The sequence below is a fragment of the Roseicella sp. DB1501 genome, assembly GCF_013112485.1.
Lineage (GTDB): Bacteria > Pseudomonadota > Alphaproteobacteria > Acetobacterales > Acetobacteraceae > Paracraurococcus.
The window spans coordinates 1-111,359 of record NZ_JABFHG010000001.1 but is presented as its reverse complement, the minus strand read 5'-3'; the positions used below and the strand labels follow the sequence as shown (position 1 = coordinate 111,359).

General features: G+C 72.6%; 101 protein-coding genes, 1 tRNA gene and 1 rRNA gene (1 of these 103 running past the window's edge). 60 read left to right on the top strand and 43 right to left on the bottom strand.

Annotated elements, in window-relative coordinates:
* On the top strand, positions 1 to 215 hold the 3' portion of the coding sequence (locus HJG45_RS00515; protein ID WP_171610131.1) for a PhzF family phenazine biosynthesis protein. The gene continues 676 nt to the left of window position 1, outside the view; the window shows 215 of its 891 coding nt (coding positions 677-891); its start codon lies beyond the left edge, outside the window; its stop codon occupies positions 213 to 215.
* A 76-nt stretch (positions 216 to 291) separates the two neighbouring features.
* Here HJG45_RS00515 and HJG45_RS00510 read toward each other — a convergent pair whose 3' ends face one another.
* From HJG45_RS00510 to HJG45_RS00495, 4 genes are all read right to left on the bottom strand, one after another.
* On the bottom strand, positions 292 to 1,287 hold the full coding sequence (locus tag HJG45_RS00510) for an AI-2E family transporter (RefSeq protein WP_171610130.1): 996 nt from the start codon (positions 1,285 to 1,287) through the stop codon (positions 292 to 294).
* 82 nt (positions 1,288 to 1,369) lie between these two features.
* Positions 1,370 to 2,359 (bottom strand): glutathione S-transferase family protein, encoded by a 990-nt coding sequence (locus HJG45_RS00505; protein ID WP_408902002.1) that lies wholly within the window; start codon positions 2,357 to 2,359, stop codon positions 1,370 to 1,372.
* Positions 2,360 to 2,405: 46 nt separating this feature from the next.
* Complete coding sequence (locus HJG45_RS00500) at positions 2,406 to 3,371, bottom strand: tripartite tricarboxylate transporter substrate binding protein (protein WP_171610129.1); 966 nt, start codon at positions 3,369 to 3,371, stop codon at positions 2,406 to 2,408.
* A gap of 1 nt (position 3,372) precedes the next feature.
* Entirely contained in the window at positions 3,373 to 4,248 is an 876-nt protein-coding gene (locus HJG45_RS00495; RefSeq protein WP_171610128.1) for an MBL fold metallo-hydrolase, read from the bottom strand.
* Between the two features lie 138 nt (positions 4,249 to 4,386).
* On the opposite strand from HJG45_RS00495, the gene HJG45_RS00490 reads away from it, so the two are divergent.
* Positions 4,387 to 6,090, top strand: coding sequence for a cation:proton antiporter (locus tag HJG45_RS00490; protein ID WP_171610127.1), 1,704 nt, complete (start codon positions 4,387 to 4,389; stop codon positions 6,088 to 6,090).
* Positions 6,091 to 6,259: 169 nt separating this feature from the next.
* On the opposite strand, the gene HJG45_RS00485 is transcribed toward HJG45_RS00490, so the two are convergent.
* Positions 6,260 to 7,366 (bottom strand): ring-opening amidohydrolase, encoded by a 1,107-nt coding sequence (locus HJG45_RS00485; protein ID WP_171610126.1) that lies wholly within the window; start codon positions 7,364 to 7,366, stop codon positions 6,260 to 6,262.
* A 59-nt stretch (positions 7,367 to 7,425) separates the two neighbouring features.
* Between HJG45_RS00485 and HJG45_RS00480 the strand changes: the two genes are divergently transcribed.
* Positions 7,426 to 8,193, top strand: a complete 768-nt coding sequence (locus tag HJG45_RS00480; protein ID WP_171610125.1) for a hypothetical protein — start codon at positions 7,426 to 7,428, stop codon at positions 8,191 to 8,193.
* A 23-nt stretch (positions 8,194 to 8,216) separates the two neighbouring features.
* Here HJG45_RS00480 and HJG45_RS00475 read toward each other — a convergent pair whose 3' ends face one another.
* From HJG45_RS00475 to HJG45_RS00455, 5 genes are all read right to left on the bottom strand, one after another.
* A complete protein-coding gene (locus HJG45_RS00475) occupies positions 8,217 to 8,765 on the bottom strand; it encodes a LemA family protein (protein WP_171610124.1) in 549 nt (182 codons plus the stop codon).
* 73 nt (positions 8,766 to 8,838) lie between these two features.
* Entirely contained in the window at positions 8,839 to 10,356 is a 1,518-nt protein-coding gene (locus HJG45_RS00470; protein ID WP_171610123.1) for a M48 family metalloprotease, read from the bottom strand.
* A gap of 60 nt (positions 10,357 to 10,416) precedes the next feature.
* Positions 10,417 to 11,742 (bottom strand): siroheme synthase CysG, encoded by a 1,326-nt coding sequence (cysG, locus tag HJG45_RS00465; RefSeq protein WP_171610122.1) that lies wholly within the window; start codon positions 11,740 to 11,742, stop codon positions 10,417 to 10,419.
* Positions 11,743 to 12,068: 326 nt separating this feature from the next.
* A complete protein-coding gene (locus HJG45_RS00460) occupies positions 12,069 to 13,190 on the bottom strand; it encodes a CmpA/NrtA family ABC transporter substrate-binding protein (RefSeq protein WP_171610121.1) in 1,122 nt (373 codons plus the stop codon).
* Positions 13,191 to 13,420: 230 nt separating this feature from the next.
* Positions 13,421 to 13,972 carry an ANTAR domain-containing response regulator gene (locus tag HJG45_RS00455; protein ID WP_368040483.1) on the bottom strand — a complete coding sequence of 184 codons (552 nt, stop codon included), beginning with the start codon at positions 13,970 to 13,972 and terminating at the stop codon, positions 13,421 to 13,423.
* A gap of 381 nt (positions 13,973 to 14,353) precedes the next feature.
* Between HJG45_RS00455 and HJG45_RS00450 the strand changes: the two genes are divergently transcribed.
* On the top strand, positions 14,354 to 15,328 hold the full coding sequence (locus tag HJG45_RS00450) for a tripartite tricarboxylate transporter substrate binding protein (protein ID WP_171610120.1): 975 nt from the start codon (positions 14,354 to 14,356) through the stop codon (positions 15,326 to 15,328).
* Between the two features lie 93 nt (positions 15,329 to 15,421).
* Positions 15,422 to 16,846 (top strand): M20 family metallopeptidase, encoded by a 1,425-nt coding sequence (locus HJG45_RS00445; RefSeq protein ID WP_171610119.1) that lies wholly within the window; start codon positions 15,422 to 15,424, stop codon positions 16,844 to 16,846.
* A 121-nt stretch (positions 16,847 to 16,967) separates the two neighbouring features.
* Here HJG45_RS00445 and HJG45_RS00440 read toward each other — a convergent pair whose 3' ends face one another.
* From HJG45_RS00440 to HJG45_RS00430, 3 genes are all read right to left on the bottom strand, one after another.
* Positions 16,968 to 17,693, bottom strand: coding sequence for an SOS response-associated peptidase (locus HJG45_RS00440; RefSeq protein ID WP_171610118.1), 726 nt, complete (start codon positions 17,691 to 17,693; stop codon positions 16,968 to 16,970).
* Positions 17,694 to 17,774: 81 nt separating this feature from the next.
* On the bottom strand, positions 17,775 to 18,362 hold the full coding sequence (locus HJG45_RS00435) for an HD domain-containing protein (protein ID WP_171610117.1): 588 nt from the start codon (positions 18,360 to 18,362) through the stop codon (positions 17,775 to 17,777).
* Between the two features lie 25 nt (positions 18,363 to 18,387).
* Entirely contained in the window at positions 18,388 to 19,374 is a 987-nt protein-coding gene (locus tag HJG45_RS00430; protein ID WP_171610116.1) for a tripartite tricarboxylate transporter substrate binding protein, read from the bottom strand.
* Between the two features lie 181 nt (positions 19,375 to 19,555).
* On the opposite strand from HJG45_RS00430, the gene HJG45_RS00425 reads away from it, so the two are divergent.
* The gene (locus HJG45_RS00425) at positions 19,556 to 21,322 is read left to right on the top strand and encodes an NAD(P)/FAD-dependent oxidoreductase (protein ID WP_171610115.1); all 1,767 of its coding nucleotides are present in this window, start codon (positions 19,556 to 19,558) and stop codon (positions 21,320 to 21,322) included.
* A 126-nt stretch (positions 21,323 to 21,448) separates the two neighbouring features.
* Here the strand turns inward: HJG45_RS00425 and flgH are convergent, their stop codons facing one another.
* The 4 genes from flgH to flgF all read right to left on the bottom strand — a co-directional run bounded on the left by flgH (position 21,449) and on the right by flgF (position 24,711).
* A complete protein-coding gene (gene flgH / locus HJG45_RS00420) occupies positions 21,449 to 22,174 on the bottom strand; it encodes a flagellar basal body L-ring protein FlgH (protein WP_171610114.1) in 726 nt (241 codons plus the stop codon).
* On the bottom strand, positions 22,174 to 23,118 hold the full coding sequence (gene flgA / locus HJG45_RS00415; protein ID WP_171610113.1) for a flagellar basal body P-ring formation chaperone FlgA: 945 nt from the start codon (positions 23,116 to 23,118) through the stop codon (positions 22,174 to 22,176). The genes flgH and flgA overlap by 1 nt, the downstream gene beginning before the upstream one ends.
* A gap of 8 nt (positions 23,119 to 23,126) precedes the next feature.
* Positions 23,127 to 23,912 carry a flagellar basal-body rod protein FlgG gene (gene flgG, locus HJG45_RS00410; protein ID WP_171610112.1) on the bottom strand — a complete coding sequence of 262 codons (786 nt, stop codon included), beginning with the start codon at positions 23,910 to 23,912 and terminating at the stop codon, positions 23,127 to 23,129.
* Positions 23,913 to 23,976: 64 nt separating this feature from the next.
* A complete protein-coding gene (flgF, locus tag HJG45_RS00405; protein WP_171610111.1) occupies positions 23,977 to 24,711 on the bottom strand; it encodes a flagellar basal-body rod protein FlgF in 735 nt (244 codons plus the stop codon).
* Between the two features lie 266 nt (positions 24,712 to 24,977).
* On the opposite strand from flgF, the gene HJG45_RS00400 reads away from it, so the two are divergent.
* The 9 genes from HJG45_RS00400 (at position 24,978) to speE (ending at position 32,988) form a co-directional block, all read left to right on the top strand.
* Positions 24,978 to 25,490, top strand: a complete 513-nt coding sequence (locus HJG45_RS00400; protein ID WP_171610110.1) for a flagellar basal body-associated FliL family protein — start codon at positions 24,978 to 24,980, stop codon at positions 25,488 to 25,490.
* The gene (fliM, locus tag HJG45_RS00395; RefSeq protein WP_171610109.1) at positions 25,487 to 26,548 is read left to right on the top strand and encodes a flagellar motor switch protein FliM; all 1,062 of its coding nucleotides are present in this window, start codon (positions 25,487 to 25,489) and stop codon (positions 26,546 to 26,548) included. Before HJG45_RS00400 ends, fliM begins: the two co-directional genes overlap by 4 nt.
* Positions 26,548 to 27,009 (top strand): DUF6468 domain-containing protein, encoded by a 462-nt coding sequence (locus HJG45_RS00390; RefSeq protein ID WP_171610108.1) that lies wholly within the window; start codon positions 26,548 to 26,550, stop codon positions 27,007 to 27,009. Before fliM ends, HJG45_RS00390 begins: the two co-directional genes overlap by 1 nt.
* Complete coding sequence (locus HJG45_RS00385; protein WP_171610107.1) at positions 27,009 to 27,635, top strand: MotE family protein; 627 nt, start codon at positions 27,009 to 27,011, stop codon at positions 27,633 to 27,635. Before HJG45_RS00390 ends, HJG45_RS00385 begins: the two co-directional genes overlap by 1 nt.
* Positions 27,636 to 27,678: 43 nt before the next feature.
* Positions 27,679 to 28,059, top strand: a complete 381-nt coding sequence (locus tag HJG45_RS00380; protein WP_171610106.1) for a chemotaxis response regulator CheY — start codon at positions 27,679 to 27,681, stop codon at positions 28,057 to 28,059.
* Complete coding sequence (locus HJG45_RS00375; protein WP_254452204.1) at positions 28,052 to 28,642, top strand: protein phosphatase CheZ; 591 nt, start codon at positions 28,052 to 28,054, stop codon at positions 28,640 to 28,642. The genes HJG45_RS00380 and HJG45_RS00375 overlap by 8 nt, the downstream gene beginning before the upstream one ends.
* Positions 28,642 to 31,434 (top strand): hypothetical protein, encoded by a 2,793-nt coding sequence (locus HJG45_RS00370; RefSeq protein WP_171610105.1) that lies wholly within the window; start codon positions 28,642 to 28,644, stop codon positions 31,432 to 31,434. Before HJG45_RS00375 ends, HJG45_RS00370 begins: the two co-directional genes overlap by 1 nt.
* Before the next feature lie 156 nt (positions 31,435 to 31,590).
* The gene (gene speD / locus HJG45_RS00365; RefSeq protein WP_171610104.1) at positions 31,591 to 32,046 is read left to right on the top strand and encodes an adenosylmethionine decarboxylase; all 456 of its coding nucleotides are present in this window, start codon (positions 31,591 to 31,593) and stop codon (positions 32,044 to 32,046) included.
* A gap of 78 nt (positions 32,047 to 32,124) precedes the next feature.
* Positions 32,125 to 32,988 (top strand): polyamine aminopropyltransferase, encoded by an 864-nt coding sequence (gene speE / locus HJG45_RS00360; RefSeq protein ID WP_171610103.1) that lies wholly within the window; start codon positions 32,125 to 32,127, stop codon positions 32,986 to 32,988.
* A 161-nt stretch (positions 32,989 to 33,149) separates the two neighbouring features.
* Here speE and HJG45_RS00355 read toward each other — a convergent pair whose 3' ends face one another.
* A complete protein-coding gene (locus tag HJG45_RS00355) occupies positions 33,150 to 34,322 on the bottom strand; it encodes a multidrug effflux MFS transporter (protein WP_171610102.1) in 1,173 nt (390 codons plus the stop codon).
* A gap of 82 nt (positions 34,323 to 34,404) precedes the next feature.
* Positions 34,405 to 35,979 (bottom strand): acyl-CoA synthetase, encoded by a 1,575-nt coding sequence (locus HJG45_RS00350; protein WP_171610101.1) that lies wholly within the window; start codon positions 35,977 to 35,979, stop codon positions 34,405 to 34,407.
* Between the two features lie 255 nt (positions 35,980 to 36,234).
* Here HJG45_RS00350 and rutA point away from each other — a divergent pair, with 255 nt between their 5' ends.
* Both rutA and HJG45_RS00340 read left to right on the top strand, forming a co-directional pair.
* Positions 36,235 to 37,311, top strand: coding sequence for a pyrimidine utilization protein A (gene rutA / locus HJG45_RS00345; RefSeq protein ID WP_171610100.1), 1,077 nt, complete (start codon positions 36,235 to 36,237; stop codon positions 37,309 to 37,311).
* A gap of 162 nt (positions 37,312 to 37,473) precedes the next feature.
* Positions 37,474 to 38,055: a malonic semialdehyde reductase gene (locus HJG45_RS00340; RefSeq protein ID WP_217362779.1), complete on the top strand. Its 582-nt coding sequence runs from the start codon at positions 37,474 to 37,476 to the stop codon at positions 38,053 to 38,055.
* 248 nt (positions 38,056 to 38,303) lie between these two features.
* Here HJG45_RS00340 and HJG45_RS00335 read toward each other — a convergent pair whose 3' ends face one another.
* Positions 38,304 to 39,758, bottom strand: coding sequence for a DegQ family serine endoprotease (locus HJG45_RS00335; protein ID WP_217362778.1), 1,455 nt, complete (start codon positions 39,756 to 39,758; stop codon positions 38,304 to 38,306).
* Between the two features lie 145 nt (positions 39,759 to 39,903).
* Here HJG45_RS00335 and HJG45_RS00330 point away from each other — a divergent pair, with 145 nt between their 5' ends.
* The 3 genes from HJG45_RS00330 to HJG45_RS00320 are packed head-to-tail and all read left to right on the top strand — an operon-like array spanning position 39,904 to position 42,186.
* Positions 39,904 to 40,581, top strand: a complete 678-nt coding sequence (locus HJG45_RS00330; protein ID WP_171610098.1) for a winged helix-turn-helix domain-containing protein — start codon at positions 39,904 to 39,906, stop codon at positions 40,579 to 40,581.
* Positions 40,568 to 41,977, top strand: coding sequence for an ATP-binding protein (locus tag HJG45_RS28510; RefSeq protein ID WP_171610097.1), 1,410 nt, complete (start codon positions 40,568 to 40,570; stop codon positions 41,975 to 41,977). Before HJG45_RS00330 ends, HJG45_RS28510 begins: the two co-directional genes overlap by 14 nt.
* A complete protein-coding gene (locus HJG45_RS00320) occupies positions 41,974 to 42,186 on the top strand; it encodes a hypothetical protein (protein ID WP_171610096.1) in 213 nt (70 codons plus the stop codon). The genes HJG45_RS28510 and HJG45_RS00320 overlap by 4 nt, the downstream gene beginning before the upstream one ends.
* Before the next feature lie 376 nt (positions 42,187 to 42,562).
* Here the strand turns inward: HJG45_RS00320 and HJG45_RS00315 are convergent.
* From HJG45_RS00315 to HJG45_RS00265, 11 genes are all read right to left on the bottom strand, one after another.
* Positions 42,563 to 42,639, bottom strand: a tRNA-Pro gene (locus HJG45_RS00315).
* Between the two features lie 52 nt (positions 42,640 to 42,691).
* Positions 42,692 to 44,320: an acyl-CoA synthetase gene (locus tag HJG45_RS00310; RefSeq protein ID WP_171610095.1), complete on the bottom strand. Its 1,629-nt coding sequence runs from the start codon at positions 44,318 to 44,320 to the stop codon at positions 42,692 to 42,694.
* Between the two features lie 10 nt (positions 44,321 to 44,330).
* Positions 44,331 to 45,152 carry an enoyl-CoA hydratase gene (locus HJG45_RS00305; RefSeq protein ID WP_171610094.1) on the bottom strand — a complete coding sequence of 274 codons (822 nt, stop codon included), beginning with the start codon at positions 45,150 to 45,152 and terminating at the stop codon, positions 44,331 to 44,333.
* Between the two features lie 68 nt (positions 45,153 to 45,220).
* Complete coding sequence (locus HJG45_RS00300) at positions 45,221 to 46,411, bottom strand: serine hydrolase (protein WP_171610093.1); 1,191 nt, start codon at positions 46,409 to 46,411, stop codon at positions 45,221 to 45,223.
* Between the two features lie 105 nt (positions 46,412 to 46,516).
* The gene (locus tag HJG45_RS00295; RefSeq protein ID WP_111472110.1) at positions 46,517 to 46,915 is read right to left on the bottom strand and encodes a Zn-ribbon domain-containing OB-fold protein; all 399 of its coding nucleotides are present in this window, start codon (positions 46,913 to 46,915) and stop codon (positions 46,517 to 46,519) included.
* Positions 46,916 to 46,920: 5 nt separating this feature from the next.
* Entirely contained in the window at positions 46,921 to 48,093 is a 1,173-nt protein-coding gene (locus tag HJG45_RS00290) for a thiolase domain-containing protein (protein ID WP_171610092.1), read from the bottom strand.
* Positions 48,094 to 48,195: 102 nt separating this feature from the next.
* Entirely contained in the window at positions 48,196 to 48,927 is a 732-nt protein-coding gene (locus HJG45_RS00285; RefSeq protein ID WP_171610091.1) for an amino acid ABC transporter ATP-binding protein, read from the bottom strand.
* Positions 48,908 to 49,564, bottom strand: a complete 657-nt coding sequence (locus tag HJG45_RS00280) for an amino acid ABC transporter permease (RefSeq protein WP_171610090.1) — start codon at positions 49,562 to 49,564, stop codon at positions 48,908 to 48,910. Before HJG45_RS00280 ends, HJG45_RS00285 begins: the two co-directional genes overlap by 20 nt.
* A complete protein-coding gene (locus tag HJG45_RS00275) occupies positions 49,561 to 50,259 on the bottom strand; it encodes an amino acid ABC transporter permease (RefSeq protein ID WP_171610089.1) in 699 nt (232 codons plus the stop codon). Before HJG45_RS00275 ends, HJG45_RS00280 begins: the two co-directional genes overlap by 4 nt.
* A 6-nt stretch (positions 50,260 to 50,265) precedes the next feature.
* On the bottom strand, positions 50,266 to 51,078 hold the full coding sequence (locus HJG45_RS00270; protein ID WP_171610088.1) for a transporter substrate-binding domain-containing protein: 813 nt from the start codon (positions 51,076 to 51,078) through the stop codon (positions 50,266 to 50,268).
* A 31-nt stretch (positions 51,079 to 51,109) separates the two neighbouring features.
* Positions 51,110 to 51,877 (bottom strand): SDR family oxidoreductase, encoded by a 768-nt coding sequence (locus tag HJG45_RS00265; RefSeq protein ID WP_171610087.1) that lies wholly within the window; start codon positions 51,875 to 51,877, stop codon positions 51,110 to 51,112.
* Positions 51,878 to 51,955: 78 nt separating this feature from the next.
* On the opposite strand from HJG45_RS00265, the gene HJG45_RS00260 reads away from it, so the two are divergent.
* Together HJG45_RS00260 and HJG45_RS00255 are read left to right on the top strand one after the other, a co-directional pair.
* Positions 51,956 to 52,900 (top strand): 2-hydroxyacid dehydrogenase, encoded by a 945-nt coding sequence (locus HJG45_RS00260; protein WP_171610086.1) that lies wholly within the window; start codon positions 51,956 to 51,958, stop codon positions 52,898 to 52,900.
* Positions 52,900 to 53,967 carry an L-idonate 5-dehydrogenase gene (locus tag HJG45_RS00255; RefSeq protein ID WP_171610085.1) on the top strand — a complete coding sequence of 356 codons (1,068 nt, stop codon included), beginning with the start codon at positions 52,900 to 52,902 and terminating at the stop codon, positions 53,965 to 53,967. Before HJG45_RS00260 ends, HJG45_RS00255 begins: the two co-directional genes overlap by 1 nt.
* Positions 53,968 to 54,024: 57 nt before the next feature.
* On the opposite strand, the gene mdlC is transcribed toward HJG45_RS00255, so the two are convergent.
* Entirely contained in the window at positions 54,025 to 55,605 is a 1,581-nt protein-coding gene (gene mdlC, locus HJG45_RS00250) for a benzoylformate decarboxylase (RefSeq protein ID WP_171610084.1), read from the bottom strand.
* A gap of 117 nt (positions 55,606 to 55,722) precedes the next feature.
* On the opposite strand from mdlC, the gene HJG45_RS00245 reads away from it, so the two are divergent.
* Positions 55,723 to 56,373, top strand: a complete 651-nt coding sequence (locus HJG45_RS00245) for a TetR/AcrR family transcriptional regulator (protein WP_171610083.1) — start codon at positions 55,723 to 55,725, stop codon at positions 56,371 to 56,373.
* Positions 56,374 to 56,383: 10 nt separating this feature from the next.
* Here HJG45_RS00245 and HJG45_RS00240 read toward each other — a convergent pair whose 3' ends face one another.
* Positions 56,384 to 57,262 carry a shikimate dehydrogenase gene (locus HJG45_RS00240; protein WP_171610082.1) on the bottom strand — a complete coding sequence of 293 codons (879 nt, stop codon included), beginning with the start codon at positions 57,260 to 57,262 and terminating at the stop codon, positions 56,384 to 56,386.
* A 125-nt stretch (positions 57,263 to 57,387) separates the two neighbouring features.
* Between HJG45_RS00240 and HJG45_RS00235 the strand changes: the two genes are divergently transcribed.
* The 5 genes from HJG45_RS00235 to HJG45_RS00215 all read left to right on the top strand — a co-directional run bounded on the left by HJG45_RS00235 (position 57,388) and on the right by HJG45_RS00215 (position 63,145).
* A complete protein-coding gene (locus tag HJG45_RS00235) occupies positions 57,388 to 58,365 on the top strand; it encodes a tripartite tricarboxylate transporter substrate binding protein (RefSeq protein ID WP_171610081.1) in 978 nt (325 codons plus the stop codon).
* Positions 58,366 to 58,528: 163 nt separating this feature from the next.
* Positions 58,529 to 59,242, top strand: a complete 714-nt coding sequence (gene pcaH, locus HJG45_RS00230) for a protocatechuate 3,4-dioxygenase subunit beta (protein WP_171610080.1) — start codon at positions 58,529 to 58,531, stop codon at positions 59,240 to 59,242.
* The gene (gene pcaG / locus HJG45_RS00225) at positions 59,242 to 59,763 is read left to right on the top strand and encodes a protocatechuate 3,4-dioxygenase subunit alpha (RefSeq protein WP_217362777.1); all 522 of its coding nucleotides are present in this window, start codon (positions 59,242 to 59,244) and stop codon (positions 59,761 to 59,763) included. The genes pcaH and pcaG overlap by 1 nt, the downstream gene beginning before the upstream one ends.
* A gap of 175 nt (positions 59,764 to 59,938) precedes the next feature.
* Positions 59,939 to 61,801 (top strand): bifunctional sugar phosphate isomerase/epimerase/4-hydroxyphenylpyruvate dioxygenase family protein, encoded by a 1,863-nt coding sequence (locus HJG45_RS00220; protein ID WP_171610078.1) that lies wholly within the window; start codon positions 59,939 to 59,941, stop codon positions 61,799 to 61,801.
* A gap of 66 nt (positions 61,802 to 61,867) precedes the next feature.
* Positions 61,868 to 63,145: an MmgE/PrpD family protein gene (locus HJG45_RS00215; RefSeq protein WP_171610077.1), complete on the top strand. Its 1,278-nt coding sequence runs from the start codon at positions 61,868 to 61,870 to the stop codon at positions 63,143 to 63,145.
* 16 nt (positions 63,146 to 63,161) lie between these two features.
* On the opposite strand, the gene HJG45_RS00210 is transcribed toward HJG45_RS00215, so the two are convergent.
* Positions 63,162 to 64,478, bottom strand: a complete 1,317-nt coding sequence (locus tag HJG45_RS00210; RefSeq protein WP_368040482.1) for an NAD(P)H-dependent oxidoreductase — start codon at positions 64,476 to 64,478, stop codon at positions 63,162 to 63,164.
* A gap of 242 nt (positions 64,479 to 64,720) precedes the next feature.
* On the opposite strand from HJG45_RS00210, the gene ltnD reads away from it, so the two are divergent.
* The 15 genes from ltnD to HJG45_RS00135 all read left to right on the top strand — a co-directional run bounded on the left by ltnD (position 64,721) and on the right by HJG45_RS00135 (position 81,795).
* A complete protein-coding gene (ltnD, locus tag HJG45_RS00205; protein WP_171610075.1) occupies positions 64,721 to 65,617 on the top strand; it encodes an L-threonate dehydrogenase in 897 nt (298 codons plus the stop codon).
* A gap of 121 nt (positions 65,618 to 65,738) precedes the next feature.
* Entirely contained in the window at positions 65,739 to 65,963 is a 225-nt protein-coding gene (locus HJG45_RS00200; protein ID WP_171610074.1) for a hypothetical protein, read from the top strand.
* Between the two features lie 119 nt (positions 65,964 to 66,082).
* Positions 66,083 to 66,919 (top strand): flagellin, encoded by an 837-nt coding sequence (locus HJG45_RS00195; RefSeq protein WP_171610073.1) that lies wholly within the window; start codon positions 66,083 to 66,085, stop codon positions 66,917 to 66,919.
* A 127-nt stretch (positions 66,920 to 67,046) separates the two neighbouring features.
* Positions 67,047 to 67,409 carry a flagellar biosynthesis regulator FlaF gene (locus tag HJG45_RS00190; RefSeq protein WP_171610072.1) on the top strand — a complete coding sequence of 121 codons (363 nt, stop codon included), beginning with the start codon at positions 67,047 to 67,049 and terminating at the stop codon, positions 67,407 to 67,409.
* Between the two features lie 26 nt (positions 67,410 to 67,435).
* Positions 67,436 to 68,884 carry a tetratricopeptide repeat protein gene (locus tag HJG45_RS00185; protein WP_171610071.1) on the top strand — a complete coding sequence of 483 codons (1,449 nt, stop codon included), beginning with the start codon at positions 67,436 to 67,438 and terminating at the stop codon, positions 68,882 to 68,884.
* Position 68,885: 1 nt separating this feature from the next.
* A complete protein-coding gene (locus tag HJG45_RS00180; RefSeq protein WP_171610070.1) occupies positions 68,886 to 71,174 on the top strand; it encodes a tetratricopeptide repeat protein in 2,289 nt (762 codons plus the stop codon).
* Positions 71,175 to 71,618: 444 nt separating this feature from the next.
* Positions 71,619 to 72,824: an ergothioneine biosynthesis protein EgtB gene (gene egtB / locus HJG45_RS00175; RefSeq protein ID WP_171610069.1), complete on the top strand. Its 1,206-nt coding sequence runs from the start codon at positions 71,619 to 71,621 to the stop codon at positions 72,822 to 72,824.
* Positions 72,821 to 73,777 (top strand): L-histidine N(alpha)-methyltransferase, encoded by a 957-nt coding sequence (gene egtD / locus HJG45_RS00170; RefSeq protein ID WP_171610068.1) that lies wholly within the window; start codon positions 72,821 to 72,823, stop codon positions 73,775 to 73,777. The genes egtB and egtD overlap by 4 nt, the downstream gene beginning before the upstream one ends.
* Before the next feature lie 91 nt (positions 73,778 to 73,868).
* Positions 73,869 to 74,603 (top strand): glycerophosphodiester phosphodiesterase family protein, encoded by a 735-nt coding sequence (locus HJG45_RS00165; RefSeq protein WP_171610067.1) that lies wholly within the window; start codon positions 73,869 to 73,871, stop codon positions 74,601 to 74,603.
* Between the two features lie 325 nt (positions 74,604 to 74,928).
* Complete coding sequence (locus tag HJG45_RS00160; protein WP_171610066.1) at positions 74,929 to 77,301, top strand: tetratricopeptide repeat protein; 2,373 nt, start codon at positions 74,929 to 74,931, stop codon at positions 77,299 to 77,301.
* Entirely contained in the window at positions 77,298 to 78,068 is a 771-nt protein-coding gene (rfbF, locus tag HJG45_RS00155) for a glucose-1-phosphate cytidylyltransferase (RefSeq protein WP_171610065.1), read from the top strand. Before HJG45_RS00160 ends, rfbF begins: the two co-directional genes overlap by 4 nt.
* Positions 78,065 to 79,114: a CDP-glucose 4,6-dehydratase gene (gene rfbG / locus HJG45_RS00150; protein ID WP_368040481.1), complete on the top strand. Its 1,050-nt coding sequence runs from the start codon at positions 78,065 to 78,067 to the stop codon at positions 79,112 to 79,114. Before rfbF ends, rfbG begins: the two co-directional genes overlap by 4 nt.
* Entirely contained in the window at positions 79,111 to 80,358 is a 1,248-nt protein-coding gene (locus HJG45_RS00145; RefSeq protein WP_171610064.1) for a class I SAM-dependent methyltransferase, read from the top strand. Before rfbG ends, HJG45_RS00145 begins: the two co-directional genes overlap by 4 nt.
* Positions 80,355 to 80,894: a dTDP-4-dehydrorhamnose 3,5-epimerase family protein gene (locus HJG45_RS00140; RefSeq protein WP_171610063.1), complete on the top strand. Its 540-nt coding sequence runs from the start codon at positions 80,355 to 80,357 to the stop codon at positions 80,892 to 80,894. The genes HJG45_RS00145 and HJG45_RS00140 overlap by 4 nt, the downstream gene beginning before the upstream one ends.
* Positions 80,887 to 81,795: an NAD(P)-dependent oxidoreductase gene (locus tag HJG45_RS00135; RefSeq protein ID WP_171610062.1), complete on the top strand. Its 909-nt coding sequence runs from the start codon at positions 80,887 to 80,889 to the stop codon at positions 81,793 to 81,795. The genes HJG45_RS00140 and HJG45_RS00135 overlap by 8 nt, the downstream gene beginning before the upstream one ends.
* Here the strand turns inward: HJG45_RS00135 and HJG45_RS00130 are convergent, their stop codons facing one another.
* Positions 81,796 to 82,407, bottom strand: coding sequence for a TetR/AcrR family transcriptional regulator (locus HJG45_RS00130; protein WP_171610061.1), 612 nt, complete (start codon positions 82,405 to 82,407; stop codon positions 81,796 to 81,798).
* 217 nt (positions 82,408 to 82,624) lie between these two features.
* On the opposite strand from HJG45_RS00130, the gene HJG45_RS00125 reads away from it, so the two are divergent.
* From HJG45_RS00125 to HJG45_RS00075, 11 genes are read left to right on the top strand one after another with little or no spacing between them, the layout of a single operon-like run.
* Complete coding sequence (locus HJG45_RS00125) at positions 82,625 to 83,473, top strand: ABC transporter ATP-binding protein (RefSeq protein ID WP_171610060.1); 849 nt, start codon at positions 82,625 to 82,627, stop codon at positions 83,471 to 83,473.
* On the top strand, positions 83,470 to 85,368 hold the full coding sequence (locus HJG45_RS00120; RefSeq protein WP_171610059.1) for a long-chain fatty acid--CoA ligase: 1,899 nt from the start codon (positions 83,470 to 83,472) through the stop codon (positions 85,366 to 85,368). The genes HJG45_RS00125 and HJG45_RS00120 overlap by 4 nt, the downstream gene beginning before the upstream one ends.
* Before the next feature lie 4 nt (positions 85,369 to 85,372).
* Positions 85,373 to 86,266 (top strand): branched-chain amino acid ABC transporter permease, encoded by an 894-nt coding sequence (locus tag HJG45_RS00115; RefSeq protein WP_171610058.1) that lies wholly within the window; start codon positions 85,373 to 85,375, stop codon positions 86,264 to 86,266.
* Positions 86,266 to 87,333 carry a branched-chain amino acid ABC transporter permease gene (locus tag HJG45_RS00110; protein WP_171610057.1) on the top strand — a complete coding sequence of 356 codons (1,068 nt, stop codon included), beginning with the start codon at positions 86,266 to 86,268 and terminating at the stop codon, positions 87,331 to 87,333. Before HJG45_RS00115 ends, HJG45_RS00110 begins: the two co-directional genes overlap by 1 nt.
* Positions 87,334 to 87,355: 22 nt before the next feature.
* Positions 87,356 to 88,648, top strand: a complete 1,293-nt coding sequence (locus HJG45_RS00105) for an ABC transporter substrate-binding protein (protein ID WP_217362776.1) — start codon at positions 87,356 to 87,358, stop codon at positions 88,646 to 88,648.
* 4 nt (positions 88,649 to 88,652) lie between these two features.
* Positions 88,653 to 89,483 carry an ABC transporter ATP-binding protein gene (locus HJG45_RS00100; RefSeq protein WP_171610056.1) on the top strand — a complete coding sequence of 277 codons (831 nt, stop codon included), beginning with the start codon at positions 88,653 to 88,655 and terminating at the stop codon, positions 89,481 to 89,483.
* On the top strand, positions 89,474 to 90,715 hold the full coding sequence (locus HJG45_RS00095; RefSeq protein WP_171610055.1) for an AMP-binding protein: 1,242 nt from the start codon (positions 89,474 to 89,476) through the stop codon (positions 90,713 to 90,715). Before HJG45_RS00100 ends, HJG45_RS00095 begins: the two co-directional genes overlap by 10 nt.
* Entirely contained in the window at positions 90,715 to 92,340 is a 1,626-nt protein-coding gene (locus HJG45_RS00090) for an acyl-CoA synthetase (protein WP_171610054.1), read from the top strand. Before HJG45_RS00095 ends, HJG45_RS00090 begins: the two co-directional genes overlap by 1 nt.
* A complete protein-coding gene (locus HJG45_RS00085; RefSeq protein WP_171610053.1) occupies positions 92,340 to 93,515 on the top strand; it encodes an isovaleryl-CoA dehydrogenase in 1,176 nt (391 codons plus the stop codon). The genes HJG45_RS00090 and HJG45_RS00085 overlap by 1 nt, the downstream gene beginning before the upstream one ends.
* A 31-nt stretch (positions 93,516 to 93,546) precedes the next feature.
* On the top strand, positions 93,547 to 95,154 hold the full coding sequence (locus HJG45_RS00080; protein WP_171610052.1) for a carboxyl transferase domain-containing protein: 1,608 nt from the start codon (positions 93,547 to 93,549) through the stop codon (positions 95,152 to 95,154).
* Positions 95,155 to 95,158: 4 nt separating this feature from the next.
* Positions 95,159 to 97,129: a biotin carboxylase N-terminal domain-containing protein gene (locus HJG45_RS00075; protein ID WP_171610051.1), complete on the top strand. Its 1,971-nt coding sequence runs from the start codon at positions 95,159 to 95,161 to the stop codon at positions 97,127 to 97,129.
* A gap of 21 nt (positions 97,130 to 97,150) precedes the next feature.
* On the opposite strand, the gene HJG45_RS00070 is transcribed toward HJG45_RS00075, so the two are convergent.
* From HJG45_RS00070 to HJG45_RS00045, 6 genes are all read right to left on the bottom strand, one after another.
* On the bottom strand, positions 97,151 to 97,708 hold the full coding sequence (locus HJG45_RS00070; protein ID WP_171610050.1) for a DUF2585 family protein: 558 nt from the start codon (positions 97,706 to 97,708) through the stop codon (positions 97,151 to 97,153).
* A 55-nt stretch (positions 97,709 to 97,763) separates the two neighbouring features.
* Entirely contained in the window at positions 97,764 to 98,216 is a 453-nt protein-coding gene (locus HJG45_RS00065) for a hypothetical protein (protein WP_171610049.1), read from the bottom strand.
* A gap of 133 nt (positions 98,217 to 98,349) precedes the next feature.
* Complete coding sequence (locus HJG45_RS00060) at positions 98,350 to 98,730, bottom strand: DUF805 domain-containing protein (RefSeq protein ID WP_171610048.1); 381 nt, start codon at positions 98,728 to 98,730, stop codon at positions 98,350 to 98,352.
* Between the two features lie 49 nt (positions 98,731 to 98,779).
* A complete protein-coding gene (locus HJG45_RS00055; protein WP_171610047.1) occupies positions 98,780 to 102,019 on the bottom strand; it encodes an error-prone DNA polymerase in 3,240 nt (1,079 codons plus the stop codon).
* Positions 102,020 to 102,041: 22 nt separating this feature from the next.
* Positions 102,042 to 103,607, bottom strand: a complete 1,566-nt coding sequence (locus HJG45_RS00050; RefSeq protein ID WP_171610046.1) for a DNA polymerase Y family protein — start codon at positions 103,605 to 103,607, stop codon at positions 102,042 to 102,044.
* Between the two features lie 50 nt (positions 103,608 to 103,657).
* Positions 103,658 to 104,542, bottom strand: a complete 885-nt coding sequence (locus HJG45_RS00045; protein ID WP_171610045.1) for an ImuA family protein — start codon at positions 104,540 to 104,542, stop codon at positions 103,658 to 103,660.
* A 222-nt stretch (positions 104,543 to 104,764) separates the two neighbouring features.
* On the opposite strand from HJG45_RS00045, the gene HJG45_RS00040 reads away from it, so the two are divergent.
* Positions 104,765 to 105,808 carry a cysteine synthase A gene (locus HJG45_RS00040; RefSeq protein ID WP_171610044.1) on the top strand — a complete coding sequence of 348 codons (1,044 nt, stop codon included), beginning with the start codon at positions 104,765 to 104,767 and terminating at the stop codon, positions 105,806 to 105,808.
* Positions 105,809 to 105,819: 11 nt separating this feature from the next.
* On the top strand, positions 105,820 to 106,533 hold the full coding sequence (gene cysE / locus HJG45_RS00035) for a serine O-acetyltransferase (RefSeq protein ID WP_171610043.1): 714 nt from the start codon (positions 105,820 to 105,822) through the stop codon (positions 106,531 to 106,533).
* Positions 106,534 to 106,591: 58 nt separating this feature from the next.
* Here the strand turns inward: cysE and yghU are convergent, their stop codons facing one another.
* Complete coding sequence (gene yghU / locus HJG45_RS00030) at positions 106,592 to 107,467, bottom strand: glutathione-dependent disulfide-bond oxidoreductase (RefSeq protein ID WP_171610042.1); 876 nt, start codon at positions 107,465 to 107,467, stop codon at positions 106,592 to 106,594.
* Between the two features lie 277 nt (positions 107,468 to 107,744).
* Here yghU and HJG45_RS00025 point away from each other — a divergent pair, with 277 nt between their 5' ends.
* Positions 107,745 to 108,176, top strand: coding sequence for an OsmC family protein (locus tag HJG45_RS00025; protein ID WP_174890340.1), 432 nt, complete (start codon positions 107,745 to 107,747; stop codon positions 108,174 to 108,176).
* A 201-nt stretch (positions 108,177 to 108,377) separates the two neighbouring features.
* Here HJG45_RS00025 and HJG45_RS00020 read toward each other — a convergent pair whose 3' ends face one another.
* Complete coding sequence (locus HJG45_RS00020) at positions 108,378 to 108,596, bottom strand: DUF1127 domain-containing protein (RefSeq protein ID WP_171610041.1); 219 nt, start codon at positions 108,594 to 108,596, stop codon at positions 108,378 to 108,380.
* A gap of 137 nt (positions 108,597 to 108,733) precedes the next feature.
* Here HJG45_RS00020 and HJG45_RS00015 point away from each other — a divergent pair, with 137 nt between their 5' ends.
* From HJG45_RS00015 to HJG45_RS00005, 3 genes are all read left to right on the top strand, one after another.
* Entirely contained in the window at positions 108,734 to 109,612 is an 879-nt protein-coding gene (locus tag HJG45_RS00015) for a LysR substrate-binding domain-containing protein (protein WP_171610040.1), read from the top strand.
* 83 nt (positions 109,613 to 109,695) lie between these two features.
* A complete protein-coding gene (locus HJG45_RS00010; protein WP_174890339.1) occupies positions 109,696 to 110,661 on the top strand; it encodes a tripartite tricarboxylate transporter substrate binding protein in 966 nt (321 codons plus the stop codon).
* Positions 110,662 to 111,235: 574 nt separating this feature from the next.
* Positions 111,236 to 111,359 (top strand): 16S ribosomal RNA (locus tag HJG45_RS00005); the annotation flags it as partial.

The window sequence follows — 111,359 nt, the reverse complement described above, 5'->3', positions numbered from 1 at the left end:
GGGAGGATCCGGCGACCGGCAGCGCCGCGACGCCGCTCGCCGGCTTCCTGCTGCATCTCTCGGGCGCGGAGGCGGCGAGCCTCGACATCCTGCAGGGCGTCGAGATGGGGCGCCCCAGCCTGCTGCGGACCACCGCGCGGCGCACCGCCTCCGGCATCCGCGCGACCGTCGGCGGCCATTGCGTGCCGGTGCTGCGCGGCGAGGCGGAGCTGTAATCATTTTCCACGATGCCGCCACGCGGTGTCGTGGCGGCCCCGGCCAGTCTCGACCGTGACGGAGGTTCTCGGCCGATTACGCTGCGGGCGGCTCGCGCTCCAGCCAGCCCTCCACATAGGCCTTCTTTGCCAGCACCAGGCCCAGCGCCGAGAGCGGCGCGGCCAGCGCCACGCCAAGCAGCCCGAACAGCGCTCCGGTCAATACCTGCACGATCAGCAGCAGGGCCGGCGGCAGGTCGGCAGTGCGGGACTGCACCATGGGGGTGAGGAAATTGCCCTCCACCGTCTGCACCAGGACGATGACGCCGACGACCCAGAGGCCGAGGATGGGCTGTTCCGTCATCGCCAGCAGCACCGCCGGCACGCCGCCGATGACCGGGCCGAGCACCGGGATGAAGTTCAGCAGGCCGATGATCGCCGCCAGCAGCCCGGCGAGGGGAATGCCGAGGGCCCAGAAGCCGAGCCAGGTGAGCATGCCCGCGACGATCATGGCGAAGGCTTGGCCGAGCAGCCAGCCGCGCAGCGTATGCCCGATCTCGGCCAGCGTCTCCTCGACCCGCCCGTCGAGTCGCGGGTCGAACAGGCTGCGCAGGCCGCACAGATAGCCCGCCGGCTGCACCGCCAGATAAAGGGCCAGCAGCACCACCAGCACCAGGTTGCCGAGGCCGCCCAGCGTGCTGCCCGCGGCCCGCGCGGCGGCCTGCGCCGCGGTCTCGGCGCCGGAGCCGCTGATGAGCTGGCCCGGCTCGGCCTGGCGCAGCAGCCAGTCGCCCCAGGCGGTGCCGGAGAGCCAGCCGCGCAGGGTCTCGAGCGATTGCGGCAGGCGCTGGGCGAGCTGGGTCGCCTGCTCGGCCAGCGGCCCCGCCGCGGCCCAGCCGGCGAGGCCTAGCGCCGCGACCAGGAGGATGGCGACGATCAGCACCGCGGCCCAGTCGGGCAGGCCGGTGCGGTGGGCGAGCGGCTCCCCGCCGGCCCGCAGGGCGAGGGCGAGCAGCACGGCCGCGAAACCGAGCAATGGCACCTCCGGCACCAGCCAGAGCAGGAGGAACAGCAGCCCGAAGAGGACCAGCACGGAGCCTTGCGCACGCGTCATGGAAGGCGAACGAGGCGCGCCTGCGGCGGTTCCGCTGCCGCTGGCGGCGCGCCGCTGCCGATCAGCCGAGCGGCGCCACCCGCCGCGATCCGGGCGCGTCCAGGCCGAGGATCGGCCCCAGCGGCACGATCCGGCTCGGATTCACCCAGGGGTGGCTCTGATAGTAGTGCCGCTTGATGTGGTCGAAATCGACCGTCCGCCACACACCGGCATGCTGGTAGAGCGAGCGCGTGTAATCCCAGAGGGCAGGGTAATCGACCAGCCGACGCAGGTTGCACTTGAAGTGGCCGTGATAGACCGCGTCGAAGCGGATGAGGGTAGTGAAGAGCCGCCAATCCGCCTCGGTCGCCGCCTCGCCGCAGAGGAAGGGCTGGCGTGCGAGGCGCTCCTCCAGCCAGTCGAGCGTGGCGAAGAGCGGCCGTACCGCCTCCTCATAGGCCACCTGGCTGCGGGCGAAGCCGGCGCGGTAGACGCCGTTGTTGAGCGTGGCGTAGACGCGCTCGTTCACCGCCTCGATCTCGGCGCGCAGCGGCGGCGGGTACCAGTCGCCCGGCCGCGCGCCGATGCCGTCGAAGGCGCTGTTGAGGATGCGGATGACATCGGCGCTCTCGTTGTTGACGATGGTGCCCTCCTGCCGGTCCCAGAGCACCGGCACGGTGGCCCGGCCGCTGTAGCGCGGCGCCGCCTTCGCATAGACCTCGTGCAGGTAGCGGGCGCCGTTCACCGCGTCCGGGATCACGCCCTCGCCTGGCTCGAAGCTCCAGCCCTGCTCGCCCATCAGCCAGTGCGTGACCGAGAGCGAGACCAGCTCCTCCAGCCCCTTCAGATGCCGGACGATCAGCGTGCGATGCGCCCATGGGCAGGCGAGGGAGACATAAAGGTGGTACCGCCCCGCTGCCGGCGCGAAGCGGGTGCCGGGCGCGATGCGGTCGCGGAACTGCGTCTCCGGCCGCTGGAACCGCCCGCCCGACCCCGGCGTGCCGCCCTCATCGGCCTGCCAGGCCCCGTCCACCATCCGGCCCATCATCCGCTCCCATCCGTTGCGGCGCATATGGGGCGCCGGATGCCGCCTGCCAGCGGTGCGGCCGGGGCGGGTCTCAATCGATCCGGATGTTGGCCGCGCGGACGACGCGCGCGTTGAGAGCGTATTGCCGGTCGAGGAAGCGGGCGAACTCCTCCGGCGTGTTCGGCCAGGCGATGCCCCCCATGGCGGTCAGCCGCGCCGCGACGGAGGGTTCGGCGGCAGTGGCATTCAGGGCCTGGTTCAGCTCGTGGCGGAGGCTCTCGGGTGCGCCGACCGGCAGGAAGACGCCGTTCCATTCGAAGGTCTCGAAGCCGGGCAGGCTATCGCCGAGCGCCTCGACGCCCGGCAGCACCTGCACCGGCGCCAGGCCGGTATGGGCGATTACCCGGATCCCGCCGGATCGCAGCAGCGACACGGCGCCCGGCACGTTGCCCACCTGCAGGTCGACGCGGCCGGTGACGACGTCGTTCCGCAGCGCCGGCGCGTCGCGGTAGACGACGTGGTTGATCTCGATCCCGGCCATGGCGTTGAGGAGCGCGAGGGTGATGTGCTGCGCCGAGCCGATGCCGGTGGTACCGGCATCGATTCGCCCCGGCGCCGCCTTCGCCGCGTCGATCAGGCTGCGCACGTTGCGCGGCGGGAAGCGCTCGGCGGCGACGATGGCGTTCGGCGTGACGAGCGAGAGGAAGACCGGCAGGAAATCCTCGCGGGCGCTGTAGGGCAGCTTCGGCCCGAACAGCACCGGGTTCACCGAGAAGGCGGTCGCGTCGTAGAGCAGCGTGTGGCCGTCCGGCGGTGCCCGCGCGACCAGCGATGCGGCGATGGTGCCGGCGGCGCCGGGCCGGTTCTCCACCACATAGGTGCGGCCCGTCCGTTCCCCGAGCCGGCCGAAGAAGAGCCGGCAGACGTTGTCGGCGGTGCCGCCGGCGCCGTAGGCATTGACCACCCGCACCGGCCGGGCCTGCGCCCGCGCGGCGGCGGCGGCGGCGGCGGCGGCGGGCAGGGCGAGGGCGCCGCCGAGCAGTGCCCGGCGATGCATGTCAGGCTTCGGTCGGCATGAAGCGGAAGCCGTCGCCCCAGCGGGTGACATGCCCGGTCGAAGGCGAGGGGAAATGCCCGGTGCAGAGCAGCCGGCCGCTGTCGCAATGGCATTCGAGGAAGCGCCGGCGCGTCGCGGCCGATGCCGCCTGGTCGCTGTCGGCCCGCATGGAGAGCTCGGGATAGCGGGCCTGGAGCGGCGAATGGATCAGGTCGCCGGTCAGCACCGCCGTCGTCTCGCCCTTGCCGAGCTCGACCGCATAGTGGTCGGGCGTATGGCCGGGCGTCGGCGTCAGCCGCACATGGTCGTTCAGCGCCGCGTCCGTGCGCACCAGATCCGCCCGGCCGGCGGCGACGATGGGCAGCACGCTGTCCTCGATGACGGGGTTGGGCGTCTTCTCGTTCTCCGCCGACCAGTAGGTGTATTCCTTCTCGCCGAAGATGTAGCGGGCCTTCGGGAAGGTCGGCACCCAGCGGCCATTCTCCAGCCGCGTGTTCCAGCCGACATGGTCGACATGCAGGTGGGTGCACATGACGTAGTCGATATCCGCGACCGAATAGCCGGTCGCCGCCAGGTTCCGCTCCCAGGTATCGGCGGTCTTCATGTTCCAGAAGGGCCGGTTCGGGCGCGGCTTGTGGTTGCCGACGCAGGTATCGACCAGGATGGTGTGGTGCGGCGTGCGGATCAGGTAGGACTGGATGCAGAGCCGCAGCTTGCCGGTGGCCGGGTCGATGGCCTTCGGCTCGAGCCAGCTCCGGTTCTCGTCCAGCACCTCGCGCGTCAGCGTCGGGAAGAATTCCAACGGATCGAAGAGCGGCGTCTCCTCCTCGATCACGCGATGGATCTCCAGATCGCCCAGCCGGAAGCTGCTGCTCATCCGCGGTCCTCCTTGTCGTCCTTCCCTCCACGGGAGTGTAGCGCCATGGCAGGTCGCCGCCAGCCATTCGTCATCGTGTCGGACCTGTCCCGACTCCTGGCATTGCGCTAAACGCGATCGATGCACTCCGCGGCGCCGATGCTGGCCACGCTGGTCCTGGCGCTGTCCCTCGCGCTCGGCCTCGGCAGCCTCGCGCGCTGGCTGCACCTGCCGCCGCTCTTCGGCTATCTGGTCGCCGGGGTGGCGATCGGCCCGCATACGCCGGGCTTCGTCGGCGATGCGGCGCTCACCGCGACCCTGGCCGAGGTCGGCGTGGCGCTGCTGCTCTTCGGCGTCGGCCTGCATTTCCGGCTGCAGGACCTGCGGGCGGTCTGGCACATCGCCCTGCCGGGCGCGGCGGCGCAGGTGGCGGTCGCCGCGCTGCTCGGCGGGCTGCTCGGCCGCGCGGGTCTCGGCCTCGGCCCGGGCGCGGCGCTGATCTTCGGCCTGGCGCTCGGCATCGCCTCGACCGTGGTGGCGACGCGCATGCTGGCCGAGGCCGGGCAGATCGGCGGCCCGGCGGGGCGGATCGCGCTCGGCTGGCTGGTGGTGCAGGACCTGCTTGCGGTGCTGGCGCTGGTCATGGTGCCCGCCGCGGCGCGGGCGGAGACCGAAGGACTGGCCACCGCCCTGCTCGGCGCGGTGCTGGAGCTGCTCGGCTTCGCCGTCTGCGTGCTGCTGATCGGCCGCCGCGGCCTGCCGGCGCTGCTGGCGCGGCTCGCCCGGGCGCCATCGGGGGAGCTCTTCACCCTCGGCGTCATCGTCGCCGCCCTCGGCACCGCCTATGCCGCCTCCGAGCTGTTCCACGTCTCCTTCGCGCTCGGCGCCTTCTTCGCCGGCATGCTGCTCGGCGAGAGCGATCTTGGCCATCAGGCGGCGGCCGAGGCGATGCCGCTGCAGCGCATCTTCGCGGCCCTGTTCTTCGTCTCGGTCGGCATGCTGCTGGAGCCGGCGGCGCTGCTGGCCGCGCCGCTGCTCTCGCTCGGCGCGCTGCTCGTCGTGCTCTGCGGCATCGGTGGCGCAACCTTCCTGCTGCTGCTCCTCGCCCGCGTCCCGCCGGCGATGGCCGCCACCGTCGCCGGGGCGCTGGCGCAGATCGCCGAATTCTCCTTCCTGCTGACCAGCTACGCGATCGGCCAGGGCCTGCTGCCGCCGGCAGCCAACGCGCCGGTCCTGGCGGCGGCCTTCGGCGGCATCCTGCTGCTGCCGCTCACCCAGCGGGGCTTCGCCTGGCTGGGTGGGCGAGTCGAGGGCTCGGCGGCCTGGCGGCGCCGGAGCGTGGCGCATCCGGCGGCGCTGCTGCTGCGGCCGGAGGCGGCGGGCCTCGCCGACCATGCGATCATCGTCGGCTTCGGGCGGGTGGGCGCCGTCGTGACGGAGGCGCTGCGTCATCACGGGCTCGACCTCGTGGTGATCGATGCCGACCGGCTGGCCGCCGAGCGGGCCCAGGCCCGGGGGCTCGAGGTGCTCTGGGGCGATGCCAGCCGCGCCGAGGTGCTGCGGGCGGCGCGGCCGGAGACGGCGCGGCTGGTCGTGCTCGCCCTGCCGGACGCCGCCGCGGCGCGGCGCGTGCTGCAGCTGGTGCGGGCGGCCAATGCGGCGGTGCAGGTGGCGGTGCGGGTGCATGCCGAGTCCGACCTCGCCTTGCTGCAGGCCGAGGATTGCGTCGGCCTCGCGGTGATGGGCGAGCGGGAGATCGCGCTCGGCATCAGCGATTTCGCGCTGCGTCGGCTGGGGATCGAGGCCGAGGCGGCGCAGGCGACGATCGAGCGCCTGCGGGCCGGCCTGCCCGCCGCGCCATGAGGCGCGCCCAGAGCGTGATCGCTTGAGGTGGACTCACCGAACAGCGTGACTCACGCGATCAAGCAACGGCCTGGACCATGATCCGCGACCCTGTGTGAGCGGATCATGGTCTAGCGGCGCGAAGGCCCGGGCGAACCGGAGGTTTGCGCCCGGCCTTCGAGGGCCGTGATCAACCGCGCCGCGCGATCACCGCGACCGGGCCGCCGCCATCCGGCCCCTGATGCTCGGCGCCGCCGCTGACGAAGAGATCGGTGCGGCCGACCGCGGCGGCGATGACGCCGCCGACCAGGGCGCGGGCATGCCGCGTGGCGTTGATGTCGCTGTCGTCCCACATGATGTGCCGCTGGCCACGGATCAGGCCGGTCGAGGCCGGCTCGGCCTTGGCGAGCACGGCGACCAGGCGCTCCCGCGCCGCGGCGTCGAGCTGGCCGCCATCGCCCGGCAACCCGGCGCCACGCAGCGCCGCCTGCACGGCGGGCAGGTCGATCGCGTCCTGCATCACGGCATGCGCGATGGTGAGGTCGCCGGCCCAGTCGCGGCTGATGCCGAGCACGATCACCTCGTTCCGCAGCAGCTCCACCCCGGCCGAGGTGCTGGCGCGGCCGGAGAAGAGCGACCAGTCGGCGCCGATCGCCGCCTCCGGCACGGCGGCGACCTCGCCGAGGGCCAGCGCCACGCCGAGCGCCGAGGCGCCGCGCGATAGGCCCATGGAATGATAGGTGTCCTCCGTCGCCACCGTCCTTCCACGCACCCTGGCCGCCGCGATCCGCTCGCTGGTCAGCAGCGGGCATTTCACCTGCACGTAGTGCACCGCACCGGCATCGGCGATGCCGGCCGCCGCCATGGCGGCGCGCACGGCAGCCGCGGTCGCCTCGACCTGCGGCGTGCGGCCGATCTCCTCCGGCGCGAAATCGGGCGTGAAGGCCGTGCCGATGGCGAGCGCGCCGGCCGGGTTCGGCGCCGCTTCCTCGGCGATGCCGAGCACCAGGAAATGCGGCGAGAGGCCGCCCTCCGTGCCGCCCGACATCACCAGGGCGACGCGCGCGGCGACCGCCTCCGGCGCCTCGCCGAGATGCCGGCCGAGCATCGCCGACAGCGCCTGCACCGCATAGGCGCGGGTGAAGTCGTTGACGCAGCCATTGCCCTCGGTCTTGCCGAGCACCGCCGCCACCTGCGGTGGTGCGATCGCCCCGGCCGCGAACAGCGCCTCGATCGCCGAGGTGTCGCCGGGATGGCGCATGGGGACGCGATGGAGCAGGGCGCGGCGTGCGGGCATGGGTGGTCCGTCCGACAGATTCGGTGGCACCATAGCCGCCGCGACGGAGGAGGCGAGGGATGTACGAGACGCGCGACCGGGCGGCGGATGGCTACCGCGCGATTCCCGCGGTGTTCCAGTACTCGGCGGGCGTGGCGGCGCTGCCGGGCTTCCGGATCGAGCGGGCCCGCTTCGCCGGGCCCGTGCCGCTGCGGGACGGCTTCGCCCGCATCGCCGAGCACCTGAAGGGGATCGGCCGGCCGCTCACCGCCTTTTGCCAGTGCGAACTGCGCTCGCCGGGACAGTTCACCGAGGAGGGCTTCCGGCAGTTCAACCTGCACTATGCGAAGACGCTCGAGGAATGGGGCATCCTGTCCGAGGGCTGGAACCCGGTGGCGCGCAGCAATGTCTGCCCCGAGCTGGACCCGCCGGCGGAGCCGGGCTTCCACGCCTTCAGCTACACCGTGCCGGAGGCAGGGGAAGCGGCCGCCGCGGCGCCGAGCTTCGTCACCGCCGGCAGCGGCGAGAGCACCGAGGGCAAGGGCAGCTACGAGGAGAAGACCATCGCGCTCGGCGACGCCTCGCCGGCCGGGATGCTGCGCAAGGCGCGCTTCGTGCTGGAGGAGATGGAGCGGCGGATGGCGGCGCTCGGCGGCGGCTGGGGCATGGCCACCGCCTCCCAGGTCTACACCGTCCACGACATCCACCCCTTCCTCGGCGAGGAACTGGCGCGGCGCGGCGCCGCGCGGCACGGCGTCACCTGGCACCTCTGCCGGCCGCCGGTGGTCGGGCTGGAATACGAGATGGACGTGCGCGGCCTGGCGCTGGAGCGGGTGCTGCCGGGCTGAGCCGGGGCGGCGCCGCGCTGCCCTCAGAAGCGGACCACCGGCTTGGCCTTCGCCTCGGCCGGCGCCTCGAAATAGGCTTCCGGGCCGAAGCCGAGGGGGCCGGCGAGCAGGCTGCCGGGCAGCGTCTGGGTGCGGTTGTTGTAGGCGAGCACCGCATCGTTGAAGAACTGCCGGGCGAAGGCGATGCGGTTCTCGGTCGTCGCCAGCTCCTCCTGCAGCCGCTGCATGGGCTCGCTCGCGCGCAGCGCCGGCACCGCCTCGGCGAGCGCCATCAACCCCTGCACCTGCCGCCCGAGCGTCGCCTCGGCCGCGGCGCGGGCGGGGATCGCGGCGCCGGCCGCCGTCGCCTGCCGGCGCGCCTCCAGGATGCGATCGAAGATGCCGCTCTCGTGCTGCATGTAGCCGCGCGCTGTCTCGACCAGGTCCGGGATCAGGTCGCTGCGGCGCAGGAGCTGCACCTCGATCTGCGACCAGGCGTTGCGGATGCGGTTCCGCGCCGTGACCAGCCCGTTGTAGAGCAGGCCGGCCAGGACCAGCAGCAGGACGACGAGGCCGAGGATCCACCAGGCCATGCGGGCTTCCTTCAGAGCGTGATCGCTTGAGGTGGACGCACCGAAAGCGTGAATCACGCGATCAAACATTGGTCTAGAGGCGGAGGACGAGCGAGGCGAGCGCCGCCCCGCCCATGAGGGAGAACAGCGCCGCGCCGAGCATGAGCATGCCGACCATGATGGCCAGCACGACGGTGAGCGGCACCAGCAGCGCCGTCAGGCCGATCACCAGCGCCGCCTTCCAGCCGCGCAGCGCCGCGAGGCCGCGCAGCTCTTGCCCGAGCGTCCGCGCCTGCCCCCCCTCGGCGCCGAGCGCGGCGAGACGCGCCAGCCGGCGCCGGATCGGCGGGGTGAGGGGGAAGGCCAGGCTGGCCCGCTCGCGAAAGCCGGGGCCGTGGCCCTGCTGCGGCGCATGGAACAGGCCGAGCTCCTGCAGCCCGCCGCCGGGCGGCAGGCCCGCCGCGTCGATCCGGCGCAGCGCCGCGGCCAGCGCCTCGGGATCGCGCAGCAGCTCGACCGCCCCGGCATCGGCCCGGTAGCGCCGCGTCCGCCACAGCAGGCCGAGCGGCCAGCCGAAGACGAAGAGCATCCAGAGCGCGACGAGCAGCTTCTGCGCCAGGGTCAGCAGCACCCAGGGGATGAGCGGCGCCACCAGCAGGGCGCCGAGGGGCGGCCAGCGGTCGGCGATGCCGAGCACCCGGTTCATGGCATCCATCGAACTCGCCGAGGCGCTGGCGGCGAGGCCGGCGCGCAGCCGGTCGGCCTCGGCCGCGGGCAGGCCGCCGGCCAACGCCAGCAGCAGGTCGCGCAGGGTCGTCCAGGCGCCGCGGCGGAAGGGCAGGTCGAAGACCAGGACCATGGCGCCGACCGTGCCCAGCACCGCCTCCACCGCGGCGGCGAGCCGCAGGTCGCCCTGGCCCGTCGCGGCGAGGAGATGCGCGACCACGCCCTGGGTCTGCCGCCGGTCCAGCCGCTCGAGCAGCCCGCGCGTGGCGATCACCACCGCCTCCCGGTGCGAGGCGCCGAAGGCCCCGGCATTCGGCTCCGGCGCGTCGACCATCAGCAGGCGCGGCACCGGTTGGCCGGCGGCGAGGGCGAGCTCGGCCAGGATGTTGCCGAGCTGGTGCTCCTCGGCATCCTGCCGGCGCGGCGGGCGGGCCCGCAGGTCGGCCGCGGCGGAGGCGGCGGCGCTGCGGCGGTAGAAGCGGGCGAGGCCGGCCCAGAGCAGCATGGCCGCCAGCATCCCCGGCAGCAGCAGGCCCGCGCCGTCGAGCATCGCGGCCAGCGCCATCGGCAGGTCGCCCGGCCGCTGGGCTGCCGCCAGCAGGTCGAAACCCCGGTCGAGGGCGCGGAGATGCCCGGCGGTCCAGCCCTCCAGCCCATGCAGGGCGTGCCGCATCGCCCCCGGCGCGAGGCCGAGCCAAGCGAGGAGCCGAAGCCCCGCCGCGGCGAGGATCAGCAGCAGCGGCCCGGCGATGGTGCTGAGCGCGGCGCCGATGCCGGCGGCGAGGGCGAGGCAGAGCAGGCCCCAGAGCCGCGCCTGCCGCCGCCGGCGCGACTGCTCGGCGGCGAAGCTGGTACGCGCCACGGGGATTGCATCGGCATCCGGCATCGCTCCCGCTTACCGCCTGGCGGAGCCGCGGGCTGTGCGGTGGCGCATCTCCCACCGCGATCAGGCGGCGAGCGGGGCGCCTGCCGCGCTGCCGCCGGCGGGGCCGCGACCGACCGCCGCGCCGACCAGCAGCAGCGCCGGCCCGCCCTCGACCCAGCCGGGCGCCTGCTCGGTCACCTCCTGCAGCGTGCCGCGCAGCACCCGCTGCCGGCCGGTGCCGCCGCGCTCGATCACCGCCGCCGGCGTCGCCGGGTCGAGCCCGTCGGCGACCAGCCCGTCGCGGATCGCCGGCAGCATGGCGATGCCCATGTAGATGGCGAGCGTCTGGTCCGGCCGCGCCAGGCCGGCGACATCGACGCCGCCCTCGCGCCGGTGGCCGGTGACGAAGGTGACGGCGCGGGCGGCCTCGCGATGCGTCAGCGGGATGCCGGCGCCAGCGGCGCAGGCGAGGGCGGCGGTGACCCCGGGGACGATCTCGCAGGCGATCCCGGCCGCGGCCAGCGCCTCCGCCTCCTCGCCGCCGCGGCCGAAGATGAGCGGGTCGCCGCCCTTCAGCCGCACCACCCGCTTGCCCTCCCGCGCGAGGCGGACCAGCAGGGCGTTGATCTCCTCCTGCCGCAGGCAGTGATCGGCGCCCGACTTGCCGACCAGGATGCGCTCGGCATCGCGCCGGGCGAGCTCCAGCACCTCCTCCGTGCCGAGCCGGTCATGCACGATGACATCCGCCTCGCCGAGCAGGCGGAGGGCGCGGAGCGTCAGCAGGTCGCCGGCGCCGGGCCCGGCGCCGACCAGATGCACCACGCCCGGCGGCGCCGCATCGGCACCGGCAAGCGCCGCGGCGAGGGCGGCATCCGCCTCGGCCTCCCGCCCCGCCATGGCCAGGTCGGCGGCCGGGCCGGAGAGGGCGGCGTCGAGGAAGCGGCGGCGGGCGGCGAGATCGGGCAGGCGCTGCCGCACCGCCGCCTTGCAGCGCTCCGCCATGGCCGCGACGCGGCCGAGCCCGGCCGGCAGCACCGCCTCGATCCTTTGCCGCAGCTGCCGCGCCAGCACCGGCGCGGCGCCGCCGGTCGAGACGGCGACGGTGACCGGGGCGCGGTCGATGATCGACGGCATCAGCGCGGTGCAGAGCGCCGGCCTGTCGACCACGTTGACCGGGATGCCGCGGGCGCGGCAGGCGGCGGCGAGGGCGTGCAATTCCGCCGGCTCGGCATCGGCGCCGATGGCGATGGCGCAGCCCTCGAGCAACTCGGGGGCGAAGCGCTCGGCGAAGCGGATGGTGGCGCCGGCCTGGCGCAGCAGATCGGCCTTCCGCTCGGCGACCTCGCCGGTGCCGAGGACCAGCGCGACCCGGCCCTGGAGGTCGAGGAAGACGGGAAAATGCAGCATGGGGGCTTCCGGCTAGAGCAGATCCCGATCAGGTGGATTCACCTGATCGGGTGAAGATGCTTTGAAAACAACAGGCTGGAGCATTGGGCGTGAACGCATGTGAACGGACAATGCTCCAGACGCTTCGGCATGTGGCCGCCGGCCGGCGGCGCGGCAAGCCGACCCTTGGGCAGGAGACGCCGGGCCGCGCCTTAAGTGCCTCCTGAAACCGTCGCTTCCCATTGCCCTGCTGCGGCTTTGCCGCAGCAGGCTGGACGGTTTCCCGGGCGGGAGGGACTCCCCCCGGGGTCCCCACAAAGCCGCGCAGCGGTTTCGCGGGGAGTTTCTCAGCGCCGGGCCTCGGCCGCCTCGCCCGGCGGCGGCGCGGGGGGCGGCGGCTCCACCTCGCGCAGGCGGGCGGCGGCGGCGCGCCAGATATCCTGCCGCCAGGGCGCGAGGGCGGTCGTCTCGGCAAGGCCGGGCGGCACATGGCCCCAACGGCGCATCTGCCGCAGCCACCAGGCGGCCTGCTCGCGGCGCGGCAGGGTGGCGGTGCGGAAGCGCAGCGGCGCCGCCTGCGGCCAGCCCTCTGCGGTGCCCTCGAAGGCGGCGGCGATCTCCCGCTCGCCGAGCTCGGGGAAGAGGCGGTGCTGCAGGATCCGCACCGCCTCGGCCTGGTTCTCCGGCGCGTCCAGCCAGCGGCTGGCGGCGATGACGGCGGCGGTGCAGGCGATGGCGCTCTCCGGGTCGCGCCCGGCATAGCCGGCGGCGAAGGCGAGGACCTTCTCCGGATGGTTCGGCCAGATATCGCCCGAGGAGAGCACGATGCTGCCGAGGCCGCGCTCCGCCGCATGGCTGCCCCAGGGCTCGCCGGCGCAGAAGCCGTCGATCGCGCCCTCGGCGAGCCGGCTGGCGCAGAGCGGCGGCGGCACGGTGACGAGGCGGAGGTCGCGGTCGGGATCGAGCCCGCCGGAGGCGAGCCACCAGCGCAGCAGGTAGTTGTGCGAGGAATAGGGGAAGACCACGCCGAGCGTGACCGGCCGGCTGGCGGCGGTGCGGCGGCGCAGGGCGGCGGCGAAGGCGGCGGCGGGCAGCGGCCGGGCGAAGCGGCCGAGCGTCTCGGCCAGCGGCAGCGAGAGGGTGAGGGTATGGCCGTTCGCCCCGAGCCCGGCGCCGATCGTGACCAGGGAGCGGACCCCGTCCAGCCCGGCGGCGAGGGCGATCGGCATCGGGCCGAGGAGCTGCGCTGCATCCAGCGCGCCGAAGGCCAGCTTGTCGCGCACCGCCGCCCAGGCGCCCTCGGCCGAGAGGGTCACCCGCAGCCCCACCGCATCGAACAGGCCGAGTTCCTCGGCGACGAGCAGCGGCGCGGCGTCGGTGAGCTGAAGGAAGCCGAGACGGAGGGTGCGCAGGGCCGGCCGGCGGAGGGCGGGACGAGGCAGGGCAGGGTCCAGGATCTCAGAGGGCACGGGATCGGAACTCCGGCCGGCGGCGGCCAGCGGCGGGCCGCCATTGGGCCGCGGGACAGGGGCGGCAGGATCCGGCCTCGGCGGCATCCGGGCCGGCTGGCCCACGCCGTTGCGGGCCGTCATGCCAAGCTGGGATCAGCCAAGCGAAGGATGGGGCGAGGGTCAAGGACAATTGCGCACTTCTTGGTCATATGGCGGGATATCAGCCATTATTGCCGCAACAATGAACATCATGCCTTCGTCTTGCCCACGATCTCGGCGGCCACCGCGGCCAGCTTCTGCCCGCGATCCATCGCCAGGCGCCGCAACCGCCGGTAGGCCTCCGGTTCGCTCAGCCGGTGCCGCTGCATGAGCAGCGCCTTGGCGCGGTCGACCAGTTTGCGCTCCTCGAGGTCCTGCCGCGCCAGGGCCAGCTCCTCGCGCAGCGCCTGGTGCGCCCGGAAGCGGCGGATCGCCACCTCGATGACCGGCCGCACCCGCGCCGGCGCCATGCCTTCCACCACATAGGCGGCGACGCCGGCCGCCAGCGCCGCCTCGATCTGCTCCGGCTCGGCCTTCTCGGCGAAGAGCACGACCGGGCGTGGCTCGTCCCGGTGCAGCGCCCGCATGCCCTCGAGCTCGTCGCGCGAAGGGTCGTCCAGGTCGCAGACGATCACCTCGGCGCCCGACTCCCGCACCGCCCGCGTCAGCTCCGCCGTGCCGGCCACGGTGCCGACGACCACGCATCCGGCCGCGGCCAGCCCCGCCTCGACGGCGGCGGCCCGGTCGGTGTCACTGTCCACAAGCAAGACGCGCAGAGCCCGGCCCCCCGGAAGCATGCCAGGCAGCAAGGCACGGATCGTGCCGCGTTACGGAGATGGACCGCGCCGGGCGGGAAGGGCCAGGATTGGCGCAAGGCCAACGGCATGAATGACCCATTCACGCCGAGCGCCCGAACGGGCGCCGCCGATTGTGCCTGACGACGCGTCACGCCGAAGGCGTGCTGTTCGCATGTCACGCCAAAGGCGTGCTGTTCGCATGTCACGCCAAAGGCGTGCTGTTCGCACGACGCGAAGGCCCGGGCAAACCGGAGGTTTGCGCCCGGCGCCAAGGGGCACTGGATGGGGGACGTTGATGTGTCAGCATCGACGGCCGTTGGTGAAGGCCAACAGGGAGAAAGGCCGATGCCGCATCGCCCCGCCCGCCGCGCGCTGCTGGCCGCGGCTGGGCTCGCCGGCCCCGTCCGGCCGGCCCTTGCCCAGCCGGAAGGCTGGCCTGCCCGGCCCGTGCGCATCGTCGTGCCCTTCACGCCGGGCGGCAGCAACGACGCCATCGCCCCGCCGCTGGCCGAGCGGCTGCAGGCCCGCTTCGGCCAGCCCTTCCCGGTGGAGAACCGGCCGGGGGCGGGCAGCGCGGTCGGGGTGCAGGCGGTGGCGCAGAGCCCGCCGGACGGCCAGACCCTGCTGCTGACCACTTCCTCCATCGCCGCCATCGGCCCGGTGCAGGGCAGCGGCTTCGACCCGACCGCCGATCTCGACGCCGTGGCGCTGCTGGCCCGGGCGCCGCTGGTCGTGGTGACGCCGCCGGCCTCGCCGATCGAGTCCATCGCCGCCCTGCTGACCGCCGATCGGGCGCGGCCGGGGCGCATCACCTTCGCCAGCTCCGGCCCCGGCAGCACCACGCATATCGCCACGGCGCTGTTCAACCTGCGCGCCGGCACGCAATTGCAGCATGTGCCCTATCGCGGCACGGCTGGGGCGCTGACCGATTTGGTCGCCGGGCGGGTGGACGTGATGTTCACCACCATCGCCAGCGCCGCCGGGCAGATCCGCGGCGGGCTGCTGCGGGTGATCGCCTATACCGGGCCGGAGCGGGTGCCCGGCAGCCCGCCGGCCCCGACGGTGCAGGAGGCCGGGATCGACTACGAGGCCGGCATCTGGTGGGGCCTCTTCGCGCCGCGCGGCCTGCCGTCCGTCCTGCGCGGCCGGCTGAACGCGGCGGTGAACGAGGCGCTGCAGGCCCTGGACTTCGCCCGCGTGCTCACCGGCGAGGGCGCGATCCCGATGCCGCTGCCGCCGGCCGGGCTCGACGCCTTCCTCGCCGCCGAGGTGCGGACCATGCGCGAGGTGGTGGCGGCGGCGCATATCCGGGCGGATTGACCGGTGCCTCGTCGCGGCGCCCAAGATGGCGCGACCGGGCGATGGATGGCGCCGGCCCCCGATGACTTGGAGACGGCGCGAGGAAGGAATGCCATGCAGAACACCGAGGCGATCTGGCAACTGGTCGAGGCCCGGCGCGCCGATTTCGAGGCACTCTCCGACCGCATCTGGCACATGCCGGAGCTGGCCTATACCGAGACCCGCTCCTGCGCCGAGCATGCCGCCATGCTGCGCCAGCAGGGCTTCCGGGTGACCGAGCAGCTCGCCGGCATCCCGACCGCCGTGATGGGCGAGGCGGGGGAGGGCGGGCCGGTGATCGCCATTCTCGGGGAGTACGACGCGCTGCCGGGCCTGTCGCAGGAGGCCGGCCTGGCCGAGCCGCGGCCGCTGCCCGGGCCGGGCTATGGGCATGGCTGCGGCCACAACCTGCTCGGCTCCGCCTCGCTTCTCGCCGCGACCGCGGTGAAGGACTGGCTCGCGGCCGAGGGGCTGCCGGGGCGGGTGCGCTACTATGGCTGCCCGGCCGAGGAGGGCGGCGCCGCCAAGGGCTTCATGGTCCGCGACGGCGCCTTCGCCGATGTCGACATCGCCATCTCCTGGCATCCGGCGGCCTTCGCGGCGGTGCAGGAGGCGGTCTCGCTGGCCAATACCCGCATCGATTTCAGCTTCGCCGGCCGCGCCAGCCACGCCGCGGCGGCGCCGCATCTCGGCCGCAGCGCGCTGGATGCGGTCGAGCTGATGAATGTCGGCGTCAACTACATGCGCGAGCACATGCCGAGCGATGCCCGCGTGCACTACGCCTATCTCGATGCCGGCGGCGTCGCGCCGAACGTGGTGCAGCCGACGGCCAAGGTGCGGTACCTGATCCGCGCCCGCGACCTGGTGGAGTTGCGGCGGCTGATCGCGCGGGTGCGCAAGATCGCCGAGGGCGCGGCGTTGATGACCGAGACGCGGGTCGAGGCGAAGGTGGTCTCCGGCGTCTCCAACCTGCTCGGCAACCTGCCGCTCGAGCGCGCCATGCAGGCCAATCTCGACCGGCTCGGCCCGCCTCCCTTCGATGCGGCCGACCGAGCCAAGGCGGCGGAGTTCCAGGCGACGCTCACCGAGGAGGACATCCAGGCCTCCTGGCGGCGGATCGGCCTGCCGATGCGCCAGGGCGTGCCGCTCTGCGACGTGGTGGTGCCGCTCGAGGTGCGGGGGGCGCCGATGATGGGCTCGACCGATGTCGGCGACGTCTCCTGGGTGGTGCCGACCGTGCAGGCGCGGGGCGCAACCTATGCCATCGGCACGCCCGGCCATTCCTGGCAGCTCACCGCCCAGGGCATGCTGCCGGCGGCGCATAAGGGCATGGTGCATGTGGCGAAGGTGATGGCGGGGACGGCGGTGGACTGCCTGCGCGACCCGGCGCTGGTCGCCGCCGCCAGGGCCGACCTCGCCGAGCGCACCGCGGGCAATCCCTATGAGCCGGTGCTCTCGCCCGATGTGCAGCCGCCCTTCGACATGTCGAAGGCGGCATAATGGCATTGGCCCTCGAACGCCGGGCGCAAAGCTCCGGTTTGCTTGGCTTCGCGGCATAGGCCGCGGGTCTCGGACCGGCCAGGCGGCCGGTCCGCCGATGGTGTCGGGCGCCCCCGCCAGGTCAATCGCCGAAGCCCGGCGGCGGGTCGTCCAGCCCTGGCGGCGGCATGGCCAGCGGGTCGCGCACCAGCAGCCCGGCATCGTTCTCGGCGACCTTGTTGACCCGCGGGCTCACCGGCCAAGCGGCGACCATGTCCGGCGGGCAGGGGCGGAGCAGGGCGAGCAGCTCCTCCGGCTCGGCCGGCGCCTCGCCCAGCCAGGCGGGCCAGGTGGCGCGCGGCAGGATCACCGGCATGCGGTGATGCAGGGGGGCTAGCTTCTCGTTCGCCTCGGTGGTGACGATGGTGCAGGTCCGCAGGATCTCGCCCTCCGGCGAGCGCCAGCCTTCCCAGAGGCCGGCAAGGGCCATCGGTGCGCCATCGGCCAGCGCCACCGCATAGGGCTGCTTGGTCTTGCCGGCGACCTGCCATTCGTAGAAGCCGTCGGCGGTGACGAGGCAGCGCCGCTTGCGGAAGGCCTCGCGGAAGGCCGGCTTCTCGGCGATGCTCTCGGACCGGGCGTTGATCATCTTCGCCGCGCCCGAGGCATCCTTGGCCCAGCGCGGCACCAGCCCCCAGCGCAATGGGTCGAGATGCCGCTGCCCGGTCTCGGGATGCCGGCGCACCACCAGCGCGTCCTGGGTGGGCGCGCGGTTCCAGCTCGCCGCCAGGTTCGGCAACGCGTTGACCGTCTCGAAATACCGGGCGAGCTCGGCCGGGCCGCGCTGCTGGAAATAGCGTCCGCACATGGGAAGGAGATGGGGCGGCGGGGGCCGGATGTCGATTCCGGCCACCCGCGGTCAATGCCCCCGCGCTCAGTACCGGCGCGCTCAGTGCCGGCGCAGGTAGAGCGGCGTCTCTCCCATGCTGCGGAAGGCATGGTCGGCGGCGAAGAGGTCGGCATAGTGCAGCACATGCGCCTCCGGGTTCCGGCCATGGAAGGGCGCGTTGGTGGCATGGGTGGCGACGGTGCTGACCACGACATGCGGGAAGTCGAGCTCCTTCAGCATCATGGCGCCGATCACGCCATGCGGCAGCTCGTGGTAGAGGTCGGTATGCACGGCGCCGCCGCCCTCCCGCCGGTAGAGCAGGGGCTTGTCGAGGTCGTGCAGGATCAGGATCGGCAGCAGCAGCTCCTGCGGCAGCTCGCCGCCCCAATCGGCCGCGGCGCGGCGGCCGAGATCGATGCCGGCGCGCGTCACCTCGTTCACGTGCCGCATGAGCGGATAGAAGCCGCTGCCGGGCGAGAAGGGCATGTCCTCCAGCCGCTCGTGGGTCGAGGAAGCCCAGGAACTGACCCAGGCGGTGACGATCCGCTCCTGCAGCGCCTCGGGCAGCGGATCGAGGCCGACGAGCCAGTCGCGGACGACCTGACGGCGCCAGTTGCTGCCGCGGTCGATGCTGTAGGGCTGGGTCATGGCAGCCTCCGTCCCCGGTACTGGCTCAGTCGATATGGATATCGGCCTTCTTCACCATGTCGGCGAAGAAGGCGATTTGCTGCTCGCGGAACGCCGCGAAGTCCTCGATGCTGTTGGCCCGGGTGAGGGCGCCGAGCTCGGTGAGGCGGGCGACGACCGCGGGCTCGCGGATCACCGCGTTCAGGGCGGCGTTGAGCTGCCGCATGAGCGGCAAGGGCGTGCCGGCGGGGGCGAAGACGCCGTTCCACTCCCAGGTCTCGAAGCCGGGCAGGAATTCCGTCATGGCCGGCACGCCGGGCAGCACCCCGATCGGCTCCGGGCCGCAATGCGCCATGCAGACCGCCTGGTTGGACTGGGTGACGGCGAGCGTCGAGGGCACGTTGCTGAACTGCAGCGGGATGCGGCCGGCGGCGAGGTCGTTCCGCGAGGCCGCGATCTCCTTGTAGACGATGTGGTTGATCTTGACCCCGGCGCGCATGTTGAAGAGCTCGAGCGAGACGTGCTGCACCGTGCCGATGCCGGTCGAGGCGCAGTCGAGCTGCCCCGGCCTGCGCTTCGCCAGGGCGATGAGGTCGGGGATTGTCCTTGCCTCGAGGCTGTTGGCGCGCATCAGCGTGTTCGGCGTCAGCATCGCCAGGAAGACCGGCAGCAGGTCCTTCCGCGTGTCGTAGGACAGCCGGCTGCCGAAGAGCGACGGGTTCACCGAATGCGCCGTCGCGTCGTAGAGCAGCGTGTAGGCATCCGGCGTGGCGCGGGCGACGGCCTGCGCGGCCAGCGTCCCGGCCGCGCCGGGCCGGTTCTCCACGGCGAAGCTCTGCCCGAGGCGTTCGCTGAGCGCGGTGAACAGGATGCGGCAGACCACGTCGGCGGTGCCGCCCGGGCTGTAGGCATTGACCACCCGGACCGTATGGTCCGGATAGCGGCCCTGGGCGCGCAGCAGGCCGGGCATGGCGAGGCCCATGGCGCCGGTGGCGAGCAGCAGGCGGCGTCCCGGCCGCGCGATCTTGGACATTCCGCTCTCCCCTGTGCCGGAGGCGTGCCGGCCCGTTGCGGCGAGTGTGGAATCGGTCCGCCCGCGTCGCAAGGGTGGCACTCCTTGTCCTCACCCCTTGTCCTCATTGGGCGCCATGGCCAGTCTCGCCCCCATCCATGCCAGTGATGCGGCGGGCCGGCCCGCCGCGGGAGCGAACGCCATGAATGTCATGACCCGCGAGGCGCTGCCGCCCGAGGCTGCGGCCAGCAGCTGGATCGCCGCCCTCGGCGAGGTCCTGGAGCAGGGGGACGCCGCCGCGGCGGCGCGGCTCTTCCTGCCGGAGGGGCATTGGCGCGACATCCTGGCCTTCGACTGGACCATCGCCACGGTGAGCGGCGCGCCGGATATCGAGGCCCGGCTGCGCCGGACCCTGCCCGCCGCCCGCCCGGCCGGGCTGCGCCTGGCGCCGGGCCGCACCGCGCCGCGCCAGGTCAGCCGGGTCGGCCGCGAGGTGGTCGAGTGCTTCCTCGCCTTCGAGACCGCCGCCGGCACCGCCGAGGGCGTCGCCCGGCTGGTGCCGGACGAGGGCGGGCCCGGCGGACTGCGCGCCTGGATCCTGGCGACGACGCTGCAGGGGTTGCGGGGCCATGCGGATCTCAGCCAGCGGCAGCAGGCGGCGGAGAAGGATTACTCGCGCGACTTCGGCGGCCCCAATTGGGCGGACAAGCGCGCGGAGGCCCGCGCCTATGCCGATCGCGACCCGGCGGTGATCGTCATCGGCGCCGGTCAGGCCGGGCTCGGCATCGCCGCCCGGCTCGGGGCGCTCGGGGTCGACACGCTGGTGATCGACCGCGAGGCGCGGGTCGGCGACAATTGGCGCCGCCGCTACCACTCGCTGACGCTGCACAACGAGGTGCATGTCAACCACATGCCCTACATGCCCTTCCCGCCGACCTGGCCGGTCTTCATCCCGAAGGACATGCTGGCGAACTGGTTAGAGGCCTATGTCGAGGCGCTGGAGCTGAATGTCTGGACCTCGACCGAACTGGCCTCCGGCCGCTGGGACGCGGCGGCGCGGCAGTGGGAGGTGGTGCTGCGCCGCGTCGATGGCGGGGAGCGCATCATGCGGCCGCGGCACCTGGTCTTTGCCACCGGCGTCAGCGGCATCCCCATCATGCCGGACCTGCCGGGCCTCGGCGATTTCCGCGGCACGGTGATGCATTCCGGCGCCTATACCGACGGCGCCGCCTGGAAGGGGCAGCCGGCCATCGTGCTCGGCACCGGCAACAGCGGCCATGACGTGGCGCAGGACCTGCACGCCAGCGGCGCCCGGGTGAGCATGATCCAGCGCAGCCCGACGCATATCGTCTCGGTGCAGGAGGCGCAGCGGGTCTACTCGACCTATGCCGAGGGGCTGCCGACCGGGGATTGCGACCTGCTGGCCACGGCGCTGCCCTATCCCGAGCTGAAGCGCGCCTACCAGATGATGACCGCGACCTCGAAGGAGATCGACCGGCCCTTGCTGCAGCGGCTGGAGGCGCGCGGCTTCCGGCTGAGCGACGGGATCGAGGGCTGCGGCTTCCAGCTGCTCTACCTGCAGCGGGGCGGCGGCTACTACTTCAATGTCGGCTGCTCCGACCTGATCGCCGACGGCAAGATCGGGCTGGTGCAGTGGGACGAGGTCGATCGCTTCGTGGCCGAGGGGCTGCGGCTGAAGGACGGCCGCGTGGTGCCGGCCTCGCTCCTCGTCATGGCGACCGGCTATCGCAACCAGCAGGAGGTGGCGCGCCGGGCGCTGGGCGATGCGATCGCCGACCGCATCGGGCCGGTCTGGGGCTTCGACGAGGGGGGCGAGCTGCGCAACATGTGGCGGCCGACGCCGCAGCCCGGCCTCTGGTTCACCGCCGGCAGCCTGGCGCAGTGCCGCATCTTCTCGAAATTCCTGGCGCTGCAGATCAAGGCGCGCGAGGTCGGGCTGGTGGAATAACCCTCGCCGCCCCTCTCGCCTCCCGTTGCCCTGCCGCGGCTTTGCCGCGGCAGGCTGTGACGCGCTTCCGGCCCGAAGCGAATCACGGGGCCCCCGCGGCGGCGCGAAGCGACGTCGTGGGGAACGCTAGAACGGCAGCAGGATGTCGAGGAGCTGCGAGCCGAGCCGCGGCTGCTGCAGGTCGGAGAGCGTGCCGCGGCCGCCATAGGCGATGCGGGCCTCGGCCAGGCGGTCGTGCCGGATCGTGTTGTCGCTGGCGATGTCCTGCGGCCGGATCACCCCCCGCACCGAGAGCTCGCGCAGCTCGCTGCTGACCCGCACTTCCTGCCGGCCGCCGACCACGAGGTTGCCGTTCGGCAGCACCTGGGTGACCGTCGCGGCGAGGCGCAGCGTCACGCTCTCGTTCCGCTTCACCGTGCCGTTGCCATCGGTGGTCTGGCTGCCGGAGGCGCTGATCAGCGTATCCGGGCTCGCCGCCTTCGGCAGCCAGCGGGTCTGCATGCCGAAGAGCTGCGGCATGCCCATGGCGTCGTTGCCGGTGCGCGCCCGCTGGGTGCGGTTCTGCAGCTGCGCCTGGTCGTCGATGCTGACCAGGATGGTGATGAGGTCGCCGACCTGCGCCGCCCGCTGGTCGCGCAGGAAGGTGCGGCTGCCCGGGCGCCAGAGGCTGTTGGCCGCGGCCGGCGGGTCCTGCGGCGCCGGCATCGGCATCGCCACCGGCCGCCAGGCGGGGTCGCTGGTCGGGTCCTGCACCGCGCTCATCTCGGGCGCGCGGCCGACGCGCGACAGGCGCTCGAACTGGCCGCAACCGGCGAGCAGGACCAGCAGGGCGAGCGGGAGGGCAGCCCGCATCACTCCGCCTCCCGCCGCAGCGGCGCCGCGCCCATGGCGACGCGGACCCGGCCGGGCCCGGTCACCTGCGCCTCCACCACGGTCCGGCTGGCGAGGTTCATCACCGGCACCAGGGCGCCGCGCGCCGCCGCGCCGAGCGCCCGGCCCTGCGCAGTCAGCGAGAGGCCCGGCGCCTCCACCAGCATGGTCACCAGGGCATTGCGCTCGACCAGCGCCGGCGGGGCGAGGTCGGAGCGCTGCAAGGCCATCTCCGCCCCGACCGGCCGGTGCAGCTGCTGGCCGACCACCTGCTCGAGCCGGTCAGCGGCGCCGGGGCGGACCCGCTCGGCCCGCATCCGCACCAGCCTGACATCCTCGGGCGCGACGACCTCGCCGAGGAAGAGGCGCCGCGCCGCCACCACCACCGGCAGGGTCGGCACGGCGCGGCCGCCGATGCGCAGGCGCTGCATCGGCATGCCCTCGGCGCCGATGCTCAGCAGGCCGGAGAAGCGGCCGCTCGGCGCATCGAGGCTCGCCGCCTCTACCGCGAGGCGCGGCTCCGCCTCGGGCGGGATCATGGGCAGCGCCAGGGGGCCGAGCTCCAGCTCCGCCTCGGGATCGAGGCCGAAGCGCAGCAGCTCGCTTCGCAGCGCCGCCGCCACCGCCTCCCGCGGCACCGCCTTGCCCGGCCGCTCCACCACCACCCGGTCCTGCGCCGAGAGCGGCCGCCAGGCGAGGCCGTTGGCGCGGGCGAGGACGAGGAGCTGCGCGGCCTCGATGACCATCTGCCGGCCGGGCGCCGGCGCGGCGCCAACTGGCTGCGCGGCGCGGGCGCCGGCCCCCTCGAAGACGTCGCCGAGGCGGAGCATGGGCTGGTCGACGACCACCAGCGGCCGCGGCCCGGCGAGGTCCTGCGCCAGGGCCGGCAGGGCAAGGAGGAGCATGGGAAGGGCAAGGGCGCGCATGGCCGGCCTCACCGCATCCGCGACAGGGTGGAGAGCATCTCGTCGCTCGCCGTGATGACCTTGCTGTTCATCTCATAGGCCCGCTGCGCGGTGATCAGGTTGGTGATCTCCTGCACCACGTTGACGTTGGAATTCTCGACGAAGCCCTGCAGCATCTGGCCATGCCCCGGCTGCCCGGGCGCGGCGAGCTGGGCCTGGCCGGAGGCCGGCGTCGCCAGCAGCAGGTTGCCGCCCATCGCCTCCAGCCCGGCCTCGTTGGCGAAGATCGCGGTCTGGATCTGGCCGACATTCTGCGGGTTGACCTGGCCGTCGAGCTTGGCGAGCACCTCGCCGGCGGCGTTGATGGTGACATCCACCGCGGCGGCCGGAACCGTGATGCCGGGCAGCACCAGGAAGCCCTCGGCGGTGACCACCTGGCCCTCGGCCGAGAGGCCGAAGGTTCCGTCGCGGGTATAGGCGATCTCGCCCGAGGGAAGCTGCACCTGAAAGAAGCCGTTGCCGCGGATGGCGAGGTCGAAGCGGTTCTCGGTCTGCTGCAGGCTGCCCTGCTCGCCGATGCGGTAGATGGCCGAGGTCTTGACGCCGAGGCCGAGCTGCGCGCCGGAGGGCAGGACGCTGCCGGTCTCCGAGCTCTGCGAGCCGACCCGTCGGACGTTCTGGTAGAGCAGGTCGGCGAATTCGGCGCGCTGCCGCTTGTAGCCGGTGGTGCTCATATTGGCGATGTTGTTGGAGATCACCTCGACATTGGTCTGCTGGGCCATCATGCCGGTGCCGGCGATCTGCAGGGCGCGCATCCTGGGTCTCCTGATCCGGCCGCGGGCCGGGTGATGGGTTGGGGAGGGGCGAGCGGCGCGCGGCTCAGCCGCGCTTGCGCAGGATGCGCTCGATGGCGGTCTGCAGCCGGTCGGCCTCGCGGTCGGCGAAGGTGACGGCGTTCTGGAACTCGCGGACTTCCTCGGTCATCCGCACCATCTCCAGCACCGGCTGCACGTTGCTGCCCTCGACCGCGCCCTGCACCACGCCCGGCCGGGCCAGGGGCTGCGGGGTCTCGTCCGCGGCAAACAGCCGGTCGCCCTCGGCGCGCAGCCGCTGCGGCGCCTCGAAGCGCACGATCCGCAGCTGGGCGATCGGCCCGTTCTCGGAGCGGATGGTGCCGTCGCCCTGGACCTCGATGCGCGTATCGGCTTGGCCCAGGGTGATCGGCATGGCGCGCGTGTCGAGCACCGCATTGCCCGCCATGTCGAGCAGCTTGCCATCGGTCCCGAGGGTGAAGCGGCCGGCGCGGGTGAAGCGCTCCTCGCCCGCCGCGGTCTGCACCGCGAAATAGCCCTCGCCGCGCAGCGCGATGTCGAGCGGGTTGCCGGTGGTCTGCAGCGGGCCGTTGGCCGTCTCCCGCCAGGTGGCGCGATCGATGCTGTAGCTGACGGCCTCGCCGGTCGATGCCTCGGCCTGCTTCTGCATGAGGCTGGCGAAGACCGGACGCTCCGCCTGGAAGCCCGGCGTCTCGGCATTCGCCAGATTGTTCGCCACCACCTGCGTGGCGCGGAACTGGGCGCCGAGGCGGGAGAGGATGACGTAGCCGGGCGTGTCCATGCGGGCCTTCCTGCGGCGACGCCGTTCTGGCGCCAGGTGACGGGCCCCGTTGCGCAAGCCCCGTGCCAGGCCATGCCGGGGTTGCGAATTCATTTGAAATCAGTGGTTTGCGGCGCCTGGCGCTCGGTGCCGCCAGGTCTGCGGGGCGGCGCGCCTTCTGCCGGGCAGCGGCAGGATTTGCCGGCCGCCAGCACGGATCTGCCGGGTGAAAGTCTTTCTTAAGAGAGCCCCCGCCAGGATCGCCACGTCCAGAAGATGGGGCGGCGATGTCGGCAAAACCGGCCAAGACAGCGAAGGCGGAAGGCGAGCCGGCGCCGAAGGGCAAAGGCAAGGGGAAGCTGCTGCTCGTGGCGCCCCTGGCCCTGGCCGCGATCGGCGGCGGGCTCTGGTTCAGCGGCATCCTGCCGGGGCTGCCCGGCGGCGAGGCGCATGAGGCCGCGGCCGGGCATGCCGAGGCACCGCCGGCACCGCAGCCGCCGGTCTTCTTCGACATGCCGGAGATCGTCGCCAACCTCAACGCGCCGGGCCGGCGCGCCAGCTACATCCGCCTGCGCAGCAAGCTGGAGCTCGCCAGGCCGGACGATGCCGCGGCCGTGCAGGCGGCCATGCCGCGGCTGCTCGACATGTACGCCACCTATCTGCGGGAGATGCGGCCGGAGGAGCTGCGGAGCAGCGCCGGCACCCAGCGCCTGCGCGAAGAGCTGATCGCCCGTGCCAGCCTCGCCGCGGCGCCGGCCCGGATCACCGACGTGCTCTTCACCGAGATCCTGCTCCAGTGACCGCCTCCGAGGAGGATCTCGCCGCCGCCTGGGGCGACGCGCTGGCGCAGGAGGCGGGCGGCGAGGCCGCGGCGGCGGCGCCGGATTCGGCGCGGGTGCTGAACCAGGCTGAGATCGACAGCCTGCTCGGCTTCGGCGGCGGCGCCGCGGCGGAGGAGAACCAGACCGGCATCCAGCGCATCGTCAGCGCCGGCCTCGTCTCCTACGAGCGCCTGCCGATGCTCGAGATCATCTTCGACCGGCTGGTGCGCATCCTCTCGACCTCGCTGCGCAACTTCACCTCCGACAATGTCGAGGTCTCGATCGACAGCATCGTCTCGCTCCGCTTCGGCGACTACCTCGACAGCGTGCCGCTGCCGGCCATGCTGGCGGTGTTCAAGGTGGAAGAGTGGGACAATTACGGGCTGCTCGTCGTCGATTCCGCCCTCATCTACTCCGTCGTCGACGTCCTGCTCGGCGGCCGCCGCGGCACCGCGGCGATGCGCATCGAGGGCCGGCCCTACACGACGATCGAGCGGACACTGGTGGAGCGGCTGATCAGCGTCGTCCTGCAGGACCTGACGGATGCCTTCAGCCCGCTCTCGCCGGCGCATTTCCGCTTCGAACGGCTGGAGGTGAACCCGCGCTTCGCCGCCGTCTCCCGCCTCTCGAATGCCTGCATCCTGTCGCGCCTCCGCGTCGACATGGAGGATCGTGGCGGCAAGATCGAGCTGTTGCTGCCCTATGCGACGCTGGAGCCGATCCGCGAGCTGCTGCTGCAGCAGTTCATGGGCGAGCGCTTCGGCCGGGACTCGATCTGGGAGACGCATCTCGCCGAGGAGCTGCGGCACACCGAGCTGTCGCTCGACGTCGTGCTGGACGAGCAGGCGATGCCGCTCTCCTCCGTCATGTCGCTGCAGCCGGGCGACCGCATCACGCTGAACGTGGCACCGGGGGCGCCGGTGACGCTGCGCTGCGGCGATGTGCCGCTCTTCGAGGCGGATCTCGGCCGGCGCGAGAACCGACTCGCGGTGCGCATCGCGCGCGAGCTGCGCCGGGCCCAAGGGGAGGAGAGGTGATGGGCTGGATCGAATGGGCGGCGCAGCTCGCCGTCATCCTGCTGCTGGCGGCGGCCCTGCCGCTGCTGCTCCGCCTCGAGCGGACGCTCGCCGCGGTGCGGCGCGACCGCAGCGCGCTCGAGGGCAGCGCGACGACCCTGGCCGAGGCGACGCGGCTGGCCGAGGCGGCCTCGATCCGCCTGCGCGCCTCGGCCGAGGCCGGCGGCCGGCAGCTCGCCGAGAAGCTCGCCACCGCCGAGCCGATGCGCGACGATCTGCGCTACCTGGTCGAGCGCGCGGAAGCGTTGGCCGACCGGCTGGAGGCGCTGGTCCGCGCCGGCCGGCCCCTGGTGCCGAGTGCCGCGGTGCCGGAGCGCGCGCCGGACCGTGCGCCAGATCGGGCGCCAGACCGAGCGCCCGAGGTGCCGGGACGCAGCCTTGCCGAGTTGACCCTGCTGCGCGCCCTCGGGGCCGGCCGCTGATGCGCCCGCGCCTGCTGCCGGCGACGCTCGCCGCGGCGGCCGTGCTGCTCGCTGCGAAGCTGCAGGGCGTGCTGGTCCTGCCCGCCGGGCCGCCGCCGGCCCTCTCGCTGGTGGCACCGGCCCAGGCCAGCAGCCATGCCGCGCCCGCCAAGGCCAGCGCGCCCGTGCCGGCGCGTCCGGTGCAAGCCCCGCCGCCCGAGCCGCCGCCTTCCGCCGAGCAGCAGGCGGAACGCGCCCTGCTGGAGGGCCTGCGGGCGCGCCGGAGCGAGCTCGATGCCCGCGAGCAGGCGCTCGCCGCGCGCGAGCTGCTCGCGGCCGCGGCGGAGAAGCGACTCGGCCAGCGCATCGAGGAGCTCGGCGCCATGCAGCAGCGGCTGCAGGCCTTCGACCGGACGCTCGGCGAGCGCGAGGAGGCCGGCTGGCGGCAGATGGTGAAGCTCTATGAGGGCATGCGGCCGCGCGATGCCGCCGCCATCTTCGACGATCTCGAGACGTCGGTGCTGCTGCCGATCCTCGACCGCATGGGCGAGCGGAAGGCAGCGCCGGTGCTCGGCGCGATGAAGCCGGAGCGCGCCCGGGCGATCACCGCGGAGCTGGCCCGCTACCGGGCGCGCCCCGCCGACTGACCATCCCCATCCGAAGCAAGCCACGGAAAGGCGCAGGCGGTCCATGGACAAGTCCACCAACGTCCTCATCGTCGACGACTACAAGACCATGCTGCGGATCATCCGCAACCTGCTCAAGCAGCTCGAATTCGACAATGTCGAGGAGGCGACCGACGGGCAGGAGGCGCTGGCCAAGCTGCGGGCCGGCCAGTTCGGCCTGGTCATCAGCGACTGGAACATGCAGCCGATGACCGGCCTCGACCTGCTGAAGGAGGTGCGGGCGGATGCCAGGCTGCGCGACACGCCCTTCATCATGATCACCGCCGAGAGCAAGACCGAGAACGTGATCGCGGCCAAGCAGGCGGGGGTATCGAACTACATCGTCAAGCCGTTCAACGCCGAGACGCTGCGCGAGAAGATCGCCAAGGTGCTCACCCATGCCTGATGGCCTGCCGGATCATGAGCGGATCGAGGAGGCGGTGCGCGCGGTCCTCAGCAGCCTCGCCGGCGCGCTGACCTCGACCGAGGCGGTGCTGCTCGGCGAGCTCGAGGCGCTCGGGCGCGAAGTGGCCCGCGCCAAGTCGGAGATCGCGGCGCTGCGCGTCGACGACATCAACGCCAGCCACATCCCGGCTGCGACGGACGAGCTCGACGCGGTCGTCGAGCACACCGCGAATGCGACGAACGAGATCCTCGACGCCTGCGAGAAGCTCGAGGCGCTGACGCCGCGCCTCTCGGGCGAGGCGGCGGAGGTGGTCGCCGGCGCCGTGACGCGCATCTACGAGGCCTGCAGCTTCCAGGACATCACCGGCCAGCGCATCGGCAAGGTGGTCGCGGCACTGAAGGCCATCGAGCGGCGCGTCGCCGCCGTCACCGCCTCCTTCGCCTGGGCCGAGGCCGCGCCGGAGCCGCGCGAGGCCGCGACCGACCTCCGGACCGAGGGCGAGAAGCTGGCCAATGGCCCGCAGCTCCCCGCCGCCGCCTCCTCGCAGGCGGAGATCGATCGCCTCCTGGCGAGTTTCGAGTGATGCGCCTGCCGCCGGCCCTGCTGCTCCTCGCGCTGCCCGGCCTCGCCGCCGCGGAGCCGGTCACGATCCGTGCCGGCAGCGCGCCGGGCTATGGCCGGCTGGTCCTCGACCCGGCCGGGGCCTGGGCCTCGCCACCGGCCTACAGCCTGGAGCAGCAGGGCGACCGCGTGCTGCTGCGCTTTCCGGCGGGGACCGAATGGCGCCTGCCGCCGCGGCCGCCGGCGAATGTCACCGGCCTCGCGGCCGAGGGCGAGGCGCTGCGCCTGGCGCTGCGGCCGGGGGCGCGGGCGCGGCATTACCGCCTGGGCAGCCGCGTGGTGGTGGACGTGCTCGATCCGAAGCCGGATGCGGCACCGGCTGCCGCCCCCGCGGCGCCTTCCTCCGATGGAAAGACGGCCATCCCCGCCGCCGCGCCGCCCGGCGGCCAGGGCGCCGCGGGCGATGCCGCGGCGCCGCTGCCAGCCCTCGCGCCAGCGCCCGCCGCACCCATGCCAGCCTCGCCCATGCCGGCGCCGGCCAGGCGCCCGGCGAGCCGGCTGGCCCTGCCCTCGGGCGGCCCGGCGATCCTGCTGCCCTTTCCGGCGGGGACCGGCGCCGCGATCCTGCGCCGCGGCGACACGCTGCTGCTGGTCTTCGACGACCGGGACGGACCTGATCTGGCGCCGCTGCAGGGCGATCCCGTCTTCGGGGCTCTCGCCGCCGAGACCCTGCCGGGCGCGACGGTGCTCCGCCTGCCGCTTGCCGCCGCGGCCCGGCTCCGGGCGCAGCGCGAGGCGGCGGGCTGGATCGTCGAAGCCATCCCGGCGGGCGGCGACCCGTCGCCGGATCTCGGCCTCGCCGTGGAGGCCGGGCCGCCGCCGCGCCTGCTGCTGCGCGCTGGCTCGCCGGGCCGCGTGGTGCCGGTGCAGGACCCGGAAACCGGCCTGCCGCTGCTGATCGGCACGCTGCGGCAGGGGCAGGAGGCCGTTCAGGTCGGCCGTCGCCTGCCGGAGCTCGACCTGCCGCCGACCTTGCTCGGCGCCGTGGTCCTGGCCCGGTCGGACGGCGTGCTGCTGCAGGCCGGCACCGACCGCTTCACCCTGGCCCTGGCCGGCGGCACGCGCCTCGCCCTCGATGCGACGCTGGCCGAGCCGCCGCCGGCGCCCGAGATGACCCGCAGCTTCGCCCTGGCGGCGCGGCCCGAGGCGGAGCTGCTGACCCAGCTGCAGGCATTCCAGGCGGGCATCGCCGCGGCGCCGCCGCTCGGGCGCCTGCCGCAGCGGCGCGCCGCCGGCGAGCTGCTGCTGGCGCTCGGCCTGCCGCAGGAGGCGCAGGCGATGTTCTCCCTCGGCTTCGCCGAGGATCCGCGGGCCGCGGCCGATCCCGCCTATGCCGCCCTGGCCGGCGCCGCCGCGCTGCTGGCGGGTCGCCTGGCCGAGGCCGAGGCCCTCGGCAGCCCCGCCTGGGCCGGGGGCGACGAGGCCACGCTCTGGCGGGCCGCCCTGGCGGCGGCGCGGGGCGAGTGGCGACCGGCCGCCACCGGCTTCGCGCGCAGCCTGCCGCTGCTCCTCGCCTATCCGGCAGGGCTGAAATCCCGGCTGCTGCCGCTCGCGGCGCAGGCCCTGGCCGAGGCCGGCGAGACGGCGACGCTGCGCCATCTCCTCGCCGCCGCCGGGACTGCCGGCGGGGCGTTCCCCTTGCCGCGCGCCATGCTGGCCGAGGCGGAGGGACGCATCGAGGAAGCATTGGCCGCCTATGACCGGATCGCCGCCGGCCGCGACCGTCGCGCCCGCGCCCGGGCGATCCGGCAGGCGGTCGAGCTGCGCCTCGCCGGCGGCCGGATCGATGCGGCCGCGGCGGCGAAGGCCCTGGAGGCCGGGCTGCTCGCCTGGCGCGGCGATGCGACCGAGCTGGAGGCGAGGCTGCGCGCTGCGGCGCTGTATCGCCAGGCGGGCCAGGGCCGCGCCGCCCTCGCGCTGCTGAACGAGACCGCCGCGCTGCTGCCCGAACAGGCCAAGGCACTGCGGCCGGCCTTGCAGGAGAGCTTCGTCACCGCCCTGGCGGAGGCGCCGCCGCTCGCCGCCATCGCCCTGCATGACGCGCATCCCGATCTGCTGCCGGCCGGAGCGCCGGGCGAGCAGGCGATCCTGCTGCTGGTCGATCGTCTGACGGCGCTCGATCTCGGCGAGCGTGCCGCGGGCCTGCTGCGCCAGGTGATGCAACGGACCGAGGGCGAGGGGCGCGCCGCGCTCGGCCTGCGCCTCGCCCAGCTCCGCTTCGAGGAAGGCGATCTCGCCGGGGCCGGCGCCGCGCTGGCGGACAGCGCCGTCGCCGGGCTGCCGGCGGCGCAGGCGGCCGCGCGCGCCGTGCTCGCCGCGCGCATCGAGGCGCGGCGCGGGCATCGCGACGAGGCGCTGGCCGCGTTGCGCGGACTCGGCGCGCCCGGCAGCGAGGCCCTGGCCGAACTGCTCGTCGAAGCATCCGACTGGTCGGGCGCCGCGGCGGCGCATGCCCTCCTCCTCGCGTCCCTGCCGCCCGCGCCGGCGGCGCTCGACGATGCGCAGCGCCGGCAGGTGTTGCGTCAGGCGGTGCTGCTGGCGCTGGCGGGCGACGAGGCGGGATTGGCGGCGCTGCGCGAGGCCGATGCCGCGCGCATCGGCGAGGGGCCCCTGGCCGATGCCTTCACCATCCTCACCGGCGATCCGCTGCGCGGCCTCGCCGATCTGCCGCGGCTGCAGCGCGAGCTGCAACTTTTCCGAAACCTGCCGTCGCGGCTGGAGGCATTGCGGGAAGCTTCGCAGCTCGCACGTTGAGTCCCGCGTCCAACGCGGGGGAGAACGGCAAAATTTTCGGCCTGTGCAGCGGGAAATGGCTTGCGCCCGCAACCTCCTTGCCCCATATGCCGCCGCCGTTGACCTGATCGATGCCCGATCACCCTGGTCATCTACTGGTGGGAACAGGAGCCCGCGATGGACTCTCTACTCCAACTGGGGATGGTCTCGGAGCAGCTCCCGAGCGAAGCCCAGAACTCTGCAACCTCGGTGAGCGAGGCCAAGGATTACTTTGTCAGCCGCGACGGCGTGAAATTCGCCGGCACGCATCTGATCATCGATCTGTGGGATGCCACCAACCTGGCGGATCCCGAGCATATCGATGAGGTGCTGCGTGAAGCGGCGGTGGCGACCGGTGCGACCATCCTGCACGGTCACTTCCACCATTTCGGCCCGAACAGCGGCGTGTCCGGTGTGCTGGTGCTGGCGGAAAGCCATGTCTCCATCCACACCTGGCCGGAACGGGACTATGCGGCGCTCGACATCTTCGTCTGCGGCGTCTGCAATCCCTATCTGGCGATCCCGGTGCTGAAGAAGGGGTTCCAGCCCGGCCGCGTGCAGCTCGCCGAGCACAAGCGCGGCCTGGTCGGCTGACACCGGACCGAGTGGAATGGTAGGGGCGGGGCGGGGCCGCAAGGTCCCGCCCTCTCTGCATGCAGGGGTGCCGAAGGCATGACCGATTCGTGGGTGAATGAGACGCTCTACGCCGCCTGGGGCCAGCGCTTCCGCGTGTCGCGTGAGCTCGCCCGGGTGAAGAGCGACTTCCAGGACATCATGGTCTTCGAGAGCGAGACGCATGGCCGCGTCATGCTGCTCGACGGCGTGGTGCAGATCACCGAGGCGGACGAGTTCGTCTACCAGGAGATGCTGGCGCATGTGCCGCTGCTGGCACATGGCGCGGCGAAGCGCGTGCTCATCATCGGCGCCGGCGATGGCGGCGTGCTGCGGCGGGTGCTGCAGCACCGGACGGTCGAGAAGGCCGTGATGGTCGAGATCGACGGCGAGGTGATCCGCCTGGCCAAGGAACACCTGCCCGGCATCGCCGGCGATGCCTGGTCCGATCCCCGGGCGGAGGTGATCGTCGGCGACGGCATCGATTATGTGCGCCAGGCGCCGGCCGCGAGCTTCGATGCCGTCATCGTCGACAGCACCGACCCGATCGGCGTCGGCGAGGTGCTCTTCACCGACGAATTCTACGCCAATTGCGCGCGGCTGCTGAGCGGGCGCGGGCTGGTGGTGAACCAGTGCGGCGTGCCCTTCATGCAGGCGGATGAACTGCGCGAGACTTCGCTGCGCCGGCGCAAGGCCTTCCCGGACGTCTTCGCCTATGTCGCCGCCGTGCCGACCTATGTCGGCGGCTTCATGACGCTCGGCTGGGCCGCGAAGGATGCCTCATTGCGCCAGGCGGATGCGGCGGAGATCCGCCGCCGGGCCAAGGCCGCCGGCATCCTCGGCGCCACGCGCTACTGGACGCCGGAGATCCATGTCGGCGCCTTCAACCTGCCGCCCTATATCGCGGAGCACCTGCCGGCATAATGCCACTGGCCCTCAAGCGCCGGGCGCAAACCTCCGGTTCGCTTGGCTGCGCGCCGTCGCGCCGCTAGGCGCGCCAATGGGCGCGACGCGCGGGCCCCGTTCGGGGCCTCGGACCGGCCGGGGGACCAGTCCGTTAAGCTGCGGCGGCGCGGCGGGCGCCGTCAGCGCGCGAGGCTGCGCACGGCCAGCAGCCCGCCGATACCGGAGGCGGCGATCACCAGCGCCATCGGCCGCGCCGTGCCGTCATGCAGCAGCCCGACCAGCGCGCCGGACACCGCGCCGAGGCCGAATTGCAGCGTGCCGATCAGCGCCGAGGCGCTGCCGGCATTGCGGCCCTGCGGCCCCATGGCGAGCGTGGTCGCCAGGGGCATCACCGCGCCGATCCCGGCGACATAGAGGAAGAGCAGGCCGGCGATGGCGGGAAAGCCGCCGAAGCCGGTCGTCGCGGCGCCGAGCAGGCCGAGCCCGGCCAGCGCCATCACGGCGAGGCTCGCCAGCAGCAGCCGCCCCGGCTGCACCCGCCGCACCAGCCGCGCCACGCCTTGCGCGCAGCCCATGATGCCGAGCGCGTTCAGGCCGAAGAACAGGCCGTAGTGCTGCGGCGTGACGTGGAAGAGCTCCATGTAGACGAAGGGCGAACCGGCGATGTAGGCGAACATGCCCGCCGTCGGCAGCGTCACCGCCAGGGTGTGGCCGAGGAAGTGGCGGTCGCGCAGCAGCCGCAGATAGGTGGCGATCACCGCGATCGGCCCGTCGCGCCGCCGCCGCTCGGGCGCGAGGCTCTCCGGCAAGGCGAGCGTCACCGCCACTGCCAGCGTCGCGGCATAGGCCGCCAGCAGCCAGAAGATCAGCCGCCAGCTGCCGAATGCGAGGAGCAGGCTGCCGATCGAGGGGGCGAGGATCGGCGCCAGCCCCATCACCAGGCCGAGCTGCGCCATCAGCCGGATCGCCGCATGCCCCTCGGCCAGGTCGCGCACGATGGCGCGCGCCATGACCATGCCGGCGCAGCCGCCGAGCCCCTGGCCGAAGCGCAGCCAGGTCAGCGTGCCGATGTCGCCCGTCGTCGCGCAGCCGAGCGAGGCGAGGCTGAAGACCGCAAGGCCGAAGAGCAGGGGCGGCTTGCGGCCCAGCCGGTCGGCCAGCGGGCCGTAGACGAGCTGGGCCGTCGCCATGCCGGCGAAGAAGGCGGCGATCGTGCCCTGCACCTCGGCCGGATCGGCCGGCAGGTCGGCGGCGATGGTCGGGAAGGCGGGCAGGTACATGTCGGTCGCCAGCGGCCCGAAGGCCGCCATGGCGCCGAGGATCAGGGGCAGGAACCAGGGAAGCGCAGGCATGGTGCCCGATTATCACTCGATGCTGCGGCGCACCATGGGGCAAGGCAGCCTTGCCACGCGACCTCTTGGGACGGGCATGCGGTCAGAAGCCGATGCCCTCCTCGCGCAGCCGGTCCTGCACCAGGCGCTTCGGGATCTTGCCGTAGCCGGATTTCGGCAGTGCTTCCCAGACCACGACGCGGAGCGGCTGCTTGTAGCGGGCGAGCCGCTCGGCGAGATGCGCCAGCACATCCGCCTCGCTTACCGCCTGGCCGGGGCGCGGCACCACGGCGGCGATGCCGCTCTCGCCCCAGCGGGGATGCGGCATGCCGACCACGGCGCATTCTAGCACCGCCGGATGGGTGAGGATCGCCTCCTCCACCTCGCGCGGATAGACGTTGGAGCCGCCCGAGATGTACATGTCGGAGGCGCGGCCGGTGACGTAGAGGAAGCCGCGGGCGTCGAGATGCCCGAGATCGCCGGTGTGGAACCAGCCGCCGCGGAAGGCCTTCTCGTTCGCCTCCGGATTCTCGAAATAGCCGGCGAAGACGGCCGGGCCGCGGACGCAGATCTCGCCCGTCTCGCCGGGCGGCAGCCGCGCCCCCTCGGCATCGAGGATGGCGACATCCATCCCCGTCCGCGCGCTGCCGCAGGAGCCGAGCGGGTAGCGGTCGTCATCCGCCAGGCTGTGCTGGTCCGGCCGCAGCACGGTGATGTTGCCGGTGACCTCGCCGAGCCCGAAATACTGCACGAGGCAGGGGCCGAGCTTCTCCAGCGCCCGCTTCTGGTCGGCGCGGTACATCGGGGCGCCGGCATAGATCACGTGCCGCAGCGAGGAATGGTCGTAGCGGTCAACGGCCGGGTGCTCGACCAGCGCGGTCAGGATGGTGGGCACGGTGAACATGTTGCTCACCCGGTGCTCCTCGACCAGCCGCCAGGCCTCCTCGACATCGAAGCGCTCGGAGGGCAGCAGCACCGTGCGGGCGCCGCGCGCCACCTGGCCGAGCTGGTGGATGCCGGCGCCGTGCGAGAGCGGCGCCAGCACCAGGGAGGCGTCGCGCTCGGTGACGCCCGGGAAGAGGTCGGCCAGGTGGTTGGTGACGACGAAGGCCATCTGCCCATGCGTCAGCACCGCCGCCTTGGGCCGGCCGGTGGTGCCGGAGGTGAAGAAGAACCAGAGGGGGTCCTCGTACCGCACCTCGGCCTCGTGGTCCGGGGGCGGCGGCGCGGCGGTGGCGAGCGCCGCCTCGTACTCCTCCTCGCCGGGCCCGGCATCGCCGACCGCGAGGACGAGCTCGCAATGCCCGGCGCCGCGCACCGCCTCGGCATGCGCCTGGAAGCCGCGGTCCCGCAGCAGGGCGCGGGCGCGCGAGGTCTCGGCGAGATAGCCGACCTCGGCGGGGGTCAGGCGGAAATTGGTCGGCACCCAGACCGCGCCGAGCTTGAAGGCCGCCCACATCATCTCGAACATCGCATTGCCGTTCCGCGCATGCGTCAGGATGCGGTCGCCCTGGCCGATGCCGCGGCTGCGGAGCGCGGCGCAGAGCCGGTCCACGCGGGCATCGAGTTCGGCGAAGCTCCAGCGCTGCTCGCCCCAGGCCAGGGCGACAGCATCGGGACAGCGGCGAGCGGTCTGCGTCAGCAGCCGGCCGAGATTCATGGCGGTGGCAGGGCCCATGCGGCGATTCCTCCGGGCGCCCAGCAAGCAGGAAAAGCCGGCGTCGGGAAGGGGCCCTGGCCTGGGCGGAACCGCCTGGGGCGCCAGCGGCAGGGCGCTCGCGCGGGGGATGTGCGCATTCCCTCGGCAAGCGGCGGTCCAATGCCCGATTTCGATGCGATTCCTGCGGGACATGGCCTGATCCAGGGCGGCTGGCCCCTGGCCGCTCCCGCTGCGCTGCAACATGCTGTGGCCGAACGGCACGGAGCAAGGGCCATGGAACTCGGCGTCTTCCTTCCGATCGGCAACAATGGCTGGCTGATCTCCACCACCTCGCCGCAATACCTGCCGAGCTTCGACCTCAATCGGGAGGTCACGCTCAAGGCCGAGCAGTACGGCTTCGAATTCGCGCTCTCGATGATCAAGCTCCGCGGCTTCGGCGGGCCCTCGGAATACTGGGACCATAACCTCGAGAGCTTCACCCTGATGGCCGGGCTGGCCGCCGTGACGACGCGCATCCGGCTCTTCGCCTCGGTCGCCGTGCTGACCGTGCCGCCAGCGGTGCTCGCCCGGATGGCCGTCACCATCGACAGCATCAGCCATGGCCGGTTCGGGGTGAACATCGTCTCGGGCTGGCAGAAGGCCGAGTATGAGCAGATGGATATCTGGCCCGGCGAGGCGCATTTCGCCCGGCGCTACGAGTACTGCTCGGAATATGTCAGCGTGATGAAGGAGCTCTGGGCAACGGGCCGCTCGGATTTCCAGGGGGAGTTCTTCCGCATGCGGGATTGCCGGGTCAGCCCGCGCCCAATGCGCAAGATCGACATCATCTCGGCCGGGCAGTCGAATCGCGGCATGCAATTCGCCGCCGAGCACGCCGATTACAATTTCATCAGCGCCGGCGGCATCAACGATGTCAGCCAGGTCCGGCCGCACACCGAGCGGCTGCTGGCCGCCAATGCGGCGGCGGGCGGCGCCTGCAAGGCCATGCTGCTGATGATGGTGATTGCCGACGAGACGGATGAGGCGGCGATGGCGAAGTGGCACCACTACGTCGCCGGCACCGACCTGCAGGCGCTGGCCTGGCGCGACTCGCAGGCGGCGGCCGATGTGCGGGCCGAGGCGCACAGCACCGTCGGGCGCATGGTGCGCTCCGACCGGGTGCCGACCAACATGCTGCGCCTGATCGGCTCCTACGAGACGGTGGCGCGCCAGCTCGACGCCCTGGCCGAGACGCCGGGCCTGGCCGGCGTCATGCTGACCTTCGACGACTTCCTGGTGGGGATGGAGCAGTTCGGCACCCGCATCCAGCCGCTGATGCGCTGCCGGCGGCATCTCGCGGCCGTGGCCTGAGCCCGGCCCGCCGGCGCCGCGCCGGCACCCGGTTTGCCGAGCGCCCGGCGGGCTCGCATGATGCCGGGCCCGTGCGATGGCGGCCCTGCCGCCGCTGCGCCACCGGCGCCGGGATCCCCGGCGCCCAGACCAGCCGGTCCCGAGACCGCAATGGAGACGAGCATGATCGACAAGGCCGCGATCGAGACGCTGTTCCTCACGGCGCGCACCCACAATGCCTGGACCTCGCAGCCGGTGACCGAGGCCGAGCTGCGGGAGCTCTACGACATCCTGAAGATGGGCCCGACCTCAGCCAATTCCTCGCCGGCGCGCTTCGTCTTCGTCACCACGCCGGAGGGCAAGGAGAGGCTGAAGCCGGCGCTGTCCTCAGGCAATCTCGAGAAGACCATGGCCGCGCCGGTCACCGCCATCGTCGCCTACGACACCGCCTTCTACGAGAAGCTGCCCTATCTCTTCCCGCATACCGATGCGAGATCCTGGTTCACCAGCAGCGCGACGCTGGCCGAGGAGACGGCCTTCCGCAACGGCACGCTGCAGGGCGCCTATCTGATGCTGGCGGCCCGGGCGGTCGGGCTCGATGTCGGCGCCATGTCGGGCTTCGACAAGGCGAAGGTGGACGAGGTCTTCTTCGCCGGCACGACCTATCGCTCCAACTTCCTCTGCAATCTCGGCCATGGCGATCCGGCCGGCCTGTTCGGCAAGCTGCCGCGCCTGCCCTTCGAGGAAGCCTGCCAGATCGTCTGAAAGCTCCCGGCAAAGCCGCTTCGCGGCCCCTGCATGCGGAAAAGCGCCTATCAAAGCCGTTGCTACCCATTGCCCTGCTGCGGCTTTGCCGCAGCAGGCTGTGACGGTTCTGGGGCAGGAGGGGACTCCACGGGGCCCCCGCAAAGCCGCGAAGCGGTTTTGCGGGGAGTTCGAAGGGCGGCCGGACCGCAAGGTCCGAGCCGCCCCGTGACCCACCGGGCGGGGAGAGGCGTCCCGCCCGGTGGGGTTCAGCCGGCTTTCAGCGGCAGCGCCATGAAGGCCCGCCCGCCGTCGCGCTGGATCTGCAGCGCGATCGCCGCCTTGCCGTCCTTGCGCGCGGCGCCGAGCGCCTCGACGACGTCCCGCGGCCCCTTCACCGTGCGGTCGCCGGCCCGGAGGATGACGTCGCCCGGCTGCAGGCCCCCATTGGCGGCGACGCTGTCAGGCCGAACCTCGGCCACCACCGCGCCCTCGCCACGCTGGTTCGGCGCCAGGGCCAGGCCGAGATTCGGGCGGCCCTGCCCATCCTCGCCCATCGCCCGGGCCTCGCGCGTGTCGGGCGCCTGGCCGAGCGTCACCTTCTGCTCGATCGGCTTGCCGTCCCGCACCAGATGCAGCGTCACCGTGCCGCCCGGCTTCACCGCGGCCACCGCCTCGGCGAGGTCGCGCGGTATGGCCACCTTCCGGTCGCCGACCGCCGTGATCACGTCGCCCGGCTGCACCCCGGCCTTGGCCGCGGGGCCGTCCTTCTCCACGCCGCCGATCAGCGCGCCCTTGCTCTCCTTGATCGAGAGCGCCGAGGCGAGCTCCGGATCGATCTTCTGCATGGAGACGCCGAGCCAGCCGCGCTCGACCCGGCCATTCTGCCGGAGCTGGGCGACGACGCTCTGCGTCAGGTCGGAGGGCACGGCGAAGCCGATGCCGATATTGCCGCCCGAGGGGGAGAAGATCGCGGCGTTGACGCCCACCACCTCGCCGGCGGTGTTGAAGAGCGGGCCGCCGGAATTGCCGGGATTGATCGGCGCATCGGTCTGGATGAAGTCGTCATAGGGACCCGCGCCGATCTGCCGGCCGAGCGCCGAGACGATGCCCGCCGTCGCCGAGCCGCCGAGGCCGAAGGGGTTGCCCATGGCCAGCACCCACTCGCCGACGCGCAGATGGTCGCTGTCGCCGAACTTCACGGTGGGCAGGTTGTCGCCTGCCTCGATCTTCAGCAGGGCGATGTCGGTCTTCGGATCGGTGCCGACCACCTTGGCGGGCAGGTCGCGGCCATCGGCGAGCTCGACCTTCACGCTGTCGGCCTCGCCGACCACATGGTTGTTGGTCACCACATAGCCGCTCGGGTCGATGATGAAGCCGCTGCCCTGGCCCATGGTGCGGTGCGGCCGGGCGCCCTGCATGCGCTGCTGGAAGAAGCGCTCGAAGGGCGTGCCGCGCAGCTCGGGCGGGATGTCGGCCACGCCCTGGACCGGGCTGTGCCCGGTCACCGAGACGCGGACCACGGCCGGGCCGACGCGGGCGGCGAGATCGGCGAAGTCCGGGCCGGCCGGGCGGGGCAGGGCGACGGCGGTGCCAGGCTGCGCCGGCGCCGTCGCGGACTGCGATTCGGCATGCAGCAGCACCGGGGTGAGGGCGGTGGTGCCGAGGGCGACGGCGAGGGCACCGGCGAAGATCATCTTCGTGCGACGGTTCGGGCTGGGCATGCTGTCCTCCGTGGTTGCGGGCCGCCTCACGGGTCTGTCCCCGAGACGGCATGGCGCCATGGAAGCGCAGGAGGCTTGCCGGCATCCTCGACCGAAGCATACCAATCCGTATGGTCGATGACCCTGGAACGAGGCGGGACGGCGCGTGAGGATCCTGGTCGTCGAGGATGACGCGGAGACCGCCGATTACGTGGTGCGCGGCCTCACCGAGGCAGGCCATACGGTCGACCGCGCCGCCGACGGGCGGGAGGGCCTCTTCCTCGCCAGCGATGGCGGCTACGACGTGCTGGTGGTGGACCGCATGCTGCCGAAGCTGGACGGGCTCGGCCTGGTGCGGGCGCTCCGGGCCGCCGGGGTGCGCAGCCCGGTGCTGTTCCTCACCGCCCGCACCGGCGTCGGCGACCGGGTGGAGGGGCTGGAGGCCGGCGCCGACGACTATCTCGGCAAGCCCTTCGCCTTCACCGAGCTGGCGGCGCGGCTGAACGCGCTCGCGCGGCGGCCGCCGCTGAGCGCCGAGGCGACGGTCCTGCGGGTCGGCGACCTGGAGATGGACCTGCTCAAGCGCCTCGTCACCCGCGCCGGCCAGCGCATCGAGCTGCAGCCGCGCGAATTCCGCCTGCTGGAATTCCTGATGCGCCGCGCCGGCCAGGTGGTGACGCGCACCATGCTGCTGGAAGGGGTGTGGGATTTCCACTTCGACCCGAAGACCAGCGTGGTCGAGACGCATATCTCGCGGCTGCGCGCCAAGCTCGACCGCGAGGGGGCGCCGCCGCTGATCCATACGATGCGCGGCGCCGGCTACTGCCTCCGTGCCCCGGACTGACGCCCGGGCGCGGGAGGACCGGCCGCGCTGGTGGGGCAGCACCGCCTTCCGCATCACCCTGCTGCACCTGGTCCTGACGCTCATCGGCACGCTCGCCCTCTCGGGTGTCGCCTGGTGGGCGAGCACCGGCTTCGCGCTGCGCCAGCTCGCGCAGGACGTGGAGCGGGATTCCGGCCTGCTGCAGCAGGCGATCCGCATCGGCGGCCCGCGCTCGGCCGCGATCTCGATCGAGGCGCGGCTCGCCTCCGACCGCAGCGGCACGCAGTACTACCTGCTGGCGGGGCCGGATGGCGCGCGGTTGGCCGGCAACCTCGCCAGCGCGCCGCAGACGCCGGGCTGGCGGCAGCTTCGCCTCTCGGGCGCGGATGCCGGCGCGGGGGCGGAGCTGCTCGCGCTGGGCACCCCCCTGCCGGGCGGCGGCTTCCTCATGGTCGGGCGCGACATCGCGCCGGTGCGCCAGCTCGAGGGCTTCCTGCTCTCCGCCGCCGGCTGGGTCGGCGGCGTGGCGCTGCTGCTCGGCCTTGGCGGCGGGCTGCTGATCGGCCGCGGCGTCACCCGCCGCGCGGCGGCGATGGGCACGGCGCTGGCGCGGGTGGAAGCGGGGGAGATCGACCACCGCCTGCCGGTGCGGCGCGGCGGCGACGAGTTCGACCGGCTGGCCCGGCGCATCAACACCGCGCTCGACCGCGTGCAGGGGCTGATGCAGGCGCTGCGGCAGGTGACCGACGACATCGCGCATGATTTGCGCACGCCGCTCAACCGGCTGCGGCAGCGGCTGGAGGCGGCGCTGCGGACGGCGCAGGGCGAGGCCGACTGGCGGGCGGCGACGGAGGGCGCGATCCTCGATTGCGAGCGGCTGCTCGACATCTTCGCCGCGCTGCTGCGCATCGCCCAGGCCGAGAGCGGCGCGCGCCGCGCCGGCTTCACCCGCTTCGACCTCTCCGCCGTCGCCGAGACCGTCGCCGAGGTGCATGCGCCGGCGGCGGAGGAGCGGGGCCAGAGCCTCGAGACGGCGATCGCCCCAGGGCTCGAGATGCTCGGGGACAGCGATTTGGTAACGCAGATGCTGTCCAATCTCCTCGACAACGCCGTGAAGCACGGGCGCGCAGGCGGGCGGGTCGCGCTGCGCCTGGCGCCGGCGTCCTCGGGCGGCGCGGTGCTCACGGTGGAGGATGACGGGCCGGGCATTCCGGCCGGGGCGCGGGGGGCGGTGCTGCACCGGTTCCACCGGCTGGACGCGGCGCGCGCGACGCCCGGCACCGGGCTCGGCTTGGCGCTGGTCAAGGCGGTGGCGGAACTGCACGGCATCGACCTGCATCTCGGCGAGGCGATGCCCGGGCTGCGGGTGACGCTGGCGATCCCCGGCGTCACGCCAGGGCAGGGGAGCGGGGCATGACGGGGCGGTGGTGGCGTGGCGGCGTGCTGGCCCTTGGGCTGCTCGGCCTGCCGGCGGCGGGATGGGCGCAGGGCTGGCCGTTGCAGACCGGGCCCGGTGGCGATGCCGTGACGCAATCGGCGACGGCGCTGGAGCAGCTGCGACCAGTGGCCGCGACGGCGCTCCCGGAGCCGCTGCCGATGCCCATGCCGGGGGCGGCGCCGGGCTGAGCCGGCTGGACCCCGCCGCCGTTGCCCCAGAGCCCGGAGACGCGACGCAGCCGGGCGGCGGTACCTGGACCATGATCCGCTCACACAGGGTCGCGGATCATGGTCCAGGCCGTTGTTTGATCGCGCGAGTCACGCTTTTCGGGGAGTCCACCTCAAGCGATCACGCTCTAGCGCGCCCGTGCCGGTCAGGGCGGGCAGGATCACGGCCTCACCCACGCCAGGGATCGGCGCGGTCGAAGCCCGGCTGGCCGGGCGCGAGGAATGGTTGCAGGCGATGCAGCGCGAACTCGCCGAGGATCGGTGGCTGGTCGAGGCCTGGCGAGGAGGGGTGCGGCCCAGCTCGCGGTGAGACGATGCCGCTGCGGCGAGGCCGGAATGGTCGGAGCGGCGGGATTTGAACCCACGACCCCCAGTCCCCCAGACTGATGCGCTACCAGGCTGCGCTACGCTCCGACGCCGGGCGGCTTAGCACCGGCGGCGACGTGCCGCCAGCCCCCCCGCTGCATTACGCCTCCTGCGCTTGGCGCCGCAGCACATGCTTCTGGATCTTGCCGGTGGAAGTGCGGGGCAGCTCGGTGAAGACCACCCGCTTCGGCGCCTTGAAGCCGGCCATCAGCCCGCGGCAATGGGCGATCAGCTCCGCCTCGGTCGCGCTGGCATCCGGCCGCAGCTCGACAAAGGCGCAGGGCACCTCGCCCCATTTGTCGTCCGGCAGGGCCACCACGGCGGCCAGCATCACCGCCGGGTGCTTGTAGAGCGCATCCTCCACCTCGATGGAGGAGATGTTCTCGCCGCCCGAGATGATGATGTCCTTGGAGCGGTCCTTGATCTGGATGTAGCCATCCGGGTAGCGCACGGCGAGGTCGCCGGTATGGAACCAGCCGCCGGCGAAGGCCTTCGCGGTGGCCTCCGGGTCCTTGAGGTAGCCCTTCATGACGACATTGCCGCGCATCATGACCTCCCCCATGGTCGCGCCATCGGCCGGGACGGGCTGCAGGCTCTCCGGGTCGAGCACGGCAAGCGCCTCGAGCGCCTGGTAGCGCACGCCCTGGCGCGCCATGAGCTTCGCCTGCTCCGGCGCCGGCAGCGCGTCCCAGGCGGTGTTCCACTCGTTCACCACCGCCGGGCCGTAGCATTCGGTGAGGCCGTAGACATGCAGCACCGCGAAGCCCGCAGCCTGCATGGCGGCCAGCACCGCCTCGGGCGGCGGCGCCCCGGCGGCGACGAACTGCACCTGGTGGCGCAGCACCCGCTTCCCGGCCTCCGGCGTGTCGAGCAGCGTCGCCATCACCACCGGCGCGCCGCACATATGGGTCACGCCATGCTCGGCCATCAGCGCCCACATCGCCGGGCCGCGCACCGCGCGCAGGCAGACATGGGTGCCGGCCACGGCGGTGACGGTCCAGGGGAAGCACCAGCCGTTGCAGTGGAACATCGGCAGGGTCCAGAGATAGACCGGGTGCCGCGCCATGCTGGCCGAGAGCACGTTGCCGGTGGCGAGAAGCTGCGCGCCGCGATGGTGGTAGACCACGCCCTTCGGCTTGCCAGTGGTGCCGGAGGTGTAGTTGAGGGTGATGGCGTCCCATTCGTCGCGCGGCAGGGGCCAGGCGAAGGCGGGATCGCCCTCCGCCAGCAGCGCCTCGTAGTCGAGGCCGCCCATGCTGTTGGCCCGCGCCTCGGGCGTGGCCTCGGGATCGTCTACCTCGATGACCAGGGGCCGCGCCGCGCATTGGGTGAGGGCGAGGCGCAGCAGCGGCACCAGCTCGCGGTCGACGAGGATCGCCTTCGCCTCGCCATGATCGAGGATATAGGCGATCGTCGCGGCGTCGAGCCGGGTGTTCAGCGTGTTCAGCACCGCCCCGGCCATCGGCACGCCGTAATGGCATTCCAGCATCTCGGGGATGTTCGGCAGCAGCGCCGCCACGGTGTCGCTGCGGCCGATCCCGCGCCCGGCGAGGGCCGAGGCCAGGCGCACGCAGCGATCCCGCAACGCGCGGTAACTCCGCCGCAGCGCGCCATGCACCACCGCGCAATGCTCCGGGAAGACCGCGGCGGCCCGCTCGAGGAAGAGCAGCGGCGTCAGCGGCTGGTGGTTCGCGGGGTTGCGGGCGAGCCCGGTCTCGAAATCGGCCATGGGGAGCGTCCTACCGATGCCGCCATTCCGGCGCGCGCTTGCCGAGGAAGGCGCCGATCCCCTCGGCGGCATCCCCGGCGAGGAGGTTCTCTACCATGATCGTACCGGCCTCGGCATAGGCCTCGGCCAGCGGCAGGGCGGCCTGGCGGTTGAAGCCGCGCTTGCCGAGGCGGAGCGCGACGGCGGAGCGGGCGGCGATGCGGCGGGCGAGGCCGAGGGCCGCCGGCAGGGCCTCGCCGCGCGGCACGACGCGGTTGACCAGCCCCATGCGATGCGCCTCGGCCGCCGGGATCATCTCGCCGAGCAGCAGCATCTCCATCGCCGCCTTGCGCGGCACGGCGCGGGCGAGGGCGACGCCGGGGGTGGTGCAGAACAGGCCGATATCGACGCCGGGGGTGCAGAATTTGGCGCTCTCGGCGGCGACGACGAGGTCGCAGCTCGCGGCGAGCTGGCAGCCGGCGGCGGTGGCGACGCCCTCGACGGCGGCGATCGCCGGTTGCGGCAGGCCGACCACCGCCTGCATCACCCGGTTGCAGGCCGCCATGGTGTCCTCGAAGAAGGCGCGGCCGGCATCGGCATCCCCGCGATGCGCGGTGATCTCCTTGAGGTCGTGCCCGGCCGAGAAGGCAGGTCCTTCGGCGGTGATGACGAGGCAGCGGATGCGCTCATCCGCGGCGATGCCGTCGAGCGCCTCCTGCAACGCCGCGAGCATGGCGCGGGAGAGGCTGTTGCGAACCGCCGGGCGGTTGAGGGTGAGCAGGGCGACCGGCCCCTGATCCTCGCGCAGCACCATGGCCTCGTTGGCTGCCGTTGCGGCGTGGTGGCTCGACATCCGCCTTCTCCCTTCCTCGTCGATGCAGAGGTAAGGCGGCCGGGCGCCGGCAGGCAATGGCGGCCGGTTCAGGCCGGAGCCGGGCCGTGCTGCCGGTAGAGCGCCTCGGCCAGCGCCTTCAGCGCCGCGTCCGCCCGCTCGCCGCCGATATTCGTCGCCATGACCATGGCGAAGTCGAGCCGCGGCTGCAGCATGACGAGCGCGAGGTTGAGGGTGTTGGAGCCGGCATGCTGCAGGAAGGGCTCGCGGGACCAGGGCTGGGCGAGCCGCCCCCAGCCGAGCGCGTAGCCGCCCGTCGCCGGCGTCCCGGGCGCCGCATCCGGCCGCGGCGGCAGGTCGATGACCGGCCGGTGCAGGCGCCGCACCGTCTCCGGCGTGACCAGGGCCGGGCCGCGGCGGCCCTCGGCGGCGTGCCAGGCCGCCCAGGCGGCGAAATCGAGGATCGAGAGATGCACCGTCCCGGCCGGGCCGATGATCAGCGGGTTGTCGCCATTGGGCCCGGCCAGCATCGGCTCGGGCGCCGCCTCCTGCCGCCAGCGATGGCCGAGCGGCGCATCGACCCGGCCGAGCCGCGCCGCCGGGCCGAAGCCGGCCGTGGCGAGGCCGAGGGGGTCGAAGATCCGCTCGGCGACCAGCTCCTCCCAGCTCCGGCCGGTCGCGCGTTCGGCGATGGCGCCGGCCATGACATAGCCGAGATTGGAATAGGCGAAGCGGCTGCCGGGCGGGGCGGCGAGGGGCTGCCGGCCCCAGGTCTGCACCAGCCAGTACCGCAGCGAATCGAGATTGCCCGACTGCAGATAGGACTGCCCGAGCAGGCGCTCGAAGACCTCGTTGTCGGAGGGCAGGCCGCTGGTATGCGAGAGAAGCTGGGTCAGCGTCACCCCGGCGAGGCCGGGATCCATGCCGGCGGCGAGGTCGGGCAGGCCTTCGCCCAAGGTGGTGTCCCAGCGCAGCCGGCCCTGCTCGACGAGCATGGCCAGCAGCAGCGAGGTCATCGCCTTGGTGTCCGAGCCGATATGGAAGGCGTCATCCAGGCGGACCGGCGCCTCGCGGCCCCAGCAGCGGGTGCCAACCGCGCCGGCGCCGAGCAGCTTGCCCTCCCGCACCAGGGCGGCGACGAGGGCAGGCAGCCGGTATTCCGCCAGCATCGGCGCGAGGAGCGGATCGAGGCTCGCCGCGCCCTCCGGCAGCGCGATGGCTGGCCCGGCCGCGGCGAGGGTGAGGGCGCTGGCCCGTCCCAGCAGGTGTCGGCGGCGCATGGCGAGGGTCCTTCCGCGGCTGCGGCGATGGTGCCGCGGCCGGGGCCGCCATGGCCAGCGGAAGGAGGATGGCCGGCGGCCCGGGGCGCGGGCCGCCGGCCCGGGTCAGGCAGGGGTGAACATCGTCGCCGGCGGCGAGTCGCCCTGGGTCGGCTTGAAGACCACCTTCACCTTCTGGCCGATCTTCAGGCTGTCGAGGTCGCAATCGACGATGTTGGTGAAGACGCGCACGCCCTCATCCAGCTCGACATAGGCGACGCAATAGGGCTCCTTCGTCCGCATCACCGTATAGGTGTAGATGGTGCCGGTGCCCTTGGCCTCCACCAGCTCGACATTGTTCGAGAGGGTGAAGGGGGAGCAGCCGCGCGGATACCAGAAATGCTTGTTGGTATCCTTGCAGAGCCCGATCAGCAGCCGGCCTTCGCGCGCGGCGTCGAAATAGGGCTTGTTGGTCGGATCCACCTGGATGGCGGGAAGCTGGCGGTTGGAAGCGGGCGTCGCCATGGTGATCACTCCCTCTCCAGGATGACGGTCGCGCTGCCATGGCGGGTGCCGAGCAGCCCGCCCGTGCCATGCGCCAGGGCCAGGGTGCAGCCGGGCACCTGCACCTTCGGATGCGCCTCGCCGCGGAGCTGGCGCACCGCCTCGATCACCTTGGTCATGCCGCCGCGATTGGCCGGGTGGTTGTTGCAGAGCCCGCCGCCATCGGTGTTGAAGGGCAGCTTGCCGGTGCCGGAGATGAGGTTGCCGTCGGCGACGAACTTGCCGCCTTGGCCCTTCTCGCAGAAGCCGAGATCCTCGAGCTGGATCAGCACCGTGATGGTGAAGCTGTCATAGATCGAGGCGTACTGGATGTCCGCAGGCCGGACGCCGGCCTCCTCGAAGGCGCGGGGGCCGGAGAAGCGGGCGCCGGAATAGGTCAGGTCGGTATAGCCGGCATTCTGGTTCTTGGTCGCCTCGCCATGGCCCTTCACCTTGACCAGCGGGCGCTTCAGGCTCTTCGCGATCTCCGGCCGGGTGATGATGAGGGCGCCGCCGCCATCGGAGATGACGCAGCAATCCAGCCGGTGCAGCGGGTCGGAGATCATGGGCGAGTTCACCACGTCCTCGACCGTCACCACCTTGCGGAGCATGGCGTGCTCGTTCCACTGGGCGTGATGGCTGGCCGCCACCTTGATCCAGGCGAGCTGCTCGGAGGTGGTGCCGAACTCGTACATGTGCCGCATGGCGCAGAGCGCATAGGCATTGGCGACGGTGCGGCCATAGGGGATCTCGAAGGGATCGTCGGGGACGTTGACGCCCCAGCTCCGCGGCGCCGTACCGGTCGCCATCGCCTCGGCCCGCGGCCGGCCGGCCAGGGTGACGAGGGCGACATTGCACTGGCCGAGCGCGATCGCCTCCAGCGCATGGCCGACATGCAGCACGTAGGAGGAGCCGCCGACATCGGTGCTGTCGAGATGCCGCAGCTTCGTCAGGCCGAGATAGTCGGCCATGTTGAGCGGGCCGAGGCCGGGCGCCGCGCCAGTGCAGAAATAGCCGTCGACATCGTCCTTGGTCAGCCCGGCATCCTGCAGGGCGCCATAGGCGACCTCGGCATGCAGCTGCGCCACCGACTTATCGTCGGCCTTGCGCGTCGGGTGCTCATAGGCCCCGGCGATATAGGCCTTGCCACTGATGCTCATGGGCGCCGCGGCCCTCCCTTTGCTTCGCTAGCTATCTATGGGGGCCGCAGCCTCTCCGGGACGCGGCCCGGCGTCAAGCCGGGGCAGGCCGGTCGCGGCGCGCTATTTCAGCCCGCCGCCGAGGAATTGCCGCAGCTCGGGCGTCTCCGGCGCGCCGAAGATCCGCTCCGAGGGGCCCATCTCCCACACCTTGCCCTGGTGCATGAAGACGGTGGTCGTCGCCACCCGGCGGGCGAATCCCATCTCATGCGTCACCAGCAGCATGGTCATGCCGTGCCGCGCGAGTCGCTCCATCGTCGCCAGCACCTCGCCGGTGAGCTCGGGGTCGAGGGCGCTCGTCACTTCGTCGAACAGCATCACCTTCGGCCGCATGGCGAGCGACCGGGCGATAGCGACCCGCTGCTGCTGCCCGCCCGAGAGGTTGTCCGGCCAGGCGTCGAAGCGCTCGGCGAGGCCGACCTCGGCCAGCGTCTCCTCGGCCCGCGACCGCGCCTCGGACTTGGAGACGCCGAGGACGATGCGCGGCGCCAGCATGATGTTCTCGCCGACGCGCAGATGCGGGAAGAGGTTGTAGCTCTGGAAGACGATGCCGACATCCTTGCGCAGCTCGCGCAGGCCCCGGCCGCTCGGGTCGATGCTGTGGCCGGAGACCTCGATGCGGCCCGACTGGATCTGCTCCAGCCCGTTGATGCAGCGGAGCAGCGTCGACTTGCCGGAGCCGCTGCGGCCGATGATGGCCACCACCTCGCCGCCCTCGACCGCGAGGTCGATGCCCTTCAGCACCTCCACCGCGCCGAAGCGCTTGTGGACGCCCTCAACCTGCACGACGGGCATGCAGCCTCCCTTCCAGACGCCGGGCCAGAAGCGAGATCGGCCAGCAGATGACGAAGTAGATCGCCGCCACCGTCCCGAAGACCTTGAAGGGCTGGAAGGTGGCGTTGTTGACCAGGTTGCCGGCGCGGGCCAGCTCCACCACGCCGATGATCGAGACGATGGAGGTGTTCTTCACCAGCTGCACCAGGAAGCCGACGGTCGGCGGGATGGCGATGCGCACCGCCTGCGGCAGGATGACATAGCGGTATTGCTGCGGCCGGGAGAAGGCGAGCGCCGAGGAGGCCTCCCATTGCTGCCAGGGCACCGCCTGGATGCTGCCGCGCCAGATCTCGCCGAGGAAGCCGCTGGCATAGAGCGCCATGGAGACGGTGGCGGCGATCAGCGGCGGCAGGTCGAATCCCGCCAGCGCCAGGCCGTAATAGCTGAGGAAGAGCAGCATCAGCACCGGCACGCCCTGGATCACCCCGATCCAGCCGGCGGCGAGCGTCCGCAGCGGCGCGAGGCGGGAGGTGCGGGCCAGTGCGACGAGGAAGCCGAGCAAGCCGCCGAGCAGCATCGACATCAAGGTCAGCAGCAGCGTCCAGCGCGCCGAGGCCAGGATGAAGAGGAACTCGGACTGGGTGAACTGGCGGATCATCGGCCCACCTGCCCGCGCAGCCGGCCGAGGCCGGAGCCGGCCGGGAACAGCACCGCGCCGAGGCCCGCGAGCAGCAGCCGCAGCAGGATGGCGAGCGCCAGGTAGATCAGGGTGACGGTGATGTAGACCTCGAAGCTGCGGAAGGTCTCGGATTCCACGTTCGCCGCCTGGGCCGAGAGCTCCTGCACCGAGATGAAGGAGCAGACCGAGGTGGAGAGCATCATCAGCACGAACTGGCTCGACAACGCCGGCCAGACCCGCGCCAGGGCCGGGGCCAGCACCACGTAACGGAAGACCTGCCAGCGCGTCATGGCCAGCGACAGCCCGGCCTCGATCTGGCTGCGATGCACGCTCTCGATGCCGGCGCGGACGATCTCGGTCGCATAGGCGCCGAGGTTGAGGATGATGGCGGAGAGCGCCGCCTGCTCGGCCGAGAGCCGGATGCCGATGCTCGGCATGCCGAAGAAGATGATCAGCAACTGCACCAGGAAGGGCGTGTTGCGCACCAGCTCGACATAGGCATCGACCAGGATGCGCGTCGCCCGGCCGCCGAGGCCGCGCAGCATGGCGAGCAGGATGCCGAGCAGGGCGCCGCAGAGGATGCCGATGCCGGCGAGCTGCAGCGTCAGCCACAGCCCGTCCAGCAAGGCGTCCATCCGGGCGAAGACCGGCTGGAACTGGAACTGGAAGCCCATGCGGGATCAGAAGACGGGGAGATCGGGCGGCAACGGGCTGCCAGTCCACTTCTGGGCGATGTCGTCGAGCTCGCCCGAGGTCTTCATGTAGTAGATGGTGTTCTGCAGCCATTGCCGCATCTCGAACTGGTCCTTGCGGACCGTCATGCAGTTCGGCTGGTTGAACAGCAGGAACTTGTTCTCGAGGCCGGCATCGGGCCGGGTCTTGGCGATGTCGCCGCCGATGGTGTCGGGAATGCCGACCGCATCCACCTGGCCGACGATCAGCGCCTGGGCCGAGGTCGCGTCATCCTCGAAGCGCACGACATTGGTGCCCTTCGGCGCCTTGCGGACCAGCGCCTGCTCCTGCGGCGTGCCGCGCGGCACGCCGACGCGCTTGCCGGCCAGGTCCTCGATCTTGGCGATCGGGCTGTCCTTCTTCGCCATGATCATCATGCGGAAGGCGCTGTAGGGCATGGTGAACATCACCGTCCGCGCCCGCTCCGGCGTGGCGCCGAGCGTCGCGCAGAGGAAGTCAACCCGCCCGGCCTCCAGCGCCGGGATGCGCGAGGGCGGGGTGAGGGAGGAGATCTCCGCCGGCACGCCCAGGTAGAAGGCCAGGCGGTTCGCCAAGTCGATGTCGTAGCCGACCGCATTGCCCTGCGGATCGACCATGCCGAAGGGCGGCGCGCCGGTGACCACGCCGATCCGCGCCTTGCCGCGCTTCATGATATCGGCCGGACCGATGGGGCCGGATTGCTGCGCCTTCGCCTCCGAGGCGAGGAAGGCGAGGCCGGGTAGCAGCGCGGCGCCGCGGAAGAGGTGCTTGCGCGAGATCATTCGTTTCCTCCCTGAACGGGGTCGTCCCCGGCTAGACCACGCTTGTGAGGCCGCCGTCAACATAGAGGAGGTGGCCGTTCACGTAGCTCGAGGCGTCGGAGGCGAGGAAGACCGCCGCGCCCGCCAGCTCCGGCAGCTCGCCCCAGCGCCCGGCCGGGGTCCGCTTGCACAGCCAGTCGTTGAAGGCCGCGTCGGCGCGCAACGGCGCCGTCAGCTCGGTGCTGAAATAGCCGGGGGCGATGCCGTTGCATTGCAGCCCATGCTTCGCCCAGTCGGCGCACATCGCCTTGGTCAGCATGCCGATGGCGCCCTTGGAGGCGGTATAGGGGCCGGTGGTCGGCCGGCCCAGCATGCTCATCACGCTGCAGGTGTTGATGATCTTGCCCCGCCCGCGGGCGATCATGCCCTTCGCCACTGCCCGGGCGCAGTAGAAGGCGCTGTGCAGGTTGGTGGCGATCACCTCGTGCCAGGTCGCGTCCGGCATCGCCTCCAGCGCGCCCCGCAAGTTCACGCCGGCATTGTTGCAGAGAATGTCGATCGGGCCGAGCTCCGCCTCGATCCGCGCCACCCCGGCCTCCACCGCCCTGCTGTCGGTGACGTCGAAGGCGGCGGTGCGGGCGGCGATGCCCGCGGCCTGCAGCGCCTCGGCGGCGCGTGCCAGCTTCGCCGCGTCGCGGCCGTTCAGCACCACCTCCGCCCCCGCCTCGCCGAGGCCGCGGGCAAGGGCCAGCCCGATCCCCTGGCTGGAGCCGGTGAGGAGGGCACGCCGGCCCGTCAGGTCGAACAGGTTGCGCGCCATGCATCCCTCCCGCGCCGGGGCGTTGGCGCCCGGCCATGATCTGCTCTACAGCCGCCGAGACAAGCAGGGGAGGCATGCATGGACAAGCCCGAGCTCCTGGTCATGGGCGTCCTCCCCGACTGGGACCTGGCACCGATGGCCGAGCGCTACACGCTGCGCCTGCTCTACGAGGCGCCGGATCCGGAGGCCTTCCTGGCGGCGCATGCGGCGGCGATCCGCGGCATCGTCACCAAGGGCGAGATCGGCGCCTCGGCGGCGCTGATGCAGCGCCTGCCGCGGCTCGGCATCGTCGCCTGCTACGGCGTCGGGATCGATGCCATCGACAAGGGCTGGTGCGCCGCCCGCGGCATCCCGGTGACCAACACGCCGGACGTGCTGACCGAGGACGTGGCGGACATGGCCTTCGCCCTGCTTCTGGCGGCGGCGCGGGAGATCCCGCGTGCCGATGCCTGGGTGCGGGGCGGCGCCTGGACGTGCGAGGGCTCCATGCCGCTCACCACGCGCGTCTGGGGCAAGCGGCTCGGCATCGTCGGGCTGGGGCGGATCGGCCAGGCCGTCGCCCGCCGCGCCGAGGGCTTCGGGATGGAGATCGCCTATAGCGGCCGCGCCCCCAAGGGGCATCTGCCCTATCGCCACTACCCGACGCCCGCGGCGCTGGCGCCGCATGTCGACATCCTGCTCTGCACGGCGATGGGCGGGCCGACCACCGAGGGGCTGATCGACCGCGCCGCCTTCGAGGCCCTGCGGCCGGGGGCGATCTTCGTCAATGTCTCGCGCGGCTCCTGCCTCGACGAGGCGGCGCTGCTGGAGGCGCTGCGCAGCGGCCGCATCGCCCGCGCCGGCCTCGACGTCTTCCACAACGAGCCGGCGATCGACCCGGCCTTCCTCGACTTCCCGAACGTCGTGCTGGCGCCACATGCGGCGAGCGGCACGGTCGAAACCCGCAAGGCCATGGGGCGGCTCATGCAGGACAACCTGGACGCCTTCTTCGCCGGCCGGCCCTTGCCGACGGAGGTGCGGTGATGGCCGCCGAGGCAGCGACCGGCGGGGCAAGCGGCGGCCGCGCGGTGGTCATCCACGCGCCGCGCGACCTGCGGATCGAGACGCGGCCGGCCGGCGCGCCCGGGCCGGGCGAGGTCCGCATCCGCATCCGCGCCGGCGGCATCTGCGGCTCCGACCTGCATTACTACCAGCATGGCGGCTTCGGCGCGGTGCGGCTGCGCGAGCCGATGGTGCTCGGCCATGAGGTGGCGGGCGTGGTCGAGGCGGTGGGGGAGGGGATGACGCATCCCGGCCCCGGCACCGCCGTCGCGGTCAATCCCAGCCTGCCCTGCGGCGCCTGCCGCTTCTGCCATGCCGGCCAGCCGAATCACTGCCTCGACATGCGCTTTTACGGCAGCGCGATGCGGCTGCCGCATGTGCAGGGCGGCTTCACCGAGAGCCTGGTCTGCGAGGCGGCGCGCGCCGTGCCGCTGCCGGCCGGCATGGACGTGACCCTCGCCGCCTTCGCCGAGCCGCTCTCCGTCTGCCTGCATGCGGCGCGGCAGGCCGGGCCGCTGCTCGGCGCGCGGGTGCTGGTCACCGGGGCCGGCCCGATCGGGGCGCTCGCCATCGCCGCCGCCCGGCATGCCGGGGCGCGGGAGATCGTGGCGACCGACCTGCTCTCGGCGCCGCTGCTGGCGGCGCGGCGCATGGGGGCGGACCGCACCATCGCGGTCGCCGAGGACCCGGACGCGCTGCGCGGCTATGCGCTGGACAAGGGGCATTTCGACGCGGTCTTCGAGGCGAGCGGCAGCGCCGCGGCGCTGAAGACCGCGATCGAGGTGGCGCGGCCCGGGGCGGTGATCGTGCAGCTCGGCCTCGGCGGCGACGTGTCCCTGCCGCTCTCGACGCTGGTGGCGAAGGAGATCGCGCTGCGCGGCACCTTCCGTTTCCAGGAGGAATTCCCCCTGGCGGTCGAGCTGCTCGGCCGGCGCGCCATCGACCCCATGCCGCTGCTGACCGCGACGCTGCCGGTGGAGGAGGCGGTGGCCGCCTTCGAGCTCGCCGGCGACCGGGGCAAGGCGATGAAGGTGCAGCTCGCGTTCTGAACCGGGAGGCGGCCTCGGCTCCCTCCGACCTCCAGTCCCCCAGACTGATGCGCTGCGTCAGTAGAGCGTCGGGATCGCGGCATCGACCGCGACCTCGACCAGCATCGGCCCGTCCGAGCGCAGTGCCGCAGCCAGCGCCTCGGCGAGCGCCGCCGGCTCCGTCACCCGCAGGCCGGGGCAGCCCATGCCCTGCGCCAGGGCGACGAAATCGAGCCCTGGCAGCTCGATGCCCGGCACGCCCTCGGTGCCCAGCACCCGGCCGAAGCTGCGCATGGCGCCGTAGCCGCCATTGTTCAGCACCACCACCGTCAGCGGCAGGACGTGCTGCGCCGCGGTCCAGAGCGCCTGGATGGAATACATCATCGAGCCGTCGCCGATCACCGCGACCACGCGCCGGCCGGGCCGCGCCAGCGCCACGCCGACCGCCGCCGGCAGCGAGTAGCCAAGGCCGCCGCTCGCCATGGTGAAGAAGCCGCCCCAGTCGCGGATCGGCAGATGCGTCTGCATCGCCGGCCGGTGCGAGGGCGCCTCCTCGACGATGATGGCCCCCGCCGGCAGCAGGCCGGCGAGGCGGTGGAACAGGTATTCGGCGCTGATCGGGCTGGCCGGAGGCGGCGGTGTCGGCCTGGCGCGTGCCGGCGGCGCGGCGCGCTCCGTCTGCGGCAGCAGGGCGAGCAGCGCGGCGAGGCCCAGGCGCAGGCTGCCCTGGAGCCCGGTGCCGATCGCGGCCGCCGCCAGCGCCTCGCCATCCGGGGTGAGCTGGAAGAGCAGGATGCCGGCGCGGAAGAGCGGGCAGTCGCCGGCGACGTGGAAGGTGAAGACCGGGGCGCCGAGCACCAGCACCAGGTCGTGCGCCGAGAGCGCGGCCGAGACCGCCGGCGGCGCCGCGGCGAGATGGCCGGCGAAGAGCGGATGCGTCTCGGGGAAGGAGAGGCGGCTGCTGAAGGGGCTGGCCCAGGCCGGGGCGCGCAGCCGCTCGGCCAGGGCGACCGCGGCCTCGCCCGCTGCCTCGGCATCCACCTCCGGCCCGATGACCAGCACCGGGTTGCGGGCCGCCGCCAGCGCCGCCGCGCAGTCGGCGAGCGCCTCCGGGTCGGGCGCCATGTCCCGGCTGACCCGGCGCAGTGGCAGCGGCGCGGCCTCGGCGCCCCAGTCGTCGCTCGGGATGGAGACGAAGCACGGGCCGCAGGGGCGCTGCAGGGCGATATGAGCGGCATGCGCCAGGGCCGCCGGCACATCGGCCGCCCGCGCCGGCTCGCAGGACCACTTCACATAGGGCTTCGGGAAGCTCGCCGCCTCGCTGGCGCCGAGGAAGGGGTTCAGCGGCAGCAGGCTGCGCGCCTGCTGCCCGGCGGTGATGACCAGCGGCGCCTGGTTGCGATGGGCGGTGAAGACATTGCCCAGCGCGTGCCCGAGCCCGGCGGCGGAGTGCAGGTTGCAGAGGGCGGCGCGGCCGCTGGCGCGGGCGAAGCCATCGGCCATTGCCACCACGCTCGCCTCCTGCAGGCCGAGGACGTAGCGGACGTCGTTCGGCCAGCGGTCGAGGAAGCCGAGCTCGGTCGAGCCGGGATTGCCGAAGACGGTGGTCATGCCGCAGTCCCGCAGCAACGCCATGGTCGCCTGCCGCACCGTCGCCATGCGGTTCCCCTCCCTGCCGAGGCCTTCTTCCTCCTGCGAAGCCGGCCGGCCTGCAAGGTGCTGGCGGACGGGGCCAGCCCCGTGGCAGGTTATGGACTAACCAGAAGGTTCATAACCATGCCGGATACCACCCTCCCGCCGCGCCCGCGGCAGCGCGACCCCGACCAGACGCGCCGCAGCATCCTCGAGGCCGCGCTCAGCGAATTTGCCGAGAAGGGGCTGTCCGGCGCCCGGGTGGACGAGATCGCCGCCCGGACCGCCACCACCAAGCGCATGATCTACTACTATTTCGGCAGCAAGGAGGGGCTCTACGCCGCCGTGCTCGAGGCGATGTACGGCGGCATCCGCGCCGCCGAGCAGGCGCTCGACCTCGGCAGCCTCGATCCGGTGGCGGCGATGCGGCGGTTGGTCGAGATCACCTTCGACTACCATGCGGCACATCCGGAATTCGTTCGCATGGTGGCGGTCGAGAACATCCACAACGCCCGCCACCTGGAGCACGCGCCCCTGGTGGCCGACCGCAACGACACCGTCATCCGCACCCTGCGCGACCTGCTCGATCGCGGCGAGCGGGCCGGAGTCTTCCGCGCCCGCGTCGACGCCGTCGACCTGCACATGCTGATCAGCGGCTTCTGCTTCTACCGTGTCTCGAACCGGCACACGCTGCAGCGCATTTTCGGCCGCGACCTCACCGCCCCTGCCCATGTCGCGGCGCATCGACGCATGATCACCGAGGCGGTGCTCGCTTGGCTGCGGCCGGAGAGGTGATACCGGCTGTTCAGCCTCCGGCGATCATCTCGGCGAAATGCGCCTGCATCCGCGCCACATCGGGCTCGCGGCCAGAGAAGAGCCGGAAGGCATGCACCGCCTGGAACACTGCCATGCCGCCGCCATGCGCCGTCCGGCAGCCCTTCGCCCGCGCCACCCGCAGCAGCGGCGTCTCCAGCGGGAAGTAGACGATCTCGCTCACCCAGTGCCGCGGCTGCAGCAGGTCCGGGTCGAGCGGCAGGCCGGGATGCGCCGCGGTGCCGGTCGGCGTCGCATGGATCAGCCCGTCCGCCTCGGCCATGGCGGCGGCGAGGTCGGTGCCGGCGACCGCCCGCCCGGCGCCGTGCCGGTCGCAGAGCGCCGCCGCCACCGTGCCGGCCCGGCCGGCATCGATGTCGAACAGGGTGAGGCGCCCGATGCCGAGGCGCATCGCCGCCTCCGCCACCGCCGTGCCGGCGCCGCCGGCGCCGAGCTGCACCGCCCGCGCCAACGGCACTTCCGGAAGCTGGCGGCGGAAGCCCTCGGCGAAGCCGCTGCAATCCGTGTTGTGGCCGATCCGCGCGCCGTCGCGCAGCACGACCGTGTTCACCGCGCCGAGCGCCGTCGCTTCCGCCGAGAGGGCCGAGAGCAGGGGGATCACCGCCTGCTTGCAGGGATGCGTGATGTTGAGCCCGTCGAAGCCCATCCGCTCGGCCGCCGTCAGCAGCTCGGGCAGCGCCGCAGCACCGAGGCCGAGCGCGGTCAGGTCGATCGGGCGGTAGACGCAGGCGATGCCCTGGGCCGCCGCCTCGCGCATATGCATCGCCGGGGTGCGCGAGAGCTGGAGGCCGGTGCCGATCAGCCCGAGCAGCAGCGGGCGCGGCGCGGCAGGGAGGGCGGTGGCGGACATCGCATGCGGCTCCGGATTTGGTGCTTGCGAGGTTTATGTACTATCTGGTACGTACACGTCAACGCCGCGTCCTGGCCGGGCTGGCCCGCGCGAGACAAGCCCCGAGGGACAAGAAGGAGGACGCCATGAGCATCACTCGCCGCCAGTTCGGCGCCGCAGCCGCCCTGCTCGGCCTCGCCGCGCGCCCCGCCGCCGCCGAGGACTATCCCGGCAGCCGACCCGTCACCCTCGTCGTCGCCTGGGCGCCGGGCGGCTCGACGGATTTCGTCGCCCGCGTCCTCGCCCAGGGCATGTCGGCGGCGCTGCCCGGCAATGTGGTGGTGGACAACCGCCCCGGCGCCAGCGGCACCATCGGCCATGCCTCGGTCGCCCGCGCCCGGCCGGACGGCTACACTCTGCTGCTCGGCGTGAACTCGACCTATGCCATGGCGCGCCACCTCTTCCCGCAGCGCGGCTATGACGACGAGAAGGCCTTCGCCGGCATCGGCCGGGTCGCCACCACGCCCATCTTCCTCTGCGTCACCCCGAAGCTCGGCCTCGCCGATATCGGGGCGCTCGTCGCGCTGGCGAAGAAGCAGCCGGGCAAGCTCTCCTACGCCTCCTCCGGGGCTGGCTCCTCCGCGCATCTGGCGACGGAGCTCTTCCTCCGCTCGGCCGGGATCGAGGTGCAGAACGTCACCTATCGCGGCGGCGCCCCCGCCGTGCAGGCGCTGATCGCCGGCGAGGTGGAGATGGCCTTCGTCGATGCGGTGACGGCGCTGCCGCTGATCGCCAGCAAGCAGGTCACCGCCCTCGGCGTCTCCTCGCCGCAGCGCAACCCGCTGGCGCCGGCGATCCCGACCATCGCCGAGAGCGGCTATCCGGGCTACGAATGCTCCTCGGATTTCGCGTTGCTCGCTCCCGCGGGCACGCCGGCGCCGATCATCCGCGCCCTTGCCGCCGCCAAGGCCACGGCGCTGCGCCAGCCCGAGGTGGTGGAGAAGCTCCGCAACGGCTCCATCTTCCCTGATATCGGCACGCCGGAGGCCTGGCCGGAGCAACTGGCGGCGGAGAGCGCGAAATGGGGCGAGGTGATCCGCTCGCGCGGCATCACGCTGGAATAGGCGGCGGCCCGGCAGGCCGCGGATCGGGAGGCCGGGGTCGGGAGGCGGGCCCGCCGCGTTTCGGGCCGCCGCGCGTTAAGGCGACAGGGGTTCGGCGCCAACCCGGCACCCCTGCGCCGTCGAGAAGCCCGGCGCAATCGCGCCGAAGAGGAGGAGACCACGCATGTCGGATCCCGTGCCCTTCCGGCCCTTCCAGGCCGGCACCCAGCCGCCGCTCGACCATGCGGCCTATGGCAGCACGCGCCTGCGCCATCCGAACCGGCCCCTGCGGCGCCTGGCCCAGACGGTGAGCGAGACGACCGGGCCGGCCTTCACGCGCGCGCTCTTCCCCGAGATCGCCGACATGACCCGGCAGGGGAAGGCGGCGCCGCTCGGCGAGCGGATCATCGTCGCTGGCCGGGTCACCGACGAGGATGGCCGCCCGGTGCCGAACACCATGATCGAGCTCTGGCAGGCCAATGCCGCGGGCCGCTACGCGCATCCGCGCGACACCCACGACGCGCCGGCCGATCCGAACTTCCCCGGCGAGGGACGCGTCTTCACCGATGCCGAGGGACACTACCGCTTCGTCACCATCAAGCCGGGCGCCTATCCCTGGCGCAACCACCACAATGCCTGGCGGCCGGTGCACATCCATTTCTCGCTCTTCGGCAGCGGCTTCGCGCAGCGGCTGATCACCCAGATGTATTTCCCCGGCGACCCGCTGCTGGAATTCGACCCGATCTACCACGCCGTCAGCGATGCCGGGGCGCGGGAGCGGCTGGTGAGCCGCTTCGACCTCGACGTCACCGAGCCGGAATGGGCGCTCGGCTACCGCTTCGACATCGTGCTGCGCGGCCGCGGCGCGACGCCCTTCGAGGACGGGGAGGCGCATTGATGCCCGCCGCCACCGCCAGCCAGACCATCGGCCCCTACTGGCACCTGATCGAGCATGCGGAATGGGCCGACCTGACGCGCTTCGGCGCCGAGGGCGAGCGCATCACCGTCACCGGCCGCGTCACCGATGGCGAGGGCGCGCCGGTCAGCGACGCCGCGGTCGAGATCTGGCAGTCGAGCCCGCCGGCCGACGAGCATTTCCCCGGCTATGGCCGCGCCGCGACCGATGGCGAGGGACGCTTCCGCTTCGTCACCGTGAAGCCGGAGGCGGTGCCCGGCCTCGGCAACCAGACCCAGGCGCCGCATCTCTCGGTGGTGCTGCTGGCGCGCGGGCTGATGACGGCGCTGCGCACCCGGCTCTATTTCGAGGGCGAGGCGCTGAACGAGACCGATCCGCTGCTCGCTGCCATCGCGGACCCGGCCGAGCGCGCGACGCTGATCGCCCGGCCCGCCGGCTCCGGAAGCTGGACGCTCGACATCCGGCTGCAGGGCGAGGGCGAGACGATCTTCCTCGAGGTTTGAGATCGCGTGCCCTCAGGCGCCGGGCGCAAGCCTCCGGCTTGCCTGGCTGCGCCGCACCTGCGGCGGGCCCCGTTCGGGGCCTCGGACCGGTCTGGCGACCGGTCCGCTGATATTGCACCAGGGTGCCAGTCCGAGCCCACAGGCCCGGGCCTGCAGGCTGACCGGGAGGCCAGGGATGCCGCTGCCGAAATCGATCGCCACCGTCTGTCTGAGCGGCGCCCTGCCGGACAAGCTGGAGGCCGCGGCCGCCATCGGCTTCCAGGGCGTCGAGATCTTCGAGAACGACCTGCTGACCTATGACGGCTCGCCGGAGGAGGTCGGCCGGCTCTGCCGGGACCTCGGCCTCGCCGTAAGCATCTACCAGCCCTTCCGCGACTTCGAGGCGATGCCGGAGCCCATCCGGCGCCGCAACCTCGACCGCGCGGAGCGGAAATTCGACACCATGCAGGCGCTCGGCGCCGAGCTGATCCTGGTCTGCAGCAACACCCAGGCGGCGACGCTACCGGAGCCGGAGCGCGCCGCCGCCGACCTGCGGGAGATGGCCGAGCGCGCCGCCCGGCGCGGGCTGCGCGTCGGCTACGAGGCGCTGGCCTGGGGCCGGCAGGTGAGCCTCTGGCGCCAGGCCTGGGACATCCTGCGCGCGGCCGATCACCCCGCCCTCGGCCTCATCCTCGACAGCTTCCACACCCTGTCGCGCGGCGACGACCTCGCGGGGCTGGGGGCGGTGCCGGCGGAGAAGCTGTTCTTCCTGCAGCTCGCCGATGCGCCGAAGCTCGACATGGACGTGCTCTCCTGGAGCCGGCATTTCCGCCTCTTCCCTGGCCAGGGCGAGCTGCCGGTCGCGGATTTCCTCCGCGACGTCCTGCGCGCCGGCTATCGCGGGCCGGTCTCGCTCGAGATCTTCAACGACGAGTTCCGCGCCGCGCCGGTCCGCCGCATCGCCCGTGACGCGCTGCGCAGCCTGATCTGGCTGGACGACGCGGTGCGGGCAGAAGCCGCGTCGGCCAGCATGCCGGCGGCGCCGCTGCCGGCCGCGCCGGTGCTGGACGGCATCGAATTCGTGGAATTCGCGGTGGACGAGCCCGCCCGTGCCGAACTCGGCAGCTTCCTCGGCAGGCTCGGCTTCCACCGTGCCGGCCGGCACCGCTCGAAGGCGGTGGAGCTGCAGCGCCAGGGCGGCGTCAACCTGGTGCTGAACAGCGAGCCCGACAGCGCCGCCGCCGAGCGGTTCGAGATGTTCGGCCCCGCGGTCTGCGCCATGGCGCTGCGGGTCGACGAGCCGGACCGCGCGCTCGCCCGCGCCCGCGCCCTGCTCAGCCCCGCCTGGCAGGAGCCGGTGGGGGAGGGGGAGCAGCGCATCCCGGCGATCCGCGCGCCGGACGGCACGCTGATCTACCTGGTGCGCACCGGCACGGATATCTGGGCGGATGATTTCGCACTGCGGCCGGGCGCCGGCGGCCCGCCGCCCTTCAGCGGCATCGACCATGTGGTGCAGGCGCTGGCCCCCACCCATCTCGACGGCTTCGTGCTCTTCTACCGCAGCGTCTTCGGCCTGCAGTCGGAGCCGATGCTGGAATTGCCAGATCCCTTCGGCATCGTCCGCAGCCGCACCCTCTCCTCGCCCGAGCGCAGCATCCGCCTGCCGCTGAACGTCTCGGAGAGCCGGCAGACCACCACGGGGCGCTTCGTCTCCGCCTATGCCGGGGCCGGCGTGCATCACATCGCCTTCGCCACGCCGGATGCCGCGGCGCTGGTCGCCGCCATGCCGGCGGCGCCGCTGCTCGACATCCCGGAGAACTACTACGACGACCTCGAGGCCCAATTCGGGCTGGAGGAGGCGCGCCTCGCCTCCCTGCGGCGGGGGCACCTGCTCTACGACCAGGACGGTTCGTCGGGCAGCTTCCTGCACGCCTACAGCCGGACCTTCCAGGACCGCTTCTTCTTCGAGGTGGTCGAGCGCCGCGGCGGCTACGACCAGTACGGCGCGCCCAATGCGGCGGTGCGGATGGCGGCGCAGTCGCGCCACCGGGCGCCATGACCACGCGCCCCGTCCCCTGCCTTGCCTGAGCTTGCGCTGCCGGCGCCGAGCGGCGAGCCTCGCGCCATGCAGCCGATCCCCCAGCCGGTCCGCGACCATGCGGGCCTGATCCTCGCCGATACGCTCGGCGCCATCCTGGCCGGGCACCGCGAGCCGGAGCTGCGGGCCATGACCGCCCGGCACGCGACCGGCGGCGTGCCGCTGCTCGGTGCGGCGGCCGCGGCGGCGCCGCCCATGGCCGCCTTCCTCACCGGCCTTGCCGGCACGGCGGTCGAGCTCGACGAGGGCAACTACCCGGCTGGCGGGCATCCGGCGATCCATGCCATCGCCCCGGCCCTGGCCGAGGCGGCGGCGCGGGACTGCGGCGGAGAGGCGCTGCTGACCGCCTGCATCCGCGGCTACGAGGCGGGGTCGCGCATCGGCCAGGCCATGCGGCTGCGGCCGGCGGCGCATCCGCACGGCACCTGGGGCGTGGTCGGCGCCGCCGCGGCGGTGGCCAGCCTGCGCGGCCATGACGCGGCGATGACGCGGCGGGTGCTCGACCTCGCCGCCAGCCTCGGCCTCGCCACCAGCGCCACCGCCTCGCTGCGCGGCGGCTCCGTGCGCAACGTCTATGCCGGGGCGGCGGCGCAGAACGGGCTGCTGGCGGTCGACCTGGCCGAGGCCGGCATCACCGGCGAGCCGGGGGGCATCCCGGTGGTCTTCGGCCAGGTGATCGGCGAGGCCTGGGACGCCGCCGCCTACGCGGCCGGCGCCGGCCGCTGGTTCATCCTCGAGAGCTTCCTGAAGCGGCAGGCCTGCTGCCGCGAGACCCAGGGCGCGCTGGAGGCGATCGAGGCGCTGCTGGCCGAGGCGCCGGTCGCGCCCGAGGCCATCGCGGCGATCGAGGTCGAGACCTTCCATTCCGCCTCGCTGCTCGCCGAGCAGGCGCCGGCGACCCCCATCGCCGGCCGCTTCTCCATCCCCTTCGCCGTGGCGACGCGGATCCTGCGCGGCGATGCCTGGATCGAGGATTTCGCGCCCGAGGCCATCGCCGATCCGGCGATCCGCGCCCTCGCCGCCCGGGTGGTGCTGCGGCACGACCCGGCGCTGACGGCGCGCCAGCCCGGCGAGCGGGTCTGCCGCCTGGCGCTCCGCCTCGCCGATGGCACGGTGCGCCGGCGCGAGGTGATCGGCACGCCGGGCGATCCCGACCGGCCGCATCCGGAGGCGGCGCTGCGGGAGAAATTCCGCCGCTGCGTCGAGCCTGGCTTCGGCGCCCGCTGGGACGAGCTCTGGGCGATGGCGCGGCACCCCGATCGCCTGCCGCGGGCCGCCGCCCTCTTCGCCGCCTTCAGGCCCTGAGCGGAGCGCCGGGCGGCTACTCCGCCGCCCTGGCCGGCCGCGCCGCCTGCTCCATGGCGCGGCGGATGCGCACCGCCTCGGCGGCCTCGTCGAGCGCCACATCGGCCGCGGTGACGATGCTGCCCGCCTTCACCGCCCGCTTCAGCGGCACGCCATGGGCGAGGCCGATCGGCAGCGCGCCGAGGGCGAGCGAGCGCTGCGCCGGGATGCACTTGCCCCAGACCATGGCGCCACCCTCGCCATCCAGCACCTCGCCGGCCGCGAGGTCGCGCTTGGCGGTCGCCGCGACATCGCCGCGCCAGGCCTCCGAGGAGCCGGTGGGCTCGCGCCGCAGCGCCGCCGAGGCGACGGAGATGCCGAGTTCGAGCCCGATGAAGTGATAGGGCCGCCACAATGCCGCGTAGCGGCCGGAGGGATCGGTGGCGACGCCGTATTCCGAGAAGCAGCGGCGGATGTAGTCGGTCTCGCCCTCGAACACCGCATAGACGCCCCAGCGCAGGTCGCCCACCACCGGCCGGCCGTCACGCTCGAGCGAGGAGATCACCTCGACCCGCCCGGTGCTGCCGGCGAAGACCCGCGGCAGGTCCTGGGTGCCGCAGGGCGGGAAGGCGAGGCCGTCCTCCGGCGGCTCGAGGCCGGTGGCATTGGCGATCGCCGCCATCTCGATGCCGGACTTCGTGCCGTCGAGGAAGGAGTTGAACATCTGCGGGTTCATGCCGCCGAGCCGCGCCTGCTCCTCGGTCAGCCCGTAATGGCGCCAGACCGTGGCGGGCGTGCTGGCATGGTATTCCGGCAGGAATTTCGTGCCCTTGCCGGCGGCGACCACCGTGAAGCCCTCGGCCCGCAGCGTGTCGACGATCTCGCAGACGAGGGAGGGCTGGTCGCCATAGGCCATGGAATAGACGGTGCCGGCGGCACGGGCGCGCTCGGCCAGCAGCGGGCCGGCGAGGACATCGGCCTCGACATTCACCATGACGATGTGCTTGCCGTGCTCGATCGCGGCCAGCGCGTGGCGGATGCCGGCGGCGGGATGGCCGGTGCATTCGACGATCACCTCGATGCGCGGATCGGCGATCAGCGCCATCGCATCCTCGGTCAGCGCCGTCGCGCCGCTACGATGCGCGGCATCGAGATCCGGCGCGGCGTATTTCGCCTCCGGCCAGCCGATGCGGGCGAGGGCGTCGCGCGCCCGCGGCAAGGCGAGGTCGGCGATGCCGGCGACATGCATCCCGGGCGTGCGCTGCGAGGCGGCGAGGAACATCGAGCCGAACTTGCCGGCGCCGATCACCCCGACCGTGACGGGCTTGCCCGCGGCGGCCCGGGCCTGGAGCATCCTGTGCAGATTCATCCTCGTTCCCCCCGATGGCCCCATCTGGCCGGTCCCCATGCCGCGCGCCCGTCGGCGGGCGGGGAGGGGGCGCCGGACGCGGCGGCCCGTATCGCTGCGGCGCGCCCCGCGGGCTGCCTGCGGCCGGAGCCTAGACCGGATCGCCGCACGGCGGAACGCTCGCGGCCCGCCCGCCTTGACCTGCGGTCGGCCAGGCCGGAGCGTGCGGCAGGATCGGGGAGGATGGCATGCGCGTCGCGGTGATCGGGCTGGGCAGCATGGGCATGGGCGCGGCGCTGAACCTGCTGCGGGCGCCGGGGCTCGAGGTCGCGGGCTGCGATCCGCGGCCGGCGGCGCAGGCGGAGTTCACCGCGGCCGGCGGCCGGGCGGCCGGGAGCGCCGCCGCGCTGCCCGAGGGCACCGAGGCGGTGCTGCTGCTGGTGGTCAATGCGGCGCAGGCCGCGGCGGCGCTGTTCAGCACGGAGGGCGTGGCGCCGCGCCTCGCGCCCGGCGCGGTGATCGTGAACTCCTGCACCCTGGCGCCGGAGGATGCCCGCCGCCTCGCCGCCGAGGCCGAGGCGCGAGGCTTCCTCTATGTCGATGCCCCGGTCTCCGGCGGCGCGACCGGGGCGCGGGCCGGGCAGATGACCGTCATGGCCTCGGGCAGCGAGGCGGCGATGGCGAAGGCGCAGCCGGTGCTGCAGGCCATCGCCAGGAAGGTCTGGCATCTGGGCGAGGCGCCGGGCCTCGGCGCGACCATGAAGGTGGTGCACCAGCTTCTCGCCGGCGTGCATATCGCCGTCGCGGCCGAGGCCATGGCGCTCGGCATCAAGGCCGGCCTCGACCCGCAGCGGCTGTTCGAGATCGTCACCAGCGCTGCCGGCAATTCCTGGATGTTCGAGAACCGCATGCCGCATGTGCTGGAGGGCGACGAGACGCCGCGCTCGGCGGTCGACATCTTCGTCAAGGATCTCGGCCTGGTCGGCGACATGGCACGGAACGTCGCTTTCCCGGCGCCCCTGGCGGCGCAGGCGCATCAGCTCTTCGTCGCGGCGCGGGCGCAGGGGCATGGCGGCAAGGACGATGCCTTCGTCATCCGCGCCTATCAGGCGCTGACCGGGATCCGGCTGCCGCGAGAGGACTAGCAACGAAGCCAATCAATGGCCTGGGCCGGTTTCCGGCCCATGCCGCAGGCTGTTGCAGGCCGTGAACGGAGAGTGAACTTTAACGCTTGCGCAGGGGTTCGCTCTTTGTTCCAATCGGGCCATGCAGACCCAGGCCCTCTTCGACGGCTTCGCCATCCCGCCCTCTCCCCGCCCTGCCCGGGCGGCGCCAGCCCCGTGGTACGGCCGGTTGCGCAAGGTGCTGCGGGCACTGCGCGGCGCCTGGGGGCGCCTCGGCCCGGTGCAGGAGGCGAGCCTGGTCGGCATCGTCAGCCTGCTGGCCTTCCGCGGGCTGGCCGAGCTCACCTTGTGGCTGCAGGGCGTCTGACCGGCGCCGTGCCCTCGAAGTTTCGGGAACGGCTTTAACCCCGATTTCATCCCCGCCGGGCAAGGCTGCCGCCGTGGTCCCGGACGAGCCGGGCCTGGCAACGGAAGGGGAAAACCCGCATGCCCTTGAACTCGGTGAACACCAACACCGGCGCGATGGTCGCGCTGCAATCGCTCAACCGAACCGCCGACGAGCTGACCGCGACCCAGAAGCGCATCTCGACCGGCTACCGTGTCTCCGACGCCAAGGATGACGGCGCCGCCTATGCGGTGGCCGAGCGCGTGCGGGGCGAGATCGCCGCGACGCAGTCGGCCAATGAGCAGCTCGGCGGCGTCAAAGGCCTGCTCGACGTCACCAATGCCAGCCTCACCAACGTCTCCGACACGCTGAAGACCTTGAAGACCATCGTCGTCAAGCTCGCCGACGGCACCATCACCAGCGACCAGAAGGCCCAGTACCAGAGCCAGGTGAAGGAGCTGACCAGCAACATCAAGTCCTTCATCCAGGATGCGAACTACAACGGGCAGAACATCCTGACCCCGAACAGCAGCACCCTGACCAAGACCGTCGTGCGCAACGGCGCCGGCGACAACTACACCTTCAGCGCCTATGCCGCGCTGACCAACATCTACAACAACATCTCCGCCGCCAACACCTGGTCCGCCACCTCCGCCGCCGCCGCGGTCACCAATGGCGGCGCGCTGACGAAGGCGATCAGCAACACGCTGACGCAGCTCAACAACTTCGGCAGCTACTCCAACTACATCGACAGCCAGATCACCTACAACAAGGCGAAGATGGACGCGCAGGAAAGCGGCCTCGGCGCCCTGGTCGATGCCGACCTCGCCAAGGAATCCGCCAAGCTGCAGTCGCTCCAGATCCGCCAGCAGCTCGGCACCCAGGCGCTCAGCATCGCCAACTCCGCGCCGCAATCCCTGCTCAGCCTGTTCCGCTAGCCACCCTCCGCGTCGTCCGCCCCGCTCCGCGCGCGGGCCACGGCATTGCCGGCAGGATGCCGGCCGACGCTTCCCGTCACGCCGTCGCGGCATCGCCCGAGCGGCACTCCAGCAAGGAATGCTGCGCATGACCCAGGAATTCCCCGCGCCCAGACCGCCCTCCATGCCCTCCGCCGGCGCCGCGGCCTATCGCCGCAGGTTGACCGCCAAGCAGATGGAGGCCGAGGTCTTCGTGCGCGCCAACCGCGCCATCCGCGCCGCCGATGGCGCCGAGCCGCTCGCCCGCGCCCGCGCCGTCGCCGACAACCGCCGGCTCTGGGATGCGGTGCATGCGTCCGTCATGGACCCGACCAATGCGCTGCCCGCGCCGCTGCGGGCGCAGATCGCCGGGGTGGCGCTCGCCGTGCTGCGCGAATGCGACCAGCCATCGCCGGATCTCGGCTTCGTTGCCGAGATGAACGACCACTTCGCCGCCGGTCTCTGGCGGTGAGCGCCCCGATGATGCGCCCCGCGCCCATGCCGGCAGCCGCCCCGGCGACGCCCGTCACCGATCGCCTCGCCGAGCAGGCGCGGCTGCTGCTCCGCGACGGCCGGGCCGAGGAGGCGCTGCCGATGCTCGACCGCCTCCGGCATCTCGGCGCCCCCGCCGCCGCCGCGCTGCGGGCGGAGGCGATGCTGCAGCTCCACCGCCTCGAGGAGGCGGAGGCGGCCGCCGATGCCGCCCTGCTCGAGGCCGAGGATGCGTCGCTGCTCCGGCTGCGCGCCCGGATCCGCCTGGCGCGTGGCCGGCATGCCGGCGCCGTTGACGACGCCGCCGCGGCGGTGATGGCCGCGCCCGAGGACCGCCCGGCGCGACTGCTGCTGGGCTCGGCGCTGCTCGAGACCGGCCGGCATGACGAGGCGATCTGGTTCCTCGGCGAGGCCTGGCGGGCCGAGCCCGGCAACCACGCGCTGCAACTCCGTCTCGGCCAGGCCTTCCTGCGCGCCGGCCGCTACGAGGCGGCGAGCGAGCTGTTCCTGCATTGCGAGACCGCCGCCCCCTGGACGGCGGGCGTCTCGGCGCTGCGCGCCCAGGCCGCCCTGCTCGCCGGCGATGCCGAGGCGGCGGCCGGCCTCGCCCGCGCCGCGCTGGCCCGGGGCGTCGTCGACGGCGCGGTGCACAGCGTCCTGGCGCATGCCCTGGTGAGCCTCGGCCGGCTGGAGGAGGCGGGGCCGCATTTCGCGGCCGCCGCCCGGCTGGCGCCGGACAACCCCTATATCGCGCATCTCGCCGCCGCCGCCGCCGGCACCGCGACCGACCGCGCCCCGGCCGGCTATGTCATCACGCTCTTCGACGGCTATGCGGCGCATTTCGAACAATCCCTCCTCGGCCTCGGCTACCGGGTGCCCGGCCTGATCCGCCGGGCGGTGGAGCGGCTGCGGCCCCGGAGCATGCAGGAAGGACTCGGGCCGGTGCTCGATCTTGGCTGCGGCACCGGCCTCGTTGGCGCGGCGCTGTCGGACCTGCTGCGCGGGCCGCTGGTCGGGATCGACCTGTCCCGCCGCATGCTGGAACAAGCCGCGACGAAGGGCATCTATACCGAGCTGCGCCAGGCCGACCTGACCGAGGCGCTGCCCGCCGAGGAGGGCGGCTACGCCCTGATCACCGCGGCCGACGTCTTCTGCTATTTCGGCCTGCTGCAGGAGCCGCTGACGCTCTGCCGGCAGCGTCTCGCCCCTGGCGGCCTGCTGCTCTTCAGCCTGGAGCAGGCGGCGCCCGGCGAGACCTGGCGGCTCGGCCCCGAAGGCCGCTACCGGCACGCAGCCGGGCATGTGACGGCCTGCGCCGCCGCATGTGGGCTGGAGGTGCTGGAATGCCGACCGGAGGCGCTGCGCCGCAACGGCGAGTCGAGCGCGCCCGGCCTGCTGGTCGCGGCCTGGGCAGCGAAACCCCAGGCGGCGAACCCTCGGGCGGCGAGGCACTGAGATGCTGGCATCGGACCGCGCCGCGGAGACGGAGGCCTGGCGGTCGGGCCTGGCGGCCCTCGCCGCCGGCGCCCCGGCATCGGCCGTGCCCCTGCTGCAACGGGCGGCGGCGGCCGGGGAGGGGGGTGGCCTCGCCTTCCTCAATCTCGGGCTGGCGCTGATGCAGCTCGGCCGGCTGGACGAGGCGGAGCCGGCCCTGGCGCAGGCGGCGCGGATGCTGCCCGGCCATGCCGAGCCGCCCTTCCGCCTCGGCACCCTCGCCGGGCTGCGCGGCGAGGCGGAGCAGGCCGCCCGCCTCTTCGTCACGGCGCTCGCGCACGATCCGGGCCATGTCCCGGCGCTGGCCGCCCTGGCCATGCTCGAAGAGGCAGCCGGCCGGCTCGAGGCGGCGGCGGGCCTGATCGCGCGCGCCCGGGCGCTCGATCCCTCGGAGCCGGAGCTCGAGGTCGTCGCGGCGCGCCTCGCCCTCGCCCGCGGCGAGTTCGGGGTGGCCTGCGACGCGGCGATGCGGGTGCTCGCCCTGCGCCCGGATCATGTCGGCGCAGCGCGGCTGTTGGCCCAGGCCTGGCTGCGGCGGGACGGGGCTGCGGCGGCGCTGGCTGGCATCGCGGCGCGCGCCAGGGCCGTGCCCGATGCCGCCGGCTGGGCCGTGGCCGCGGCGGAGCTGCACGGGCTCGCCGGCCAGCCGGCCGCGGAGCTCGCCGAGCTTCGCGCCGCCCTGGCCCTGGCGCCGGAGAACGGCGAGTTGCAGGCCGCGCTCGGCCTGGCGCTGGCCGATGCCGGACATGATGCCGAGGCCGAGCCGCTGCTGCGCGCCGCCATCGCCGCGCGGCCGAGCGAGCTCGACCTGCGCAATCGGTTGGCGACGGTGTTGTGGACTTCCCACCGGGTGTCGGCGATGCTCGAGGTGTTGGAGGAGGCGATCCGCGCCTTCGGTCCGCAGCCCATCCTGCTGCTGAACCAGGCCCTCGCCCTGAATGCCCTCGGCGAGCAGGCCGCGGCGCTCGACACGGCGGAACGCGCCGTCGCGCATCCCGCCGGCGGCAGCCAGGCGCTGATCACCCGTATGGCGGTGCAACCCTATCATCCGCAGCGCGGCCATGCCGCGGCGCTGCTGGCCTCCGGCCGCGCCATCTGCGAGCGGCTCGGCCCGGCCGCGCCGGCGCCCGCGCGGCCGCGCGACGCGGACCGGCGGCTGCGCATCGGCCTGCTCTCCGGCGGCCTCGGCCAGCATCCGGTCGGCTGGCTGACCTTGGCCGGGCTGGAGGCCTTGCCGGAAGCCGATTTCGAGCTGTTCGCCTACAGCCTGAAGCCGCGCAAGGACGCCATGGCCGGGCGCTTCCGGGCGCGCTGCGCGGCCTGGCGCGAGGTGGGCGCGCTGGAGGATGCCGCCATCGCCGCGCTGATGGTGGAGGACGGCATCGACCTGCTGCTCGATCTCGGCGGCTATGGCGATGGCGGCCGTCCGGGCGTGCTGCAGCAACGGCCGGCGCCGGTGCAGATCAAATGGGTCGGCATGCAAAATGGCAGCATGGGCCTCGACGGGCTCGACTGGATGCTGACCGATGCCTGGGAGACGCCGCCGGGGTTCGAGCGCTTCTATGCCGAACGCCTGCTGCGACTGCCGGATGGCTATGTCTGCTACGCGCCGCCGCCCGCGGCGCCGCCCGTCGCGCCGCTGCCGGCCCTGGCGCGTGGCCATGTCACCTTCGGCTGCTTCAACAACCTCGCCAAGATCACGCCGCGCGTGCTGCAGGTCTGGGGCCGGATCCTGCACGGCCTGCCGGAGTCGCGCTTGGTGCTGCGCACCCATGCCCTGGCCGAGACCGCCACGCGCGAGCGGGTTGCGGCCCGACTGGCGGCGGCCGGGGTTCCGGTGGAGCGTGTCACCCTCGCCGGCGGCGTGCCGCACCAGGCTCTGCTCGCCGCCTATGGCGAGGTGGATATCGCGCTTGACCCCTTTCCCTATGCCGGCGGCCTGACGGTGTGCGAGGCGCTCTGGATGGGCGTGCCGGTGGTCGCCCTCGCCGGCGACAGTTTCTGCGCCCGGCATGCGGTGAGCCATCTCTCCAATGTCGGGCTTCCGGACTGGGTCGCGCGGTCGGAGGCGGAGTATGTCGACCTGGCGCTGGCGCGGGCCGGCGATCTCCCGGCGCTGGCCGGGCTGCGGACAGGGCTGCGGGCGCGCGTCGCGGCCTCCCCGCTGACCGATGCGCCGCGCTTCGGCCGGGCGCTGGCCGCCGCCTTGCGCGGCGCCTGGCGGGAATGGTGCGAGGGCGGGACCGGGTGACGGCGTCGCGATGCATTCCCAGGCCCTGGGCTGGCGCATCAGCACGCATCGATTGTGTCGCGGGTTTTTATCGCAACTCCTATTCTGCGTGCGGCGGCATGATGCGTAGTGCGGTTGCGGTGATGCGAAGCGCGCACGCTGCGGTATCCGGCACTCGAGCAGCCCATGGTCACGAATCCCGGGCCTGCCGGCCACGGACAGCGTGAGCCGGAACCATTGCCTGCTCCCGGCTTTTCCCTTTCAGGTAAGGCGGTCAGCAGGCATCGCCGGTCAGGGCCCTGCGCTTCATCGTCCATCCGGGCGATTTCTCCACGCCATCGCCGGTCTGCGCGTCGAGGCCGGTCTCCGGGTCAGCGCCGCACGGTGCCGGGAGCGCGGGGCGGGGACCAGCACCGCCGGCCTTCCAGCCGGGACCGCCAGGGGTGGGAAACACCAGGAGCGTGCATGAACGTGATCCAGACCCGCGGCCCCGCGGGCAGTGCCGCCCGGACCGATGCGCGCTACGCGGCGGTTCGGGCGAGGACCGAGGCGCTGGCGGCGCCGCTCTCGCCGGAAGACCAGTGCATCCAGTCGATGCCGGATGCGAGCCCGGCGAAGTGGCACCGGGCCCATACCACCTGGTTCTTCGAGACCTTCCTGCTCATCCCGCACCTGGACGGTTATCAGCGGTTCGATGAGCGGTTCGGCTTCCTGTTCAATTCGTATTACGAAGCGGCGGGGCCGCGCCACGCGCGCCCGCGCCGCGGCATGCTGACCCGCCCCTCGGCGGCGGAGGTCACCGCCTATCGGGCGCATGTCGACGCCGGAATGCGCAACCTGCTCGGCGACCTGCCGCCCGAGGCGCAGCCGTTGGTGGAGCTCGGCCTGCAACATGAGGAGCAGCACCAGGAGCTGCTGCTGACCGACATCCTGCACGCCCTGTCGCAGAACCCCCTGCTGCCGGCCTATGCCCCGGATTGGCAGGAGCCGCGCGCCGCGACCGGTACGCCGCAGTACCTCCCCCTTCCGGAAGGTATCGCCGAGATCGGCCATGCCGGGGCTGGCTTCGTCTTCGACAACGAGACGCCGCGGCACCGGACCTGGATCGCCGGCTGCCGCATCGCCGATCGGCTGGTCAGCAATGCCGACTGGCTGGCCTTCATGGCGGATGGCGGCTACCGCACGCCGACGCTGTGGATGAGCGATGGCTGGGCGACCTGCGCCGCCGAGGGCTGGGAGTCGCCGCTCCATTGGCATCGCCGCGGGGATGGCTGGATGCAGTTCACGCCGGGCGGGCTGCGGCCCCTCGACCCCGCCATGCCGGTCCGGCACGTCTCCTGGTACGAGGCGGACGCCTTCGCCCGCTGGTCCGGCAAGCGCCTGCCGACCGAGGCGGAATGGGAGGCGGCGGCGGCATTGCCGGGCTTCCGCGACGCCACCGGCATCGGCTGGCAATGGACCAACAGCGCCTATCTCGCCTATCCCGGCTTCCGCCCGTGGGAAGGCGCCGTCGGCGAGTACAACGGCAAGTTCATGATCAACCAGATGGTCCTGCGCGGCGGCTCCCTCGCCACGCCGCCGGGCCATGTGCGTCCGAGCTACCGCAACTTCTTCCCGCCCGGGGCGCGCTGGCAGTTCAGCACCCTGCGCCTGGCGGAGGATGCGGCATGAGCGGCGCGCTGCTGCGCGACGCGGCCGAGGCGCAGCGCGCCGCCCTGGTCGCCGATGCCCTCGCCGGCCTGTCCGCCCCGCGCAAGACGCTGCCCTGCAAATGGCTCTACGATGCCGAGGGGGCACGCCTGTTCGAGGCGATCACCCGGCTGCCCGAATACTATCCCACCCGGACCGAGACGCGGATCCTCACGGATCAGGCGGCGGCGATCGCCGATGCGGTCGGGCCCGGTGCGGCGGTGATCGAGTTCGGCCCGGGCGACGGGGCCAAGGGGGCGCTGCTGCTGCAGGGCCTGCATGCGCCGGCCGCCTATGTGCCGGTCGACATCGCGCCGGAATGGCTTGAGGCGGCGGCGGCCCGCGTCGCCCAGGCCCGCCCCGGCCTGGCCGTGCTGCCGGTGGTCGCCGATTTCACCGAGGCCTTCGCACTGCCCCGCCGGCTCGGCGCGGCGCCGCGACTCGGCTTCTTCCCCGGCTCGACCATCGGGAATTTCGAGCCGGCGGAGGCCAGCGCTTTCCTGCGCCGGGCGCGCAGCACGCTCGGCGCCGGCGCGCGCCTGCTGCTCGGCGCCGATCTGGTGAAGGATGCGGCGGTGCTCGAAGCCGCCTATGACGACGCCGCCGGCGTCACCGCCGCCTTCGACCTCAACCTGCTGCACCGGCTGAACCGCGAGGCCGGCGCGGATTTCGACCCGGCCGGCTTCCGCCACCGCGCGGTCTGGAACCCGGCGCTCGAGCGGATCGAGATGCATCTGGTGGCACAGCGGCCGCAGCAGGTTCATCTGGCCGGCCGCGTCTTCCGCTTCGCCGCGGGCGAGACCATCCATACCGAGAGCAGCCACAAATACCGCCCCGAGCGGCTCCGGGCCCTGGCGGCGGCGGCCGGATGGCGGGCGGACCGGATGTGGACGGACCCCTCGCAGCTCTTCTCAGTCTGGCTGCTGCAGGCTTGAGGCAGGGCAGGCAGAGCCATGCCGCCGCTCCGGGGCAGCCTGCCGCGGTGCGGCGTTCAATCCGATATCGATCCGTTGTAGCCTGCCGCGCATGACCCGCACCGAGATCGCCAGCCATCGTGGCGGCGCGTTCCTCTGGCCCGAGAACAGCCTGCTCGCCTTCCGTCAGGCTCTCGCCCTGCCGGCCGAGCAGCTCGAACTCGACGTGCATCTCTCGGCCGATGACGTGCCGGTGGTGATCCATGACGCGCTCCTCGACCGCATGATCGACGCGACCGGACCGGTGCGGGCGCGGAGCCTGGCGCAGCTCCGGCGCCTTCGCGTGAAGGGCACGGGCGGCGAGACGCTGCCGACCCTTGCCGAGGCGGTCGCGCTGACCGCGGCCGCCGGGCGCATCCTGCGGCTGGAGGTGAAGGCAGGGGTCGACGGGCGGCCCTACCCTGGGATCGTGCCGGCCTGCCTCGCCCTGCTCGATGCGGCCGGGATGCGGGGGCGCTGCGTGGCGATGAGCTTCCAGCCCGGCACCGTCGCGGAATTCGCGGCGGCGGGCGGGCTGCTGCGGCGGGTGCTGCTGCTCGACACGCGGTCCTGGCGCGGCATGGGCCTGCCGCTCGCCGTCGCGCTCGCCCGGAGTTGCTGCGCCGAGGAGATCGGCCTGGCAATCGGCGATCTCGATGCCGAATCGGTGGCGGGCTTCCGCGCCGCCGGCCTTGGCGTCGGAACCTGGGGCGCCAATGACGAGGGCACGATCCGGCGGGCCATCGGGCTCGGCCTCGACGCCATCGCCACGGACGACCCGCCGCTCGCCCTGGCGCTGCGGGGCTAGGAACTCTCCGCAAAGCCGCTTCGCGTCTTCGCGGGGGCCCATGGGACCCCTCTTGCCCAAGATCCATCACGGCCTGCCGCGGCGAAGCCACGGCAGGGCAACGGGCTGTGACGGTTCCGACAGGCGTGCGGCCGGTCCTGGCGGGGAGGGCGAGCCCGGCCACCCTGTCGCCTTCCGGCACGCGGCACATTCCGGGGCCGCGTTAGACTCTCGGTAAGCATCGTCATTCACCGGCAAGGGGAACGAACCCGCTTCGCGGCGTCGGCAGGGCACGCCTCCGGCGGCGCTTTGCCGGGCGATGCCGCCGGAGGATCAGACACCGCGCATGCGAGTGGCCCGGAGACCCGCCCCCACCGCCGCCAGGCCCGCGTCCATCGCCTCGGAAGCCGAGCTGCGGCGCCGGCTCATCGAGGCGCCGGCCGATGCCGCAGCCTGGACGCAGCTCGGCCAGCTCTGCGCCGCCGCTGGCCGCCCCGTGGATGCCGCCGCCGCCTTCCGCCAGGCGACCGCTGCCGGCGCCTCGGCCCTGGCCCTCGCCATGCCGCTGGCCATGGCGCTGAGCGAGGCCGGCGAGGCGGAGGCCGCCATCGCGGTCGCCCAGGCCGCCTGGGCGAAGCGGCCGAAGGAGGCGCTGCTGGCCAACCTGCTCGGCGTCATGCAGCGGCGCGGCGGCCGGCTGGCGGAGGCGCAATCGACCTTCGAGGCGGCGCGGCGCCTCGACCCGCGCGCCGTCTCGCCCTGCCAGAATCTCGGCAACCTGCACGACCAGTGCGGCCGCTTCGCCGAGGCCGCCGCGGCCTATCGGGCCGGGTTGCGGATCGAGCCGCGCAACGGGGCGCTGCACCGGCTGCTCGGCCGCGCGCTGCGCCTCTGCGGCGATCCCGCGGCGGCGGTGGCGAGCTTTGAGCGCGCCATGACCTGCGGCGCCGACGACCTCGACACGCTGACCGATCTGGTCGGCTCGCTCTTCGAGCTCGATGAGGCGGATCGCGCCATGGCCGCCATCGCCCGGGCCCGGGCGGCGCAGCCGGAGGATGCGGCGCTGACGGTGCTCGAGGCCCGCATCGCCTACCGCCTCGGCCGCCGCGACGAGGCGCGGCGCCTGGTGGAGGCGGCGCTCGCCCGCAGCCCCGGCGATGTCGAGGGCGTGCTGCTGCTCGCCCGGCTGCATGGCGAGGGCGACCTGGCGGCGGGCAACGAGGCCCTGCGGCGCGGCCTGGCGGCCAATCCGCAATCGTTGCGGCTGCTGGGGGCGCTGGTCGAGAACCTGTCGCGCAGCCGCCATGGCGACGAGGCGCAGCACCTGCAGGAGGGCTACGAGCTCGCCTGCCGGCTGCTGCGGCTGGCGCCGGGCCGGCTTGGCGGGCAGGTCCGCGCGCTGCGCAGCGTCTTCCTGCGCTGCCTCGACCATGACCGCCTTGAGGCCTGCGGGTCGCTCGGTGACCTCGCGCCGCGCTGGGTCGCGGAGGGCGAGATCGCGGCGCTGCATTACGAGCTGGGCCGGGTCGAGGGGCTGGAGGACCGGCTGCGCATCGTCGAATGGCACCGGGAGTGGGGCCGCCGCGCCGCGGCGCGGATCGCCCCCGTCGCCCGACCTGCCGCGCCGGCCCTGGCCGGCGGGCGGCGCCTGCGTATCGGCTTCATGTCGAGCGACCTGCGCGACCACCCGGTGAGCTACTTCGCCATGCCGCTGCTCGAGCGCTTCGACCGCGAGCGGGTGGAGGTCTTCTGCTATTCCTTCTTCGAGCGCGAGCGCGATCCCGTGCAGGCGCGTATCGAGGGTCAGGTCACCGGCTTCCGCTGGTGGCCGCGCCGCCCCTCGGCGGAGATCGCGGCCGGCATCGCCGAGGACGGACTCGACATCCTGTTCGAGCTCGGCGGCAGCACAGCGATGAACCGGCTCGACGTCATGGCCTATCGCCCGGCGCGGATCGGGGCGAGCTGGCTGGGCTACCCGCATTCCGCTGGGCTGGAGGCGATCGACTACATCCTGGTCGATCCCTATCTGCGCCCGGCTGATCCGCGGCTGCTGATCGAGCGCCCCTTCGAGCTGCCGGAGAGCTGGGTGGCGCTCGGCCCGCTCGGCTTCCGCGAGGTGCCGATCGAGGCGGAGCTGCCGGAGGAGCGGCAGGGCGCACTCACCTTCGGCACCATGAACAACCCCTACAAGTTCACCCGCGCCTGCCTCGATGCCTGGGCGGCGGTGCTGCGGGCGGTGCCGGGCTCGCGCTTCCTCTTCGTCCGCCCCGAGGCGCGCAGCCCGGCCTTCGTCGAGAATGTCCGGGCGGCCTTCGCGGCGCGCGACGTCGATCCCGACCGCATCGCCTATGTCGGCGTGCGCGGCCAGCACCTGCCGCACTACAACGCCATCGACATCGCCCTCGACAGCCTGCCGCATGTCGGCGGCACCACCACCTGCGAGACCCTCTGGATGGGCGTGCCCTGCGTCTCCCTGGTCGGGCCTGGATTCCCGGAGCGGCTGAGCTATTCCAACCTCAGCAATGCCGGCCTCGGCGATCTCGCGGTGTTCAGCGTCGAGGATTACGTGGCGACGGCCGTAGCGCTGGCCGCGGACCGGCCGCGCCGGCGCCTGCTGCGGCATGGGCTGCGCGACATGATCCGGCGCAACCCGCTCGGCCAGCCGGAGCGCTTCGTCCAGGCCTTCTATGCGAAGGCCGCGGAGGTCGCGCGGGCATGAAGGCGGTGATCCTGGCCGGCGGCCGCGGCACCCGGCTCGCCGAGGAGACGACGCTGCGGCCGAAGCCGATGGTCGAGATCGGCGGCTGGCCGATCCTCTGGCACATCATGAAGATCTACGCCGCGCAGGGCGTCACCGACTTCGTCATCTGCCTCGGCTACAAGGGCTGGCAGATCAAGGAGTACTTCTTGAATTACCGGCTGCACGCCTCCGACCTGTCGATCGACCTCGCGGCCGGCCGGGTCGAGGTGCTGCGGCCCTGCGCCGAGCCCTGGCGTATTGCCCTGGTGGATACCGGGGAGGACAGCATGACGGGCGGGCGGCTGCGGCGCATCGCGCCCTATGTCGTGGACGAGCCGGCCTTCTGCATGACCTATGGCGACGGCCTCGCCGATATCGATATCGGCGCCCTGACCGGCTTCCACGCGGCGCATGGCCGGCTGGCGACCGTCACCGCGGTGACGCCGCCGGGGCGCTTCGGCGCGCTGGCGCGGGACGGCGCCGCGGTGCAGGCCTTCATCGAGAAGCCGCCCGGCGATGGCGGAGCGATCAATGGCGGCTTCTTCGTCCTGTCGCCAAGGGTGCTCGACCGCATCGAGGGCGATGCGACGGTCTTCGAGGACGAGCCGCTGCAATCCCTGGCGCGGGAGGGCGAGCTGATGGCCTATGACCATCCCGGCTTCTGGCAGGCGATGGACACGCTGCGCGACCGGCAGCAGCTCGAACGGCTCTGGGCCGAGGGACGGGCGCCCTGGAGGCGGTGGTGAGCCCCAGGGTCGATTTCTGGCGCGACCGCCGCGTCCTCGTCACCGGCCATACCAGCTTCAAGGGCGCCTGGCTCGCCCTGCTGCTGCGCCGGCTCGGCGCCGTGGTGACCGGCATCGCCCTGGCGCCCGAACCCGGTCCCAACGCCTTCGAGCTGCTGCGCGTCGCGCCGCTGCTCGCCGCCGACCACCGCGCCGACCTGCGCGACGGCGCAACGCTGCGGGCGCTGCTGCGGGCGGCGCGGCCGGAGATCGTGCTGCATCTCGCGGCCCAGGCCTTCGTCGGCCGCGGCCATCGCGAGCCGTCCGCGACCTTCGCCATCAACCTCACCGGCACCCTGCATGTGTTGGAGGCGCTGCGCGACCTGCCGGGCCTCGCCGCGGCGGTGATCGTGACCTCGGACAAGGTCTACCGCAACGACGGCAGCGGCCGCGCCTTCCGCGAGGAGGACCCGCTCGGCGGCGCCGATCCGTACAGCGCCTCCAAGGCCGCGGCGGAGATCGCCGTCGCCTCCTGGCGCGCCTCCTTCGGGGAGGAATTGCCGCCCCTGGCCACCGCGCGGGCCGGCAATGTCATCGGCGGCGGCGATTTCGGCCCGCAGCGCCTGGTCCCCGACCTGGTCCGGGCGCAGCAAGCCGGTCTGGCGCTGCGGCTGCGCCGCCCGGATGCGACGCGGCCCTTCCAGCACGTGCTGGACGTGCTGCGGGGCTATCTGCTGCTCGCCGAGCGGGTGGCGACGGGGGATGCGCCCATGGCGGTGAATTTCGGCCCGGCGGATGGCGAGGTGCGGGTGCGCGACCTGCTCGACATCTGGGGCGAGGCGACCGGCCGACCGGTGCGCTGGGAGCTGGAAAGGGGACCGCTGATGCCCGAAGCGCCGCGCCTCGGCCTCGATTCCAGCCTCGCCGCCGAGAGCCTCGGCTGGCGCCCGCGGCTGGCGACGCCGGCGGCGATCGCCGAGACGGCGCGCTGGTACGAGGCCTGGGATGCGGGGGCCGACCTGCAGGCCGCGGCGATCGCCGCCATCGACCGGCTGGTGCTGGCATGAGCGGCGCGCATCGCGTCGCGGCCTGCCGGGCCTGTGGCGGCCGGCTCGGCCCGGTCTTCTGCGATCTCGGCACCCAGCCGGTCGCCAATGCCTATGTCCGGCCGGAGCGGGCCGGCGCGGCGGACCCGGCCTTCCCGCTGCGCGCCGTGGTCTGCACCGCCTGCCGGCTGGTGCAGCTCGACACCGTGGTCGATGAGCGCGGCATCTTCGGCGACTACGCCTATCTCTCCTCCATGTCCTCGACCTGGCTGGCGCATGCCGCGGGTTTCTGCGCGGCGATGACGGCGCGGCTCGGCCTTGGGCCGGACAGTTTCGTGGTCGAGGTCGCCAGCAACGACGGCTACCTGCTGCGCAATTTCGTCGCCGCCGGCGTGCCCTGCCTCGGCATCGAGCCGGCGGCGAATGTCGCCGCCATCGCCCGCGCCGCGGGGGTGCCGACCGAGGCGCGCTTCTTCGGCCGCGCGGCGGCGCGAGACCTGCTGGCGGCGCGCGGCCGGCCGGCCGATCTCGCCATCGCCAACAACGTGCTGGCGCATGTGCCGGGTCTCGACGACTTCATCGGCGGCCTGGCCCTGCTGGCCGGACCCTCCGGCGTGGTCTCGATCGAGGCGCCGCATCTGGTGGCGCTGGTCGATGGCGTGCAGTTCGACACCATCTATCACGAGCACTACGCCTATTGGTCCCTGCTCGCCATGGAAGCGGCGCTGGCGCGGCAGGGGCTGCGGGCCTTCGATCTCGAGCGGCTGCCGACGCATGGCGGCTCGCTGCGCGTGCTCGCCGCCGCGACGGTCCGCGGCGCCTCGGAGGCGCTGCGGGCGGTGCGGGCCGACGAGGCGGCACGCGGGCTCGACGGCGACGGCTTCTATGCCGGCTTCATGCCCCGCGTGCAGGCGGTGCTGGACGGGCTGCGCGCCTGGCTGTGCGAGGCGAGGGCGGCGGGGCGGCGGGTCTGCGCCTATGGCGCCGCGGCCAAAGGCAACACGCTGCTCAACGCGGCGGGCGCGACGGCAGCCGATATCCTGGCGGTCGCCGATCGCAGCCCGGAGAAGCAGGGACGGCTGCTGCCCGGCAGCCGCATCCCGGTGCTGACGCCCGAGGCGGTGCTGGCGCTGCGGCCCGACGAGATCCTGATCCTGCCCTGGAACATCGAGGCGGAGATCGCGCAGCAGCTCCGCGCCGCCGGCTATCGCGGGCGCCTCGCCGTCGCCGTGCCGCGCCTCGCGGTGCGGGGCCGGGCGGCGTGAGGTTCGGCGCGACGCCCTTGCCCGGCCTGCTGGAGGTCCTGGCGGAGCCGGCGGCGGATGCGCGCGGCCGCTTCCTGCGGAGCTGGTGCGAGGCGGAATTCGCCGCGGCCGGAATCGACTTCCGGCCGGTCCAGGCCAGCATCTCGGAGAACCGGGCGCGCCACACCCTGCGCGGCATGCACTGGCAGGCGCCGCCGGCGGCGGAGCGCAAGCTGGTGCGCTGCCTGCGCGGCGCCGCCTTCGACGTCGTCATCGACCTGCGGCCCGGCTCGCCCACCCATTGCCGGTGGCATGGCATCGAGCTGTCCGATGCGCGGCACAATGCCGTGCTGATCCCACAGGGCTGCGCGCATGGCTTCCTCACCCTGACCGAGGAATGCTGGCTGGAATACCTGATCGACGCGCCGCATGCGCCGGCGGCCGCGCGCGGCCTGCGCTGGGACGATCCGGCCATCGGCATCGCCTGGCCCGCCGCGCCGGCGGTGATCTCCGAGCGCGACGCCGCTTGGCCCAACCTTGGGCCCGACCATGGCTGAGCGGCTGCTGCTGACCGGCGCCTCCGGCTTCGTCGGGCGGCAGATGCTCGCGCCGCTTGCCGCCAGGGGGGTCGAGCTGCATGCCGTCGCGCGCCGGCCCGGCCCGGGCGATGCGGTCTGGCATGCGGCGGATTTGCGCGACGACGCGGCGATGCGCGCCCTGCTGCGCGACATCCGGCCCGCCATCCTGGTGCATGCCGCCTGGGAGTTGACGCCGGGCCGCTTCTGGACCGCGCCCGGGAATGCCGACTGGCTCGACCTGTCCGTGGCGCTCGGCGAGGCCTTCGCCGCGAGCGGCGGGCGGCGGATGCTGGGCCTCGGCAGCTGCGCCGAATATGACTGGGCGGGGGAGGGGGCCGAGCCCTGGCGCGAGACGCGGCCGATCGCGCCGGCAACGCCCTATGGCCGCGCCAAGGCGGCGCTGGCGACGCGCTGGGCGGCGCTCGGCGAGCGGCGGGGGGTGTCGGTCGCCTGGGGCCGCCTCTTTCATCTCTTCGGCGCGGGCGAGCATCCCGGGCGGCTCGTGCCCTCGGTGCTGGGGGCGTTGCGGCGCGGCGAGCCGGTCGCCCTCGGCTCCGGCCGGCCGGTGCGCGACTTCACCGACACGGCGCCGATCGGCCGCGCCCTGGCGGCGCTGGCGGCGAGCGCGGTGACGGGGCCGGTCAACATCGCCTCCGGCGAGCCGGTGGCGATCCGGGCGCTGGCCGAGCGGCTGGGGCGGCTCGCCGGGCGACCCGAACTGCTGCGCTTCGGCGCCTTGCCGGACCGGACCGGCGAGCCGCCCGCCATGGTCGCGGCGGTGGAGCGGCTGCGGCGCGAGGTCGGCTGGACGGAGCGGCCCTGCCTGGCGCAGGACCTGGCGCGCCTGGTGGCGACGGAGGGCGCCGCGGCGGAGGGCTGATCAGGGCTTGCTCTGACCGCGCCGCCGCAAGCCGTCCAGTGCCAGATCGGTGTGCAGCGCGACGAGCCTCGCCTTGTCCAGCCGTCCGTTCGGCCGGTACCAGGTGCAGATGCCGGTCAGCATGGCGAGCAGGGCGAAGGCGGTGACGCGGACATCCTCGATCGCCAGCGCGCCCGCATCCGCACCAGCCTCGAGCAGCGCCACCAGCCGCTGCTCATAGGCGCTGCGCAGCGCGACGATGCGGGCGTAATTCGGCGCATCCAGCGCCCGCAACTCGAAATTGGCGATGTAGACCTCCTCGCGCCTCTCCATGTGGTAGAGCACATGGTGGCCGATGAAGGCGCGCAGCCGCTCCATCGGCGTCGGCCCGGCGGCCTCGAGCGCCGCATCGGTCGAGGCGAGCAGCGCTTCCATATGCGCCTGCATGAGATCGGCGAGCAGCGCCTGCTTGCTGCGGATATGGTTGTAGAGCGAACTCGGCTGGATGCCGACCTCCGCGGCCAGGTCGCGCAGGTTCATCGCCGCAAAACCCTGGCGATGGATCTGCCGCGTCGCGGCGTGCCGGATCGCCACCGCGGTGCGGGCGCCGCTCGAGCCCGTGATGCGGGCCATTGCCTCTCCTGTGCCGCTTCCTCGGCTTTGGAGGTTTCGGCATCAAGCGGCTTGCGGTCAATCCGGAAACTAACGTACCTTCGTTTGCAGCAGGGCGCCCAAGTCCCTGCCGGGAGGTGACGGATGATGCGCCAGCAGGACAGGCATGTCTGCCGCATCCGCGCGATCGCGCGGCATGATGCGCGCCTCCGTTTCCGGCTCCTTGGACCGCCGGGCCATGCCGGCTGACGCGGCAGCGCCGCCGGACCCGCGCGAGGCGGGTCCCGCCATCCTCGCCGCCGAGCATGTCTCGCTGCGCTTCGGCGGCGTGCGGGCGCTGACCGACATCTCCTTCGAGGTGCGGAAGGGAGAGGTCTTCTCCATCATCGGGCCGAACGGCGCCGGCAAGACCTCCATGGTCAACTGCATCTCCGGCCGCTACCGCCCGACCGAGGGCCGCATCCGCTTCGGCGGCCGCGACATCACCCGGCTGGCGACGCGCCGCCGCGCCGCCATCGGCGTCGGCCGCACCTTCCAGAACCTGGCGCTGTTCGGGCACATGACGGTGCTCGACAACATCATGGTCGGGCGTCACCACCTGCTGCGGCACGGCTTCTGGACCGGCATGCCCTATTGGATCGGCGGGGCGCAGGCGGAGGAGATCCGCAACCGGCGCGAGGTCGAGGAGATCATCGACTTCCTCGAGATCCAGCATGTGCGGAAAGCCCTCGCGGGCACGCTCTCCTACGGCCTGCGCAAGCGGGTGGAACTGGCGCGGGCGATCGCCCTGCGGCCGCAGCTCATTCTGCTCGACGAGCCCATGGCCGGCATGAACCTCGAAGAGAAGGAGGACATGGCCCGCTACATCCTCGACCTGAACGAGGAATGGGGCATGACCATCCTGATGATCGAGCACGACATGGGCGTGGTGATGGACATCTCGCACCGCGTCATGGTGCTCGATTTCGGCCGCAAGATCGCCGAGGACGAGCCCGAGGCGGTGCTGGCCGACCCGCATGTCCGGCGGGCCTATCTCGGCGAGGCGGATGAGGTGGTTCACGATATCGACGAGCCGGCGGACGCATGACCGAGGCCGATACCCTGCCGAAGCTGCTGCGGCGCAACGCCGGCGCGGTGCCACGCGAGGTCGCGCTGCGGGAGAAGGAATTCGGCATCTGGCGCAGCATCACCTGGGCAGAGTACGAGGCGCGGACCCGCGCCTTCGCGCTCGGGCTGCGGCATCTCGGCCTTGGCGCGGGGGATGTGATCGGCCTGATCGGCGACAACCGGCCGGACTGGGTGATGGGCGAGGTCGCGGCGCATGCCATCGGCGCGCAGTCGCTCGGCATCTACCGCGACGCGCTGGAGGAGGAGGTCGCCTATCTGCTGCGCTTCGCGTCCGCCACGGCGGTGATCGCCGAGGATGAGGAGCAGGTCGACAAGTTGCTCAACATCGGCGCCGAGCTGCCGGCGTTGCGGCACATCATCTATTGCGATCCCCGCGGCATGCGCAAGCACCAGGATCCGCGCCTGCTGCCGGTGACGGAGCTGGTGCGGCTGGGCGAGGCGGCGCATGCCGCGGCGCCCGCGGCCTGGGAGGAGATGGTCGCGGCAACCCGCGGCGACGCGGTGGCGATCCTCTGCACCACCTCCGGCACCACGGCGCGGCCGAAGCTGGCGATGCTGACCGGCGGCGCGCTGATCCGCCACTGCGCGGCCTATCTCGAGGCCGATCCGAAGGGGCCTTGGGACGAATACGTCTCCGTCCTGCCGCTGCCCTGGATCATGGAGCAGGTCTATGCCCTCGGCTGGGGGCTGCTGGCCCGGATGAAGGTGAACTTCGTCGAGGAGCCGGAGACCATGATGGCCGATTTCCGCGAGATCGGGCCGAGCTTCGTCCTCTTCGCGCCGCGCGTCTGGGAATCGCTGGCGGCCGAGGTGCGGGCGCGGGTGATGGATGCCTCGCCCTTCAAGCGCCGCATGTTCGATCTCGGCATGCGGAAGGGGCTGGAGGCGCTGGATCGCGGCGAGCGCTCGGTGGTTGCCGACCAGATCCTGTTCCGGGCGCTGCGCGACCGGCTCGGCTTCAGCAATCTGACCTCGGCGGCGACCGGCGGGGCGGCGCTCGGGCCGGATACCTTCCGCTTCTTCCAGGCGATGGGCGTGCCGCTGCGGCAGATCTACGGCCAGACCGAGACGCTCGGCGCCTTCACCGTGCACCGGCCGGGCGAGGTGAACCAGGAGACGGTCGGCACCGCCTTCACGCCCGCGGTCGAGATGCGCATCGACAACCCGGACCAGAACGGCCTCGGCGAGATCGTGGCGCGGCACCCGAACATGTTCGCCGGCTATTTCGGCATGGCGGAGAGCGGCGACCTGCGGGATGGCTGGCTGCATACCGGCGATGCCGGCTACATCGACGCGGCCGGGCAGCTCGTGGTCATCGACCGCATCAAGGACATGGCGACCACCCGCGGCGGCGACCGTTTCTCGCCCCAGTACATCGAGAACAAGCTGAAATTCTCGCCCTATGTCGCGGAGGCGGTGGTGCTCGGCGATGGCCGCCCGCACCTGGCGGCGATGATCTGCATCCGCTTCCCCATCGTCTCGAAATGGGCCGAGCGCAACCGGATCGCCTTCACCACCTATACCGACCTCTCGGCACGGCCGGAGGTGACGGCGCTGCTGCGGGAGGAGGTGGAGAAGGTGAACGCAACCCTGCCCGAGCCGCAGCGCATCCGGGACTTCCTGCTGCTCTACAAGGAGCTGGACGCGGATGACGAGGAGCTCACCCGGACCCGGAAGGTGCGCCGCGGCGTGATCAACGAGAAATACGGCGAGATCATCGAGGCGATGTATCGCGGCGACGAGACGATCCCGGTGGACACCACCATCACCTTCCAGGACGGCACGCGGCAGCGCATCCGGACCACGCTCCGGGTGGTCTCGCTGCGGCCGGCCCTGCGGCAGGCGGCGGAGTAGGGCAATGGACTGGTCGCTGCTGCTGCAGCTCACGCTCAACGGGCTGATCGTCGGTGCGCTCTATGGCGTGGTGGCGATGAGCTTCGTGCTGATCTACAAGGCCTCCCAGGTGGTGAATTTCGCGCAGGGCGAGTTCCTGCTGGTCGGCGCCTGGGTCTGCTGGTGGCTGCTGACGGAATGGCAGCTGCCCTTCTGGGCCGGCTTCCTGGTGACGCTGGCCTTCATGACGCTCTTCGGCATGATCCTGCAGGTGGTGGTGCTGCGGCCACTGATCGGCGAGCCAGTGATCAGCGTCATCATGGCGACGATCGGCCTCGGCATCTTCTTCCAGGCGCTGATGAAGTGGATCTTCGGCGTCTTCGCCAAGCCCTTCCCGCCGATCTTCCCGGTGGAGCGCGTGACCGTGCTCGGGCTCGAGGTCCAGTCGGTCTACCTGCTCTCCCTCTGCATCTCGGTCCTGATCATGCTCGCCTTCGCCTGGTTCTTCACCGCCTCGAAGCACGGGCTGGCGATGCGGGCGACGGCCTTCGACCAGCAGGTGGCGCAGTCGCTCGGCGTCTCCGTGCCGAAGGTCTTCGCCATGTCCTGGGCGATCTCGGCCGTGGTCTCGGCGGTGGCCGGCGTCGTCGTCGGCGTGGTGAACGGCGTCTCTTCGGCGCTTTCCTTCTACGGCATCAAGGTTTTCCCGGCGGTGATCCTGGGCGGGCTCGACAGCGTCGTCGGCGCCGTGCTCGGCGGGCTGATCGTCGGGGTGCTGGAGAACTGGGCGCAGTATCTCGATGCCAACTGGCTGAACTGGGGCAACATGGTCGGCGTCGCGCCCTTCTATGCGCTGATCCTGATCCTGCTGATCAAGCCCTACGGGCTGTTCGGCACCAAGAACATCGAGCGCGTCTGATGGCCGACCTCGCGCCGGCGGGCGACTACCGCAGCAGCTACCGGGAAGACATGACGATCTTCCCGACGCGGAACAGCCGCATCGCGCTCTGGATCGGCATCCTGCTGGTCGCCTGCGCGCCGCTCGCGCTCGGCCGCTACGAGCTCGGCCTGCTGATCAATATCGGCTTCATGGGGATCGCTGCGCTCGGCCTGAACATCCTGGTCGGCTTCACCGGGCAGATCTCCATCGGCCATGCCGCCTTCTTCGGCTTCGGTGCCTTCACCAGCGCCTGGCTGCACGAGACCTGGCACATCCCGGTCGCGCTCTGCATCCCGCTGGCGGGCGTGGCGACGGCGCTGGTGGGGCTGCTCTTCGGCACGCCAGCGGCGCGGCTGAAGGGGCTCTACCTGGCGATCGCCACCCTGGCGGCGCAGTTCATCCTCGAGGATTTCTTCGCCCGGGCGCAATGGTTCACCGGCGGCGTCGCGGGGCGGATCACCGAGCCCTTCGAGCTCTTCGGCTGGCGGGCGGACCGGGAGGAGAGCTACCTCTACGTGGTGCTCTTCGCCGTCGTCGTCATGTATGCCGGCGCGGCGAACCTGATGCGGACGCGGGACGGGCGGGCGCTGGTCGCGGTGCGCGACCATTACCTGAGCGCCGAGGTGATGGGCATCAACCTCGCCTATTACCGCACGCTCTCCTTCGGCATCGCCTCCTTCTATGCCGGCATCGGCGGGGCGCTCTACGCGCATTACCTGCTCTTCGTCAGCGTCGAGGCCTTCACCATCCTCTTCTCGATCCAGTTCCTCGGCATGGTCATCATCGGCGGCCTCGGCTCCATCATGGGCAGCCTGATGGGCGCCGCCTTCATGGTGCTGCTGCCCGAGCTGGTGCAGGCGGGCGCCGATGCGCTGGCCGGCGGCGCGGTGGACCGCGCGCTCAACCTCGGCAACTCCATCTCCTTCCTGCGGGAGATGGCGATCGGCGCGGCCATCATCCTGTTCCTGATCTTCGAGCCCGACGGGCTCGCGCATCGCTGGAAACAGGTGAAGGCCTATTGGAAGCTCTACCCCTATTCGCACTGACCGACACGGGAGGAAGAACGACATGGCGATGCGCAGGCACATGCTGGGATGGACGGCGGCCGCGGCGCTGGCCCTGCCGGGAGCGGCGGGCGCGCAGCCGATCCCGCTCGGCCATCTGATGGACCTCTCCGGCGGCACCAGCGATGTCGGCACGCCCTATTCGCAGGGCGTCAACGACACCTTCGCCTGGGTGAACAAGACCCGCGGCGGGGTCGCCGGCCGGCCGGTGAACGTCATGGCGACCGATTACGGCTACCAGGCGCCGCGCGCCGTCAGCCAGTACCAGGCCTGGAGCCGCGACCGGGTGGTGGGCATCATGGGCTGGGGCACCGCCGATACCGAGGCGCTGGTGCGCTTCGTCACCCGCGACAAGGTGCCCTATGTCTCCGGCTCCTATTCCGCCGCGCTGACCGATGCCGGCGGCAAGTCGGGCCGCCAGGGGGTGGAGGCCGCGCCCTTCAACTTCTTCTACGGCCCCTCCTATTCGGACGGGCTGCGGGCCATGCTGCAATGGGCGGCGGAGGACTGGAAGGCGAAGGGCCGTCCGGGCAAGCCGAAATACGTCCATATGGGCGCCAACCACCCCTATCCGAACTCGCCGAAGGCGGCGGGCGAGGCGCTGGCGCAGGAACTCGGCTTCGAGGTGCTGCCGCCCGTCACCTTCGCCCTGACGCCCGGCGACTACACGGCGCAATGCCTCACCCTGAAGAACCAGGGCGCCAATTACGCCTATCTCGGCAACACCGCCGGCTCCAACATCTCGGTGCTGCGCGCCTGCCAGACGGCGGGCGTCGATGTGCAATTCCTCGGCAATGTCTGGGGGATGGACGAGAACGCCATGAAGGCGGCCGGCGCGGCGGCGAACGGCGTCGTCTTCCCGGTGCGCACCGCCGCGGTCTGGGGCCAGCAGGCGCCGGGCATGGCGCAGGTGCAGGCGATCAGCAAGATGTCGGACGCGGCCGGCACCGCCTATCGGCCGGTGCACTACCTCGCCGGCATCTGCAGCGCCATGCTGATGGTCGAGGCGATGGAGACGGCGGCGGCGAATGGCGGCCAGGTAACCGGCGAGCGCATCCGGGACGGCTTCTATGCCCGCAAGGACTGGGTGCCGAAGGGCTTCGAGGGCGTCTGCTCGCCCTCCAATTTCACGCCCACCGATCACCGTGGGCAACTCGAGATCGCGCTCTACCGCTCGCGCGTCGCCGGCGACACCAGCAATGGCAGCGTGCAGGATCTGGTGGGCAAGGGCACGATCAAGCTCGAGAAGGTCACCACCGTCAGCCTGCCGCGCAAGCCGGAATGGCTGGGCTGGTAGCGGGATGAGCGCGGCCGGGGCCCCGGGCGTGGCGGCGCCGGCCGCGGCGCCGCTGCTCGAGGTGAACAACATCGAGGTGGTCTACAACGACGTCATCCTGGTGCTGCGCGGCCTCTCCCTGGCGGTACCGCAGGGAAGGATCACGGCCCTGCTCGGCGCCAACGGGGCGGGGAAGTCGACCACGCTCAAGGCGATCTCCGGCCTGCTGCGGACGGAGGAGGGCGAGGTCACGCGCGGCGAGATCCGCTTCGCGGGCGAGAGGATCGACGGCATCGAGCCGCATCGGATCGTCCGCAAGGGCATCTTCCAGGTGATGGAGGGGCGGCGCATCGTCGCCGACATGACCTGCCTGGAAAACCTTCGCCTCGGCGCCTTCATCCGTTCGGATGCCGAGGTGAAGCGCGACATCGAGATGGTCTATGGCTATTTCCCGCGGCTGAAGGAACGAACCGGCCTCGCCGGCTATCTCTCGGGCGGCGAGCAGCAGATGCTGGCGATCGGCCGCGCCCTGATGGCCCGGCCGAAGTTGATCCTGATGGACGAGCCCTCCATGGGGCTCAGCCCGTTGCTGGTGAAGGAGGTCTTCGGCATCATCCGGCGCCTGAACGAGGAACTCGGCATCACCATCCTGCTGGTGGAGCAGAATGCCCGCATGGCGCTTTCCGTCGCCTCCTACGGCTATGTCATGGAACAGGGGAAGGTGGTGCTGGACGGCACGGCCGAGGCGCTGGCCAGCAATGAGGATGTGAAGGAGTTCTACCTCGGCGGCCATGGCGCCGAGCGGAAGAGCTTCCGGAACCTCAAGAGCTACAAGCGGAGGAAGCGGTGGCTCTAGGCTTCTACGACGATCTCGAGACGCGCGGCGCCGAGGCGCGGGCGGCGGCGCTGGCGGCGGCGCTGCCGCGGCAGGTGGCGCAGGCCAGGGCCGGGGCACCGCATTACCGCGCGCTGCTCGCCGATATCGATCCGGCCGCGATCACCTCGCCCGAGGCCCTCGCGGCGCTGCCCGTCACCCGCAAGTCGGATCTCATCCGGCAGCAGGCGGAGCAGCCGCCCTTCGGCGGCGTGGTGGCGAGTGATCTCGGCGCGCTCGCCCGGATCTTCGTCTCGCCCGGCCCGATCGTCGAGCCGGAAGCGGCGGTGCCGGATTACTGGCGCTATGCCCGCGCCCTCTTCGCCACCGGCCTGCGCCGGGGCGAGCTGCTGCACAACTGCTTCGCCTATCACTTCACCCCGGCGGGCAGCATGCTCGAAGGCGGTGCGCGGGCGCTGGGCTGCCCGGTCTTCCCCGCCGGGACGGGCAATACCGAGATGCAGGCGCGCGCCGCCGCGCAGCTTCGCCCGCGCTGCTACGGCGGCACGCCGGATTTCCTCAAGACCATCCTGGAGAAGGGGGAGGAGCTCGGCCTCGACCTGTCCTCGCTGCGGCTCGGTCATGTCACCGGCGGCGCCTACCTGCCCTCGCTGCGCGACTGGTACGCCGCGCGCGGCCTCACGGTGCGGCAGAGCTACGGCACCGCCGATCTCGGCCTCGTCGCCTATGAGAGCGAGGCGCGGGAGGGGCTGATCCTGGACGAGGGCGTGCTGGTCGAGATCCTGCGCCCCGGCACCGGCGACCCGTTGCCGGACGGGGAGGTGGGCGAGGTTGTGGTGACCACGCTGAACCCGCACCATCCGCTGCTGCGCTTCGCCACCGGCGACCTCTCGGCCATCCTGCCCGGCGCCTCGCCCTGCGGCCGCACCAATCGCCGCATCCGCGGCTGGATGGGTCGCGCCGACCAGGCGGCGAAGGTGCGCGGCCTGTTCGTCCGCCCGGAACAGGTCGCCGAGCTGCTGCGCGCCGTGCCCGGGGTGAAGCGGGCGCGGCTCGTTGTCTCGCTCGAGGGTGAGCGCGATGCGATGCTTCTGCGGGCCGAGGCGGCGGCGCCCGATCCGACGCTCGCCGAGCGGCTCGGCCAGGCGCTGCAGGCGGCGACCAAGCTGCGCGGCGCGGTGGAGCTGGTGCCGCCGGGCAGCCTGCCGAATGACGGCAAGGTCATCGACGACACAAGGCCGGTGCCCGGCTGATGCCGCAACCGCCCCGCAGCTACGAGGCCCTCCGCGCCGGCTTCCGCTGGCGGATACGGGAGCGCTACAATATCGGCGTCGATTGCTGCGATCGCTGGGCCGATGGCAGCGGCCGGACGGCGCTGCTGCACCTGCATGCCGATGGCAAGCTCGATCGGCTCAGCTTCGACATGCTGAAGGCGGAGAGCAACCGGCTGGCCAATGTGCTGCAAGGGCACGGCATCCGGCCCGGCGACCGTATCGGCGTGCTGCTGCCGCAGGTGCCGGAAGCGGCGATCACGCATCTCGCCATCTACAAGCTCGGCGGCATCGCCGTGCCGCTCTTCCAGCTCTTCCAGGAACAGGCGCTGGAATTCCGGCTGGCGGATAGCGGCACCGCGGCGCTGGTGACGGATGCGATCGGACTGGAGAAGCTCGCCGGCCTCCGCGACAGGCTGCCGGCGCTGCGCCTGGTGCTGAGCGCCGACGGGCCGGGGCAGGGGGCGCTCGGCCTGCGTGGCGAGATGGACCGCGCCGCCGATGCCTTCGCGCCCGCCGACACCACCGCCGACGACCCGGCGCTGATCGTCTACACCTCCGGCACCACCGGGGCGCCGAAGGGGGCGTTGCATGCGCATCGCGTGCTGCTCGGGCACCTGCCGGGCGTCGAGATGCCGCAGGACCTCTTCCCACAGCCAGGCGACCTGTTCTGGACGCCGGCCGACTGGGCCTGGGTGGGCGGGCTGCTCGACGTGCTGCTGCCGAGCCTGCATCACGGCGTGCCGGTGCTGGCGCATCGGATGGCGAAATTCGATCCGGAATTCGCCTTCCGCCTGATGGCGCAGCACCGGGTGCGCAACGCCTTCCTGCCGCCGACGGCGCTGAAGATGATGCGCGGCGTGCCGCGCGCGGCGCAGTACGGGGCGCATCCGCGCAGCATCGGCAGCGGCGGCGAGACGCTTGGCGCCGAGCTGCTGGACTGGGGCCGCGGCGCCTTCGGCGTCACCATCAACGAGTTCTACGGCCAGACCGAGTGCAACCTCGTCGTCTCCTCCTGTGGCGCCATCATGCCGCCGCGGCCCGGCTGGATGGGGCGCGCCGTGCCGGGCCATGCGGTGGCGGTGGTGGATGAGGCAGGCAGGCCGCTGCCGCCAGGCATGGGCGGCACCATCGCCGTGCGCCGGCCCGATCCGGTGATGTTCCTCGGCTACTGGAACAACCCGGCGGCGACGGCGGCGAAATTCGCCGGCGATTGGTTGCTGACCGGCGATCAGGGGATCATGGACGGCGAGGGCTGGTTCCGCTTCGTCGGCCGCGACGACGACGTCATCACCTCGGCCGGCTACCGCATCGGCCCCGGCGAGATCGAGGATTGCCTGCTGCGCCATCCGGCGGTCGCCATGGCGGCCGTGATCGGCCTGCCCGATCCGCTGCGCACCGAGGCGGTGACGGCGGTGGTCGTGCCGGCTGCGGGCGTCACCGCGAATGATGCGCTGGCCCGCGCGTTGCAGGAGCATGTGAAAACCCGCCTTGCCGCGCACAGCTATCCGCGGCAGGTGATCTTTCAGGAGGCGCTGCCGTTGACCGCCACCGGCAAGGTGATGCGGGGCGCGCTGCGCCGGCGCATGACGCAGGGAACCGAGTGATGCCCGGCAATGTCACCATCCCGAGCCTCGATTTCGGCCTGGGCGAGGAGATCGACATGCTGCGCGACAGCGTGCGGGACTTCGCCGCCGCCCGCGTCGCGCCCATTGCGGCCGAAATCGACCGCACCGACGAATTCCCCCGCCATCTCTGGCCGGAGATGGGCGCGCTCGGCCTGCACGGCATCACCGTCGAGGAGGAGTGGGGCGGCGCCAATATGGGCTACCTCGCCCATTGCGTGGCGATGGAGGAGATTAGCCGGGCCAGCGCCTCGGTCGGCCTCTCCTACGGCGCGCATTCCAATCTCTGCGTCAACCAGATCCGCCGCAACGGCACCGAGGCGCAGAAGCGGCGCTACCTGCCGAAGCTGATCAGCGGCGAGCATCTCGGCGCCCTCGCCATGAGCGAGCCGGGCGCGGGCTCGGACGTGGTCTCGATGAAGCTGCGGGCCGAACGGCGCGGCGACCGCTACCTGCTGAACGGCACCAAGCTCTGGATCACCAACGCGCATTACGCCGAGACGCTGGTGGTCTATGCCAAGACCGAGCCGGAGGCCGGGCCGCGCGGCATCACCGCCTTCCTGATCGAGAAGGGTTTCAAGGGCTTCCGCCCGGCGCAGAAGCTGGACAAGCTCGGCATGCGCGGCAGCCCCACCTCCGAGCTCGTCTTCGAGGATTGCGAGGTGCCGGCGGAGAACGTCCTCGGCCGGGTGAACGAGGGCGTGCGGGTGCTGATGTCCGGCCTCGACTACGAGCGGTCGGTGCTGGCCGCCGGCCCGCTTGGCATCATGCAGGCGGCGCTCGATGTCGTCGTCCCCTATATCCATGAGCGGAAGCAGTTCGGCCAGCCGATCGGCGAGTTCCAGCTCATCCAGGGCAAGGTGGCCGACATGTACACGGCGCTGAATGCCTGCCGCGCCTATGTCTATGCCGTGGCGCGGGCCTGCGACCGCGGCCAGACCACGCGCAAGGACGCCGCCGGCGCCATCCTCTATGCCGCGGAGGCGGCGACGCGGATCGCGCTCGACGCCATCCAGATCCTCGGCGGCATGGGCTACATCAACGAGACGCCGACGGGGCGACTGCTGCGCGACGCCAAGCTCTACGAGATCGGCGCCGGCACCAGCGAGATCCGCCGCATGCTGATCGGCCGCGAGCTGTTCCGCGAGACGGCATGAGGGGGCGGGGCGTGACCAGGACAGCCGAAGCATGAGCATCCTGCAATCCGGCATCGACACGCGCGGCGCCGAATACAAGGCTAATGCCGCGCATATGCGCGGGCTGCTCGCCGAGCTCGCCGAGCGCAGCGCCGCGGCGGCGCAGGGCGGTCCCGAGGCGTCGCGCCAGCGCCACCTCTCGCGCGGCAAGCTGCTGCCCCGGGAGCGGGTGGAGCGGCTGCTCGATCCCGGCGCGCCCTTCCTCGAACTCTCGCCCCTCGCGGCGCATGGCATGTATGGCGGCGAGGTGCCGGCGGCCGGCCTCATCACCGGCATCGGCCGCGTCTCCGGGCGGGAATGCGTCATCCTCGCCAACGACGCGACGGTGAAGGGCGGCAGCTACTATCCTATCACCGTCAAGAAGCATCTCAGGGCGCAGGAGGTGGCGCAGCAGAGCCGGCTGCCCTGCCTCTACCTGGTCGATAGCGGCGGCGCCAACCTGCCGAACCAGGACGAGATCTTCCCGGACCGCGAGCATTTCGGCCGCATCTTCTACAACCAGGCCAATATGTCCTCGCTCGGCATCCCGCAGGTCGCCGTGGTGATGGGCAGCTGCACCGCCGGCGGCGCCTATGTCCCGGCCATGTGCGACGAGGCGATCATCGTCCGCGAGCAGGGCACCATCTTCCTCGCCGGCCCGCCGCTGGTGAAGGCGGCGACGGGCGAGGTGGTCTCGGCCGAGGATCTCGGCGGCGCCGACGTGCACACCCGCCTCTCCGGCGTCGCCGACCATTTCGCCGCGGACGACATGCACGCGCTCGGCCTCGCCCGGCGCATCGTCGCGCATCTCGCCCCCACGCGCCCCGGCGGTGCCGACCTCGCCGCGCCGGTGCCGCCGCGCCACGATCCGGCCGAGCTGCACGGCATCATCCCGCAGGATGTCCGCCAGCCCTATGACGTGCGCGAGGTGATCGCCCGCATCGTCGACGGCTCCGAGCTCGACGAGTTCAAGGCGCGCTACGGCACGACGCTGGTCTGCGGCTTCGCCCGCATCTGGGGCAGGCCGGTCGGCATCCTCGCCAATAACGGCATCCTGTTCAGCGAATCGGCGCTGAAAGGGGCGCATTTCGTCGAGCTCTGCAGCCAGCGCAACATCCCGCTGCTCTTCCTGCAGAACATCGCCGGCTTCATGGTGGGCCGGAAATACGAGACCGGCGGCATCGCCAAGGACGGCGCCAAGCTGGTCACCGCCGTTGCCACCACCAGCGTGCCCAAATTCACCGTCATCATCGGCGGCAGCTTCGGCGCCGGCAATTACGGCATGTGCGGCCGGGCCTATTCGCCGCGCCTGCTCTTCACCTGGCCGAACAGCCGCATCTCGGTCATGGGCGGCGAGCAGGCGGCGAGCGTCCTCGCCACCATCCGCCGCGACAACCTCGAAGCCGCCGGCCGCGACTGGCCGGCCGCGGAGGAGGAGGCCTTCAAGGCACCGATCCGGGCGCAGTACGAGGCGCAGGGCTCGCCCTATTACGCCACCGCCCGGCTCTGGGACGACGGCATCATCGATCCGGCGATGACGCGGGACGTGCTGGGCCTCGGCCTCGCCGCCGCGGCGAACGCACCGATCCCACCGACGCGTTTCGGCGTCTTCCGGATGTAGCCGCATGTTCCGCACTCTGCTCATCGCCAATCGTGGCGAGATCGCCTGCCGCGTCATCCGCACCGCCCGCCGCATGGGGATCCGCAGCGTCGCCGTCTTCTCCGAGGCGGATGCCGGCGCGCAGCATGTGGCGCTGGCGGACGAGGCGCATCCGATCGGCCCGGCCCGGGCCTCGGAGAGCTATCTCCGCATCGACCGCATCCTCGCCGCCGCGCAAGCGAGCGGCGCCGGGGCGATCCATCCCGGCTATGGCTTCCTCTCGGAGAATGCCGGTTTCGCCGAGGCCTGCGCCGGGGCCGGCATCGCCTTCGTCGGGCCGCCGCCCGGGGCCATCCGCGCCATGGGCAGCAAGGCCGAGAGCAAGCGGCTGATGGAGGCGGCGGGCGTGCCCATCGTCCCCGGCTATCACGGCGAGGAGCAGGCGGAGGCGCATCTCGCGCATCAGGCGGCCCGCATCGGCTTCCCGGTGCTGATCAAGGCGAGTGCCGGCGGCGGCGGCAAGGGCATGCGGCCAGTGCTGCGGGCCGAGGAGTTCGCCGCCGCGCTGGCCGGTGCGCGGCGCGAGGCCAAGGCGGCCTTCGGCGACGACCGCATCCTGCTCGAGCGCTACCTGCAGCGGCCGCGGCATGTCGAGGTGCAGGTCTTCGCCGACCGCCACGGCAACACCCTCCATCTGCATACCCGCGACTGCTCGGTGCAGCGGCGGCATCAGAAGGTGCTGGAGGAGGCGCCGGCCCCCGACCTCTCGCCGGCGCTGCGCGAGCGGCTGCACGCCGCCGCCATCACCGCGGCGCGCGCCGTCGGCTACGTCTCGGCCGGCACGGTGGAGTTCATCGTCGAGGGCGAGGATGCCTTCTTCATGGAGATGAACACCCGCCTGCAGGTGGAGCATCCGGTGACGGAGATGGTCACCGGCCTCGATCTGGTGGAATGGCAGCTCCGCATCGCGGCCGGCGAATCCCTGCCGCTGCCCGAGGCGCCGGCGCCGCATGGCCACAGCGTCGAGGTGCGGCTCTATGCCGAGGACCCGGCCGCCGATTTCCGCCCCTCCACCGGCCCGCTGCGGCGCTTCGCGCTGCCCGATCCGGCGCCCGACCTGCGCATCGAGAGCGGCGTGCGGCAGGGCGATGCGATCACCCCCTTCTACGACCCGATGATCGCCAAGCTGGTCGCCTGGGGGGAGGACCGCGAGGCGGCGCTGGCACGGCTCGGCACCGCGCTCGGCGCCTGCCGCATCGCGGGCATCACCAGCAATCTCGGCTTCCTGCAGCGACTGGTGGCGCATCCGGCGATGCGGGCGGCGGAGCTCGATACCGGCTTCGCCGGGCGCTTCGCGGCCGACCTGCAGCCGCCGCGGCGCCCGGCGCCGGTGCTCGCCCTGGCGGCGGCGGCGCTGGAGGCGGTGCTGCCCGCCGCCGGGACGGTCGCCGATCCCTGCACCGATCCCTGGGACCGCCGGGATGGCTGGCGGCTGCAGGGGCGCGGCTCGCAGCTCCTGCTGCTGGCGGATGGCGAGGCGCAGCACCGCCTGCGCCTGTCGCACGCGGCGGCCGGCTGGCGGATGGCGGTGGAGGGGACGGAGGTCACGCTCGCCGGCCAGCGCCAGGATGGCGCGCTGCATCTCGTCCTGGATGGCGTCGTCCACCGCATCCCCGTGCTGCGCGATGGCGAGGCGATCCAGGTGACGCTGCCGGAAGGCGGCTGGACCCTGCGGCTGCTCGACCCCTATGCGCCGCCGGGCGGCGAGGTGGCCGGGCAGGGGCGCCTCGCCGCACCCATCCCGGGCCGCGTCGTGCAGGTGCTGGTGACGGAGGGCGAGAGCGTCTCCCGCGGCCAGGTGCTGGCGGTGCTGGAGGCGATGAAGACCGAGCTGCGCATCACCGCGCCCGCCGATGGCGTGGTCGCGCATATCGGCTGCGCCGCCGGCGACACGGTGGAGGAGGGGACGGAGATCGTCACCCTGGCGGAGGGATGACGGTGGCCGGGGCGGGAGGCGTCAGCCGCCCGCCTGCCAGTCCCGCACCGCCTGGATCGGGTAAAGCAGCATCAGCACGTTGAGCGTCAGGTTGTCGCGGATCGCGGCCAGGGCCAGCAATTCCAGCCCGATGCCGAGCAGCACGGACAGCCAGACCGGCAGCCGCGCCGCCAGCCAGAAGCCGAGCAGCATGGCCAGCATGTCGCAGACGGAGTTGAGGATGCTGTCGCCGTCATAGTCGAGCGCGATGGTGGCGGCGCGGTAGCGCTCGATCACCCAGCTGCTGTTCTCCACCACCTCCCAGGCCACCTCGACGGCGAGGGCGATCAGCGCGCGGACCCGCACCGGCTGGCGCGGCAACGCGAAGGCCAGGGCGGCGTGGAAGAGCAGCCCGTGGACGATATGCGAGGGCGTGTACCAGTCGGCGATCTGCTGCGAATTCTCCGGGCTGTTCACCGCGCCCTGCCAGAGCCGGATCACCCCGCAGCGGCACCAGGGCTCGCGGCCCATGGCGTATTCCACGGCGGCGCCGCCGAGGATCAGCAGCAGGCCGGGAAGCAGCCAGGTCAGGGCGCGCATGCGCCATTCTGCGACGGCCGCCGCGATCGGGCCAATGGCGGCGAGGAGGGCTGGGTCAGCGCGGCGCCGGCCGCAGGGGATGGCGCAGCAGCAGCCCGGCCTGGGCGAAGGCGATGCCGAGCGCGATGGCGGCGGCGAGCGCCGCCTGGGTGGCATCGGGCGGCATGTGGCGGAGCAGCAGGGCGAGCGCCTCGCGCCGGGCGCCGCGCTGGACCAGGGCGCAATAGAGCAGCAGGACCGCCTCGGGGGAGGCCACCTGCGGGCAGAGTGGGCAGCCCACCGGCAGCGCGCCGTGCACCGCGCGCATCAGGGCATCGAGCGGCCGCAGGGCGGTCTCGGCCCCTTCGGTGATGAAGGGCAGGCGCGCCGCCGGCAGCGGCGGCTGGCCGTGCCGCGCGGCGGTGCTCCAGAGGCGGGCGCCGTCGAGGAGCAGGCGTTCCGGCGGCGGCAGGGCCTCCGCCAGGGTACCGGCCCAGGGCCAGGCGGGAGGGCCAGGCGGGCAGTCCATGGGTTGCCATCGGGGCTTTCCTCCACGCCAGCGCGTCGCGTTCGTCACCTCCGCAATATCGCAACTGCGACTTACTCGCAAATAAGCCTGCGTGAGTCCCCCCTTCTGGCCAGGGCAGGCAGGATGGGGCGGGTCAGGACGGCGCGGGGGCGAGCCGCGCCGGCGGGGCGCCGAAGCGGTTGGCGCCGGCATCGCCCGGCCGGCAGAACCAGATGATGAGCATGATGATGCCGATGACCGGGATGAAGGAGATCAGCAGCCACCAGCCGCTGCGGTCGGTGTCGTGCAGGCGGCGCACCCCGACGGCGATGCCCGGCAGCAGCACCGCGAGCGAGTAGAGGCCGTTGATCAGGCCGAGGCTGTCGCGGCCGAACAGGGCGGCATCGATCAGGCTGGTCGCGCCCTGCATGAGCAGGTTGAAGAGGAAGAACCACCAGTATTCCGGCCGGGCCGAGCGGCCGTCGAATTGCGCGTAGCGCCGGAAGCAGGTGGCGACGGCCTCCTGGAACCCCATCGGCTTCGTCTCCCCCTGTGTCGGCGGCAGGCTACCAACCCTGCGGCGCTCAGTGGAAGTCCCGGCTCGGCGGCAGGCGCAGCCGGGGGACGTCGCGCAGGTCCGGCCGCTCCACCTCGTCGGCGCGGGCGAGGGCGCGGCGCCATGGGGCGTGCGATGGGGCGTGCTCAGGACCATCGACCGCCGCGAGGCCGGCGAGGAGCGCCGAGCGGTCGATCAGCCGGCGCACGATCAGGTGGATGATCGGCACCTCCGCCTCGTGCCGCTCCACCCGCCCCTCGGCGACGACGAGGCGCGCGGCGACGACCGCGGCGCGGTAGCGCCGGGCGAGGTCGGGATAGAGGACGAGATTGGCGACCCCCCATTCATCCTCGACGGTGAAGAAGACGACGCCCTTGGCACTGCCCGGGCGCTGCCGCACCAGGACGAGGCCGGGCAGGCGGATCCAGGCGCCGCGCCGCGCCGCGCCGAGCAGGCGCGTATCGGCCAGCCGCTCCGCTGCCAGCCGCGGCCGCAGCAGGGCGAGCGGATGGTGCCGCAGGGAGAGGGCGGTCGCGGCATAGTCCAGCACCGTCTCCTCCCCGGCTGTGGCGGCGGGCAGGCGCGGCGGAGGCTCGAAAAGCTCGCCTTGCAGCGGCGGCGGAGCGGCCGCCTCCACCGCCGTCGCCTCCCACAGCGCGGCGCGGCGGTCGAGGCCGAGGGCGCGGAAGGCATCCGCCTCCGCCAGCCGCTCCACCGTGCCGCGGTCGAGTTCAGCCTCGCGGATCAGCCGGGCCAGCGCCCGCGCCGGCGGCACGGCCTGCCCTGCGAGCGCCTCCCGCGCCGCGACCAGCCGCCGGGCCGCCGCCTCGCCGAGGCCCTGCACCAGCCGCAGGCCGAGGCGCAGCGCCAGCCCGCCGGCGCTTCCGGGATCGGGCTCGAGCGTGCAGTCCCAGTCGCTGTGCAGCGCATCGATGGGGCGGATCTGCACCGCATGCTCGCGCGCGTCGCGGATGATCTGGGCCGGCGCGTAGAAGCCCATGGGCTGGCTGTTGAGCAGGGCGCAGGCGAAGGCCGCGGGATGGTGCCGCTTGATCCAGGCCGAGACATAGACGAGCTGGGCGAAGGCGGCGGCATGGGATTCCGGAAAGCCGTAGCTGCCGAAGCCCTCGATCTGCCGGAAGCAGCGCTCGGCGAAGTCCGGCGGGTAGCCCTTCGCCGCCATGCCCTCGATGAAGCGGGTGCGGAAGGGCGCCAGCTCGCCATCCTGCCGGAAGCTGGCCATGGCGCGGCGCAGCCTGTCGGCCTCCTCGGGCAAGAAGCCGGCGGCGATGATGGCGATCTGCATCGCCTGCTCCTGGAAGAGCGGCACGCCGAGTGTCTTCTTCAGGACCGGGATCAGCGCCGGCGAGGGATACTGCACCTCCTCCGGTGCCTCCCGCCGCCGCAGATAGGGATGCACCATGTCGCCCTGGATCGGGCCGGGGCGGACGATCGCCACCTCGATCACCAGGTCGTAGAAGGTCTTCGGCCGCAGCCGCGGCAGCATGTTCATCTGCGCCCGGCTCTCTACCTGGAAGACGCCGAGGCTGTCGCCGCGGCAGAGCATCTCGTAGGTTTTCTCGTCGTCCTGCGGCACGCCCTGCAGCGTCAGCACCCTTCCGCCATGCCGCGCGATCAGGGTGAAGGCGCGGCGCAGGCAGGAGAGCATGCCAAGGCCGAGCACATCGACCTTGAGGATGCCGAGCGCCTCGATGTCGTCCTTGTCCCATTCGATGATGTGGCGGTCCTGCATCGCCGCCCGGGTGACGATGGCGAGCTCGGTCAACCTGTGCCGCGCGATGACGAAGCCGCCGACATGCGTCGCCAGGTGGCGCGGGAAGCCGATCAGCTCCTCGGTCAGCGCGCAGGCCAGGCGCAGCCGCGGATCGCCGGCGGGGTCGAGCCCCTGCGCGGCGGCGATCCCGGCGATGGAATCACCGCCCGCGCCCCAGACGGCCTTCGCCAGCCGCCCCGTCACATCCTCCGACAGGCCCATGGCCTTGCCGACCTCGCGGATGGCGCTGCGGTCGCGGTAGCGGATGACGGTGGCGGCGATGGCGGCGCGGTCGCGGCCATAGCGCTCGTAGAGGTGCTGGATCACCTCCTCGCGCCGCTCATGCTCGAAATCCACGTCGATATCGGGCGGCTCGTCGCGCGAGGCGCTGATGAAGCGCTCGAAGAGGAGGTCGTGCTTGTCGGGCGAGACGGAGGTGATGCCGAGCACGTAGCACACCGCCGAATTCGCCGCCGAGCCGCGACCCTGGCAGAGGATGCCGCGCCCCACCGCGAAGCCGACGATCTCGTGCACAGTGAGGAAATAGGGCGCGTAGCCCTTCCGCGCGATCAGGCCGAGCTCGTGGCGGAGCTGCGCCGCGACCTTCTCCGGCACGCCCGCCGGCCATTTCGCCGCGCTGGCCAGGGCGACCCGCCGCTCCAGCGTCTGCTGCGGGGTCAGGCCGGGATCGAGGATCTCGTCCGGATAGTCGTAGGCGAGGTCGCGCAGGGAGAAGCGGCAGGTGGCAAGCACGCGCAGCGTCGCCGCCACCGCCGCCTCGTGCCCGGCGAAGAGGCGCCGCATCTCGGCCGCCGGCTTCAGATGCGCCTCGGCATTGCGCTCGGCGGCATAGCCCAGCGCCTCCACCGTGGTGCCGAGCCGGATGGCGGTCAGCACATCGGCGAGGCGCCGGCGCTCCGGCCGGTGGTAGCGCGTGCCGCCGGCGGCGAGCAATGCCACGCCGGCGGCGCCCGCCATGCCGGCCAGCCGGTCCAGCCGCTTGCGGTCGTCGCCGCGGAAGCGATGCGTGGCGGCGCAGAAGAGCGGCAGGGCGAGGCGGCGCAGCGCCGCGGCATCCTGGGCGAGGCGCGCGGCGAAGGCCGCGTCAGGCGCCTCGGGCGGCACCAGCGCCAGCACCATTCCCTCGGCGGCGTCGAGCAGCGCCTCGCGCGGGATGGAACAGCTGCCCTTCGGGTCCCGCATGCGGCCGGCGGAGAGCAGCGCGGCGAGCCGGCCATAGGCGGCGCGGTCGGCCGGCCAGGCGAGATAGTCCTGGCCATCCGCCAGGACGATGCGGGCGCCGGGGAGGAAGCGGATCTCCGCCTGCTCCGCCGCCACCGTCCCGCGCACCAGCCCGGCGAAGCTGTTGCGGTCGGCGATGCCGATGCCGGCATGGCCCAGCGCCTTGGCCTGCGCCACCAGCTCCTGCGGATGCGAGGCGCCCTCGAGGAAGGTGAAATTCGACAGCGCCGCGAGCTCGGCGAAGCCGCTCATCGCCGCGCCAGGACCGTCACAGCTACTCGAAGCGTCCGTGCAGCCACCATGTCATCGCCTCCCCCGGCGCGGCGAGGCCGGCGCGGCAGACCCAGAGCCGCGCGCCCGAGGCCAGCTCCACCCGGTAGTAGTCGCGGCAGGCCCTGTCCGGCCGGTCCCGCCACCATTCCGGGGCGAGGCGCTCCGGCCCCTCGGTCCGCGTCACCCGCCAGGCGGTGCGGCCGAGGCGCAGCAGGGAGGGCGGCGCATCCGGCAGCAGCGCGACGGCCGAGAGCGGCAGCGGCCGGCGCAGCAGCCGCACCGGCCGCGGGGCGCTGCCGGGCCAGCCAGGCGGGACCTGCACCGCCTCGAAGGGGCCGGCCCGCCAGATGGCGCGCTCCGGCCAGTGGCTGGGGCGCGGCGCGGCGCGCCAGAGCGTGACCCGCTGCGAGAGGCGGTCGAGCAGCTCCGCCAAGGCTTGGCCGGAGGGCGGCGCGGCGCCGCCGGCAGACCGGGCCGCGGGCAGGGCGAGCTGCGGCGCGGCGAGCGGCGCGGCGGCATGCGCCTCGAGCGCCAGCCGCTCGAAGCCGAAGCCGGGCTCCAGCCGCTCCAGCCGCTCGCGGAAGAGGCGCGCGAGATGGCGGGGGTCCCGCGAGGGCAGGCCGGTGCCGACCGCGAGCGCCTGCACCGCGCCATCGACGCGGAAGGCCTGCAGCAGGAAGCGGCGGGCGCCCTGGCCGGCCTCCGCCAATTGTCGGCAGAGCCCGTCCAGCAGCAGTGCCAGGGTGGCGTCGATCGCCTCGCGCGTCACCAGCGGCTCCAGGAGGTCGCGCGCCGCCAGGAAGGCCGGCGGCGGCCGCAGCGGTTGCAGCGGCGCCGGCCGCGCCCCGGTCGCGGCATCCAGCCGGGCGGCCAACTCCGGGCCGAAGCGCCGGGCGAGCGGGGCGCGGGGCTGGCGCAGCAGGTCGCCAAGGCAGCGCAGGCCGAGCCGGTGCAGCATGGCGATGCTGGCGAAGGGCAGCCGCAGCGCCTGCAGCGGCAGGGGGGCGAGGGCCTCCGCCTCCGCGCCCGGTGGCACGATGCGCTCCACCCCGCTACGGGCCAGCCCCGCCGCCGCCGCCGGCGTGCCGGCGATGGCGATGCGGGCGGTGAGGCCGAGGCGGGCGAAGCGCGCGGCGAGATGGCGGTGCAGCGCCGCCTCGCCGCCATGCAGATGCGCGAGACCGGTAATGTCGAGCAGCAGCCCGTCCGGCGGGTCGAGCGCCGGCCGCGGCGTGAGGCAGAGCGCCCAATGGCCGAGGCGGCGCAGCCAGACGGCATCCGCCTCCGGCGCATGCGGGTGCAGCGCCAGCCCGGGCAGGATGGCCTCGGCATCCGCCAGGGCTTGGCCGATGGCGAGGCCGGCCGCGGCGGCCTCTGGGCTGACCGCAACCAGCAGGCGCCGGTTGCCCTCGCTCGTCCAGATGGCGGCGGCGCCGGTGAGGCGCCGGCGCTCGATCGGCAGCAGCGGCAGGTGCAGCGCGGCGATGCGAAGGGACGCGGCGCCCGGCGCTGCGGGCCGCGCCGGCGGCGAGGCGGAAGGGCAGGGGAGAGGCCCGGCCGCTGCCACGGGGGCCTGTCCCCTTTCGCCGAGGCCCGGCGGCGTGCAGACGCGACGCCTCATCTCGCCCGGCGCCGCGCGCGCTGCGGCCTGGCCGCAGAGCCGGCCGCCGCGATGTCGAGATCGGGCCGCTCCGCAATATCGGCTCCGAACCCCTCGGCGGCGTCCATGTCCAGCCGCTCCGCGACATCGATATCCAGCCGCTCCGCGGTATCAACATCCAGCCGCTCCGCGGCATCGATATCCAGCCGCTCCGCGGTATCAACATCCAGCCGCTCCGCGGCGGGGCGCCAGGTCACTTCCCAGCTCTGCGGCCTGCCGCCGCGGCAGCGCAGCAGGTCGAGCTGCCAGCGCGGATCGCCGAGGTCATGCGCGCCGCCGGTGCCGGCCAGGGCGCCGACGCGCCAGCGGGTCAGCGCGCTGCCCGCGCCGCCATCCTCCGCAGGACTGTCCCCGGCCGCATCCGGCCGCAGCAGCAGGCCGATGGCGCCCCCCGCCTCGGCCGCGAGCTGCAGCCGCCGCGCCGCCGTCAGGTCCAGCCCCTCGGCCGCCAGCAGCGCGCCGGCGACGCCAGGGCAGCGCAGGCTCTCCTCCATGGCCCAGAGCGCGTCCTGCCGCTGCGGCGCCTGCACCAGCACGAGATCGGCCGGCGAGAGGCCGAAGCGCATGAGGCCGGGCGGCCAGGCATCCGGCTCCGGCGCGATCCACAGCATCGCCCCCTCCCTCTGGCCTCTCGACCGCGCCAGCACCAGGGCGCAGAACCCCGCCGCGGCGCCGGGATCGGCGGCCAGCACCTCATGCACCGCGGCGCGGGCGAGGCCGCCGCCGGGCAGCTGCCGGTCGATCGCCGGGCAGAGCGGCACACCCTCGCCCGGCGGGCCGCTGCTGCGGTCCATCCGGGCGATGCGCGCGCGCAGCGCCGCCAGCAGGGCCGGGCGGTCCATGGCGGGGGTCGCATGAGCCTCCTCGGGGAGGCCGTGACCGGTGGGGGAATCGGCGGGGCGAATCATGGTGTTCGCTTTATGTTCTCTTGGCGAACCGGGAAAGGTCAAGGATTCCCGACAGCAAACCGCATGCAGTTTCATAAGGGCGGGGCAGCGATGCAAGGAAGCCCCTTGAATCCCCGGCCCGGAGGGCCGCAGATCACCGCAACGCGCGGAGGATTCATGGACGCCTCATCCCCCACCCCGAGCCGCCCCCATGTGGTCGACGGCCTCGCCGGCGCGATCGGCGACACCCCCCTGATCCGGCTGCGGCGCGCCAGCGCGGCCACTGGCTGCGAGATCCTCGGCAAGGCGGAGTTCATGCAGCCTGGCGGCAGCGTGAAGGACCGCGCCGGCCTCGGCATCATCGAGGATGCCGAGCGCCGCGGGCAGCTCCTGCCCGGCCAGCCGGGCATCGTCGTGGAGGGCACGGCCGGCAATACCGGCATCGGCCTCACCCTCGTTGCCAATGCCCGCGGCTACCGCTCGATCATCGTCGTGCCGCATACCCAAAGCCGGGAGAAGCTCGACTTCCTGCGCATGATTGGGGCCGATCTGCGGCTGGTCGATCCGAAGCCGCTGCGCGACCCCGGCCATTACGTGAACACCTCCCGCCGCATCGCCGAGGAGCTGGCCGAGAAGGGCGAGCGGGTGATCTGGGCCAACCAGTTCGGCAACCTCGCCAATGCCGCGATCCACGAGGCGACGACCGGCCCGGAGATCTGGGACCAGACCGCCGGCCGGGTGGATGCCTTCATCTGCGCCTGCGGCACCGGCGGCACGCTCGCCGGCGTGGCGCGGGCGCTGAAGGTCCGCAACCCGAAGATCCGCATCGTGCTGGCCGATCCGATGGGCAGCGGCATGTACAGCTGGATCAAGACCGGCGAGGTGAAGGCCGAGGGCAATTCCATCACCGAGGGAATCGGCCAGGCCTCCGCCGTGCCGGGCAATCTCGAGCACGGGCGCGGCAGCATCGACGACGCGCTGCAGGTGACCGACCCGGAGGCGCTGGAGCAGATCTTCGACCTGCAGCAGCATGAGGGGATCTCGGTCGGCGGCTCGGCCGGGATCAATGTCGCGGCGGCGATCAAGCTGGCGCGGCAGATGGGGCCCGGGCACACCATCGTGACCATTCTCTGCGATGGCGGCGCGCGCTACCAGAGCAAGATCTTCAACCCGGATTTCCTGCGCGAGCGCGGCCTGCCCGTGCCGCCCTGGCTCGCCTGAGGAGAAGCGCCTTGGAGATTGTCGAGCTCGCCCGCACGGTGCGGGAGCGGGACCCCGCCAGACCGAGCTGGATCGAGGCGGTCACCTGCTATGCCGGGCTGCAGGCAGTGCTGATGCACCGCTTGGCGCATGCGCTGTACCGCCGCCGCTTCAAGGCTCTGGCCCGCGCCGTCTCCCACACCAACCGCTTCATCACCGGCATCGAGATCCATCCCGGGGCCAAGATCGGCCGGCGGCTCTTCATCGACCACGGCATGGGCGTCGTCATCGGCGAGACGGCGGAGATCGGCGACGACGTGCTGATCTATCACGGCGTCACCCTGGGTGGCCTCAGCCTGGCGAACCGCGCCGGGCCGGGCGGCAAGCGCCATCCGACGATCGGCGACGGCGTCGCCATCGGCGCCGGGGCGCAGGTGCTAGGGCCGATCCGCATCGGCGACGGCGCCCGCATCGGCGCCAATGCGGTGGTGGCGAGCGAGGTGCCGGCGGGCGAGACGGTGATCGGCATCCCGGCGCGGCCGCCGCATGAGCACCGCATCCTCACCGGCCAGCCGGTCGGCCGCGCCGCGCCGCCGAGTCCCGGCTATGGGCTGCTCGACCAGCCCTGCGACCCGGTGGGCGAGGAGATCGCCACGCTGCGGGCCGAGATGGCGGCGCTGCGGGCCGAGCTCGCCACGCTGAAGCGTCAGGCGGCGAACCAGCCCGGCGTGCCGGCGGCGGAGTAGCCGCCGGCCGCGCCCGCCCCATCGCGCCGGGGCGCGATGGGAGTCGCTGCGCCGTGCCTCAACCCTTGGCGGCCAGCTTGTCCTGGGTCTTGGTCTCGAAGTCGCTGGCCTCGTGGCGCTCATGCAGCTGCTCGGCGGGATCGCCCTGGATCCGGTTCACCATGCGGCCGCGCTTCACCGCCGGCCGGGCCCAGACCGTCTCGGCCCAGCGGTTGACGTGCTTGTAATCCTGCACCGAGAGGAACTCCGCGGCGCCGTAGAGCCAGCCCTTCACCAGCCCGCCATACCAAGGGAAGATGGCGATGTCGGCGATGCTGTAGTCGGGGCCGGCGATGTACTCGGATTCGGCGAGCCGCCGGTCGAGCACGTCGAGCTGCCGCTTGGTCTCCATGGCGAAGCGGTCGATCGGGTACTCCATCTTGCTCGGCGCATAGGCGTAGAAATGCCCGAAGCCGCCGCCAAGATAGGGCGCGCTGCCCATCTGCCAGAACAGCCAGGAGAGGCATTCGGCGCGCGCCGCGCCGCCCTTCGGCAGGAAGGCGCCGAACTTCTCCGCCAGATGCAGCAGGATCGCGCCGGATTCGAAGACCCGGATCGGCTCGGGGCCGCTGCGGTCGAGCAGCGCCGGGATCTTCGAGTTGGGATTGACCGCGACGAAGCCGCTGCCGAACTGGTCGCCCTCGCCGATGCGGATCAGCCAGGCATCGTATTCCGCGCCCGTGTGGCCGAGGGCGAGCAGCTCCTCGAGCATCACCGTGACCTTCACGCCGTTCGGCGTGCCGAGGGAGTAGAGCTGCAGCGGGTGCCGGCCGACCGGCAATTCCTTCTCATGCGTCGGCCCGGCGACCGGGCGGTTGATATTGGCGAAGCGGCCGCCATTGGCCTGGTTCCAGGTCCAGACCTTAGGCGGCGTGTAATCGGATGCGCTGCTCATGGATCGTGCTCCTCGCAATCGGCGGGGTCTGCGCTCGGATATGCGCTCGTCAGGGAGGCCGCGACAGGGGCGGGCATGCCGATCCCCCGCAACCGCTCCCCGGTCCCCGCTATCGCTTCGGCAGCATGCGACGGGTCGTGCCCCGCGGTCCCGCGCTCCTGCATCGGGGCCGCCATGAGGGCGACGCAACCACCCTGTCGATGCGTGGTTTCAAGCCTGGCCGCGCGCCACCGGCTGCGCGACGGCGATGTATGTCGATGAATGGAGATAAGGGGCCATGGCCAGCATCAAGCGCAGCGCCACCGCGCAGTGGCAGGGCACAGGCAAGGACGGCAAGGGCGCGCTGACCACCCAGAGCGGCACGCTGCGGGATACACCCTACAGCTTCACGGCCCGCTTCGGCGACGGGCAGGGGACCAATCCGGAGGAGCTCATCGCCGCGGCGCATGCCGGCTGCTTCACCATGGCGCTCGCCTTCAAGCTGCAGGCCGCCGGGCTGACGCCGGAGCGGCTCTCCACCGAGGCGCGGCTGGGCATGGAGCAGGAAGGCGGCGGCTGGAGCATCAAGACCATCGCCCTGGCGCTGAAGGCCAAGGTGCCGGGCGCCTCGCCGGAGCAGTTCCAGTCGCTCGCCGCCGATGCCAAGGCCACCTGCCCGGTGAGCCAGGTGCTGAAGGCGGAGATCTCCCTCGACGCCACGCTGGAATAGCGAGGGGACAGGCCTGCCTGCGGGCGGGTGCTCCCGCAGGCGGATCACGCTCAAAGCGCCTCGCGGAACCGTCGCTGCCCATTGCCCCGACGCGGCTTCGCCGCGGCAAGGCTGTGACGTGCCTCGGGCCCCAGGGCCTCCATGGAGGCCCCGCAAAGCCGCGCCGCGGTTTTGCGGGGAGCTCCCGTCAGGGAGTTCCCGTCAGGGACGCGGGATCAGGTCCCAGGGCAGCCGGTCCGCCTCGCGCAGGGCATCGACCCGGCTGATGCCGATGTCGCGCAGCATGCGGTCGTCCATCTCGGCGAGTTGCCGGCGGGTCTGCAGGGCGCGCCACATGCCGCGCAGGCTGAGGCGCGGCGCCTTCGGCGCGGCGGTGAACTGCGACAGGCCGCCGAGGGGCAGGGTAGTGCGGATCGCCATGACCGGGTTTCCTTTCTCCCACCGAGGATGGGCTCCTCAGGGCAGGAAAGATGTGCGGTGGGGCGAAATAAGAAAAACGAATTGCATTGACGCCATACATCAGCGGGATTGATATCCTGGGCCGAGGAGGTGCCTGCATGCTCGCCCTGCCGCCCGGCCTCGACCCCGATCTGCTGCGCAGCTTCGTGCTGATCGCCGAGGGCGGCAGCTTCACCCGCACCGCCCAGGCCGTCGGCCGCACGCAATCCGCCGTCTCCATGCAGATCCGCCGTCTCGAGGAGATGCTCGGCCAGCCGCTGCTGCTGCGCGGCGCCCGCGGCGTGGAGCCGACCCTGCACGGGCAATGGCTGCTGGAGCGGGCCCGGCGCATCCTGGCGCTCAACGACGAGATCGTGGCGAGCTTCCGCCAGCCCGAGGTGGCCGGCGAGGTCCGGCTCGGCTCGCCGGACGACTATGCCGTGCGCTGGCTGCCGGGCATCCTCGCCCGCTACGCCGCGAGCCATCCGGCGGTGCAGGTCGAGGTGACCTGCGCCCCCTCGCATGAGTTGGTGGAGCGGCTCGGGGTGGGCGAACTCGACCTGACGCTGCTCTCGGAGGGCAACGAGCCGCCGGGCGGGCGGGTGCGCTGGCTCTGGCGCGGGCCGTTGATGTGGGTGGGGACGGAGGAGGTGGCGCGCCGCCGGCCCCTGCCGGTGGCGCTGGCGCGCGGCGGCTGCGCCTGGCGGCGGGCGGCGGTCGAGGCGCTGGAAGGGGCGGGGATGCCCTGGCGCATGGCCTATAGCTCGGCCTCGCTCTCCGGCTCGCTGGCCGTGACCCTGGCCGGGCTGGCGGTGACGGTCGCCATGCCCTCGCCGCTGCCCGAGGGGGTGCGGCGGCTCGGGGTGGAGGAGGGGCTGCCGGAGCTGCCGGATTTCGCCATCGGCCTGCTGCGTGGCCCGGCCAGCCCGGTGGCCGAGGCGCTCGCCCGGCATATCGAGGAGAGTTTCCGCACCGGCGAGGCTCTGGAGGCGGCCTGACCGCTTGAGCCTTAACGATTTTCAATGCATTTGCGGATGATGCTCCATGCGGCCGCCATAAGGCCGAAGCCGAGGAATCGCGCATGCATCGTCGTACCCTGCTGACCGGTCTGGCCGCGGGCCTGGCTGCCCCCTCGGTGCTGCGGGCGCAGGGTTGGCTGGACCGCCCGATCCGGCTCATCGTGCCCTTCCCGCCGGGCGGGTCGACCGACACCATCGCCCGCATCTTCCAGCCGAAGCTGAGCGCGGCGCTCGGCCAGTCGGTAGTGATCGACAATCGCGGCGGCGCCTCGGGCTCCATCGGCGGCATCGAGATGTCGCGGTCGGCGCCCGACGGCTCCACCTGGATGCTCGCCTATGACAACGAGGCGACGAACCAGACCCTGTTGCGGCTGCCCTACAAGGCGCTCGAGTCCTTCGCGCCAGTCAGCCTGGTGGCGGACGGGCCACTCGCCCTGGTTACGCATCAGAGCACGCCCTGGCGCAGCCTGCCGGAGCTGATCGCGGCGGCGAAGGCGGCGCCCGATACCCTTTCCTTCGCCAGCTCGGGGGTTGGCGGCCTGGCGCATGTGGCCACCACGCTGCTGCAGCAGCAGGGCCAGTTCAGCCTGGTGCATGTGCCCTATCGCGGCGGCGGGCCGGCGGTGCAGGACGCGGTGGCCGGGCAGGTGCCGCTTTTCATGTCGAATGTCGTCATCATCAGCCAGCACATCCGCGCCGGGACGCTGCGGCCGCTCGGCGTGACGACGGCCGGCGAGACGCGGCATGTCCCGGGGGTGAAGAGCTTCGCCCAGCAGGGCTTCCCGGGCTTCCAGGCGCCGACCTGGTGGGCCTTCCTGGGCCGGGCGGGAGTGCCGGAGCCGGTGCAGGCGCGGATGCGCGAGGCGCTGGCCGAGGCCCTCGCCGATCCGGAGGTGCGCAGCAAGATCGAGGAGCAGGGGGCCGATGTGCGGGCGACCGGGCCGGAGGAATGCCGGCAGTTCCTCGCCACGGAGATCGAGCGCTGGGGGCGGGTGATCCGCGAGCACAATATCCGGGCTGATAGCTGAGCCGGGCGCGGATTGAACGGCCGCAGAAATCCTCAGCCGGAGGTGTTGACCGGCTTGGGCGGCGGGCGTAGAGACGGCCCACCGCAGCGCGGTTGGGCTTGACGGTTCCTGGCGGCATCGCCAGCTTCCTCGGCCCCGCCGGTGCGGCGGTTCTATCGCCAAGTGCATTTCTCTGGCTGTCTGCTAGGGCAGCATAGGGAAGGGCGTGAGGCAGTCATCCACGTGGCGATGAGCCGACGGGTGATGTGTTCTTTGACATTTGCATCTGGTTTTGGAAGTACGCGTTGAGAGATGTGTATTGCTGCTTGGTGGTCCTAGTTTGGGCTGTCTGGGTGGTATGGTTCTGCTGTGTATTCTGTGACTTGTTCTCTGTGTGATGGGGGATGGGGAGTGGGATGCGCGGGCGGCGCGGCCTGGGTTTTGGCCTGGGTTGGTGTTTGCTGTGGTGGGATTGTGCTGTTTAGTGGTCTTGGCTGGGCTGGTCTTGCGGTGATGCGGATGGGTTAGGGATTGTTTGTGGGTATGGTTGTCCGTGGGGTCGTGCTTGTGGCGCGGTTCTGTGGATGGCTGTGATGAACCTGAGAGTTTGATCCTGGCTCAGAGCGAACGCTGGCGGCATGCTTAACACATGCAAGTCGCGCGGGTGGTTTCGGCCATCAGCGGCGGACGGGTGAGTATCGCGTAGGAATGTATCCTGA

Bases quoted from the DNA above. Each gene is read 5' to 3' on its own strand.
- HJG45_RS00285 (WP_171610091.1), bottom strand. From the start codon at position 48,927: ATGCCCGTCGTGCAGGTTGAGGGCGTCCACAAGCGCTTCGGCGCGGTG.
- HJG45_RS00380 (WP_171610106.1), top strand. From the start codon at position 27,679: ATGGACAAGTCCACCAACGTCCTCATCGTCGACGACTACAAGACCATG.
- HJG45_RS00355 (WP_171610102.1), bottom strand. From the start codon at position 34,322: ATGCCTGCGCTTCCCTGGTTCCTGCCCCTGATCCTCGGCGCCATGGCG.
- HJG45_RS00320 (WP_171610096.1), top strand. From the start codon at position 41,974: ATGACGGGGCGGTGGTGGCGTGGCGGCGTGCTGGCCCTTGGGCTGCTC.
- HJG45_RS00130 (WP_171610061.1), bottom strand. From the start codon at position 82,407: ATGGCCCGCATCACGGGCTCGAGCGGCGCCCGCACCGCGGTGGCGATC.
- HJG45_RS00040 (WP_171610044.1), top strand. From the start codon at position 104,765: ATGGACGCCTCATCCCCCACCCCGAGCCGCCCCCATGTGGTCGACGGC.
- HJG45_RS00020 (WP_171610041.1), bottom strand. From the start codon at position 108,596: ATGGCGATCCGCACTACCCTGCCCCTCGGCGGCCTGTCGCAGTTCACC.
- HJG45_RS00045 (WP_171610045.1), bottom strand. From the start codon at position 104,542: ATGGACCGCCCGGCCCTGCTGGCGGCGCTGCGCGCGCGCATCGCCCGG.
- HJG45_RS00385 (WP_171610107.1), top strand. From the start codon at position 27,009: ATGCGCCCGCGCCTGCTGCCGGCGACGCTCGCCGCGGCGGCCGTGCTG.
- HJG45_RS00370 (WP_171610105.1), top strand. From the start codon at position 28,642: ATGCGCCTGCCGCCGGCCCTGCTGCTCCTCGCGCTGCCCGGCCTCGCC.
- ltnD (WP_171610075.1), top strand. From the start codon at position 64,721: ATGCGCGTCGCGGTGATCGGGCTGGGCAGCATGGGCATGGGCGCGGCG.
- HJG45_RS00110 (WP_171610057.1), top strand. From the start codon at position 86,266: ATGGCCGACCTCGCGCCGGCGGGCGACTACCGCAGCAGCTACCGGGAA.
- pcaH (WP_171610080.1), top strand. From the start codon at position 58,529: ATGTCGGATCCCGTGCCCTTCCGGCCCTTCCAGGCCGGCACCCAGCCG.
- HJG45_RS00430 (WP_171610116.1), bottom strand. From the start codon at position 19,374: ATGTCCAAGATCGCGCGGCCGGGACGCCGCCTGCTGCTCGCCACCGGC.
- cysG (WP_171610122.1), bottom strand. From the start codon at position 11,742: ATGCTGCATTTTCCCGTCTTCCTCGACCTCCAGGGCCGGGTCGCGCTG.
- rutA (WP_171610100.1), top strand. From the start codon at position 36,235: ATGGAACTCGGCGTCTTCCTTCCGATCGGCAACAATGGCTGGCTGATC.
- HJG45_RS00210 (WP_368040482.1), bottom strand. From the start codon at position 64,478: ATGCTCCAGGCCCGGGCCGCCGCGGGCAAGCCCGTCACGGTCGGGGTG.
- HJG45_RS00060 (WP_171610048.1), bottom strand. From the start codon at position 98,730: ATGGGGTTCCAGGAGGCCGTCGCCACCTGCTTCCGGCGCTACGCGCAA.
- pcaG (WP_217362777.1), top strand. From the start codon at position 59,242: ATGCCCGCCGCCACCGCCAGCCAGACCATCGGCCCCTACTGGCACCTG.
- HJG45_RS00180 (WP_171610070.1), top strand. From the start codon at position 68,886: ATGCTGGCATCGGACCGCGCCGCGGAGACGGAGGCCTGGCGGTCGGGC.
- HJG45_RS00275 (WP_171610089.1), bottom strand. From the start codon at position 50,259: ATGGGCTTCCAGTTCCAGTTCCAGCCGGTCTTCGCCCGGATGGACGCC.
- HJG45_RS00200 (WP_171610074.1), top strand. From the start codon at position 65,739: ATGCAGACCCAGGCCCTCTTCGACGGCTTCGCCATCCCGCCCTCTCCC.
- HJG45_RS00475 (WP_171610124.1), bottom strand. From the start codon at position 8,765: ATGGCCTGGTGGATCCTCGGCCTCGTCGTCCTGCTGCTGGTCCTGGCC.
- HJG45_RS00470 (WP_171610123.1), bottom strand. From the start codon at position 10,356: ATGCCGGATGCCGATGCAATCCCCGTGGCGCGTACCAGCTTCGCCGCC.
- HJG45_RS00425 (WP_171610115.1), top strand. From the start codon at position 19,556: ATGAATGTCATGACCCGCGAGGCGCTGCCGCCCGAGGCTGCGGCCAGC.
- HJG45_RS00490 (WP_171610127.1), top strand. From the start codon at position 4,387: ATGCTGGCCACGCTGGTCCTGGCGCTGTCCCTCGCGCTCGGCCTCGGC.
- HJG45_RS00075 (WP_171610051.1), top strand. From the start codon at position 95,159: ATGTTCCGCACTCTGCTCATCGCCAATCGTGGCGAGATCGCCTGCCGC.
- HJG45_RS00295 (WP_111472110.1), bottom strand. From the start codon at position 46,915: ATGGCGACGCCCGCTTCCAACCGCCAGCTTCCCGCCATCCAGGTGGAT.
- HJG45_RS00120 (WP_171610059.1), top strand. From the start codon at position 83,470: ATGACCGAGGCCGATACCCTGCCGAAGCTGCTGCGGCGCAACGCCGGC.
- HJG45_RS00165 (WP_171610067.1), top strand. From the start codon at position 73,869: ATGACCCGCACCGAGATCGCCAGCCATCGTGGCGGCGCGTTCCTCTGG.
- HJG45_RS00025 (WP_174890340.1), top strand. From the start codon at position 107,745: ATGGCCAGCATCAAGCGCAGCGCCACCGCGCAGTGGCAGGGCACAGGC.
- speD (WP_171610104.1), top strand. From the start codon at position 31,591: ATGGACTCTCTACTCCAACTGGGGATGGTCTCGGAGCAGCTCCCGAGC.
- HJG45_RS00445 (WP_171610119.1), top strand. From the start codon at position 15,422: ATGCAGAACACCGAGGCGATCTGGCAACTGGTCGAGGCCCGGCGCGCC.
- HJG45_RS00290 (WP_171610092.1), bottom strand. From the start codon at position 48,093: ATGAGCATCAGTGGCAAGGCCTATATCGCCGGGGCCTATGAGCACCCG.
- HJG45_RS00375 (WP_254452204.1), top strand. From the start codon at position 28,052: ATGCCTGATGGCCTGCCGGATCATGAGCGGATCGAGGAGGCGGTGCGC.
- HJG45_RS00115 (WP_171610058.1), top strand. From the start codon at position 85,373: ATGGACTGGTCGCTGCTGCTGCAGCTCACGCTCAACGGGCTGATCGTC.
- speE (WP_171610103.1), top strand. From the start codon at position 32,125: ATGACCGATTCGTGGGTGAATGAGACGCTCTACGCCGCCTGGGGCCAG.
- HJG45_RS00055 (WP_171610047.1), bottom strand. From the start codon at position 102,019: ATGAGCGGCTTCGCCGAGCTCGCGGCGCTGTCGAATTTCACCTTCCTC.
- HJG45_RS00485 (WP_171610126.1), bottom strand. From the start codon at position 7,366: ATGCCCGCACGCCGCGCCCTGCTCCATCGCGTCCCCATGCGCCATCCC.
- rfbF (WP_171610065.1), top strand. From the start codon at position 77,298: ATGAAGGCGGTGATCCTGGCCGGCGGCCGCGGCACCCGGCTCGCCGAG.
- HJG45_RS00505 (WP_408902002.1), bottom strand. From the start codon at position 2,359: ATGCGCCGCAACGGATGGGAGCGGATGATGGGCCGGATGGTGGACGGG.
- HJG45_RS00270 (WP_171610088.1), bottom strand. From the start codon at position 51,078: ATGATCTCGCGCAAGCACCTCTTCCGCGGCGCCGCGCTGCTACCCGGC.
- HJG45_RS00080 (WP_171610052.1), top strand. From the start codon at position 93,547: ATGAGCATCCTGCAATCCGGCATCGACACGCGCGGCGCCGAATACAAG.
- flgG (WP_171610112.1), bottom strand. From the start codon at position 23,912: ATGCGCGCCCTGCAGATCGCCGGCACCGGCATGATGGCCCAGCAGACC.
- HJG45_RS00300 (WP_171610093.1), bottom strand. From the start codon at position 46,411: ATGCGCCGCCGACACCTGCTGGGACGGGCCAGCGCCCTCACCCTCGCC.
- HJG45_RS00305 (WP_171610094.1), bottom strand. From the start codon at position 45,152: ATGTCGAGCCACCACGCCGCAACGGCAGCCAACGAGGCCATGGTGCTG.
- HJG45_RS00265 (WP_171610087.1), bottom strand. From the start codon at position 51,877: ATGGCGCGCAACCTGTTCGACCTGACGGGCCGGCGTGCCCTCCTCACC.
- HJG45_RS00215 (WP_171610077.1), top strand. From the start codon at position 61,868: ATGCAGCCGATCCCCCAGCCGGTCCGCGACCATGCGGGCCTGATCCTC.
- HJG45_RS00400 (WP_171610110.1), top strand. From the start codon at position 24,978: ATGTCGGCAAAACCGGCCAAGACAGCGAAGGCGGAAGGCGAGCCGGCG.
- HJG45_RS00340 (WP_217362779.1), top strand. From the start codon at position 37,474: ATGATCGACAAGGCCGCGATCGAGACGCTGTTCCTCACGGCGCGCACC.
- HJG45_RS00335 (WP_217362778.1), bottom strand. From the start codon at position 39,758: ATGCCCAGCCCGAACCGTCGCACGAAGATGATCTTCGCCGGTGCCCTC.
- HJG45_RS00440 (WP_171610118.1), bottom strand. From the start codon at position 17,693: ATGTGCGGACGCTATTTCCAGCAGCGCGGCCCGGCCGAGCTCGCCCGG.
- HJG45_RS00085 (WP_171610053.1), top strand. From the start codon at position 92,340: ATGCCCGGCAATGTCACCATCCCGAGCCTCGATTTCGGCCTGGGCGAG.
- yghU (WP_171610042.1), bottom strand. From the start codon at position 107,467: ATGAGCAGCGCATCCGATTACACGCCGCCTAAGGTCTGGACCTGGAAC.
- HJG45_RS00015 (WP_171610040.1), top strand. From the start codon at position 108,734: ATGCTCGCCCTGCCGCCCGGCCTCGACCCCGATCTGCTGCGCAGCTTC.
- HJG45_RS00390 (WP_171610108.1), top strand. From the start codon at position 26,548: ATGGGCTGGATCGAATGGGCGGCGCAGCTCGCCGTCATCCTGCTGCTG.
- HJG45_RS00065 (WP_171610049.1), bottom strand. From the start codon at position 98,216: ATGGACTGCCCGCCTGGCCCTCCCGCCTGGCCCTGGGCCGGTACCCTG.
- flgH (WP_171610114.1), bottom strand. From the start codon at position 22,174: ATGCGGGCTGCCCTCCCGCTCGCCCTGCTGGTCCTGCTCGCCGGTTGC.
- HJG45_RS00280 (WP_171610090.1), bottom strand. From the start codon at position 49,564: ATGATCCGCCAGTTCACCCAGTCCGAGTTCCTCTTCATCCTGGCCTCG.
- flgA (WP_171610113.1), bottom strand. From the start codon at position 23,118: ATGCGCGCCCTTGCCCTTCCCATGCTCCTCCTTGCCCTGCCGGCCCTG.
- HJG45_RS00070 (WP_171610050.1), bottom strand. From the start codon at position 97,708: ATGCGCGCCCTGACCTGGCTGCTTCCCGGCCTGCTGCTGATCCTCGGC.
- egtD (WP_171610068.1), top strand. From the start codon at position 72,821: ATGAGCGGCGCGCTGCTGCGCGACGCGGCCGAGGCGCAGCGCGCCGCC.
- flgF (WP_171610111.1), bottom strand. From the start codon at position 24,711: ATGGACACGCCCGGCTACGTCATCCTCTCCCGCCTCGGCGCCCAGTTC.
- HJG45_RS00245 (WP_171610083.1), top strand. From the start codon at position 55,723: ATGCCGGATACCACCCTCCCGCCGCGCCCGCGGCAGCGCGACCCCGAC.
- HJG45_RS00135 (WP_171610062.1), top strand. From the start codon at position 80,887: ATGGCTGAGCGGCTGCTGCTGACCGGCGCCTCCGGCTTCGTCGGGCGG.
- HJG45_RS00010 (WP_174890339.1), top strand. From the start codon at position 109,696: ATGCATCGTCGTACCCTGCTGACCGGTCTGGCCGCGGGCCTGGCTGCC.
- HJG45_RS00450 (WP_171610120.1), top strand. From the start codon at position 14,354: ATGCCGCATCGCCCCGCCCGCCGCGCGCTGCTGGCCGCGGCTGGGCTC.
- HJG45_RS00195 (WP_171610073.1), top strand. From the start codon at position 66,083: ATGCCCTTGAACTCGGTGAACACCAACACCGGCGCGATGGTCGCGCTG.
- HJG45_RS00145 (WP_171610064.1), top strand. From the start codon at position 79,111: ATGAGCGGCGCGCATCGCGTCGCGGCCTGCCGGGCCTGTGGCGGCCGG.
- mdlC (WP_171610084.1), bottom strand. From the start codon at position 55,605: ATGGCGACGGTGCGGCAGGCGACCATGGCGTTGCTGCGGGACTGCGGC.
- egtB (WP_171610069.1), top strand. From the start codon at position 71,619: ATGAACGTGATCCAGACCCGCGGCCCCGCGGGCAGTGCCGCCCGGACC.
- HJG45_RS00090 (WP_171610054.1), top strand. From the start codon at position 90,715: ATGCCGCAACCGCCCCGCAGCTACGAGGCCCTCCGCGCCGGCTTCCGC.
- HJG45_RS00350 (WP_171610101.1), bottom strand. From the start codon at position 35,979: ATGGGCCCTGCCACCGCCATGAATCTCGGCCGGCTGCTGACGCAGACC.
- HJG45_RS00435 (WP_171610117.1), bottom strand. From the start codon at position 18,362: ATGACCCAGCCCTACAGCATCGACCGCGGCAGCAACTGGCGCCGTCAG.
- HJG45_RS00480 (WP_171610125.1), top strand. From the start codon at position 7,426: ATGTACGAGACGCGCGACCGGGCGGCGGATGGCTACCGCGCGATTCCC.
- HJG45_RS00240 (WP_171610082.1), bottom strand. From the start codon at position 57,262: ATGTCCGCCACCGCCCTCCCTGCCGCGCCGCGCCCGCTGCTGCTCGGG.
- HJG45_RS00500 (WP_171610129.1), bottom strand. From the start codon at position 3,371: ATGCATCGCCGGGCACTGCTCGGCGGCGCCCTCGCCCTGCCCGCCGCC.
- HJG45_RS00220 (WP_171610078.1), top strand. From the start codon at position 59,939: ATGCCGCTGCCGAAATCGATCGCCACCGTCTGTCTGAGCGGCGCCCTG.
- HJG45_RS00310 (WP_171610095.1), bottom strand. From the start codon at position 44,320: ATGGCCGATTTCGAGACCGGGCTCGCCCGCAACCCCGCGAACCACCAG.
- HJG45_RS00185 (WP_171610071.1), top strand. From the start codon at position 67,436: ATGCCGGCAGCCGCCCCGGCGACGCCCGTCACCGATCGCCTCGCCGAG.
- HJG45_RS00105 (WP_217362776.1), top strand. From the start codon at position 87,356: ATGGCGATGCGCAGGCACATGCTGGGATGGACGGCGGCCGCGGCGCTG.
- HJG45_RS00125 (WP_171610060.1), top strand. From the start codon at position 82,625: ATGCCGGCTGACGCGGCAGCGCCGCCGGACCCGCGCGAGGCGGGTCCC.
- HJG45_RS00260 (WP_171610086.1), top strand. From the start codon at position 51,956: ATGGACAAGCCCGAGCTCCTGGTCATGGGCGTCCTCCCCGACTGGGAC.
- HJG45_RS00235 (WP_171610081.1), top strand. From the start codon at position 57,388: ATGAGCATCACTCGCCGCCAGTTCGGCGCCGCAGCCGCCCTGCTCGGC.
- HJG45_RS00255 (WP_171610085.1), top strand. From the start codon at position 52,900: ATGGCCGCCGAGGCAGCGACCGGCGGGGCAAGCGGCGGCCGCGCGGTG.
- HJG45_RS00495 (WP_171610128.1), bottom strand. From the start codon at position 4,248: ATGAGCAGCAGCTTCCGGCTGGGCGATCTGGAGATCCATCGCGTGATC.
- HJG45_RS00100 (WP_171610056.1), top strand. From the start codon at position 88,653: ATGAGCGCGGCCGGGGCCCCGGGCGTGGCGGCGCCGGCCGCGGCGCCG.
- HJG45_RS00160 (WP_171610066.1), top strand. From the start codon at position 74,929: ATGCGAGTGGCCCGGAGACCCGCCCCCACCGCCGCCAGGCCCGCGTCC.
- HJG45_RS00190 (WP_171610072.1), top strand. From the start codon at position 67,047: ATGACCCAGGAATTCCCCGCGCCCAGACCGCCCTCCATGCCCTCCGCC.